At 67.7% G+C, this 82,414-nt stretch carries 73 protein-coding genes, 1 tRNA gene and 3 pseudogenes; 32 read left to right on the top strand and 45 right to left on the bottom strand.

What is annotated here, in order from left to right:
* Positions 1-393: transposase (locus GOALK_RS15495; protein ID WP_232283181.1), on the top strand; the 393-nt coding region annotated here is incomplete at its 5' end.
* A gap of 70 nt (positions 394-463) precedes the next feature.
* Here GOALK_RS15495 and GOALK_RS15490 read toward each other — a convergent pair.
* From GOALK_RS15490 to GOALK_RS15475, 4 genes are all read right to left on the bottom strand, one after another.
* Positions 464-1,699 (bottom strand): acyl-CoA dehydrogenase family protein, encoded by a 1,236-nt coding sequence (locus GOALK_RS15490; protein ID WP_006359777.1) that lies wholly within the window; start codon positions 1,697-1,699, stop codon positions 464-466.
* Positions 1,696-3,357, bottom strand: coding sequence for a class I adenylate-forming enzyme family protein (locus GOALK_RS15485; protein ID WP_006359776.1), 1,662 nt, complete (start codon positions 3,355-3,357; stop codon positions 1,696-1,698). The genes GOALK_RS15490 and GOALK_RS15485 overlap by 4 nt, the downstream gene beginning before the upstream one ends.
* Before the next feature lie 39 nt (positions 3,358-3,396).
* Complete coding sequence (locus GOALK_RS15480; protein ID WP_006359775.1) at positions 3,397-4,377, bottom strand: cyclase family protein; 981 nt, start codon at positions 4,375-4,377, stop codon at positions 3,397-3,399.
* A 281-nt stretch (positions 4,378-4,658) separates the two neighbouring features.
* Positions 4,659-5,498, bottom strand: a complete 840-nt coding sequence (locus GOALK_RS15475) for a TetR family transcriptional regulator (RefSeq protein WP_006359774.1) — start codon at positions 5,496-5,498, stop codon at positions 4,659-4,661.
* 97 nt (positions 5,499-5,595) lie between these two features.
* Between GOALK_RS15475 and GOALK_RS15470 the strand changes: the two genes are divergently transcribed.
* A complete protein-coding gene (locus GOALK_RS15470; RefSeq protein ID WP_006359773.1) occupies positions 5,596-7,227 on the top strand; it encodes a class I adenylate-forming enzyme family protein in 1,632 nt (543 codons plus the stop codon).
* Here the strand turns inward: GOALK_RS15470 and GOALK_RS15465 are convergent, their stop codons facing one another.
* From GOALK_RS15465 to GOALK_RS15420, 9 genes are all read right to left on the bottom strand, one after another.
* The gene (locus GOALK_RS15465; protein ID WP_040004255.1) at positions 7,228-7,869 is read right to left on the bottom strand and encodes a TetR/AcrR family transcriptional regulator; all 642 of its coding nucleotides are present in this window, start codon (positions 7,867-7,869) and stop codon (positions 7,228-7,230) included.
* A 17-nt stretch (positions 7,870-7,886) separates the two neighbouring features.
* Positions 7,887-8,507 carry a nitroreductase family protein gene (locus GOALK_RS15460; RefSeq protein WP_040004254.1) on the bottom strand — a complete coding sequence of 207 codons (621 nt, stop codon included), beginning with the start codon at positions 8,505-8,507 and terminating at the stop codon, positions 7,887-7,889.
* Between the two features lie 80 nt (positions 8,508-8,587).
* The gene (locus GOALK_RS15455; RefSeq protein ID WP_006359770.1) at positions 8,588-8,893 is read right to left on the bottom strand and encodes a hypothetical protein; all 306 of its coding nucleotides are present in this window, start codon (positions 8,891-8,893) and stop codon (positions 8,588-8,590) included.
* Positions 8,893-9,186 (bottom strand): hypothetical protein, encoded by a 294-nt coding sequence (locus tag GOALK_RS15450; protein WP_006359769.1) that lies wholly within the window; start codon positions 9,184-9,186, stop codon positions 8,893-8,895. The genes GOALK_RS15455 and GOALK_RS15450 overlap by 1 nt, the downstream gene beginning before the upstream one ends.
* Positions 9,187-9,197: 11 nt before the next feature.
* Positions 9,198-10,553 (bottom strand): hypothetical protein, encoded by a 1,356-nt coding sequence (locus GOALK_RS15445; protein WP_050918734.1) that lies wholly within the window; start codon positions 10,551-10,553, stop codon positions 9,198-9,200.
* Between the two features lie 400 nt (positions 10,554-10,953).
* The gene (locus tag GOALK_RS15435; RefSeq protein WP_006359766.1) at positions 10,954-11,352 is read right to left on the bottom strand and encodes an NUDIX hydrolase; all 399 of its coding nucleotides are present in this window, start codon (positions 11,350-11,352) and stop codon (positions 10,954-10,956) included.
* On the bottom strand, positions 11,349-12,818 hold the full coding sequence (locus GOALK_RS15430; RefSeq protein WP_006359765.1) for a carboxyl transferase domain-containing protein: 1,470 nt from the start codon (positions 12,816-12,818) through the stop codon (positions 11,349-11,351). Before GOALK_RS15430 ends, GOALK_RS15435 begins: the two co-directional genes overlap by 4 nt.
* Positions 12,819-12,912: 94 nt before the next feature.
* Positions 12,913-13,389 (bottom strand): RDD family protein, encoded by a 477-nt coding sequence (locus tag GOALK_RS15425; protein ID WP_006359764.1) that lies wholly within the window; start codon positions 13,387-13,389, stop codon positions 12,913-12,915.
* Positions 13,386-14,069: a hypothetical protein gene (locus GOALK_RS15420; RefSeq protein ID WP_232283180.1), complete on the bottom strand. Its 684-nt coding sequence runs from the start codon at positions 14,067-14,069 to the stop codon at positions 13,386-13,388. Before GOALK_RS15420 ends, GOALK_RS15425 begins: the two co-directional genes overlap by 4 nt.
* A gap of 160 nt (positions 14,070-14,229) precedes the next feature.
* Between GOALK_RS15420 and GOALK_RS15415 the strand changes: the two genes are divergently transcribed.
* Positions 14,230-15,276 carry a GmrSD restriction endonuclease domain-containing protein gene (locus GOALK_RS15415; RefSeq protein WP_006359762.1) on the top strand — a complete coding sequence of 349 codons (1,047 nt, stop codon included), beginning with the start codon at positions 14,230-14,232 and terminating at the stop codon, positions 15,274-15,276.
* A gap of 75 nt (positions 15,277-15,351) precedes the next feature.
* Here the strand turns inward: GOALK_RS15415 and sucD are convergent, their stop codons facing one another.
* Both sucD and sucC read right to left on the bottom strand, forming a co-directional pair.
* Positions 15,352-16,254, bottom strand: coding sequence for a succinate--CoA ligase subunit alpha (gene sucD / locus GOALK_RS15410; RefSeq protein WP_006359761.1), 903 nt, complete (start codon positions 16,252-16,254; stop codon positions 15,352-15,354).
* A 14-nt stretch (positions 16,255-16,268) separates the two neighbouring features.
* Positions 16,269-17,432: an ADP-forming succinate--CoA ligase subunit beta gene (gene sucC, locus GOALK_RS15405; RefSeq protein ID WP_006359760.1), complete on the bottom strand. Its 1,164-nt coding sequence runs from the start codon at positions 17,430-17,432 to the stop codon at positions 16,269-16,271.
* A gap of 446 nt (positions 17,433-17,878) precedes the next feature.
* On the opposite strand from sucC, the gene GOALK_RS15400 reads away from it, so the two are divergent.
* On the top strand, positions 17,879-19,027 hold the full coding sequence (locus tag GOALK_RS15400) for a M23 family metallopeptidase (RefSeq protein WP_035754802.1): 1,149 nt from the start codon (positions 17,879-17,881) through the stop codon (positions 19,025-19,027).
* Between the two features lie 145 nt (positions 19,028-19,172).
* On the opposite strand, the gene GOALK_RS15395 is transcribed toward GOALK_RS15400, so the two are convergent.
* Positions 19,173-21,683, bottom strand: coding sequence for a UvrD-helicase domain-containing protein (locus GOALK_RS15395; RefSeq protein WP_006359758.1), 2,511 nt, complete (start codon positions 21,681-21,683; stop codon positions 19,173-19,175).
* A gap of 194 nt (positions 21,684-21,877) precedes the next feature.
* On the opposite strand from GOALK_RS15395, the gene GOALK_RS15390 reads away from it, so the two are divergent.
* Positions 21,878-23,434 carry a hypothetical protein gene (locus GOALK_RS15390; protein ID WP_006359757.1) on the top strand — a complete coding sequence of 519 codons (1,557 nt, stop codon included), beginning with the start codon at positions 21,878-21,880 and terminating at the stop codon, positions 23,432-23,434.
* A 1-nt stretch (position 23,435) separates the two neighbouring features.
* Here the strand turns inward: GOALK_RS15390 and GOALK_RS15385 are convergent, their stop codons facing one another.
* Complete coding sequence (locus GOALK_RS15385; RefSeq protein ID WP_006359756.1) at positions 23,436-25,238, bottom strand: hypothetical protein; 1,803 nt, start codon at positions 25,236-25,238, stop codon at positions 23,436-23,438.
* Positions 25,239-25,303: 65 nt separating this feature from the next.
* Here GOALK_RS15385 and GOALK_RS15380 point away from each other — a divergent pair, with 65 nt between their 5' ends.
* The 4 genes from GOALK_RS15380 (at position 25,304) to GOALK_RS15365 (ending at position 28,625) form a co-directional block, all read left to right on the top strand.
* Positions 25,304-25,663 (top strand): chorismate mutase, encoded by a 360-nt coding sequence (locus tag GOALK_RS15380; protein WP_006359755.1) that lies wholly within the window; start codon positions 25,304-25,306, stop codon positions 25,661-25,663.
* Between the two features lie 74 nt (positions 25,664-25,737).
* Positions 25,738-27,435: a glucose-6-phosphate isomerase gene (gene pgi / locus GOALK_RS15375; protein WP_006359754.1), complete on the top strand. Its 1,698-nt coding sequence runs from the start codon at positions 25,738-25,740 to the stop codon at positions 27,433-27,435.
* Positions 27,436-27,546: 111 nt separating this feature from the next.
* Positions 27,547-28,071, top strand: coding sequence for a hypothetical protein (locus tag GOALK_RS15370; protein ID WP_035754878.1), 525 nt, complete (start codon positions 27,547-27,549; stop codon positions 28,069-28,071).
* A gap of 20 nt (positions 28,072-28,091) precedes the next feature.
* Entirely contained in the window at positions 28,092-28,625 is a 534-nt protein-coding gene (locus tag GOALK_RS15365) for a hypothetical protein (RefSeq protein WP_006359752.1), read from the top strand.
* 123 nt (positions 28,626-28,748) lie between these two features.
* Here the strand turns inward: GOALK_RS15365 and GOALK_RS15360 are convergent, their stop codons facing one another.
* Positions 28,749-29,375, bottom strand: coding sequence for a response regulator (locus tag GOALK_RS15360; RefSeq protein WP_006359751.1), 627 nt, complete (start codon positions 29,373-29,375; stop codon positions 28,749-28,751).
* Positions 29,372-30,544, bottom strand: coding sequence for a sensor histidine kinase (locus tag GOALK_RS15355; RefSeq protein WP_006359750.1), 1,173 nt, complete (start codon positions 30,542-30,544; stop codon positions 29,372-29,374). The genes GOALK_RS15360 and GOALK_RS15355 overlap by 4 nt, the downstream gene beginning before the upstream one ends.
* Before the next feature lie 184 nt (positions 30,545-30,728).
* Between GOALK_RS15355 and GOALK_RS15350 the strand changes: the two genes are divergently transcribed.
* The gene (locus GOALK_RS15350; protein ID WP_035754888.1) at positions 30,729-31,796 is read left to right on the top strand and encodes an ABC transporter permease; all 1,068 of its coding nucleotides are present in this window, start codon (positions 30,729-30,731) and stop codon (positions 31,794-31,796) included.
* Between the two features lie 28 nt (positions 31,797-31,824).
* Positions 31,825-32,505 (top strand): ABC transporter ATP-binding protein, encoded by a 681-nt coding sequence (locus GOALK_RS15345; RefSeq protein WP_006359748.1) that lies wholly within the window; start codon positions 31,825-31,827, stop codon positions 32,503-32,505.
* Here GOALK_RS15345 and GOALK_RS15340 read toward each other — a convergent pair.
* The 6 genes and pseudogenes from GOALK_RS15340 to GOALK_RS24290 form a co-directional block, all read right to left on the bottom strand.
* Complete coding sequence (locus tag GOALK_RS15340) at positions 32,486-33,235, bottom strand: SDR family oxidoreductase (RefSeq protein ID WP_006359747.1); 750 nt, start codon at positions 33,233-33,235, stop codon at positions 32,486-32,488. The genes GOALK_RS15345 and GOALK_RS15340 overlap by 20 nt on opposite strands.
* 30 nt (positions 33,236-33,265) lie before the next feature.
* Complete coding sequence (locus GOALK_RS15335) at positions 33,266-34,300, bottom strand: pyridoxal phosphate-dependent aminotransferase (RefSeq protein WP_006359746.1); 1,035 nt, start codon at positions 34,298-34,300, stop codon at positions 33,266-33,268.
* Positions 34,297-35,322: a 3-oxoacyl-ACP synthase III family protein gene (locus GOALK_RS15330; RefSeq protein WP_081474352.1), complete on the bottom strand. Its 1,026-nt coding sequence runs from the start codon at positions 35,320-35,322 to the stop codon at positions 34,297-34,299. Before GOALK_RS15330 ends, GOALK_RS15335 begins: the two co-directional genes overlap by 4 nt.
* Positions 35,319-35,474: pseudogene (locus GOALK_RS24295) on the bottom strand (SRPBCC family protein); the annotation flags it as partial. The gene GOALK_RS15330 and the pseudogene GOALK_RS24295, both read right to left, overlap by 4 nt.
* Positions 35,475-35,503: 29 nt before the next feature.
* Positions 35,504-37,108, bottom strand: a pseudogene (locus GOALK_RS15325) (thiamine pyrophosphate-binding protein); the annotation flags it as partial.
* Between the two features lie 396 nt (positions 37,109-37,504).
* On the bottom strand, positions 37,505-37,675 hold the full coding sequence (locus GOALK_RS24290; protein WP_006359743.1) for a hypothetical protein: 171 nt from the start codon (positions 37,673-37,675) through the stop codon (positions 37,505-37,507).
* A gap of 158 nt (positions 37,676-37,833) precedes the next feature.
* Here GOALK_RS24290 and GOALK_RS24285 point away from each other — a divergent pair, with 158 nt between their 5' ends.
* Positions 37,834-38,712, top strand: coding sequence for a HAMP domain-containing sensor histidine kinase (locus GOALK_RS24285; protein ID WP_306302402.1), 879 nt, complete (start codon positions 37,834-37,836; stop codon positions 38,710-38,712).
* On the opposite strand, the gene GOALK_RS15315 is transcribed toward GOALK_RS24285, so the two are convergent.
* Positions 38,697-39,365 (bottom strand): response regulator transcription factor, encoded by a 669-nt coding sequence (locus GOALK_RS15315; protein ID WP_006359741.1) that lies wholly within the window; start codon positions 39,363-39,365, stop codon positions 38,697-38,699. The genes GOALK_RS24285 and GOALK_RS15315 overlap by 16 nt on opposite strands.
* A 3-nt stretch (positions 39,366-39,368) precedes the next feature.
* Complete coding sequence (locus GOALK_RS15310) at positions 39,369-40,274, bottom strand: Fpg/Nei family DNA glycosylase (RefSeq protein WP_006359740.1); 906 nt, start codon at positions 40,272-40,274, stop codon at positions 39,369-39,371.
* 25 nt (positions 40,275-40,299) lie between these two features.
* On the opposite strand from GOALK_RS15310, the gene GOALK_RS15305 reads away from it, so the two are divergent.
* Both GOALK_RS15305 and GOALK_RS15300 read left to right on the top strand, forming a co-directional pair.
* Complete coding sequence (locus tag GOALK_RS15305; protein ID WP_006359739.1) at positions 40,300-41,040, top strand: 3'(2'),5'-bisphosphate nucleotidase CysQ; 741 nt, start codon at positions 40,300-40,302, stop codon at positions 41,038-41,040.
* Between the two features lie 10 nt (positions 41,041-41,050).
* Positions 41,051-41,800, top strand: coding sequence for an ABC transporter permease (locus GOALK_RS15300; RefSeq protein ID WP_006359738.1), 750 nt, complete (start codon positions 41,051-41,053; stop codon positions 41,798-41,800).
* A gap of 6 nt (positions 41,801-41,806) precedes the next feature.
* Here GOALK_RS15300 and GOALK_RS15295 read toward each other — a convergent pair whose 3' ends face one another.
* The 4 genes from GOALK_RS15295 to GOALK_RS15280 all read right to left on the bottom strand — a co-directional run bounded on the left by GOALK_RS15295 (position 41,807) and on the right by GOALK_RS15280 (position 45,385).
* A complete protein-coding gene (locus GOALK_RS15295) occupies positions 41,807-43,417 on the bottom strand; it encodes a DUF222 domain-containing protein (RefSeq protein WP_006359737.1) in 1,611 nt (536 codons plus the stop codon).
* A 146-nt stretch (positions 43,418-43,563) separates the two neighbouring features.
* Positions 43,564-44,331, bottom strand: coding sequence for a precorrin-6A synthase (deacetylating) (gene cobF, locus GOALK_RS15290; protein ID WP_006359736.1), 768 nt, complete (start codon positions 44,329-44,331; stop codon positions 43,564-43,566).
* Between the two features lie 2 nt (positions 44,332-44,333).
* A complete protein-coding gene (locus GOALK_RS15285) occupies positions 44,334-45,143 on the bottom strand; it encodes an SDR family oxidoreductase (RefSeq protein WP_006359735.1) in 810 nt (269 codons plus the stop codon).
* Between the two features lie 26 nt (positions 45,144-45,169).
* Positions 45,170-45,385: a hypothetical protein gene (locus GOALK_RS15280; protein WP_006359734.1), complete on the bottom strand. Its 216-nt coding sequence runs from the start codon at positions 45,383-45,385 to the stop codon at positions 45,170-45,172.
* Positions 45,386-45,467: 82 nt separating this feature from the next.
* Between GOALK_RS15280 and GOALK_RS15275 the strand changes: the two genes are divergently transcribed.
* The gene (locus GOALK_RS15275; RefSeq protein WP_006359733.1) at positions 45,468-46,430 is read left to right on the top strand and encodes a GlxA family transcriptional regulator; all 963 of its coding nucleotides are present in this window, start codon (positions 45,468-45,470) and stop codon (positions 46,428-46,430) included.
* Between the two features lie 44 nt (positions 46,431-46,474).
* Here GOALK_RS15275 and GOALK_RS15270 read toward each other — a convergent pair.
* Positions 46,475-46,550: transfer RNA gene (locus GOALK_RS15270), tRNA-Arg, on the bottom strand.
* A 253-nt stretch (positions 46,551-46,803) separates the two neighbouring features.
* Between GOALK_RS15270 and GOALK_RS15265 the strand changes: the two genes are divergently transcribed.
* Complete coding sequence (locus GOALK_RS15265; protein ID WP_006359732.1) at positions 46,804-48,096, top strand: acyltransferase; 1,293 nt, start codon at positions 46,804-46,806, stop codon at positions 48,094-48,096.
* A gap of 93 nt (positions 48,097-48,189) precedes the next feature.
* On the opposite strand, the pseudogene GOALK_RS23555 reads toward GOALK_RS15265, so the two are convergent.
* Positions 48,190-49,401 (bottom strand): annotated as a pseudogene (locus tag GOALK_RS23555) (oxygenase MpaB family protein); the annotation flags it as partial.
* 150 nt (positions 49,402-49,551) lie between these two features.
* On the opposite strand from GOALK_RS23555, the gene GOALK_RS15255 reads away from it, so the two are divergent.
* Positions 49,552-50,244, top strand: a complete 693-nt coding sequence (locus tag GOALK_RS15255; RefSeq protein ID WP_006359730.1) for a TetR/AcrR family transcriptional regulator — start codon at positions 49,552-49,554, stop codon at positions 50,242-50,244.
* A gap of 55 nt (positions 50,245-50,299) precedes the next feature.
* Complete coding sequence (locus GOALK_RS15250; protein WP_006359729.1) at positions 50,300-51,946, top strand: MFS transporter; 1,647 nt, start codon at positions 50,300-50,302, stop codon at positions 51,944-51,946.
* Between the two features lie 7 nt (positions 51,947-51,953).
* Here the strand turns inward: GOALK_RS15250 and GOALK_RS15245 are convergent, their stop codons facing one another.
* Positions 51,954-52,394: an SRPBCC family protein gene (locus tag GOALK_RS15245; protein ID WP_035754830.1), complete on the bottom strand. Its 441-nt coding sequence runs from the start codon at positions 52,392-52,394 to the stop codon at positions 51,954-51,956.
* A 139-nt stretch (positions 52,395-52,533) separates the two neighbouring features.
* Here GOALK_RS15245 and GOALK_RS15240 point away from each other — a divergent pair, with 139 nt between their 5' ends.
* The 3 genes from GOALK_RS15240 to GOALK_RS15230 all read left to right on the top strand — a co-directional run bounded on the left by GOALK_RS15240 (position 52,534) and on the right by GOALK_RS15230 (position 58,278).
* Positions 52,534-53,907: an MFS transporter gene (locus GOALK_RS15240; RefSeq protein ID WP_035754832.1), complete on the top strand. Its 1,374-nt coding sequence runs from the start codon at positions 52,534-52,536 to the stop codon at positions 53,905-53,907.
* A gap of 16 nt (positions 53,908-53,923) precedes the next feature.
* Positions 53,924-55,915 (top strand): gamma-glutamyltransferase family protein, encoded by a 1,992-nt coding sequence (locus GOALK_RS15235; protein ID WP_035754834.1) that lies wholly within the window; start codon positions 53,924-53,926, stop codon positions 55,913-55,915.
* 191 nt (positions 55,916-56,106) lie between these two features.
* On the top strand, positions 56,107-58,278 hold the full coding sequence (locus GOALK_RS15230; RefSeq protein WP_006359725.1) for a glutamine synthetase III family protein: 2,172 nt from the start codon (positions 56,107-56,109) through the stop codon (positions 58,276-58,278).
* A 121-nt stretch (positions 58,279-58,399) separates the two neighbouring features.
* Here GOALK_RS15230 and GOALK_RS15225 read toward each other — a convergent pair whose 3' ends face one another.
* Entirely contained in the window at positions 58,400-60,007 is a 1,608-nt protein-coding gene (locus GOALK_RS15225; RefSeq protein ID WP_006359724.1) for a PucR family transcriptional regulator, read from the bottom strand.
* Positions 60,008-60,082: 75 nt separating this feature from the next.
* Here GOALK_RS15225 and pruA point away from each other — a divergent pair, with 75 nt between their 5' ends.
* Positions 60,083-61,735, top strand: coding sequence for an L-glutamate gamma-semialdehyde dehydrogenase (gene pruA, locus GOALK_RS15220; protein ID WP_006359723.1), 1,653 nt, complete (start codon positions 60,083-60,085; stop codon positions 61,733-61,735).
* Positions 61,732-62,682, top strand: coding sequence for a proline dehydrogenase family protein (locus GOALK_RS15215; protein ID WP_006359722.1), 951 nt, complete (start codon positions 61,732-61,734; stop codon positions 62,680-62,682). Before pruA ends, GOALK_RS15215 begins: the two co-directional genes overlap by 4 nt.
* A gap of 54 nt (positions 62,683-62,736) precedes the next feature.
* Here the strand turns inward: GOALK_RS15215 and GOALK_RS15210 are convergent, their stop codons facing one another.
* From GOALK_RS15210 to GOALK_RS15190, 5 genes are all read right to left on the bottom strand, one after another.
* On the bottom strand, positions 62,737-64,332 hold the full coding sequence (locus GOALK_RS15210; protein WP_006359721.1) for an oxidoreductase: 1,596 nt from the start codon (positions 64,330-64,332) through the stop codon (positions 62,737-62,739).
* A complete protein-coding gene (locus GOALK_RS15205; RefSeq protein ID WP_081474354.1) occupies positions 64,329-65,216 on the bottom strand; it encodes an FAD:protein FMN transferase in 888 nt (295 codons plus the stop codon). The genes GOALK_RS15210 and GOALK_RS15205 overlap by 4 nt, the downstream gene beginning before the upstream one ends.
* 26 nt (positions 65,217-65,242) lie before the next feature.
* A complete protein-coding gene (locus tag GOALK_RS15200) occupies positions 65,243-65,749 on the bottom strand; it encodes an FMN-binding protein (protein ID WP_006359719.1) in 507 nt (168 codons plus the stop codon).
* Positions 65,750-65,809: 60 nt separating this feature from the next.
* Positions 65,810-67,522 (bottom strand): substrate-binding domain-containing protein, encoded by a 1,713-nt coding sequence (locus GOALK_RS15195; protein ID WP_006359718.1) that lies wholly within the window; start codon positions 67,520-67,522, stop codon positions 65,810-65,812.
* An 87-nt stretch (positions 67,523-67,609) separates the two neighbouring features.
* A complete protein-coding gene (locus GOALK_RS15190) occupies positions 67,610-68,047 on the bottom strand; it encodes a type II toxin-antitoxin system Rv0910 family toxin (protein WP_006359717.1) in 438 nt (145 codons plus the stop codon).
* On the opposite strand from GOALK_RS15190, the gene GOALK_RS15185 reads away from it, so the two are divergent.
* Positions 68,025-68,666, top strand: a complete 642-nt coding sequence (locus GOALK_RS15185) for a DNA-3-methyladenine glycosylase (RefSeq protein WP_006359716.1) — start codon at positions 68,025-68,027, stop codon at positions 68,664-68,666. The genes GOALK_RS15190 and GOALK_RS15185 overlap by 23 nt on opposite strands.
* Positions 68,667-68,670: 4 nt before the next feature.
* Here GOALK_RS15185 and GOALK_RS15180 read toward each other — a convergent pair whose 3' ends face one another.
* The 3 genes from GOALK_RS15180 to GOALK_RS15170 all read right to left on the bottom strand — a co-directional run bounded on the left by GOALK_RS15180 (position 68,671) and on the right by GOALK_RS15170 (position 72,649).
* Entirely contained in the window at positions 68,671-68,910 is a 240-nt protein-coding gene (locus tag GOALK_RS15180; RefSeq protein WP_006359715.1) for an antitoxin, read from the bottom strand.
* 71 nt (positions 68,911-68,981) lie between these two features.
* Positions 68,982-71,468 (bottom strand): HAD-IC family P-type ATPase, encoded by a 2,487-nt coding sequence (locus GOALK_RS15175; RefSeq protein WP_006359714.1) that lies wholly within the window; start codon positions 71,466-71,468, stop codon positions 68,982-68,984.
* Positions 71,465-72,649, bottom strand: a complete 1,185-nt coding sequence (locus GOALK_RS15170; RefSeq protein WP_035754900.1) for an MBL fold metallo-hydrolase — start codon at positions 72,647-72,649, stop codon at positions 71,465-71,467. Before GOALK_RS15170 ends, GOALK_RS15175 begins: the two co-directional genes overlap by 4 nt.
* 219 nt (positions 72,650-72,868) lie before the next feature.
* Here GOALK_RS15170 and GOALK_RS15165 point away from each other — a divergent pair, with 219 nt between their 5' ends.
* The 3 genes from GOALK_RS15165 to GOALK_RS15155 are packed head-to-tail and all read left to right on the top strand — an operon-like array spanning position 72,869 to position 76,078.
* Positions 72,869-73,483, top strand: a complete 615-nt coding sequence (locus GOALK_RS15165) for a TetR/AcrR family transcriptional regulator (RefSeq protein ID WP_187346487.1) — start codon at positions 72,869-72,871, stop codon at positions 73,481-73,483.
* Positions 73,484-73,532: 49 nt separating this feature from the next.
* Positions 73,533-74,759, top strand: a complete 1,227-nt coding sequence (locus GOALK_RS15160; protein ID WP_006359711.1) for an alanine racemase — start codon at positions 73,533-73,535, stop codon at positions 74,757-74,759.
* Positions 74,747-76,078: a D-arabinono-1,4-lactone oxidase gene (locus GOALK_RS15155; protein ID WP_042376604.1), complete on the top strand. Its 1,332-nt coding sequence runs from the start codon at positions 74,747-74,749 to the stop codon at positions 76,076-76,078. Before GOALK_RS15160 ends, GOALK_RS15155 begins: the two co-directional genes overlap by 13 nt.
* Positions 76,079-76,080: 2 nt before the next feature.
* On the opposite strand, the gene GOALK_RS15150 is transcribed toward GOALK_RS15155, so the two are convergent.
* Both GOALK_RS15150 and GOALK_RS15145 read right to left on the bottom strand, forming a co-directional pair.
* Entirely contained in the window at positions 76,081-77,190 is a 1,110-nt protein-coding gene (locus GOALK_RS15150; protein ID WP_006359709.1) for an XdhC family protein, read from the bottom strand.
* 121 nt (positions 77,191-77,311) lie between these two features.
* Positions 77,312-78,043 carry an enoyl-CoA hydratase gene (locus GOALK_RS15145; protein ID WP_006359708.1) on the bottom strand — a complete coding sequence of 244 codons (732 nt, stop codon included), beginning with the start codon at positions 78,041-78,043 and terminating at the stop codon, positions 77,312-77,314.
* 54 nt (positions 78,044-78,097) lie between these two features.
* Here GOALK_RS15145 and GOALK_RS15140 point away from each other — a divergent pair, with 54 nt between their 5' ends.
* From GOALK_RS15140 to GOALK_RS15120, 5 genes are all read left to right on the top strand, one after another.
* Positions 78,098-79,234 (top strand): NAD(P)-binding domain-containing protein, encoded by a 1,137-nt coding sequence (locus tag GOALK_RS15140; protein ID WP_006359707.1) that lies wholly within the window; start codon positions 78,098-78,100, stop codon positions 79,232-79,234.
* Positions 79,235-79,313: 79 nt separating this feature from the next.
* Positions 79,314-79,628: a helix-turn-helix transcriptional regulator gene (locus GOALK_RS15135; RefSeq protein ID WP_006359706.1), complete on the top strand. Its 315-nt coding sequence runs from the start codon at positions 79,314-79,316 to the stop codon at positions 79,626-79,628.
* Positions 79,625-80,245: a hypothetical protein gene (locus tag GOALK_RS15130; RefSeq protein ID WP_006359705.1), complete on the top strand. Its 621-nt coding sequence runs from the start codon at positions 79,625-79,627 to the stop codon at positions 80,243-80,245. Before GOALK_RS15135 ends, GOALK_RS15130 begins: the two co-directional genes overlap by 4 nt.
* A complete protein-coding gene (locus GOALK_RS15125; protein WP_006359704.1) occupies positions 80,242-81,138 on the top strand; it encodes an ABC transporter ATP-binding protein in 897 nt (298 codons plus the stop codon). Before GOALK_RS15130 ends, GOALK_RS15125 begins: the two co-directional genes overlap by 4 nt.
* Positions 81,135-82,364: an ABC transporter permease gene (locus GOALK_RS15120; protein ID WP_006359703.1), complete on the top strand. Its 1,230-nt coding sequence runs from the start codon at positions 81,135-81,137 to the stop codon at positions 82,362-82,364. Before GOALK_RS15125 ends, GOALK_RS15120 begins: the two co-directional genes overlap by 4 nt.
* The last annotated feature ends 50 nt before the right edge of the window (positions 82,365-82,414 follow it).

Below are 82,414 nucleotides of genomic sequence, written 5' to 3'. Positions count from 1 at the left end.
ACGATGTTTTCCCCGACGGTGATGACCAGGCGGGCGGCGGTGACCGGCCCGATGTGCGGGCGTGCAAGCAGGGTGGGAACCATCGTGGTCAGCTACCGGATGCGCAGCGAAGCGACCTTCGCCAAACTCGTCGGCGTCGCCCCACTACCGGCTTCCTCGGGCAAAACCCATCGTCACCGACTCAACCGAGGTGGTGACCGGCAAGCCAACAGTGCCCTGCACATGATCGTGGTCGGCCGGATGAAAAACCATCCACCCACCCGCGCCTACGTCGAACGCCGTTCCGCCGAACACAAAACGAAGAAAGACATCATCCGCTGCCTCAAACGCTACGTCGCCCGCGAAGTCTTCAAAGACCTCACCACCGACCTCGGAGCACTGGACAAGCTATAGGACCATCTCGTCGCTTGCGCTCCTCGCACCTCAGGCAGCAAGGGTGAAGGAAACCGCTACGCGGCAACCATCACCGACGCAGCTCCGACTTCGCGATCGTGCGGAGATGCACCTCGTCCGGTCCGTCGAAGATGCGCATCGCGCGATGCCAGCCGTACATGGCGGCCAGCGGCACGTCGTCGCTGACGCCGGCGCCGCCGTGGACCTGGATCGCCCGGTCGATGACCTCGAGCGCCACGCGCGGTACCGACACCTTGGCGGCCGAGACATACGGCGCGGCGGCCTTGTTGCCGAGTTCGTCGATCGTCTTGGCGGCCAGCCGGCACAGCAGGCGGGCCTGGTCGATCGCGATACGGGACTCGGCGATCTGCTGCTGGACGACACCTTGCTCGGCCAGCGGCTTGCCGAAGGCGACGCGCCCCTTCGACCGCTGGACCAGGTGGTGCAGGGCGCGTTCGGCAGCGCCGAGCGCGCGCATGCAGTGGTGGATGCGGCCGGGGCCGAGCCGCGCCTGCGCCATGGCGAACCCGCCGCCTTCCTCACCGAGCAGGTTCTCGACGGGCACCCGGACGTTCTCGTAGACGATCTCGACGTGGCCGTGCTGGTCGTGACGACCGAACACCGGCACGTCGCGGACAACGGTGACGCCCGGGGTGTCGATCGGGACGAGCACCATCGACTGCTGCCGATGGGTCGCCGCCCCGGGATCGGTCTTGCCCATGACGATGAGCACCTTGCAGCGCGGGTCGGCTGCGCCGCTCGTCCACCACTTCCGGCCGTTGATGACGTAGGAGTCGCCGTCGCGTTCGATGCTGGTCTCGATGTTCGTCGCATCCGAACTGGCGACGTCCTTCTCGGTCATCGAGAACGCCGACCGGATTCGGCCGTCGAGCAGCGGTTCCAGCCAGGTCTGTTTCTGCTCGTCGGTGCCGAACAGGTGCAGCAGCTCCATGTTCCCGGTGTCAGGTGCCGCACCGTTGAGGGCCTCGGGCGCCAGATGCAGGCTCCACCCGGTGATCTCGGCCAGACCGGCGTAGTCGAGCTGGCTGATCCCGGATTCCGACGGCAGGAAGAGATTCCACAGGCCGCGTGCGCGGGCCCGCTTCTTCAGCTCCTCGACGACGGGCGGCACGTCGTGATCGTCGGGTCCGGCGAAGCCGCGCTCCTCTTCGTAGCGTTGCTCCGCCGGGAAGACGTCGGAGTGCATGAACGCGATGAGCTCCTCGCGCAACTCCGACGCCTTCGCCGACGGCCGGAGATCGAGCGTCTCGTCCGGGATGCGGCCGGTCAGATCTGGCTGGATCACTGTGCCACCGTCCGCAGTTCACGACGCAACAGTTTGCCCGTGGCGGTCTTCGGGATGTCGCCCATCACCACCACCTCACGCGGGTACTTGTAGGCAGCCATCCGCGTCTTGCAGTGGTCGATCAGCTCCTCCGGCGTCGCCTCGGTTCCCGGCCGCAGGCTCACGAACGCCTTCACGGTCTCGCCGCGGTAGGAGTCGGGCACGCCGACGACCGCTGCTTCCCGCACCGAAGGATGCTCGTACAGAACGTCTTCGACCTCGCGTGGCCACACCTTGAAACCGCTGGTGTTGATCTGGTCCTTCTTCCGATCGACGATGTAGAACCATCCGTCGGCGTCCATGTAACCGACGTCGCCGGTGTGCAGCACGCCGTTCGGGATGCCCTTCGCGGTCGCCTCCGGCTTGTTCCAGTAGCCGGCGACCACCTGTGGGCCGGCCGTGACCAGCTCGCCGACCTCGCCCGCGGGCAGGTCGTTGCCCTGCTCGTCGACGATCCGGACGACCGTGTCGTACACCGGGATTCCCACCGAGGTGGCCCCGGTCTCCTCGTCGGCCGGGGCCGTCACGCCGAACGGCACCGCATGCGACGGGGAGGTGGTCTCGGTCAGGCCGTACACGTTGTGGATGTAGTGACCGAACCGCTTCTGGAACTCGGCGATCGTGCTCGGCGGGATCGGCGCGCCGCCGGAGTAGATCTTCGACAGACTCGCCAGCGACGCCGGGTCGATGTCCGGCACGTTCATCAGGGCGATGAACACCGTGATCGATCCGACCGTGAACGTCGCCTTCTCGCGGGCGATCGTCGCGATGGTGTCGGCCGGGTCCATCCGGTACATCAGCACGAGCGGCGCCCCGGTGAGTTCGGCCAGCGCGATGTGCGCGATGAGACCGGTGATGTGGAACAGCGGTGCCACGCCGAGGATCACGTCGTCGCTGTCGACGCCGACCCAGTCGCGGTAGGTCTGCGCGTTGAACACGACGTTGCGATGGGTGGTCATCGCACCCTTGGGCGGCCCGGTGGTTCCCGACGTGTAGGTCAGGAAGGCGACGCTGTCCCCGGTGAGATCGGCCTTCGGCGGACGCTGTCCCCGGTAATTCGCGAGCATCGTCGCCAGGTCGACGGTGCCCGGGCAGTCGATCTTCTCGACGCCCGCCAGGGTTCCGCTGTTCGCGGTCTGGTACTCCAGCTCCGAGGTGGTAATCACGGTCCGCACCGCGGTCTTGTTGTCGCGCAACGCCTCCTGCGCGACGTCCCGGTACAGCGACTGCATCGCGACCAGTACCGTGGCGCCGGAATCGACCAGGATCTCGGCGAGTTCGCGGCTGCGGTACATCGGGTTGGCCGACACGGCGATGCCGCCGGCCTTCCAGATACCCAGCTGGGCGATGACGAACTGCGGGATGTTCTGGGCGTAGACCACCGCGCGATCGCCCGGGGTGAAGCCCAGGTCCAGGATGCCGACCGCGAACGCGTCGGTCAGCTCGTCGAGCTCACCGGCGGTGACCGATCCGTCGAAGTAACGGATCAGGTCGGCATCCGGGGTGCGCGCAGCGGTGGCCGCGAACATGTCCAGCGCGGTGTCGAATTCGATGCTCCGCGGCGCGAGATCCTGCTCGCGGTAGTGGCTGCGCCACACCTTGTCGTCGTAGACACTCATGTCTGACGTTCCTCTTTCGGCGAATGACTCGTGGGCGAGTCAGCGGATGACGACGGGGTTCACCGGCGCACCGGTGCCGCTGACGACCTTGAGCGGGGCCGCGACGTACAGGAAGCTCCAGCGGTTGTCGGCGGCACACGCCTCGGCCAGCTCCTCGAGCCAGACGATCTCGGTGAACACGACACCCAGGTTGCGCATGAGCGCGTTGTGGAGCGGAAGCGCCACACCGGATTCCGGGTCGGTGGTGACCTCGTTGGCGATAGTGTCGGTGACCAGGTTCGGGATCTCCTTGTCCTGGAACCACTGCACGAGTTCACGCGAGTAGGTCAGGCCGGGCTCGCAGAAGCCGTCGTAGAACTGTTCCGGGTTGTTCAGCTCGTACCAGTAAGTCAGCCAGCCGGTGCGGATGATCAGGATGTCGTGCGGTTCGATGGTGACACCCTGTGCGGCGGCCGCGGCTTCGAGATCGTTGTGGTCGAAGGTCTCACCCTTCTCCAGGTACTTCTTGCCGCGGTAACGGGCCATGTCGATCAGCACGCCGCGGCCGACGACACCCTTCTCGGCGATCGGCAGGACCGACGCCTTGTCCAATGCGTCGACGGTGCTGCGGGCGTCGTAGCCGTTGTAGAGCTTGCCGTCATACCAGACGTGGCCGAGGGCGTCGTACTGCGTGGAGCCCTGCAGGAAAATGTTCGCGGTGTCGTCGGCATAGTGCAGGCCACCGGGGAACTGCGGTGCGCCCTCACCGTCCCACGACGACTCGTCGAGGATGTTCTTCCGGTTGATGCCCTCGCGGCCCGGCCACAGCGGATCGCCGGGGCTCTCCGTGCGCCCCATCTCGATCTGGAGGGTGAAGGTCTCCCCCGACTTGATGTGGCCGACACCGCGCAGAACCTCACTCGCGTCCAGGTAGTTCAGGGCACCCACCTCGTCGTCGGGCCCCCACTTGCCCCAGTTCGACGGGGTGTCGGCGCCCAACAGGTCACCCATGGACGGCGCAGCGGTCTCGATCTCGGTCATCTCGTCTCCTTTGATTCGATCCAGAGCGGAACCGACGGTTCCGGGTCGCACACTGAACGGTGCGAACTGAATTTCTCGACTGAACTTTGTGATCGCTCGCTCGGTAAGTTCATTGTGACGAGCATCGCACTCGTTCGCAGCGCCGTCAAGAGGCGAAATCGGTGATGTCTCAGCCTTTGTCAGCAAGAGAAGGGAAAGCCCAGTACACACGGCAGGTTCAGCAAAGCTGAACTTCCCCTGTCCAGGGGTAGGCCGCCTGGACGCGCCGAAGGTCGGGGGGCCTAGCGGTCGGCCCGGAAACCCACCATGCCGAGAGCGAGATTCGCGTACTCGCGAGCGATGCGACGCCCCTGAGCGGCGTCGGAGTCATCGGTCCAGGTCGGGACGGCCAGGCACATCGTGACGATCGCCTTGGTCGCCACGGACAGGTCGCCGGACCGGAAGGCGCCGAGGTCGGCGGCGCGCCGGGCCGTATCGAGCAGGCGACCCTCGATCTGCGCCATCGACGCCTGCAGGTGAGTGCGGTTGGGTTCCTCGAGTCGCCGCAGCTCGGTCGCCAGGACCAGAGCCAGCGCGCGACGCTCGACATGGAAGAGCGTGAGCGCCTCCACCATGTTGGCGAAGGCGGTCACCGCGTCGACGCCGTCGCCGGCTGCGTCGAGACGTCGCGCCAGGTCAGCGTGGGCGATGTTGACCAGCGCGACGAGCAGGTGCTGCTTGCTCGGGTAGTGGTGATAGATGCCTGCGACACTGATGTCGGCGCCGGCGGCGATGAGGCGCATCGTCGCACCGTGATAGCCGAGTTCCTCGAAGACGTCGATCGCCGACTCCAGCACCGGGTCGAGGGTCAGCGGGGCGAACACACGCCAGTCCGTCGGGTCCCCGGCGGCCTCCGCCTTCTCCGGTTGCGGCGACTCGAGGAAACGAGCGACGGGCACGTCCAGGCACTGCGCGATCTGGCGCAACCGGTCGACGGTGAGCCCGACCTTCCCGTTCTCGATGGCGCTCATGGTCCCGACGCTCACCCCGATACCGGCCGCCAGCCCACGCAGCGTCACGCCCGCCTGCTTACGCAACTCACGCACGGCGGCGCCGCTGTCGGTCACCGGTTGTTCGACCACGCTGAACAGCTTATGGGGAGCCGCGCATTTTTCGTAGACTCATCCTCGTGGTCCACAACCTGCCGCCTCGCTCGCGTCACCCCGAACGCTCGTACGCATGAACGCCTACGAGAGCCGTCCCTGGCTGGCCCACTACCCGTCCGGACTCTCCGAGCACCTCGACGTCGAGTTCGGATCCCCACTCGAGATGTTCGACGCCGCGCTCGCCGCATCCCCCGACGCTCCGGCCGTCCACTACTTCGGCGCGACGCTGAGCTGGGCCGACCTCGACGCCGCATCCGACGCCCTCGCCCACGCATTGCAGGAACACGGCTTCGCGGTCGGCGACCTGCTGGGCATCGCCGTCCAGAACGAGCCCGCGATCGTGCTCGGGCTCCTCGCGGCCTGGAAGGTCGGCGGTGTCGCCGCCCTCATCAGCCCCATGTACAAGCGCGGCGAATTCCGCAGGGCCCTGGACGATTTCACTCCGGCCGCCCTCCTCGTGCTCGACGAGGTCCACGCGGAGGTCGCCGACGAGCTCGGGTCGATCGGACTCGTCGTCACGGCCTCGCCGCTCGACTTCGCCGGCAGCGACGATCTGCAGCGCGTGTTCGACGTGTCCCGGGTTTCCACGGCAGGCACCGTCGAACTCCTCGACCTGATCGGCACCGGCTCGCGTGCGGTCACCCGGCACGCACCCGCACCGGATGATGTCGCGGTGCTGGCACCGACGTCGGGAACCACCGGTCCACCCAAGGGCGCCAAGCTGACGCACCGCAATCTGACGTTCAGCGCGCAGGCCTATCGCACCTGGACGGGCCTGCAATCCGGCGAGCCGATCCTGTGCATGTCGCCGATCTTCCACGTCACCGGCCTGGTGGGCTCGGTGATGCTGGCGCTGTCCCTGCGCTCGCCGCTCATCCTCACCCACCGATTCGACGCCGGCCTGGTCCTCGACGCGGTGCGCGCCTGGCGTCCGGCCTTCTCCGTCGCCTCGATCACCGCCTACATCGCGCTCGCCGACCACCCCGAAGCGACGCCCGAGGCGTTCGACTCACTCCGACTCCGCTACTCGGGCGGCGCACCGGTTCTCCCCGACGTCGCCGAACGGATCGAAGAACGCCTCGGCGGGATGATCCACAACGTGTACGGGCAGACCGAGTCCACCTCGCCGACCCACATGGTGCCGCCCGGTGTCCTCGCACCGGTCGATGCCGAAACCGGCGCTCTCTCAGTGGGTCTGCCGATCTTCGACACGATGGCGCGCGTCGTCGACGAGCGCGGCGAACCGGTACCGCCGGGGACGTTCGGCGAGATCGTCACGGCCGGACCGCAGATCGCCGCCGGCTACTGGGGTCAGGACGACGACGGCTCGGCGCTGCGCCACGGTGAGATGCGCACCGGCGACGTCGGTTTCATGGATGCCGACGGCTGGTTCTACGTCATCGACCGCAGCAACGACCTGATCAACGCGTCCGGGTACAAGATCTGGCCGTTCGAGATCGAGCAGGTGTTGCAGTCGCACCCGGCGGTGCTCGAGACGGCCGTGGTCGGCATCCCCGACGACTACCGCGGTGAGTCGACTCGCGCCTACGTCGCCCTGCAACCGGGTGCGGAGGTCACGCCGACCGAACTCATCGAGTACTGCCGCGAACGGATGGCGGCGTACAAGTACCCGCGCGAGGTCGAGATCGTCGGCGCACTCCCGCGCAGCGCGACCGGCAAGCTGTTGCGCCGCGAACTGCGCTGATCAGACCCGGCAGCCGAGCGCGGCCAGGGCCATCGCGGTGAGCAGACGCCGCAGCTGCGCCTCGTCGTAGGCGGGCAGCCGGGGCGAGGAGTTCAGCAGGCCGAACGTCGCGTGTACGCGGACGCGAGCCTCGGCCCGGTCGAGTGTGCGGCCCTCCTGCTCGTAGATGGCGATCACGACGTCGACCCAGCGTTCGACGTAGCGCCGCTGCAACAGCCGGACCCGGTGGTTGGCCTCCGGCGTCATCGACGACAGGTCGCGGTCCTGGACGACGATCAGATCGGGTTTCGTGACGAGCACGTCGATGTGAAAGCCGATGAGCGCCAGCAGGGTCTCCGACGGCGGACCGCCGCGGTCGACCACCTCAGCACCGCCGTCGTACAGCCGCTGGCTGATGTCGACGAGCATCTCGTCGAGCAGTTCGGTCTTCGACGAGAAGTGCCGGTACATGGCCGGCCCGCTCACCCCGACCGCGCGGCCGATGTCCTCGAGACGCACGCCGGCGAAGCCGCGTTCGGCCATCTGCCGCGCGGCCGCGGTCAGCAGCTCGGCGCGCCGGGCGGCCTTCGCCTGGGTGCGACGGGTCGGCGGGCGGGGAACGTCCCCCGTGTCGACCGGTGGGGTGTCACTGGTGGCGGACATGGTGATCCGCACTCTACTCACCAGCCGTCGATGTGGAGCACCGAGTCGAGGGGCTTACGCGGAGCCGGCTTGAAGTCGGTGCCGGTGTAGTAGGCCACCGGCAACAGGACACCCTGGTGGATGCCCGCGGGGATGCCGAGCAGCTCGGCGATCTCCTTCTCGTGTGCCAGGTGCAGCGTGGTCCACGCGGAACCGAGGCCTCGGGCACGCAGCGCGAGCTGCAGACTCCAGGCGCCCGGCAGCAGCGAGCCCCAGACGCCGGCCTGGTTGCCCTCGGGCAGGTCGCCGCCGGTGTAGATCGCGCCGATGACCAGCACCGGGACCTGCCCCATCGTGTCGGCGAGGTACTGGGCGCTCGACGCGACCCGCTTGCCGGTCTCGTCGCGCGGCTGCTGGGCGGCGTAGTACTTCGAGAAGGACTGCGCGTAGTAGTCGGCGACCTTCTGTTTGAGTTCGGGGTCGGTGAGCACGATCCAGTGCCAGGTCTGGCTGTTGCTGCCGGTCGGCGCCTGCAGTGCGACCTCGAGCGCTTCCTTGACCACGTCGAGCGGGACCGGGCGGTCGTAGTCCAGACGTTTGCGCACCGAGCGCGTCGTCGAGAGCAGCTGGTCGGGATCGAGCGGCAGGAGTTCGGTCATGTCCCCCATCTTCCACACGTCGGGCGGTGGGCACCACCAGCCGTGGTCAGATCAGGCTCGGACCGGGCGGCTTCGTCGGTTCAGGCGATGGCCGATCCGAGCGCGGCCCCGGCCAGGAGAACAGGTATCGAGATGATCGCTCCGGCACCACCCGCCACAAGTCCCGTTCCGGCCCGCCGTACCGATCGCACGCCCCGAACGGGTGCCGTGCTCAGTGCGAGCAGGACCAGCCCGGTCAACGGTGGCCCGACGACCAGCCACAGCGCATCCCTGGAGGCCAATCCGGTGAACGGCAACGACATCACGAGCATGCCGATCACGACTGCACCAAACGATTCCGGCCCGAACCAGTCCTCACGTCGATACCTCGTCGACAGGGTCGTCATCACAGTGTCACCAACGCGACGTACGCGACCACCACACTCGCGGCCAAGACACCCAGAGCTGCTCCCGCACACCGCGGTGTTCGGCGCCACCACAGGCCGACAGCGATCGTCAGGAGGACCACGCCTGCAATGCCTATCACCACTCCCAGCGACGACGACCACTCCGGATTCAGTCGGTCCGTGATCCCGGCCAGAATCATGAAGACGAAAATGGCGAATGCCACCGAGACCGGTACGGCCACGGTGGCTGCCTGCCAGAATCGGGAATCCGCGAGTAGCGCACGGTGCTTCATCGGCCGCGACACTATCGCACCATGACAACGGTGGGGGGATTGTCCGGGTCTCCGAGATTCGTCGGTCTGTTCCGTTCCCAGTTCGGGTCGTCGAAGTCGGCCTTGAAGGGATCCATCATCGCTCGGCCCCCGCCGACCTCGTGGTAGTCCGGCAGGTTGAACAACGGCCCCACTGCACTGCCGGAGTCGGCCGCGTCGATCAGCACGGGGCGGCTCTGTCCGGCCGAATTGTCCTGGTAGATCTCGACCGACGGATAATCGGTGATCTCACCACCGGCAATGATCCGAGCGATGCCGGGGTTTCCGCTGGTCGGTTGCAGGACAAGCGAGCCGTTGACGGTGTGGCCGGTGACCGAAGCGCCGGGCGGCGCGAACGGATTGACCGCGTCGTACTGAACCATGACCGATCCATCGGGTCGCTGCTGTGCCTGGACCTCAGGCTCACCGACCCGTACCTGACCAGTGGAGTCGACCGAGGGATTCTGTCTCGTGACGATCAGGCCGTTCTCGTAGTCCACGTACATGACGACACGGGCATGCTCCGGGTCGAAGTTCGCAACCTCTGCCCGATCGTCCCCCAGGTCGTAATGCGGAGCATTGAACACCTCGGCCGCCGGTATATACAGTGCCGCGCGTACAACACCTTGCCCGGGCACCGGTTCGATGCGCGCGACCTTGATTCCGGGTCCGACGCCTTGGTATTTCGGGTCGTAACTGTCCGGATTCAGCGCCTCGGCAGTCTTCCAGTCGAGCGAGCCAGATGGTTCGCGCCCGAATATCTCCTCGAAGGCAGCCGCAGAGGCACGCATGCGCTCCGGATCTGCGCGCGGACTCTGTCGCTTGGAGTCCGCGATCACCGCGAGCGCAGACGTCAGTGCTTCCTCTGACGCCATGGTCTCGAGAGTTTGGGTCGCCTCGGCGACCTCGGCACCCCAGGTGGCGTCGGCGCCGACGAGAGAGGACACCAATCCGCCGAGTCGGGCCAGCTGCAGTCCTGCTTCGGAACTCCAGTCCTCGACGCCGTCGACGACCCATGAATCAGACAGTGTGACAGGGGGAATCACGTAGTTCTGAATGATCGAACGAATCTCGGAAACGGGATGCGACATCGCCCCATGAGCGCCGGCCGCCGCCGCCGAGAGCGCGTCGTAGCCGGACGCCACCGCGCCGATCTGCTCTCGTTCTCGTTCGGCCCGGTCTTCAGCAGCTCGTCGCCCACCGCCTGTCCAGGCCAGATCATAGACCGTGTCTCGCATGGTCTTTGACGTCCCGACCATTGCATCGGCGATCGCCGCGGACCGGGTGGACAACTCTCGCAGAGAGTCAATGTTCCAACTCAGAACGTCACTTGGAGTGGTCACACTCACCCACCGCTAGTCGCGGAGTTGATGTCGGGCACACCCGCGATGCGAGCTGCGGCCTCCGCGTCCGAGTCGCTGTATGTGTCCGCAGACAGCGACAGGAGACTTGCGAACTGGTCATACCTCGCCTTGACCACCTGCTTGGCGCGTGTACTCGCCGTATTCGACTCACCGAGCGCAGACCCCACACTGCTCCCCACCAGTTGTGCCGCGACTTCGGCGGCGCCCAGGAAGGGAGCCGAATCGACATCTCCAGAAAGCTGAGCCAGCGTGCCCGACGCCACTCTCAGGCTGTCCGGATTCACTTCTCCCGACAAGACAATCCCCTCCCCGCGCCCTGATTCGGAAGAATATACCGCTGGACGTATCGGCACTGTCGCAGCAGTCCACACCCGACCGAGGCTCCCTAGCCCAACACTCCGTGCTTGCGAAGGTGCTTCAGCAACCCGCGGGTCACCGGGAGTTCGGTCAGGTCTTCAGCCGTGAACCAACCGGCGTCCACGGCGTCGTCACCGGCGCACAGGGTGCCGGACACGATCCGCGCGGCGAAGTCATGGACCTCGAACACCACGTCGTCAGGGCCGGGGATGTCGACGGTCCACAGCAACTCCCCCACTTCGACGTGAAAGCCGGTTTCCTCCAGCATCTCCCGCGCGACTGCCGCCTCGATGGACTCGCCGGGTTCGACCTTTCCGCCCGGCACGGTCCACTTCCCGGCCTGCGGCGGGTTTCGCCGTTGGATGAGCAAGACGCGTCCCTCGCCGTCGGTCAGCACAGCACCGACCGCGACGATGCGCGTGGTCATCGGACGTCCGCCGCGGGCACCCGGGTGCGCGCCCGCGGATCCGGCGCCGGCGAACTTGCGAGATACCGGCCGATCGCCTCGCGGATCCGGTCCAGCGCGTCCGCATCGGAGTCCGCGTCGACGATCACGTCGACCATGCCCTGAACCGCGAGCCGGCCGGCGAGAATGCCCTGGCGCGTGGCCATCTCGCCGGCATGTTCGAGGTCGCGGTGGACGATGAGACTCGCCCCCTCCGGCGGTAGCGGCGACAACCACGCGTCCGCGCGGGCCACCCGCAGGTCGGCCGGGAACAGCGCCAACGCCGCACCGCCGGCACCCTGGCCGAGCATCACCGAGACGGTCGGTACCGGCACCGTGATCAATTCGACCGTGCAGCGGGCGATCTGGGCGGCGAGTCCGCCCTCCTCGGCGACCACCGACAGCTCCGCCCCCGGCGTGTCGATGACGGTGACCACGGGCAACCCGAGATCGCCTGCCGCGATGATCGCCCGGCGCGCCTCACGCAGATGCCGGGGACCGGGCAGCTCGCCGTTGTCCTGGGACACCCTGTCGTAGCCGACGACCATCGCCACGCGGCCGCCGAAGTCGCTGAGTGCGAAGCGAAGTGGCCCGGCGTCGGACAGCGCTGCCGAATCCCCTTGCGAGAGGAACTCGATCAACCCCGCCCGACCCGGTTCACGGGTCGCGAGGACGCTGGCCCAGGCGTGGTGCGCCGGCGTGCCCGAATCGTCGGGCGCGGTCTGCGGAGCCTGCGTCCGCGGCGCGCCACCGTGCAGGGTGAGCAGTCGCAACACCGCCGCGAGCCGCCCGGCCAGAGCGTCCGGTTCCACCACATCGTCGACGACCGTTGTGCGGAAGAGATTCTCGGCCGTCTGTACCCCGTCGGGAAACGGTTCGCCGTAGAGTCCTTCATAGACACGGGGCCCGAGGAACCCGACGAGCGCGCCGGGTTGCGCCCACGTGACGTGACCGAGCGACCCCCAGGAGGCGAACACCCCGCCGGTCGTGGGGTGCCGCAGATAGACGAGGTACGGCAGCCCGGCCGCCTTGTGCGCGGTGACGGCTCCGGTGATCGCGACCATCTGGAGGAACGCCGCGGTCCCCTCCTGCATGCGGGTGCCGCCCGACGCGGGCAACGCAATCAGCGGAATCCGTTCCCTTGTGGCCCGGCCGATCGCCTCGACGATGCGCGCGCCGGCATCACGGCCGATAGACCCGCCGAGAAAGCCGAACTCGCTGAGGACGATCGCCGCGCGGTGACCGCCGATCAGACCGGCGCCGGTGATCACCGATTCGTCGGAATCGCTACGCACCCGGGCGCGGGCCAGGTCGTCGGCGTAGGCACGGTCGTCGCCGTCAGAGGTGACCGCGGGGCGGACGATCGCGGTGTCCCACGACTCCCACGACCCGTCGTCGACGATCATCCCCCGCAGCTCCACGGCCGACAGCCGTGCCCGTTCACCCATGCATCACACCGTATCCCGCTCGTGCACTGCCTCCCGGGAGATCAGCCTCCAGAGGAGAGAGCCGATGAACTCCGTCTGGCCCTGTTGAAGTCGGTCAGCGAGAGTAGATGACGCGGGTGCGCAGGACGACGTCGGCGACCGAGCGTCGTCGGCGATCGACCACCGCCCACGCCAGTCCGATCGCGAAGAGCGTGCAGATCAGCGCCCGCAGAACCGCGACCGCCGGCCGGATGCGCTCGCCCTTGCTGTTCACCACGCGGAGTCCCATCACCACCGAGCCGAGCGTGCGCCCCGACACCTCCCAGCACGTGGCCAGGTAGAGCACCGAGGTGACCACGAAACCCGTTGTGGTGAAGAACAGATTGACCTCGGGAAACCGGTACTCACTGACCGAGACCACGAATTTCATCAGCGCGAGTCCCGCGTAGCAGGCTCCCAGGATCGTCCAGACGACGAGCAGGTCGAGGAATGCCGCGATTCCGCGACTCACGATCCCGGCGTTCTTGTCCCGGTCCTGCACGGCATGCGCCCGATGGACCGCCGGGTGAGCAGGTTTGGGTTCAGCGGTCATTCGGTCGCCCCGTCCTGCCTGGTGGCCTCGACCGCCTCGGCACCACGGCGACGCAGGAAGCGGTTGACCGCGTTGGCGACCGCGTCGTCGGCACGTTCACTGGTGCTGCGCACGTCTGTCATCACGTCGGCGGTGACCGAGGTGCTGGCCTCGCGGATGATGTCGGGGAGGTCGACGCCGTCGATGATCTCCTCGGCCAGCTCGACGAGGTCGACACGGTCGAGGACCGCGTCGATGTCGAGTTTGGCGGCCACCGCGTCGAGGTCGACCTTCCCGATCACCTCGTCGAGGTCGACCAGGTCGATCGCCTTCATCAGATCCACCTGCGCGACAGCACGATCGAGGTCAACGGTCTCGATCACGGCGTTGAGGTCGATGACCGCGAGGACCTCGGCGATGAGCCGCTCGAGATCGACGTGGTTCAGCACGAGGTCGGTGAGATCCACCTCTTCGGTGAGCACCTCGACGACCTCGCGGATGACCGCACCGAGGATCGTTCGGGTCGTCGTGGCGACCCAGGCGCGGGTGTCGACGACGAACTCCTGCACGCCGGTACGCGCCGAGCCGACCACTCCGCCCACGACCGGTAGACGCTCGGCGACGTCGATGACGACACCCGCGAAATGCAGCGACTCCCTCGCCAATTGGGATAGCGCGCTGCGCCGCGCCTCGGGGTTCACCGACGAATTATCGCACGAGGGGATGAGCCCCGACCGTCGCAATCGTGTCACGTCGAGTGCCATGTAACGGCACCGGTTCAGGACCGATATGGTGCCCGAGGCCCGTCGAGACAAGTGCGCGTCATGATGGTGATCAGTCCTATGAGAGGTTTGCTCGACGATGCCCGAATCCGTACCCCCACGCGCGCACCCGGTGTCCCGATGGCTGCTCGCGGCCCCCGTCGCTGTGTTCGCACTCGTCGCCGCCGGCTGCGGCATCGGCCAGCAGACCGCTGCGACGCCGTCGACACCGGAGACCACCTCGGCCGTCACGGTGACCACCGAGGCGCCGCTGCCCACCCCGGCGCCCGTGATCACCGTGGCCTCGGCACCGGCTGCGGACAACGCCTTGCAGACCCTGAACACCCTGGCGGTGAAGGGACGCGCACCCAAGACCGGATACGACCGCGACCTGTTCGGGCAGGCCTGGTCCGATGACGTCACCGTCGAGGGCGGACACAACGGGTGCGACACTCGTAACGACATCCTGCGCCGCGACCTGACCGACGTCGCCCTCAAACCGGGTTCGAACGGATGCGCCGTCGTGTCGGGCACGCTCGGCGATCCCTACACCGGCACCACGATCCGCTTCGTCCGCGGTCAGGGGACGTCCTCGGCGGTCCAGATCGATCACGTCGTCGCACTCTCGGACGCGTGGCAGAAGGGCGCGCAGCAACTCTCCCCGCAGCAGCGCGTCGACTTCGCCAACGATCCGCGCAACCTGCAGGCCGTCGACGGTCCGACGAACCAGAAGAAGGGTGCCGGCGACGCCGCGACCTGGCTGCCGCCGAACAAGGGCTACCGGTGCACCTACGTCTCCCGTCAGGTCGAGGTGAAGGCCGCCTACCGGCTCTGGGTGACCCAGGCGGAGAAGGACGCGATCATCCGTGTCCTGTCCTCGTGCGGCGCCACGGCAGCGGCACCGACGACCACCGAGCGCACCGAGACGCGCACCTCAACGGCGACCCCGGTCCCCGAGACGACCTACACGCCCCCACAGCTCTACGCCCCGCCGGCCGAGACGACGCCGCCGGTGGACGCGCCGTCCTCGGCGTACTACGCCAACTGCTCGGCGGCCCGTGCGGCCGGAGCGGCCCCGCTGTACGCGGGTCAGCCCGGTTACCGCGCCAAGCTCGACCGTGACGGCGACGGGGTCGCCTGCGAGTAGTCGCGCTCAGAACGACGAACGCACGAAAAAACCCGAGCGGATGATCCCGCTCGGGTTTTTCGGTGTCGAGACGACTTACAGGGCCTCGAAGAGCTCCCGTGCCAGCGAGGCGGTCTCGGACGGCGTCTTGCCGACCTTGACGCCTGCGGCCTCGAGGGCCTCCTTCTTGGCCTGCGCGGTGCCGGAGCTACCGGACACGATCGCACCGGCGTGACCCATGGTCTTGCCCTCCGGCGCGGTGAAGCCCGCGACGTAGCCGACGACCGGCTTGGAGACATTGGCCTTGATGTAGTCGGCGGCACGCTCCTCGGCGTCGCCACCGATCTCACCGATCATCACGATCAGCTTGGTCTCGGGGTCCTTCTCGAACGCCTCGATGGCGTCGATGTGGGTGGTGCCGATGACCGGGTCGCCGCCGATGCCGATGGCGGTCGAGAAGCCGAGGTCGCGCAGCTCGTACATCATCTGGTACGTCAGGGTGCCCGACTTGGAGACCAGACCGATCGGGCCCTTGCCGGTGATGTTGTTCGGCGTGATGCCGACCAGAGCCTCACCCGGGGTGATGATGCCGGGGCAGTTCGGACCGATGATGCGGGTCTTGGCGCCCTTCTCCACGTTGTAGGCCCACGCGTAAGCGCTGTCCTGTACCGGGATGCCCTCGGTGATGACGACCAGCAGCGGGATCTCCGCGTCGATCGCCTCGATGATGGCGTCCTTGGAGAACTTCGGCGGGACGAAGGCGATCGAGGTGTCGGCCCCGGTCTCCTTCATGGCCTCGGCGACGGAGGCGAACACCGGCAGTTCGACGTTGTTGCCGTCGGCGTCGACATGCGAGACCGTGGTGCCGGCCTTGCGGGCGTTGACGCCACCGACGACGTTGGTGCCGGCCTTGAGCATCAGGGCGGTGTGCTTGGTTCCCTCACCACCGGTGATGCCCTGGACGATGACCTTGTTGTCCTTGTTCAGAAAGATCGACATATTCCGTGGCTCCCTTACTTGCTCGCCAGCTCGGCGGCCTTGTCGGCGCCCGAGTCCATGGTTTCGGCGAGCGTGACCAGCGGGTGGTTCGCATCGGCCAGGATCTTGCGACCTTCGTCGACCTTGTTGCCGTCGAGGCGGACGACGAGAGGCTTGTTGGCCTCCGACCCCAGCTTCTCCAGGGCGCCGACGATGCCGTTGGCGACAGCGTCACACGCGGTGATGCCACCGAAGACGTTCACGAAGACGCTCTTGACCTGATCGTCGTTGAGGATGACGTCCAGGCCGGCGGCCATGACCTCGGCCGAGGCACCGCCACCGATGTCGAGGAAGTTGGCCGGCTTCACACCGTTGTGCTTCTCACCGGCGTAGGCGACGACGTCGAGGGTCGACATGACCAGACCCGCACCGTTACCGATGATGCCGACCTGTCCGTCGAGCTTGACGTAGTTGAGGTCGTTCTCCTTGGCCTTGAGCTCGAGCGGGTCGGTCGCCTCGATGTCGGCGAACTCCGCATGGCCGGGCTGACGGAAATCGGCGTTCTCGTCGAGGGTGACCTTGCCGTCGAGGGCCAGGATCTGATCGTCCGGCGTGCGGACGAGCGGGTTGACCTCCACCAGGGTGGCGTCTTCGGCGACGAAGACCTCCCACAGCTTCTGGATGGTCACGGCCGCGGCGTCGAGGACCTCGGCAGGCAGATGGCCCTGCTCGGCGATCGAGCGGGCGGTCTCCAGGTCGACACCCTTCACGGCGTCGACGGCGACCTTGGCGAGACGCTCGGGCTTGGTCGCGGCGACCTCTTCGATCTCCATGCCGCCCTCGACCGAGCACATGGCCAGGTAGGTGCGGTTGGAACGATCGAGGAGGAAGGAGATGTAGTACTCCTCCGCGATGTCGCTGGCCTCGGCGACCAGCAGCTTCTTCACGACATGGCCCTTGATGTCGAGGCCAAGGATGTTGGAGGCGTAGGACTGCGCGTCGTCCGGGGTAGCGGCGTACTTCACGCCACCTGCCTTGCCACGTCCGCCGGTCTTGACCTGCGCCTTGATCATCACAGGCCTGCCGATTTCCTCGGCAATCGCCCGCGCGTCGGCGGCATCATCGGTCACCCGACCGGGTGTGGTGGGAACCCCGTGCTTGGCGAACAGTTCCTTCGCCTGGTATTCGAAGAGATCCATTCAGCTCACCATCTCGTAGATTTGCCCGCCCAAGGGTGTAACGCGGGCCATATCGGACTTTAAACCCGTGCTTTATCGCCCCTTCGCGCGCACCCTGCCCATGTGCGACAGATCACTCGCTCGGTACGAACCTACTCCCGAGTACGTCTCGATACCTCTCACCTGGCAGATTCGCCGGACGCCGGACCCGGCCGGACACGCCCGCGGCCCGGGGTGTTGAATCGATCGCGGCGACAAACCCGGGGAAGCCACGCATCCAGGTCGGCAAACCCAAGATTCGACGGTTTGACGAAGTTGGAAATATCTTGTGACTCAGCTCACAAATTTCCGATTAGCGGCTTTCTACGGTTGGACTTGCCGCAATCATTTCGTTACCGTCGGCTCTCAGAGTTGGTCACAGAAGGATTACGGACATTACGTCGGATCCGCGGTAGCGAAGAGATGAGGTGGACGATTTGGCGGGACCCGGAGTCTCACGCGGATCGAGCCGCGTCCGATCGGGCGGGTTGGTCGACGACCTCACAGCAGAGGAGATGACCACCATCATCCCCTTCGTCGACGACGACACGGACTACGACCTCAGCGATTACGACTTCGGCTACGAAGCCCCCCGCTCGTCTGCTTCCACCACCCGGACACCGTCCGAAGAGACCACCTGGACCCCCTCGTCCTGGAAGGGCTACTACCGCCCGACCCACTCGGAGATCACCCAGGACATCCTGATCCCCGAGCACGAGTTCGATCAGTACGAACACGACGAGCCGTTCGACGTCGAGGGCGCCGAGCTCGACATTCTCGTCGACGACGAGAACGAGTCCGACTCCGACCTCCGTCCGTTCCGCACCAATCCGGCCGGCCAGCGCGTCCGTCGCCGCGGCAAGCACCGCATCGCGGCCCCGCCGAACGCCCTCAAGGGTGGGCGCGCCGCCCTGATCGCCATGGCGGCCGGCGCAGCCGTTGCCGCGGTCTCCCAGGTGGGTGCCACCGACGACCCGTCGACCACCACCGCCACCACCAACGCCGCAGCTGTCAACGACGCCACGGCCCCCGTCGACCTCGGCCCGGGAGTGGCCACCGCGTCGCCGGTCACCGACCAGATGAACGTCTTCACCGACCAGCTCGGCGTCGGCGCCAAGATGGCCGCCGACGAGGCGCAGCGCGAGGCCCTGGCCCGTCGCCCACTCTTCACCTCGCCGATCCCGCTCGGCAAGTACGACTTCACCTCCGCCTTCGCGATGCGCTGGGGCACCATGCACGGCGGCATCGACATGGCCGCCCCGCTCGGTACCCCGATCCACGCGGCGACCGACGGCGTCGTCATCAAGGCCGAACCGGCCTCCGGTTACGGCCACTGGGTTCAGATCCGCGCCGACGACGGCACGGTGACCATGTACGGCCACATGTCCTCGTCGGGCGTCCTCGTCAGCGCGGGACAGAAGGTCACCGCCGGCGACGTCATCGCACTCGTGGGCAACGAGGGCTTCTCGTTCGGCCCGCACCTCCACTTCGAGGTGTGGAAGGACGGCAACACCAAGATCGATCCGGTGCCGTGGCTCGCCGCCAAGGGCGTCAAGCTCTCCGGCTACACCGGCTAGATCCTCTCTCCGCCATCTGAGGCGTGCGACGCGCTCACGCCCGCCCCGTCGCTCCCTGAAATCACTGCCGGCACGATCACATTGCGATCTGTCCCGGATCAGACCATCCCGGCATGCGGGACCAAACGCAACGTGATCGTGCTGCTCAGAGCTTTTCTCCCGGGATGCCACCTGCGGTCAGCAAGGTGACGCGTCCGGCACTGCCGCCGTAGTCGATGGTGACGCGTTCGGTGGCGCCACTGCCCTCCTTGGCCACGACCTTGCCCATGCCGTACTTGGGATGGTTGTGCCGGTCGCCGATGTCGAGGTGGACCTGCTTGTTGCGTCCGCGGGCCGGGTCGGAGGAGTACGACGACCGGCCGCGACCGAACGACGAACCGCCGCCACTGCCCGAGAACGAGTCGTCGCGACCGAACACGCCGCCCGACGATCCGCCGAAGCCACGTACCGAACGACGCGGCTCGGTGCGCCGCCAGTCGATCAGGTGCTGCGGGATCTCCGGCAGGAAGCGGGATTCCGGATTCGACACCGGCTGCCCCCATGATGCACGGGTCACCGATCGGGTCAGGTACAGACGCTGCTTGGCGCGGGTGATGCCCACGTAGGCGAGGCGGCGTTCCTCACTCAGTTCGTTCGGGTCACCGAGTGCACGCATGTGCGGGAAATGCCCGTCCTCCCAGCCTGTCACGAACACGACCGGGAACTCCAGGCCCTTCGCGGTGTGCAGCGTCATCATCGTGACGACGCCGTCACCCTCGTCGGGCACCTGGTCGGCATCGGCGACCAGCGAGACCCGCTCGAGAAATGCTGCAAGAGAACCGGGTTCGGGTTCACCCTCGCGGTCCACCTCGATGGACGGATCATCGTCCGCCTCCAGATCGACCTGGGCGGCATCGGCGCTGAACTCCCGTGCGACGGCGACGAGTTCGTTGATGTTGTCGAGCCGGGCGCCGTCCTGGGGATCGTTCGACGCCTCCAGCTCGGACCGGTAACCGGTGCGTTCGACGATCGCGTCGACGAGTTCACCGATGTCGGCGGACTCCTCGGTGGCGTCGAGGAAGGCGGTGTCGGCGTCGTCGGTGTCGGATTCGCCGAAGTGCGTGAGGAAGTCGGCGCGCAGGCCCTCGATGAGTTCGACGAAGCCGCCGATCTGCTTGACCGCGCGTGTGTTCAGTAGCGCGACCTTGCCCTCGGCGGCGTCGACGAGCGACTCGTAGAAGCTGCGGCCGGTGTTCTCCGAATGCACGGCGACACAGGCCTCGGCGCGATCGCCGATTCCGCGTCGGGGGGTGTTGAGGATGCGCCGCAGGCTCACCGAGTCGTCGGGGTTGGCGACCACCCGCAGGTAGGCGACCACGTCCCGGACCTCTTTGCGCTCATAGAACTTGGTGCCGCCGACCACCTTGTAGGGGATGCCGTGGCGGACGAACACCTCCTCGATCGCACGGGAGCCGGTGTTGGTGCGGTAGAAGACCGCGATGTCGGAGTACTTGTAGCTCGATGACCCGCCGATCGAGTAGTCGGTGAGTTCCTCGATCTCCTTGGCGATGAACGTCGACTCCTCACGATCGGAGTCGGCGACATAGCCGACGATGAGCTCGCCGTCGCCGGAGTCGGTCCAGAGCTTCTTCTCGCGACGGCCGGTGTTGCGCGCGATGACCGCGTTGGCAGCCGACAGGATCGTCTGCGTCGAGCGGTAGTTCTGTTCGAGCAGAACTGTTTCGGCGTTCGTGAAGTCACGCTCGAACTCTTCGATGTTGCGGATGGTGGCGCCGCGGAAGGCGTAGATCGACTGATCGGCGTCACCGACGACGCACAGTTCGGAGGGTTCGAGGCCGCTCGCGGTGGTCTGCTCCCCCACCAGTTCGCGGATGAGGACGTACTGGGCGTGGTTGGTGTCCTGGTACTCGTCGACGAGGACGTGCCGGAAGCGGCGCCGATAGTACTCGGCGACCTGCGGGTGACGGTGCAGCAACGCGACGGTCTCGCCGATCAGGTCGTCGAAGTCGAAGGCGTTGGCCGCCCGCAGCCGGCGCTGGTACTCGGCGAAGATCTTCGCGATCGTCGCCGCGGTGAAGTCGTCCTCGTTTACCGAGGCCGCGGCCGCGTCGGGCGAGATCAGCTCGTTCTTGAAGTTCGAGATGGCCACCGAGACGCCGCGCGGACTGAACTTCTTCGGGTCCAGGTCGAGGTCGCGGATGATCATGCCCAACAACCGCTTCGAGTCGTCGGCGTCGTAGATGGAGAAGTTGGAGTTCATCCCCTCCAGCAGGCCCGACTGCGCCCGCAGGATGCGGACGCACGTCGAGTGGAAGGTCGAGACCCACATGTAGGCGGCCCGCGGCCCGACCAGGTCGATGACGCGCTCGCGCATCTCGGCGGCGGCCTTGTTGGTGAAGGTGATGGCCAGGATCTGCCCGGGCGTCACGTCGCGGGCCGCCAGCAGGTAGGCGATGCGGCGAGTCAGGACCGAGGTCTTGCCCGAACCCGCGCCGGCGACGATCAGCAGCGGCGCGCCCGCGTGGAGGACCGCGGCGCGCTGCTGCGGGTTGAGGCCCTCGAGCAGGCGGGCGACACGGTCGTCGGCGGCAGTCGTCCCCGAAGACGAGGAAGACGTGCGACCGGCGAGGAGAGGGGCAGAAGAAGAGCTGTTCATCGGTAGTCCAGGCTACCCGCCCGCCCCGACACCGCCCCGTCGGCCTTGGGCCGGATGCCCGTCGTCCGATCGCTCGACCACCCCGTGCGTTGGGACCCGAGATGCCTGGTCCCGCGGCTACGATGACCCGGTATCACTGGCTCGGGGCGCCCGTCGATGCGGTTGGCGTGCCTCGGCGACCGAAAGAGGCGAACATGAAGAGACCGTCGATTGCCCCCGCCGCCATCACCCTCGGTGTCGGAGCGCTGGCTCTCGTGCTCGCCCTGATCCTGTCGTTCGTGCCGTTCAGCAGCGCGGGCACGGTCGAACCGACCGCCGCGTTCCGCGCGCAGAAGAGCCTCGACGAGGTGCTCTTCAAGATGGCGACGAGCCCCGCGGCCAAGTACACCGGCAAGGTCGCCTACAAGTACGACGACGCCCGCGGCGAAGGCACGGTCGAGTTCAGCGATCTGATCGTGACGACATCCAACACCGCCGAGGGCACGGTGTCGCTGGGTTCCGAGCAGGGCGAATACCGCCAGATCAGCAACAACCCGTACATCAGCGCGCCCACCTCGCTGTGGAACGAGCTGCTCGTCGCCGACGAGAAGCTGAACCTCGACATGGCACCGCTGGACAACAAGTGGGCGTCGACGCGGTTCACCAGTCTGCCCCGCTTCGGGACCATCCTCGGCCCGGACAACCTGGCCGGCGACATCGGCAACGTCGAGTTCGGTTCCGAACCGCAGCTCGGCGTCGAACTGCCGGCCCCGAACAAGGGCACGCCCGACGCCCGCCGCTGGCCGACGAGCGATCCGCCCATCGAGTTCGTCGGTGACAACAAGGTGAAGGTCGGCAGCTGGGAGGTCACCTTCGACCCCGAGTCCAAGAACGTCACCAACGTCAAGGGGCAGTCCAAGCAGGGATCGGCGACCTACGACATCGACACCTCGGTGAGCCTGCAGCCGGCCGACCAGGCGCAGAAGGTGTTCGCCAATCAGCGCGCACTCGTCGGCGATCTGCTGTCGGCGCCGGCACCGGGCCTGTGGGCCAAGCAGCCGGTCGTCACCCCGCGCCTCGTCGGCGAGTGCACCACCGCGGCCTGCGCCTACGACTTCTCCGTCTCCGGTATCCCGTGGGCCGACGACGTCACCGGCCATTTCAACTACGGCATGACCCTGAACTTCGCGGTCGGCGGTCGTCCCGCGGGCGCGCTGGGCGGCGAGTGCAAGCCGGTCGTGCGCGTCGACTTCGGCCGCACCGCCACCACGAGGTGTACGGCGACCAACCTGCCGGCGAACTCGTCGATCGGACCGCGTTCGGCCTATACGTACCTGGCCTTCCTGGACACCACCGAGGCCGATCTCAACAAGCTGATCGACGACAACGAGAAGCAGACCAACACCGAGGTCGTCTACGTCCGCACCGGCAACAAGAGCCCCGACCAGGCCCGCTACGGCGCCGGGATCACCGGCCTCCCCAGCTACTACGCGGTCAAGCGCGGCGGGTATCTCTTCGACGGCATCGGCACCGACGGCAACCTGCACATCACCTTCGGTCCGGGTTACAAAGAGCACATCAGCGGCGGCAGTTTCGACCCGAGTTGGGAGGGCACCGAGGTGCTCAAGAAGCAGATCGGTGAGCAGGTCGAGGCCGCCGGGGACGTGCAGGTCGTCTACTTCGTCAACGAGCCGGAGGCGGCGTCGGCGCTGCGTGCACTGATCGCATCCGAGGGGCAGACCGACAACGTCAGCGCCTACTTCTACGAGTAGGTCAACCGCCGACGAAGCGCGCCTCGACCGCCTCGCCGACCCGGCCGGCGCCGGTGTGGAGTCGTAGGCCTGCGGTCACCGGGCGTATCGAGATCGCGTCGCCGCCGCCGTCGAGGCGGACGTAGATGGAGCCGAGGCCCAAACGGACCGTTACGCGCATGGCCTGTCCACCGTCGAGCTTCATCTCGACCTCGCCGTCGCGGGTGGCGCAGTAGCTCAGTGCGACGGTCCACGGCCACGGGAACAACGGGCCGTCGAGTGCCAGGCGCGTCGGCCCCGAGACCTCCGGCCGGGCACAGTTGCCGAGTCCCGCACCGACGAGCCGTCGCTGGGTCACCCCGCCGGGCATTGCGTTGCCCGCGGTGTCGAGGACGAGGAGCCGGTCGGTGCTGGTACCGAACTCCGGTCGCGGATCGACGCGACCGAAGATGCGGCTGATCTGATTGTCCGGGTAGACGACCGGTTGCAGGATCTCCAGCGGGACCGACTGATCCAGCAGCGTCGCTTCGGCGTTGTCGTGCAGGGTCGCGACCGCCGTCTTCAGGTAGTCGCCGGTGGGATTGTCGCGCCACGACGCGGAGAACGACACGAGCGAGACCACCGCCGACACCATCGCGAGCGCAGCGACAACCGGCACGAGCAGCACGGCGGGCGACTTCTCCTCGGCAGAGTGGCGGCGTTCCGGGGCGGGCGCGGTCGTCGACCGGGCGCCGGCCAGCAGCGCGATCGCGATGGCGAAGACGAGCGCGGTGTCGGGGAGGTACCGCATGTGCTGCGCGAGGGCGACCGCGGTCTCCGGGCTCGAGCGGTTCCACATCACCGGGATCTGGGCGGCCACCGCGTACAGCGCGGCGAACGCGATGATCGGTACCGCCCCACGCCTGCGGCTGACCGCCCACCACGTGACCGCCGCCAACACCAGCCAGCCGGCGACGATCATCCACGTTGCGGGGAAACCGGTGGGCGGGCCCGGCGTCCACCGGTCCCACTCCCACGGGCCGCCGACCAGCGACGGCACGATCGCGTGGTTCACCGACCGCCACACCAGTCGCGCGCTCTGGCCGACCGAATGGTTGCCCGCAAAGGGATCGGCGGTGACGAAGTACACGACGACCCAGAGCGCGGTCACCACGGCGAGCGACGACCACAGCTCGCGGCCGGCGCGCAGGGTCGCGGTCAGCGCGGTCCGTCCCGCACCGCTCGCGAGCACCGCGGCGACAAAGGCGATCGGGAGGATGAACAACGACTTCTCGAAGAAGGCCAGGGCGACAACGAAGACCACCGTCGAGCGGATCCACACCGCCCGGCGTCGCTCCGGGTCGATGTCTCCCCGCGCGAGTCCCACGGCGTCGGCGACGATCCACGCCAGTGCCGCCTGCATCGGTAACGTGTTGAGGCCCGACGCCCACCAGGCGAAGGCGGGCACCGTCATCGGGCTGAACAGATAGAACGCCAGCGCCACCAGCGCCCCGGCGCGGGCCGCGGGTGCGATGACGCGGATCATCCGCCACACCGCGACCGACGCGATCGCCTGCAGGACGATCAGCGTCAGCGCTGGGAGCGCCCAGTTGACCGGCGCCAGCCAGGTGGCCACCCCGGCCAGCAGGAAGGCCGCCGGCATGAAATGGCCGTCGTGGCTGTGCCCCAGGTACTCCCAGGACAGGATGGGATTCGACGAGGCCCGGGCGATCAGCACCAGATCGTCCCAGTAGAAGTTGCCGGTCGCGACGAGCCACCCCCGGATGATCAGCTGTCCGGCGATCAGGGCCACCGCGATCATCGACATCATGCGCGCGTTGAGCATGCGCTCCAGTGTCCATGTCGTGGGCACCGGCGGGCCGGGGAGGTGCGCCGTGGCAAAATCAGGCCGTGACCGATCGCAGCCCGAGCTCCGGATCCGACGAGCCCCGACAGTCGACTCCGACGTCCTTCGAGAACTCGATCGATCTCGATAAGTACCAGCTGACCTCGGACGTCGACGACCTGCCGGACGACATCGACGAGCTGCGCCTCGAGATCGACCGGCTCGATGCCGTCATCCTCGGTGCGATCAAACGACGCTCGGCGGTCTCGAAGAAGATCGGCGCCGCGCGCATGGCGTCGGGTGGTCCGCGACTCGTGCACAGCCGCGAGGTCAAGGTCATCGACCGGTTCGCCGAACTCGGCAAGGAGGGTCACACCCTCGCGATGCTCCTGCTCCGACTCGGCCGGGGTCCCCTCGGCCGCTGACGCCACGGTGAAGTTTCACCGCCGGGTGTGACGACCGTCGCGGTGGAGACGCCGACGACATAGGGTTGGGTGTCATGAGCACGCAGGCACCCGGCAGCGACTTCACCGGCACCGACCACGGCGACATCACCGCAACACAGTCCTGGCAGGCTCTCGCCGCGCACCAGCCGCATGTGTACGCCATGCATCTGCGCGAGGTGTTCGCGATCGATCCCGAGCGCGGCCGCGAACTGACCGTCGACGTCGGCGATCTGCACATCGACTACTCCAAGCACCGGGTGACGCGGGAGACGCTCGAACTGCTCATGAGCCTGGCGCGCGAGGTCGGGCTGGAGGAGAGCCGCGACGACATGTTCGCCGGGGCGCACATCAACACCTCGGAGGACCGCGCCGCCCTGCACACCGCTCTTCGTCTGCCCGCCGACGCGACACTCTCCGTGGACGGGCAGGACGTGGTCGCCGACGTTCACGAGGTCCTCAACCGGATGGGCGAGTTCACCGACCGTCTCCGCAGCGGAGAGTGGAAGGGCCACACCGGAAAACGCATCACCGATGTGGTGAACATCGGCATCGGCGGATCGGATCTGGGACCGGTCATGGTGTACCAGGCGCTTCGCCACTACGTCGACGACGGTATCCGCTGCCACTTCGTCTCGAACGTCGATCCCGCGGACATGGTCGGCACCCTCGACGGTCTCGACCCCGAGACCACCCTGTTCATCATCGCGTCGAAGACCTTCACCACTCTCGAGACGCTGACCAACGCGGCCGCCGCGCGGAGCTGGTTGCTGCAGGCCCTCGACGCCGGGACCGAGGCGGTGGCAAAGCATTTCGTCGCGGTGAGCACCAACGCCGACGAGGTGGCGAAGTTCGGCATCGACACCACCCACATGTTCGGCTTCTGGGACTGGGTGGGCGGTCGCTACTCCGTCGACTCGGCGATCGGCCTGTCGGTGATGGCCGCGATCGGCAAGGAGCGCTTCGCCGAGTTCCTCGAGGGATTCCATCTTGTCGACGAACACTTCCGCACCCGGCCGCTCGAACAGAACGCACCGGTCATCCTCGGCCTGATCGGCCTCTGGTACAACAACTTCTGGGACATCGGCACCCGGGCTGTCCTCCCCTACAGCAACGACATGGCGCGCTTCGCCGCCTACCTGCAACAGCTGACGATGGAGTCGAACGGCAAGTCGGTGACCGCGAGCGGACACCACATCACCACCGACACCGGCGAGATCTTCTGGGGCGAACCGGGAACCAACGGCCAGCACGCCTTCTACCAGCTCCTGCACCAGGGCACGCGGATCGTGCCGGCCGACTTCATCGGTTTCGCCGAGCCCACCGACGACCTACCCGCAGGCCCCGACGGGTCGGGGTCGATGCACGACCTGCTGATGAGCAACTACTTCGCGCAGACCAAGGTGCTCGCCTTCGGCAAGACCGCCGACGAGATCGCCGACGAGGGGGTGCCCGCACATGTGGTGGCGCACAAGGTGATGCCGGGTAACCGTCCCAGCACCTCGATCCTCGCTCCCCGGCTGACGCCCTCGGTGATCGGACAGCTGGTCGCCCTGTACGAACACCAGGTCTTCGTCGAGGGCGCCGTCTGGGGGATCAACCCGTTCGACCAGTGGGGCGTCGAACTCGGCAAAACCCAGGCAAAGGCGCTGCTGGGCACCATCACCCAGGCCGACGCGCCCGCCGCCGACGCCGATTCGTCGACCAATGAGCTGGTCGCCTGGTACCGCAGGCACCGGGGTCGCGCGGTCTGAAGATCGGCCGCTCCCGCGTGCGGGTTTCCTTCCCGCCCGGCCGGTTCCCTCGCGCTTATCGGATCCAATAAGCGGATGGGAAGCGGTGCCGCGGGAAGCTACCGTGGCGGGATGCTGCCACAACGGATTCGACGACTCGCGGCCGGATTCGCGGTCACCGCACTGGCTCTCGTGGGCGCCGGCTGCACGCCCGGCGATCCCGTCGACCGTGCGCCCAGGACCTCGACCTCCACGTTGCCGTTGGCCAAGGTCGTAACCGCCGGTCCCAGCAGGGACATCGAGGCGGTCGCAATCCGGTTCCCGCTGCTCGCCGACGGGAACGTCGACGGCTGGGTGGCCGGCACGCTCGGGTCCGCACCCGGCGCTTCCGAGCGTGTTCCCGGTCCCACCACCTACTGGTTCGACGCCGTCGTCGACGTCGGCCCCGACCGAGTAACCGCCTGGGCCGATGGGTACCACGCTGTGCCTGTCTCTACGCCCGACTCGGTGGCCGCCGACTTGCGCGACGTCATCCCGGCCGGCGATTTCGTGGGTGGGCCGCACGTCGACGACGCGTTCTCGTCGGGCGAATGGCAGGCGACCGTGTATCTGTCGCCGTCGACAGGCCGCGTGGTCGTGCTCGGCATCGACGACTGACGTGCGTAAGGTGACGGTCTGTGGCGAACAAGCAGGGACAGATCGTGGCGTCGGGCGCATTCCAGCTGTTCGGGAGTCGCCGTCGCGAGCAGGTCAGCGAGTTGCTAGGAGACATCTTCGGGCGGACCGACATCGAGGCACTGGCCTCGGATTGGCGTGGCGTCGTCTACTTCACCCTCGCCGAGGACGAATCGATTGACGCCGAGACGGTGTTCGGGTTCGACGCATCCAGCGGATCATCGGGTGAGCTGGCGACCCTCGTCGACGTCCTCGCCGCCGTCCGGACGGGCGAGGTCGCCGAGGCCGTCGACGTCGCCAGCTTTGACGCCTGGCGGTCCGCCACGGGAACCCGCGCACTCGACATGGGCGCCTGTGTACCACCGGCACTGTACGAGTTCCTCGGCGGTGATCCGGCCGAAAGATCCGTCGAGTCAGAAGATCTCGTGACCTTCGTGGCCACCGCCGCCGCGATCATGGGACGACTCGAGAAACTCGGCGTCGAACCGGGCGACGAGATCCCCGACGAGGTGTTCGACGAAAGCTACTGGCAGTAGTCGCCCTGGAAGTAGTCGCCCCGAAGGCGAGCGGTACCGCGTCGAGGTCGGTCACGTCGAGCTGCGGCCGCGTTCAGCGATCGGTCACGGTCCACCGGTCGAGTACTGCCGCGTACGTTCCGATCAGATGATCTGACCTCGTTCACGCGCGGCCACGACCGCGGCGGTGCGATTGTCGACGTCCAGCTTGGTGAACGCGTGCACCAGATGGGATTTGACTGTGGCTTCACTCACCACCAGCTGCTTCGCAATGGCCCGGTTGGACAATCCCTTGGCCACCAGCGAGAGCACCTCGACCTCGCGGGCGCTGAGATCGGCCGGTGGCCGCTGCATGCGTCGATAGAGGCGCCGAGCGACGTCGGGGTCCAAGACGGTCTCCCCCCGCGCCGCTGCAAATACCGATTCGATCAACACCTCCGGATCGGTGTCCTTGAGCAGATAACCGGCCGCGCCGGCTTCGACGGCTCGCAGAATGTCAGCGTCAGTGTCATAAGTGGTGAGCACCACGACCCGCGGCGGATCAGAGGCCGCCACAATCTGAGCGGTCGCCTGGGCCCCGTCTATTCCGTCGCCAAGTCGCAGATCCATCAACACCACGTCGGGCTTCGTGCTCATCGCCGAAGCCACTGCCTCCTCGCCCGAGGCAGCCTCGGCCACCACCAAAACGTCGTCGTGGGAGGCCAGCAACGCGCGTAACCCCGCCCGGACTACTGGGTGATCGTCGACGAGCAGTACCCGCACCCCGCTCACGCTGACCTCCCGATCGGAAGAGTGGCGGCGACGGCGGTTCCGTCTCCTGGGGCCGATTCGACGACGAGGGTGCCGCCGAGTTCGGCAAGTCGGTCTCGCATCGAGCGCAACCCGAATCCGCCGGCCTCACGCTGGTCGAAGCCGATACCGTCATCGACGATGTCGAGCCGCACCTCGTCCGAGGAGTAGCTCAACGTCGCCCGTACCCGTCGAGCCTGCGAGTGCAGCCGCACGTTCGCCAGGGCACTCTGCGCCACTCTGAGCAGGGCGACGTCATAGTCCATGATGGGTGACATCGTCTCGCCATCGGTGATCAGTTCAGCGGTGATGCCGGTCTGGCGCTGCAATTGATCGAGGAGACGACGCAGCGCGGACTGCAGCGGTGCGGTCTCCAGCGCGGCCGGTGCGAGGGCTTCGACCACCCGGCGTGCCTCGACGAGGTTCTGCTGCGCGGTCTCGGCGATCTGCGTGAAGATCGCTGTGGGATCTCCCGGGCCCCGCTGCCCGGCACGAGACAACAGCAGGATCGACGAAAATCCCTGCGCCAGAGTGTCGTGGATGTCCCGAGCGAGCCGGGAGCGTTCGGCGAGCGCACCGGTTTCGCGCTGCAACGCCACCAGTTCATCCTGCGCGTCGAGTAGTTCGTGGTGTGCCTCGGTGAGCTCGTCCACCAACTGCTGTCGCTGAGTCGACTGCCGCACCAGTTGCTGATAGACCACAGCCATCCCTGCGGCGGCAGCCGCTCCGAACACCGGCCCGACAATCGAGGCCGCCGTGTTGGTTGTGCCGTGCCACAGAGTCGCCGCGATCGCGGCCCCCGTCAACACGGCGGTCACCGTCAGAGCGATCGGAGTCGAGAACAAGGGAAAACACAAGAAGAACAGGGCGAACGCCAGCCAGACGAAGTTGGCATCAGCCAGCATGAGCATCAGCCACCCGACCACCAACACCGCGAACCACAGCTGCCCCAGCCGACGCTCTATCGGCTCGCCGTTCTCGAGACCTCGACGCCGCACGAACCAGATGCCGCACAGGTACCACGCCGCGACCACAGCAGCGAGCGAGACAACCGGAGCGGGATGGTCGCTGTCGGCGACGGCGCGCACGATACCGACGCTCAAGAGCAGGAAGAACAGTAGATGCGCGCCGACCTGCATGACACGCAGCACCGGTCCGCCATCGCCCGGATGGGGCACGGCGGATGCTCGCAGACCACTCCTCGACACCGCGCTCACGCTAACAGCGCATCACTGGCTTTCGTGGCGCCAGACACCGATCTCCAACTTTTGATGGATCGGCGAACCCAACCGAAGCGCGATGTCTGCCCCTCTTCACTTCGCGACCCTGGAATACATGTTCCTCAGCATCCGTGATCTTCGTTCTGCAAAGGGCCGATTCACCCTCATGAGCTCGGCCCTGTTCCTCATTTCGCTGATGGTGGTCATGCTGTCGGGGCTGACCTCCGGACTCGGCGATCAGTCCATCGCCGCGATCAAGAATCTCGGCGCCGACCACTTTGCTTTCAGCGTGCCGGCCGACGGGCAGCCGGTTTCGTTCACGGAATCGACCGTGACCCCGCGGCAGCAGGACGACCTGGCCGCCGCTGACGGCGTCCGGGCCGCGTCGATCATCGGGATCGCCTCGGCACGGATCAGCGTTGACGGCCGGGAAGTCGCTGCCGCGGCCTTCGGTGTCGACGGGCGCTCCTTCGCCGCCCCGGTCCCGCTGGGCCCCGGGACGGTAGCCGTCGACGCTGACCTGGCAAAGGACAACGGCTGGGCGACGGGAACCCGAATCACGATGAGCGACAAACACTTCATCATTGCCGCCCTGGTCGACGACTCGTTCTACAGTCACCAGCCCGTGATCTGGATGGACCGCGCCGCCTGGACAACGCTGCCGTCGGCCGGGGGCGCAGACGGCACGGTGGTGGCGCTACGCACCTCCGGTGACTTCGACGCCGGCGACGTCGAAGCCGCTACCGGAACCGCCATCACCGATCAGAACGGTGCGCTCGAAGCAATCGGCTCGTACACCTCCGAGCGCGGATCGCTGCTGTTGATGCAGGCGATGCTCATGATCGTCAGTGCACTGGTCGTCGGCGCCTTCTTCACCGTATGGACCATCCAGCGCGGCCAGGAACTCGCCGTCCTCAAGGCGGTCGGCGCGTCCACCGGGTACCTGCTGCGCGACGCGCTCGGTCAGAGCTTGATCGTGCTCGTGGTCGGTGCCGGCTCGGGGGCCTTGGCCGCGTTCGGGTTGGGAACGATCGCTGCGCAGGCGGTTCCCTTCGCGCTCACGCCTGCCAACACGCTGGTTCCATTCTTGATCCTCGTCGCGATGGGCATGATCGGCGCGGCCGCCTCTCTGGCCCGCGTCATCAAGATTGATCCCCTGACCGCCCTCGCTGCCGCCCGTTGAGTCACTCCCGAACCCAAAGACCTCGAACATGAGCATCTCCCTGAAACGCATCGTCCTCACCTACCCCGACGGCGACGAGCGATTACGCGCCCTCGACGACGTGGATTTCGACGTGGCGCGCGGCGAATTCGTCGCCGTAACCGGACCCTCTGGGTCCGGCAAGTCGAGTCTGCTCGCCGTCGCCGGGCTGCTGATCACCCCCGATGAGGGTCGCGTCATCATCGACGGCACCGACATGTCGGGACTGGGCCGTGGCGACCGCACCACCATGCGGCGCGAGAAGCTCGGTTTCGTGTTCCAGCAGTCGAATCTCCTGCCGTCTCTGACCGCAGTCGAACAGCTACAGATGATGACCCACCTCGCCGGCGGATCGGTCCGCGACAGCCGCATCCGCGCCACGGACCTGTTGTGTTCCCTCGGTCTCGAACGACAACTGGATCGACGTCCCCACCAGCTGTCAGGTGGCCAGCGGCAGCGGGTATCAATCGCCCGCGGGCTGATGAACAACCCCTCGGTACTACTTGTCGACGAACCGACCTCGGCTCTCGATGAGGACCGCAGCCGAGAGATCGTCGCTCTGCTCGCGGATCTGAGTCGCGACCGGGACATAGCGACCGTGATGGTCACCCACGACCTGAGTCAGCTCAGGCTTGTCGACAACGCCTACGGCATCCACAACGGCGCAGTGCTCAGATCATCCGACGACTGATCGACCCCGGCAGGTATTTGAGGGCCGCCGCGATCGGCGTCCACGGCCAGGCAGGCACCGGCGCCCAGGCCTTCTCGGCCTCGATCGCGGCGACCATGGCGTCGACGCCCTTGTCGGTGTCGACCATCAGCGAGGTCTTCACGCCCCGGTTGATGTCGGTCTCGATGTAACCGGGCGCCACGATCGACACCGAGATGGGCGAGTTCGCGAACTCGGCCTGCAACCCCTGCCCGAGCGCGGTGAGACCGGCCTTCGAAGCCGAGTACGCCGCCTGGGCCTTGGGCATGCCGCGAACACCCGAGATGGAGCTGACGAGCACGAGGTGGCCGCTGTTCTGCTCGCGGAAGATCTCGAGGGCGGCCTCGGCCTGCGCGAGCGCGCCGACGAGGTTGGTCTGCACGGTCTCGATGTTGGCGGCTGCCTTCCCGGTGCCGATCGGTGCGCCCTTGCCGAGGCCGGCATTGACGACGACGCGGTCGAGACCCCCGAGTTCGTCGGCCAGCGCGCGGAAGGTGACGGGTACCGCGTCGAGGTCGGTGACGTCGAGCTGCGCGATCGCGACCCGATCCGCGGACTGGCGCAGTTCGGTGGCCAGCGCCTCGAGGTTGTCGAGGCGCCGCGCGGCGAGCGCCAGCGAACGCCCCTGGGCGGCGAATCGGCGGGCCATGCCCTCGCCGAGTCCGGAACTCGCACCGGTGATGAGGATCTTCTGCCGTGTCGTCGAGGTCATGGACCCGAACCTACCGGCATCGGCCCCGGGCTACGCGGACCGCGACGTCAGCCGTAGTGCGCTGATGACCCGATCGGTGCCGGAACGGTCGCCCACCGTGATCCGCGTTCCGGCCGCGCCGCACTCCTTCACCGCGACCCCGATCCCCCGGAGCATCCGTCCGACGGCCACGCCCTCCGCGCCGGGGAGGAAGACGAAGTTGGCGTGGCTGGGCACGACGCGGACGCCCATCTGCGCCAGCATGTCGGTCAACCGGTCCCGCTCCCCCCTCATGGAGCGGACGCGTTGTGCGAGCTCGAGTTCCGCGTCGAGCGCGACCGGGACCGCCGCCATCGCCGCGCGACCCACCGCGAACGGCACCTCGTGGCCGCGCACTTCGGTGATCTGCTCGGTGGTGCCGATGCCGTATCCGACGCGGAGCGCCGCCAGACCGTACGCCTTGGAGAACGTCCGCAGCACGACGACGCCGGGGTTCCGGATCAGCCGGTGGAGATCGGATGCGGTCTCGCTGAACTCCACGTACGCCTCGTCGACGATCGTCATCACGTGTGGCGGCACCGCTGCGAGGAACCGGTTGAGGTCGCCCCCGTTCACCACGGCACCGGTCGGGTTGTGCGGCGAACAGAGCACCACGACCGCCGTATCGGGCGTGATCGCCCCGAACAGGCGGTTGAGGTCGACCGAGCCGTCGTCGTCGAGATCCACCGCGCCGAAGCGCATCCCGACCACCCGCGCGAGGATCGGATAGCCGTCGAAGGTCGGGGTGGAGGTGAGCAGCGCGGGTGTCCCGACGCCCGCGTCCACGGCCCGTCGCACCGCATACTGCAACACCGCCAGCGCAACTCCGGTCGCACCGGGGCCGACCGTGACGCGTTCCGGTACGACCCCGAGATGGCAGGCGATCTGCCCGCGCGTGCGGTCCGGCAGGAAATCGGGATACCGGTGGGACTCGGGGATCTCGTGCTGGAGCGCTGCTGCGACCGACGGCAGCGGCGGGTAGGGCGACTCGTTCAGATCCAGGCGGAGGCTCGGCCAGGACACCCCGCCGGCCAGGGGCGGGCTCATGGCCGGCCTGCCCATCTCATCGCGGCCGCCCCGGAGAAATCGCCGGCGTGGGCGAAGGCCGCCATCATCACGACGTCGCCCTCGCCGATACGTCCGTCGGAGATGGCCGCGTCGAGCGTGACCGGGATGGCGACGGCGAACAGGTTGCCGCACTCGTCGAAGGTGTCCGGGTGATGGCTGTCCGGAAGCTCGAGCGCCTCGCGCCAGTTCCGCAGGAAGATCCGGCTGGGCTGGTTGGTCACGAACCAGTCGAGGTCCGCCGGCGAGATGCCGATTTCGTCGGCGACCTCGATGGCGACCTCGGGAACCATGCGGTTCCCGCGCGCGAGCACCTTCGCGATCTTGGAGTCGGTGAACCCGATGTGCATCTGGCCCGACCCTGCCTCCCAGTACTTGCGCGGCGGATCGGAGACGCCGGTCATGTCGCCGGAGTACTGCCCGAACGAGTGGCAGCGAAGGCCCAGGATCGGGCTGGCGGCGACGTCGTCGACGGTCAGAACGGCCACGGCCGCACCGTCTCCCGGGATGGCGGCCTGCGCCTTGCCGCGGACCTGCTCCTGGGTGAAGACCTGGCCCGCGCTGTTCCGCGCCAGTCCCAGCAACGCCTTGTGGCCTCCTCCGGCGCGGAGCAGGGCTCCGGCGATCTGGATCATGAAGATGAACGCGGCACACCCTCCGTTGTGCACGTCCAGCACCGTCGACGGCCGGATGCCGAGCCGATGGGCGAGTTCTCCGCCGCAGCCGCGCACCGGCACCTCGGGCAACTGGCTGTGCGTCAGGACCACGTCGACGTCGTCGAGGAAGTCGTCGCCGTGCCGCTCGAACAGTTCGCGCGTCGCCGAGATCATCATGTCCGCCGACGTCTCCCCCTCCGCCGCGTGATGACGGAAGGCCGGGGCGCGGAACATCACGTTGTCCGCAAGGGTGTCGTCTTCGGCGTACTGCGCGTAATACGCTGCGGGAACAATCTTTTCAGGTAGGTAGGTGGCGAGGTCGACGAGGCTGACCGGGTTCGGTGTCATGATCGCATCCATTCTGGGGTGAGCGGGAGGCCGTTGCGGTGGCGGTATTCGGCGATGGCGGTGAGGTTGTCGAGTTCGATCTGGTGGCCGGGGGCGAAGGTGTCCCAGAAGTCGCCCACCCACACCGGGCGTTCGGGCGGGGCGGTCTCCGGGAGGTGCGTACGGACGCGGGATCGGAGGCACGGGCGACGAGGAGGCCGTCGAACATGGCGGCCAAACCACCGGCCAGGTCACTGGGACGAAACCTGTTGACGCTGGGCGTATCCGGGAAGAAGAGGCGTTCCCGGGTGATGCACATCGCGTGCGCGTTGTTGTTGAGCAGCACGAGGGTGACGGGGGCGTCGTGTTCGACGGCCGTGTGGATTTCCATGCCGTGCATGAAGAAGGCGCCGTCACCGGCGATCACGACGGTGCGTGTCGGCTGTCCCTCGGCCAGCGTGGAGTCCACCGCCTCGCGGATGGCATTGCCGACACCCGCCGCGATCGCGTATCCCATACCGCCCATGCCCAGTGCCACCACGAACCGGCCGTGACCGAACGGGAGGTGATGGATGGCGGCGGCTCCTGCGTTGCCGGCGTCGGCGAAAACCGGGGTGTCCGGCGGCAACATTCGCCCGATCTCCCCGATCGCGGTGCGCATGCCCAGGCCCGATCCGCCGGGCGGCACCGGCAGATGGGTCACCGCGACCGCCTCGCGCGGACGGTCGTGGCCGCGAGGGCGTCGAATCTCACCGGTGAGCTGCGAGATCGCGGCCGCGAGGTCGGTGCACCGCACATGGTCGACGTCGCCGGGCACGCGCGGCCGTTCGGACCCCAGGTGGACGAGTCGGACGCGTCTCAACGGTTCGTCGAGGTCGGCGCGATCGGTCATCGTCATCCGGCACCCGAGGACGAGGCAGAGGTCCGCGTCGGCGACGGCACGGTGCGCCGATGGGTGTCCCATCACCCCGGTGACGCCCGCGACGCCGTCGCCGTCCCGGAGGAGGTCGCGGCCGCCCGGGGCCGCGACGACGACCGCTCCGAGTGCGGAGGCGAGAGCCTCGACCTGCGGACCGACGCCCGCACGGGAGGCCTCCACCCAGAGGACCAGCCGCGCATCGGATTCCGCGAGCGCACTCAGTTCGTCGGCCAGGGCGGACAAGGACGGTCCCGTCACCTCGGCACCGTGCTGCGCCCACTCCCCCGTGTGCAGCTGCCGCAGTTCGGGGGCCGGCGCGGACTGGATGTCCTTGGGCAGCAGGACGGCAGCCGGCAGTCCTCGGCGGAGCGTGGCGAACGCCGTCGCCAGCGCGGCGGGCACCTCGTCGGCGTGACCGACGACCGAACACGAACCCGTGATGGCCGAGAGAACACCCGCGATGTCGACGGTGTCGGGCGGCGCGAGCATGTCCTGGAACGCTCCACTACCGACCAGCGACGTCGGCGCGGTCCCGGTGAGTGCCAGAACCGGCACACGAGTGTCGTAGGCCTCGGCAAGGGCGGGGACGACGTTCATGGCCCCGCCACCAGACGTGGTCATCACGATTCCGGGCGTACCGGAAATCCGGGCCGTCCCGTCCGCCATCGCACCGGCGGCGAACTCGTGTTTGGCGACGATCGCTGTCATCCCCGGCGCCCGCGTCGCGGCGTCGTACAGGTCTTCGATGTTGGCTCCGTGGACCCCGAACGCGATGCCCATCGACGATGAGATGAGTTGTTCCACAATGTATTCGGCCACGGTCGGAGCAGCTGTGCGCCCGGTGCCGGCGGGGCCTCCGCGGTGCTTGCGATCTGCGGTCAAGGTCATGCCGACAACTCTGCGACCCCGAACCTGAAGAACCGCTGAAGTAGTACACCGACCGAACACTTCTCCGACGACCCCGTGGCGACCTACGCTGAGTGATCAGCAGGTGCTGTCGCCGGATGGCTGTCGCTGTACGCACCGGCGAGGAGTTGCGATGTCCGGTCTTCCACGCCCCGCTCTTCTTCGACGCAGCCAGGGCGTCCGCATCCGATCCACGATCGTCGGGACGTTCCTCGTCACCATTGCCCTTCTGATCGGCGGCGCGGTGATGTTGTTCATGCTGAATCGCGCCGACAGCAGGACCATGTACGACGAGACCGGCTACCGGGCGTACGAGATCGCGGCCGAGATCCGCGACGGCGGTATCTCGGCGATCTCCCCGGAATCGTTGGGGATGGGCTACGGGGCCGACATCGTGCAGGTGATCGACGGAAACGGTCGGGTGGTGGCGTCCTCCCCCGGGGCGGCCGGCGATCCGGTGACGTCCGAGCGTCCGGCGATCTGGGCGTCGACGCAGGTCCAGGGCCGGTTGGTGCCCGGCAGCGAGGTCGAGTTCTGCGCGACTGTCACCGCCACCTCCCACGACGGGGCCGTCTACACGGTGGTCGTGGCGGTCTCGGCGGACGCGTACCGGCAGAGCCTGATCAACACCGCACTCGTGCTCGCCGTCGAACTCCCCGTCCTGGTGCTGCTGTCCGCGGTGGCCATCTGGTTCTTCGCGGGTCGCGCTGCGGCCGGTCGGGCGGATCACCGAGCAGGTCACCGCGATCACCGCGTCCGATATGTCCCGCCGCGTGCCGGTCCCGTCCACCGACGACGAGGTGACTCGGCTGGCCACCACCATGAACTCGATGCTCGAACGTCTCGAACAGAGCCGGGCCGCGCAGCTGCGATTCGTCGGCGACGCCTCCCACGAGATGCGCAGTCCGCTTACCACGGTGGTCGGCCTGCTCGACCTCGCCGACGACACCGACTCCCCGATCGATGTACGGACCCTCCGCACACTCCTGCTCCCCGAGGCCCGTCGGCTCCAGAACATGGTCGACGACCTGCTGCTGCTCGCCCGCTCCGACGAATACGGTGTGCCGCTGCACATCCGGGACGTCGACCTCGACGACATAGTCGCCTCCGAGGCACGTCGCCTGCGGTCGCTGGGTCTGGCCGCGGTCGCGGCGACGATCATCCCGATCCGGTTGGCCGGCGATCCGGAGAAGCTGTCCCGCGCCATCCGGAATCTCGCCGAGAACGCCGTCCGCTATGCGGCGTCGACGGTCCGGTTCGACATGTCCTTCGACCCGAGGACCGGCGTCGCATCGATCGCGGTGACCGACGACGGACCGGGGATCCCCCGGGATCGTCGCGACGTCATCTTCGACCGCTTCACGCGGCTCGACGGCGACCGCCGCAACCGCAGCGGCTCCGGACTCGGGTTGTCGATCGTCCGCGAGATCGTCCGCGCGCATGGCGGTTCGGTGTCCGTGCAGGACCCGCCCGCCGGGTTCGCACACGGCGTCACCTTCGTCATCTCGTTGCCGACGGCGCGTCGCCTCCCCGACGGCGCGGTCAGCACGGCGCTCGCGATGCCGCCACGTCAGCCGATGCGGTAGCCCACCCCGCGGACGGTCCTGATGCTGCGCACGCCGAACGGCTGGTCGATCCGCTTGCGCAGGTAAGCGATGTACACCTCGATGATGTTGGGGTCGCCCTCGTAGTTCTCGTCCCAGACCGAGTGCAGGATGTCGGCTTTCGAGACGACGGTGCCGGCGTGCCGGATGAGGCACTCGAGCACCGCGTACTCCCGTGGGGTCAGGGGAATCGGGGTGTCCCCGCGCCGGACGAGATGTTCTGCCGGGTCGAGGGAGAGGTCACCGGCGCACAGGGTCACGGGACGCTCCGGCGCACCGCGACGCACCAGCGCACGCAGTCGCGCCTTGAGGACGACAACCGAGAACGGTTTGACCAGGTAATCGTCGGCGCCGCAGTCGAGTGCCTCCGCCTGGTCGTACTCGCCGTCCTTCGCGCTCAGCATCATGACCGGCGTCCAGATCTCGCGTTCCCGAAGGCTCTGCAGCACGCGGTACCCGTTCATCCCGGGCATCATGATGTCGAGCACGATCACGTCGTAGCTGCCCTCGGTGGCCCGCCACAGCCCATCCGGACCGTCGAAGGCCACCGTGACCGCCCACCCGTCACTGACGAGCATCCGGCGGACGGTCTCCGCTGCCCTGATGTCATCGTCGACGACGAGCGCGTGCACCATCGCTCATTTCAGAAGCCGCGACATCCGGCGGTCGGCGAGGACCTTGCCACCGGTCTGGCAGGTTGGGCAGTACTGGAAGGACCGGTCGGCGAAGGACACCTCGCGGACGGTGTCGCCGCAGACCGGACACGGCAGTCCGGTGCGCGCGTGCACGCGGAGTCCGGTGCGTTTCTCCGACTTCAACCGGGCGACGGTCTGCCCTTCGAGACGCCCCGTGGCGTCGGTGAGCACGGCGCGCATCGCGTCGTACAGGGCGCTCACCTGATCGGGTTTCAGGGTCTTCGACGATGCGAACGGCGACAGTCGCGCGGTGTGCAGGATCTCGTCGGAGTAGGCGTTGCCGATCCCGGCGATGGTGTGCTGGTCGGTGAGCACGTTCTTCACACGTCCGGTGGTACCGGCGAGGATCTCGGCGAAATGTTCCTCGGTCAGTTCCAGGGCGTCGGGGCCGAGCCCGGCGACGCGGTCGATCTCGGCGAGGTCGCGGACGAGCCACACCGCCAGCCGCTTCTGGGTTCCGGCCTCGGTGACGTCGAAGCCCTCGCCAGGTAGCCCGCAGTGCACCCGCAGCGCGATCGGCGACTTGCCGCCCGGGCGTAGCGGCTTGGGTGAGAGGTCCTCGCTCCACCGCACCCAGCCGGCCCTCGACAGGTGGATGACCAGCGACAGCTCGGGTTCGGATGCGGTCGCCGGCGGATTGTCCTGGTTCTGGCCGGGGATGGTCCGGATGACCAGGTATTTGCCCACCCGGCCGACCGATTCGACGATCCGGCCGGTGAGCGCGGTGTACGGCGGGTCGGCCGTCTTGAGCACGGACAAGGACGCGACGTCGACTCGCCGGATCGGGAGTCCGGCCGCGCGACCGTCGACATAGTCGGCGATGGCGGCCACCTCAGGGAGCTCGGGCATGCCACCAGTGTGCTCTAGTAAAGGGATGACTTCCCGACTTTCCGACGCCGAGCTGGCCGCCCGGATCGCCCAGGGAGCCGGGGAGATACTCCTCGGGATTCGTCATGGCGATCTGATGACCGGCAGCATGCTCGGCGATGTCGGCGACGCACTCGCCCAGGCCTGGATCTCCACCGTCCTGCGCAAACACCGTCCGCGCGACGCTGTTCTGTCCGAAGAAGCGGCCGATGTCGGCGACCGCGCGACGGCCCGGCGCGTGTGGATCATCGACCCGCTCGACGGCACAAGGGAATTCGCCGCGGGCAGTGCGGACTGGGCTGTGCACGTGGCGTTGACGGAGAACGGGACCGTCACCGAGGCTGCGGTGTCGCTACCCGCGACCGGTGAACTGTTCCGCGCCGACACCGTCGAGAAACCCGGCGGCGAACTGACCCGCCGCATGGTGACCTCGCGGTGGGGCGGCTCGTACGAGACGAGCTATGTGTCCAACCGACTCGGCCTGCAGATGGTTCCGGTCGGGTCGGCGGGCGCCAAGGCGATGGCCGTCGTCCGTGGCGACGCCGACGCCTACGTCCACGCCGGAGGCCAGTACGAGTGGGACAACGCCGCGCCGGTCGGGGTCGCCCTGGCGGCGGGCCTGCACTGCAGTCGCCTGGACGGTTCGGAGATCGTTTACAACAACCGCCACCCCTACATGCCCGATTTCGTGATCTGCCGCAGCGAGATCCGCGACGACATGCTCGCAGCCCTGCAGCAGATCTGGTGAACTTGCCGGTGTGAACGGAATCGGCGACGCCGTCGTCCGGATCGGCCCGGTTCTGGCGGTCGCGATCGTCGTGCTCGCCGTCGTCGCGGTGCTGGTGAACCGTCGAAGCGGTTTGGCGATCGACACTTCGGTGGCGACCCTGCGTGCCGTCGTCCAACTCGCCGCCCTTGCGGGCGTGCTCGCGGTGGTCGTTCCGCATCTGTGGGCGTCGGCCCTGTTCGTCGTCGTCATGGCCGTGGCGGCCGCGTGGACGTCGGCGCGACGGGTGCGGCGGGAGAACGCCGGTCTCGTCGTCATCGCACGATGCCTGGTGCCCGTGGCAGCACCGACCATCGCAATAGTCATCGTCTTGACCCTCGTGGGCGTCCTGCCTGCAAGGGGCATCGCGATCATCCCGACCGCCGGGATCCTGCTCGGCGGAGCCATGGTCACGACGTCACTCGCGGGTCGACGCGCTGTCGACGAGCTGGCAACGCGTCACGGTGAGGTCGAGGCCGCGTTGTCGCTGGGCCTGCTCCCCCGCGATGCCCGCCTCGAGATCTGCGCCGCCGCGTCGGCGAGCGCACTCATCCCCGGACTCGATCAGACCCGGGCGGTCGGACTGGTCACCATCCCCGGTGCCTTCGTGGGCATGGTCCTCGGCGGCGCGTCGGTGTGGGCGGCCGCGGCCATGCAGTTGTTTGTGCTCATCGCACTACTCGCCGTCAGTTCGATCGCCATGCTCGTCACCGTGGAATTGGTGGCGCGCGAAGATCTGTGATGCCCGTCAGAATGGCGGCGGGTCGGCCTGGTCGGCGAGGCGCTGAGCCTTGTTGCGGGCACGTTCGGCCCGCCGGCGCGCGTGTTTCTGTGCGAGCCGATTGGGTGTGGGCGGGGTGTCGTCGCCCGCGATCACCCGTGGTGTGGGTGGGGCCTGGGGTGGTTGCTCGTAGCGAATGCGCCGCAGGTTGGGGAACGAGTCTTCGAGGTTTTCGGCGTCGCCGGGGATGACGAACCCCTCCGGAGTGCGGTATTCGGTGACCAGGCGACCCTCGTCGTCGCGATACTGAACATCGACCCAATCACCGAACGTCTTGTGCAGGTGCCCGAACCGGCACTTCGCGTTCAGATTCTCACTCGACGTCGACCCACCCTGGGTGGGGTTGGTGCGGTCGTATTCGGTGACATGGTCGAGATCGGAGTCGAAAGCCGAACATCCGCAACCGGGTTCGGTGCAGTAGCCGTCACGAACACGCACGAAGTCGGAGCACGCAGCGGTGGGTCGATACGGATCGGCGGATTGTGCACCGGGATAGACGATCACCATGCCTGCCGGCGGGGCATCGGCCGATCTCGGCTCGACGGGGCTATCCGGACCGTCGGAAGTCTTTGTCGTCGGCCGCTCTGCGACAACGCGCGTCGGTGCGGTGCGGACCGGGGTGACGGGTGTGATGGTGGCGTCGGGCCGCTCGGCGAGGTCACGGACGTGCTCGTCGGAGACGATGCCGTGACCGTCGACCCAACCGATCCCTGGCGCCCCGGCCAGAGTGGCGGCGTCGGTGACGACGTGGATGACCGCCTCGGTGCTCACCGACCGGACCACCTTCGCCGGGTCGGGAATCTCGGCAGCACACTCGTCCCGTCGGCATTGGCAGTCGAAGACGGTGCCGGTCAACAGCGCGAACATCGCATCGGAGTTGCGCTGATTACGATTCCGACCATCCTGGGCACACACGGTGTCGGCGAGGGCTTTCACCGCTTTCGCGGCGATACGGATGTTTTCGGCGGCCATCACGCCGGTGATCTCACCGGTACCGTCGGTGAAGTTCTCGGTCCACATACCGCGCTTGTCCAACGCTTCACGACGCCGCTCCCGCACCGCGTCAGGATCGTGACGGAACACCAGGCGATCGACCATGTCACGCAGCTTCGGTGTGGTCCACGCGCCCTTGCGAGTCCGCACGATGCGTTCGATCTCGGTATCGAGGTCCGCGATGGCCGCGGCGTCGGAAATGAGGTCGGTGCGGGAGATGACCGTCTGGATCAACTGGCGCGACAGGATGCCGTCGCGCAGGGTGGTCAGCACTTTCGGTAACCGGTCCCGCAGGGCGAGCGCTTCACCCACCCACTGATCAGCCTGGTAGCGCGTAATGGCGGCTTCACGGCAGACCCGGGTCACCATCTCGGTGTAGCGGTCGATGAAGAACCCGCCCTGAGTGTTGACCACGAGCTGGTCGTAGACGGTGACGATCGACTCATACCGGCACCACGCCAGATACGCCTCACCATGGCGGATCGAACCGAACCGTTCCATATGGGTTGCGGTGTCAGACAATTCGGGGTGGGCAGCATCGACCCCGGCGAGAAACCCGCCCGGAAGATCGGTCCACTTGCTCACGCTGCCCCCACAACGTCTACAGCCCAACCTGGATGGCTGAATCTGTTACCAACCAATGTAGATCAACCCACCGACAAGATCGGATCGTCATCCACAGCCGGACGAATGTAAGAATTTGCGCAGCAGACGGTTACACCGAGCTGCGATCATGCGGGGCGGGAAGCCTTGCGCAACAGGTAGATGTCCATGATCCACCCGATGCGTTCGCGGGCGTCGGCTCGGGCTTCGACGATCTGCCCGGTCACGTCGCCCACCCGTCCGCTGATGAGGATCTCGTCGTCGGTGCCGACGTATGCGCCCCACCAGATGTGGTCGTCGGGGTCGGCGGTGTGGCGGAAGGCGAGATCGGCGTCGAGCATGACGATCTGGTTGGCGTCGGCACCGGCGGGGGTGTCGGCGAGGCGACGACCGGTGGTGATGTGGATCGGTTCCCCGACGCGGTTGGCGACGATGCCGTGCGCGGCGGTGAGCGCGCTGGCGCTTGTCACACCGGGGATCACCTCGACCGTGGGTTCGAGGTCGTCGCGTGCGGAGAGATCGTCGACGATGCGCAGCGTGCTGTCGTAGAGGGCGGGATCACCCCACACGAGGAAGGCCGCGACGCCGCCGTCGCCGACCTCGTCGCGCAGTGCGGTTGCGATCAGGTCCGCGCGTGCGGCGTGCCAGCGTCGGACCTCTGCGTCGTAGTCGGCGGGCGCGCGGTCGCGCGGTGGGTCGGGGATCTCGACGAGCGAATAGCCCTCGCGCGCATGGGCGTCGAGGATCACCCGGCGCGCGTCGAGAAGTCCGCTCTTCGCCGTTCCCTTTTCGAGGGCGAGGAACGCATCGACGTCGGACATCGCGTCGATGGCCTGCAGCGTGACCTGGCGTGGGCCGCCGGGACCGATCCCGATGACCCGCAGCGTGATTCGCACGGTCAGATCTTCACCTTGGGCAGTCCGTGTTTGCGTGCGGTCATGTCCAGGATCAGCTGGCGGGGCGCGAGCCGACGCAGGAAGAACACTACGCCGGCCTGATTACCTCTGGCGTAGAACGGTTTCGGATGTTCGGCGAGCGCGGCGTCGACGATCTGGGTGGCCATGTCCTCCGCACTTATCCCGGCGTCCTCGTTGCGGCGGGTGGCCGCGGCGAGGGTCTCGTACTCGGCGCGATACGGCGAGTTCTCACCGATGTGGATGGACCGGCGGTCGCCGATACCGGTCGCGATGGTGCCCGGTTCGACCGAGATCATCCGAATCCCGTACGGCGCCACCTCACGACGCGCAGCCAGCGCGAAGGCCTTCAGCGCCGACTTGGTCGCCGCGTAGTTGGACCGGAACGCGACCGGGAAGCTCGACAGCATCGACCCGACCATGACGACCGTGCCCCGTCGCCGCTCACGCATCCCGGGGAGGACCGCCTTGGTGAGGGCGACCGGCCCGAACACGTTGACACGGAACAGCTCTTCGATGGCCTGCATCGAGGTGTCCTCGAGTGCGCCCGCCTGCGATTCGCCGGCGTTGTTGACCAGGATGTCGACCGGACCGACGAGGTCGGCGCAGGCGGTGGCGGAGTCGTAATCGGCGTTGTCGAGGCGGACGTAGGTGACGCCGGGCATCGGGTTGCGCACGGCGTCCGGGTTCCGGGTGGTGCCGTAGACCCGAAGGCCGCGGGCGACGAACTGTCGGGCGACTTCGGCGCCGATGCCACTGGTCGCACCGGTGACGAGAACGGTCTGGGAGCTCACGCCCGCTACGGTATCGCAGCCCCTCGTCAGACGAGACGGTCGTAGCGGCGCGTGAGGATGCTCAGTTCGGCCGCGACCCGGTCGGTGTCGGGCCCGTAGGGACGCCTCGGATCGCGGGTCCACCAGTCGATGAAACGCTGGAGCGGCGCACGACTTCCGGCAGGCGTACGGCGGGTGAAGAACACGAGCGCCGCGACGGCCGGAACGACCACGGCGGCGAGAACGATGAGGGTGATTGCCATGGCAGTAATTCTCTGTCCGACTGATTACCGCCAACAGTGGCACAAACGTCAATGTCCGCAAATCTTCTGCCATACTGGCTTCATGCTGAAAACGGTCGGGGTTCTCCTCCACGGCAACGTCGCGATGTTCGAGTTCGGCGTCGTCCACGAGGTGTTCGGCCTCGACCGCACCGACGACGGCGTCCCCGGCTTCGACTTCCGTGTCGCCTCCCCCGACCCGTCGGTGCCGCTGCCCGTCGGGAACGGCGTGTCGATCCAGGTCTCGCACTCTGTCGACGAGTGCCGCGACGTCGACCTCGTCGCCATCCCCGGCGGAATGGTCGACGGCGACTACCCCGCGGAGATCCTCGACACCGTGCGCGCGGTGGTCGACAACGGCGGCCGCGTGCTGACGGTGTGTTCGGGCGCCTTCGTCGCCGGCGCCGCGGGCCTGCTCGACGGCCGACGCTGCACGACGCACTGGCGCTTCGGCAAGGAGCTGGCACGACAGTTCCCGAAGGCGAAGGTCGACACCGACGTCCTCTTCGTCGACGACGGCCCCATCACCACCAGCGCCGGCACCGCAGCCGGGATCGACGCGTCGCTGCACCTGGTCCGCGAGGCGTGGGGTCCTGGCGTCGCGAACCGGATCGCCCGTCGCATGGTCGTCTCACCGCACCGCGACGGCGGACAGCGACAGTTCGTCGATGCACCGATGCCCGCCTGCTCCGACGAAGGTTTCGGCGCACTGCTCAGTTGGCTGCTCGAACACCTCGACCGTGACATCAACGTCGACGACATGGCGGAACGGATGCACATGTCCGGCCGGACGTTCGCGCGGCGGTTCGTCGACGAGGTCGGGGTGTCACCGCGACGATGGCTCACCGAACAGCGCGTACTGGCCGCCAAGAACCTGCTGGAATCGACGGATGCGCCGGTCGAGGAGGTCGCGCGGCTGGTCGGATTCACCTCGGCGACCCTGCTCCGTCACCACTTCGCGGCATCCGTGGGGGTCTCGCCGCTGGTATATCGGCGTCGCTTCACGAAATCCGCCGCGACCTCATAGCTCTAACCCGCGCAGAGCGCAGGTTCGAGCCAGGAAATGGCAAGTGGTGCCCTCGGTAGGATTCGAACCTACGACCTACCCTTTAGGAGAGGGTTGCTCTATCCCCTGAGCTACGAAGGCGCAGTAACCAGGCCGGCGCGCGGCACCGCGTGACGACCACACGGCAGTCTACGTCAGCGCTCGACGCCGACCGCACCATCTCCATCCGGCACCCGCTTCCGATCGTCGCTATAGTCGACAGGAGGCACGAACCGGGCAATTCGGGCTGTGATTGTCGCCACTGGATCCACCCCGGCATTGGGGTTCCTGCCAGATTCGGCCCGTACACTTCGGTCGGGTAACAGTTTGGTCAACCGGGGAGGTCTTTGCGTTGGTGCACGCAGCGGGCTCGGCGCGCACCGCCGACAGCGAGACCGGCACGTCTGCGGAGTCGGACACGACCGGCGTCGCGCCGGCGACGACGACCCCGGCTGCCACCCCGTTCGGGAAATCGCGCTCTCGCGCTCACACCGCCGACTTCGTGCGCGTGTTCTTGTTCACCTTCGTGGTGGTCGCGCACAGTGTGAACGCGATCAACGGCGGACCCGACGAGGTCCGCGGCGCCAATCTGGTCGGCACCCTGTGCCACCTCACCCGTTACGGGTTCGTCGCAGTGACGCTCTACGTCCTCGTGCTGAGCATGCAGGGGCGCGAGATGTCGCCGGTGCAGTTCTGGCGTCGTCGCTTCGGCCTGGTCGTCGGCCCCTATCTCGCCTGGACGCTCATCTACGCGGTCACCGATCACGTGATCATCCGGGACAACCCTTTCCCGCCCGCCGGCGAGTGGCTCTCCGGGCTCGTGCACGACCTGTTCGTCGGCGAGGGCAAGTACCAGCTGTACTTCCTGCTGATCTCGATGCAGATCTATCTGTTCTTCCCGCTCATCTCATGGATCTTCGACCGCGGCCGCAACCGGCCGTGGCTCCTGCTGTCCGGTGGCGCGCTCATCCAGATCACGATGTTCGTCATCTACCAGTACCTGCCGCGGCCGTCGGGCGCCGCCTGGGACGTCGCCTATCACCACCTCTGGAAGACGCTGCCGATGTACGCGCTGTTCGTCGCCATGGGTGTGCTCGCGGCGCAGCACCAGCAGGCCGTGGACAAGTGGCTGCGTGAACACATGGCCACGGTGGTGCTCGTCGCCGCGGGATGTGCGGCCTTCACCGTCGCCGGTTACCTGCTGGCGACCTCGCCGGGCAATGTCCCGTGGAAGGCGAACACCGCCTGGAATCCGGTGTCGCTGCCGTGGCTCGTGGGCGGGTTCGCCCTGCTGTGGCTGATCGGTCTCGTCTGGGACGATCGGCGCGCAGCGGGACGACCGGCCGCGGCGAAGTTCGTCTCGCAGGCGACACTGCGCGCGTTCGGCGTGTTCGCCGTGCACCCGCTCATCCTCGACGTCCTCGGGCGCGTCGGCTTCCTCAGCGGACTGTTCGAGTGGTTCCCGCACTCCGCGATCCTGCGGTCGCTGATCCTCATCGCGGTCGTTCTCAGCAGTTCGCTGATCGTCGTCGACCTGCTGCTGCGTCTCCCGTTCAGCAAATGGCTGACCGCCCGGCCCCGCATCCCCCTGCTGCCGAAACGGCGCGAGAAGAAACAGGACCGAGCGGTCGGAGCCGAAACCTCGTAGCCTCGTCGGCGGCTGAGAGGGGTTGACCGCCGGTGGGGGTCGAGGTCGACCCGTTCGGGGCGTCGGACCACTTCTGCACGGGCTACTTGTACTTGGGTTGTTGAACACCGGGATCTCGATGTTGATCGGCATCCGCAGTTCCGACATGTAGAAGAGTACGAACTGGCGGAGGAATTCGTCGATCATCCAGTACGCCTCGCGCGGCATGCCGACGTTCAACAGGCCTTCACGGACCAGGACATACGGCGTCCAGGCGGTCTCCAGCAGCGGCGTCCACACGGGTTCGCGCGGGATGTTCAGCCCGTCGGCGGCCTTGTCGCCGAGCATGAACCGGGTCAATGCCCCGAGCACTCCGCGCGAGAGCAGGGTCAGGTCCAGATTCATGCCGAGGTCGAGCAACATGTCCGCGAGCTTGCGGCCCTCCGGCGTGGGGTGCTGGATCGGGTCGAGCACCTGCTTCGCCTGGGATTCGGCCGCATTCCACGACGCCGGGATGTATTCGTCCTTGACGCCCAGCATGTGTGCGGTGATCTGCCACGAGTGCAGGAATCCTGCCGATTCGTCGGCGGCGATCGGCACCTGCCATTTGCGGAAGTTGCGCATCACGGTGGTCGGCAGGCTGTGCCAGGTCACCATGATGTCGGCCTGGCTGATCGGCACGTCCTCCGACGCAGAGTGCACCCAGTGCGGCGACTGCGGAAGGAGATGTCGGACGCCGGCATGCGCCATCCGGGTCTTCAGGCAGGTCACGACCATCTCGCCGCCGGGCTGGTAGGCGTTGAGCGAGCCGATGTCGTAGCCGAGTTTGGCGGTCTTGGAGATGCGGTCCTTCAGATCCCATCCGCCCTTGGAGTAGTAGACCGCACGCGCCTCCTTGGGGATGAGGGTGCTCATCATGCCGCTCGCGAAGCCGTAGATGACGCCGAGATACGTGCCGCGCTTCTCGTTGAACTTCACCGCGTCGGCCAGCTTGGACTGGTCGGTCCACGATGGGAGCTGCCGTGCGTGCTCCATGAAGTCGCGCAGCTCCGGCGGCAGCCCGGCCGGCAGCGGCTGCGCGTTCTTGTGCCAGGTCCGCAGCAGCTTGTTGACCTTCGGCGCCTGACCGCTGTCGATGACCTTGGCGATCACCGGGTCGGCCTCGTCGTCCCAGAGTGTGCGCGGGTCGGTGCCCGCGCCGCGGCCCGGCAGCGAGTTCGCGGGCGACCACGTCCACGGTGTCGCCGGAGCCACCGCGGCCACCGCGCCGGCTGCCCCGACCACTCCTCCGGCCTTGAGTAGCCTGCGTCTGTTCAGATCTTCCATGACCCCGTCCCATCTAGTCCGATGTATCAATGTGACAATTCTCGTAACCTTGTATCCTTGATAGCATCGAGTGACTCAGGACACACCGACATTCTCGGATTTGCGATCATTGATCCGGGCAGATCGATCGCCACAGGAAGGGAATCGCCGATGCAGTTGTCCGCAGCAGACATCCCGAATCCGGGCATGATGCCGGCCGGCTCGTCGTCGAGTTCGGTCATCCACCGCGCGTTCCTCGGGTCGGTGAACCCCACCGACACCGAATCCGATCCGACCGCCGAACGCCTCCTCGACGCCGCCTTCGACCTTTTCTGCCGACTCGGCATCCAGCGGACCCCGATGGAGAAGGTCGCCAAGAACGCGGGCGTGACGCGGGTGACCCTCTACCGGAAGTTCGCCACCAAGGACGCCTTGGTGGACGAGGTGGTGCTGCGCGAGTTCCGGCGCTACTTCGACCAGTTCCGCACCGACATCCCGGCCGCGCAGACGGTCGCCGAGCGCGTGGTCGTCGGATTTGTCGGATCATTGCGGGCCGTCGCGAGCAACCCCCTGATCAGCGGAATGGCCGACTCCGAATCGAGCATGCTCATCGAATCGATGATCGGCGACGACGGCCTCCTGCTGTCCGTGGTGCAACAGTTCGTGGCCGCCCAGCTACGGCGAGAACAGTTGGCCGGCAACATCTCCGAGGACCTCGATGTCGAGATCGTGGCCGAGATGATGGTGCGCATCTCGGCGTCGTTCCTCACCGTGCCGAGTCGCGTCGTCGACATCACCGACGACGCCCAGCTGGCCGACATCGCGAGACGATTCCTCGTCCCGATGCTCGATCCGCCACGCTGACGGCTCCCGGCTGGGACAATCGTCGGATCACTTTCCAGCTGAGGGGAGTTCCGCGATGCGTTCGTGGTCGGTCATCGTCATCCTCGCGGTCTCCCAATTCGTGATGGTGCTCGACAGCACCGTCATGAACGTGTCGATCTCGGTCGTGGCAGCCGATCTCGACACTTCGATCACCGGCATGCAGGCCGCGATCACGTTCTACGCTCTGACGATGGCGGCGTTCATGTTGACCGGCGGCAAACTCGGCGACCTCATGGGTCGCGCGCGGGCCTTCAAGATCGGTGCCGTCATCTACGGGATCGGTTCCCTCACGACCGCTTTGAGCCCCAACCTGACCGTCCTGATGCTGGGCTGGTCCCTGGTCGAGGGACTCGGCGCAGTGCTCGTGATCCCCGCGATCGCCTCCCTGGCCGCCATCAACTACACCGGAAAGGCACGGGTCACCGCGTTCTCGGTCCTCGGCGCGGTGACCGGACTCGCCGCCGCCGTCGGCCCGTTGCTCGGCGGCCTGATGACCACCTACGCCTCGTGGCGTTACGTCTTCGTCGCCGAGACGGTGGTCATGGTCGTCGTCCTGTTCGCGGCGGCGTTGATCCACGACGTCGAACGCGACCGCGACGTACGGATCGACCCGCTCAGCGTCCTCGCATCCTCCGGCGGCCTGGCCCTCATCGTCTACGGAGTGCTGCAGTCGAAGACCTGGGGGTGGCTGAAGCCGCAGCACCCGCCGGAGGTCGGCGGCACCGAGATCGCCCCGCTGGGCGTCTCGCCGGTCGCCTACCTGTTGCTGATCGGTGTCGTCGTGCTCTGGTTGTTCGTCGATCGTCAACGCACGCTTGCCCGTACCGGCCGGCAGCCACTGCTCCGCGTCGAACTGCTGCGGATCCCCGCGTTGCGCAGCGGCCTCGGCGGATTCCTCGCCCAGTACTTCGCGATCGCCGCCCTGTTCTTCGTGGTGCCGGTCTACCTGCAGACGATGCTGGGGCGCGATGCGCTGCAGACCGGGGTCAAGATCCTGCCGCTCTCGGTGGGCCTGGTCTTGTTCTCGGTTCTCGGATCGTGGCTCACCGCACGACGCTCCGCCCGCTTCATCGCCCGCGGCGGACAGATCATCATGGCCCTCGGCGTCCTCTTCGTGATCGCCGCGGTCGGGGTCGACCTGCGGAGTGTGGCCTTCGCCATCGGGATGTTCGTCGTCGGAGCGGGTTTCGGCCTTCTCGCCTCCCAGCTCGGCAACGTCAACATGTCCGCGGTCGAGGAGAAGGACACCTCCGAGGTCGGCGGGCTGCAGGGCACCTTCCAGAACCTCGGCTCGTCGTTCGGGACGGCGGTGGCGGGTTCGGTGTTCATCCTCCTGCTGTCGTCGGGTTTCCTCTCCGCCGTCGGCAACACCGAATCACTGTCCGCCACAGAGCAACAGCAGATCACCTCGACCGTCGACGACGCCGGGGTACCGATCATCTCGGCGGATCAGGCACGCACCCTGGTCCTGGACTCCGGCGGCTTGGACTCCGGCGGCTTGGAGTCCGGCGCCCAGGCCGTGTCCGACGCCTATGCCGACGCGCAGGTCGCCGCAATCCAGCAGGCCCTGTTCATCGTGTTCGTCCTGCTCGTGCTGGCTCTGCTCTTCTCGAAGAACCTGCCGAACCGCGTCGTCACGCACGACGACGACGACGCGGCCGACGGGGTCACCGGAACCTGAGGCGTGCTCAGCCCCGGGCAGCCACGTTCTTCACGATGGTGGACTCCGTGTGCTTGATGGCCTGGGCGGCGAACGGCCCGACGATGCCACCGAGCACTCGACCCGCGATACCGCCCGGCAGGGTGTAGCTGAACTCCACCTGCAGCTCGGTGCCCGTGTCGGCGTCGAGGAACCGCCAGGTGGTGTCGGCCTGGAAACCCTCGATCGCCTTGAGCTCGATCAGTTCGTCGACGACGTACCGGGTGCATTCCACAACCGACTTGAGCTTCTTGGGACCGACGTCGATCGACAGCTCGAAGACGGAGCCCAGGCCCTGGGTCTGTTCGGTCCTCGGCTCGAAGCGGGTCACCCCCATCAGGTACTCGGGAACGTTCTGGTACCCGCCGACGTACTGGAAGACCTTGTCCCGAGGTGCATCGACCACGGCCTGATGACGTACCACTCCCACGCTCTACCCCGTTCTCGCGTGCCCGGCCGGTGTGGCCGTGCTGTTCCCGATCGACACTATCCGGTCGGCACCGCCTCCGGGTGCGGGACACGGCCGACCGATTTGACCGCCGTCGTCGGGTCGGATATTCTTTCAGACGGTGTCGACGTCAACGGGCGGATGGTCCGAACTCCTCGCCCGTGAACACCGCGCCGCGGTGTCGGTCTTCGCCGGCGGCATCCTCGTCTTCGCCATCAACACCTTCCTCACCTCGGCCTCGTTGCCCAGCACCGTCGCCGACATCGGCGGCGAACAGTTCTACGCCTGGGTCGTCACGGTCTTCCTGATCGCCTCCGTCGTGGCGTCGATGTTGGTCACACGCGCGCTGGCGCAGTTCGGCGCACGGGGCGCCTACCTGATCGGCTTCTCCGCGTTCGCCGCGGGTTCGCTGGTCTGCGCGCTCACCCCGACCATGCCGATCCTGTTGGCCGGCAGGCTGATCCAGGGACTCGGTGGCGGACTGCTCACGGGCCTGGCGTTCGCGGTCGTGCAGATCGCACTGCCGCAGCGCATCTGGGGCCGGGCCGTGGCTCTGATCTCGGCGATGTGGGGTGTCGGGAACATCGTGGGGCCCGCGATCGGCGGTATGTTCGCCGAGGTCGGACTGTGGCGCGGTTCCTTCTGGTTCCTCACCGTGGTCACGCTTGCCATCGCCGCGGTGGCCGGGCAGGTGCTCCCGCGAGGTCGCGGCTCCGACGAACGGCACCCGTTGCCGTGGGCGTCGCTCGCCGCGGTGACCGTCGCGGCCGGGGCCGTCTCGGTGGCCGCGGTCTCCGGTTCGACGACGGCGGTCGTGGTTCTCGGCGCCGTCGCGCTGCTCGCCCTCGCCGGGTTCGTCGCCGTGGACCGACATGGCGACACCGGCCTGCTCCCCCGCCTCACCTATTCGGTGGGCAATCCGCTCAAGTGGATCTATCTCTCGATCGCGGTGTTGGCGGCCGGGTCGACCGCCGAGGCCTTCCTCCCTCTGTTCGGCCAGCAGGTCGGCGGCCTGTCCCCATTCGCCGCGGGCCTTCTGCCGGCCGCGCTGTCGACCGGGTGGACGGTCGCGCAGATCGCCAGCAGCACGTGGGCCCGCGGCCGTTCGGCGTCGGCGGCCCGCATCGCGGGGCCGGCGTTCCTCGCCGCAGGCATGGCCGGTTACGGCCTCCTCCAGTCCTCGACCGCACCGATCGCGATCGCCGGTTGGTACGCCTGCCTCGTCGTCGCCGGCATGGGCATCGGCATGGCCTTCCCGCACATCGCGACCGCCGCCATGGGCATCACCACCGATCAGGCCGAGGCCGCTCGGGCGTCGGCCGGTATCAACTCCGTGCAGATGGTCGCCAACACCGTCGGGTCGGCAGCCGCCGGTCTGCTCGTCAGCTTCGGCGCCGATGCAGTCGGATCGGCACGACTGCTGACGTTCGGTTTCGCCTGTCTCGCGGTGATCGGGGTGGGCATCGCCGTTCGGTCGGTCCGGTCTGCCCGGTGACCGTACGCTGAGGTCCATGAGACGCCGTCGGGGAAGTCCTCATCCCGGATCCCGGGGCCTCCGGCTGACGGTGGCCGCGGTCGCCGCAGCACTGGTCGTCGCCTCGTGCGGAACCGACACCGACGAGCCTTCCGCCGCGCCGGTCACCTGCGCGGAGATCCCGAACGGCGAACTGATCGACGCGCAGGAGGTCTCGGCCGCCCCCACCGACATCGCGACCCGACCCGAGATCGCTTCGGGCTACCGGAGCGGGATGAAACCGGTCGTCACCGGGACCTACGCCGCGGCGACGGCCAATCCGCTGGCCACCCGCGCGGCGTGCGAGGTGTTGCGCGACGGTGGGACTGCGGCCGATGCCCTGGTGACCGCGCAGATGGTGCTCGGTCTCGTAGAACCGCAGTCGTCGGGTATCGGCGGCGGCGCCTTCGCCCTCTACTACGATGCGGCGTCGAACTCGGTGCGCGCCTTCGACGGCCGCGAGACGGCCCCCGCGGCTGCCACCGAGACCTACCTGACGCAGATCTCCCCCACCGACCCCGCACCACCCGTGCCGAGTGCCCGCGCCTCGGGACGATCGATCGGCGTCCCCGGCGTGCTGCGGATGCTCGACATGGTCCACGGCGAGTACGGCAAGCAGACCTGGCGTGACCTGTTCACCCCGGCGATCACTCTGGCGGACAGCGGTTTCGAGATCAGCCCGCGGCTGGCCGGGGCGATCGCCGCCTCCGCGCCTGACCTGAAGGCCGACCAGGAAGCCCGCACCTACTTCCTGACCGACGAGGGCACGGCGAAGCCCGCGGGCACCGACCTGGTCAACCCCGCCTACGCGAAAACCCTTGGTGTACTCGCCACCGACGGCGCCGACGCGATGTACGACGGCCCGCTCGCGCAGGCGATCGTCGCCGAGGCGGGCAGCACCGCGGGCGGTCTGACGCCCAGCCTCATGACCGTCGACGACCTCCGCAACTACCGGGCGGTCACCCGCGATCCCATCGTGACGGGATACCGCGGCCGCCAGATCGTGGCGATGCCCGGACCATCGTCGGGCGGCATCGCCGTCGCCTCCACGCTGGGCATCCTGGAGAACTTCGACCTGCCGTCGATGCGACCCACCGAGTCAGACGGCGACGCCGAGGCGAGCCGGGACGGTGGCCGGCCGGATCCCGCAGCGGTGCACCTGATCACCGAGGCCGAGCGACTCGCCTATGCCGACCGTGACAAGTACGTCGCCGACCCGGATTTCGTGCCGCTGCCGGGACGCGGCGTCGAGACCATCCTCGATCCCGCATATCTGCAGGCGCGCGCCGGGTTGATCAAACCCGATTCCTCCCTGGGTGAGGCACCGGCCGGGGACCTCGGTCCGGTCCCGCTCGGTTCGCATCCCGGCAACGAACACGGCACCAGCCACATCACCGTCGCCGACCGCTACGGCAACGTCGCATCGATGACGACGACCATCGAATCGGCGTTCGGCAGCTACCACATGGTCGACGGCTTCCTGCTCAACAACCAGCTCACCGACTTCGCGGCCGAACCGCGCGACGACGACGGCGCCCTGCTCGCCAACCGGGTGTCCCCCGGTAAGCGTCCGCGGTCGTCGATGGCGCCGACCCTGGTGATGCAACCGGGCACCGACGGCGCGCCGGCACAGGTGATCGCCGCGCTGGGTTCGCCGGGCGGATCGGTCATCATCCAGTTCGTCGTGAAAACCCTTGTCGGAATGCTGGACTGGGGCCTGAACCCGCAGCAGGCGGTGTCGATGATCGACTTCGGCTCGGCCAACACCCCGACGTCGAACGTCGGTGGCGAACACCCACTGGTCGACACCGCCGACGACGGCGCGCACGATCCGCTGGTGCGGGGCCTCCGCGAACGGGGCGAAGAGGTGTCCGTCGACGAACAGTCCAGCGGTCTCAGCGCGATCATGCGCCACGACTCCGGGTGGATCGGCGGCGCCGACCCGCGTCGTGAAGGTGCCGTGATGGGCGACGACGCCACGCTGCAGTGACCTGCTGAGTAGTCCGAACGGACGAATTGTGCCGAGACACCTGCCGGGACACTAGTTTTCCTCAGCGTCACACGGGGGCAACGGGGCGCATACACCCAGCTCATAGCGTCGAGTCGCTCGCAACCAGCGACAACCTAGCGACGTCGTCGTGCCGACCTGCCGGTGGTCGACGATAAACACCAGGAGTAACCATGAGTGGCAGCATGTCCCGCCGTCAGGCCATCGAGGCCGTGACGACCTACGAGGTGTCGGCACCCGGATTCACCGAGCCGTTGGCAGACACCTTCGGACGCAACGTGTTCAGCTTGTCGGTCATGAAGAAGCGCCTGCCGAAGCATGTCTTCAAGGCGGTTGCGGCAACGATCGACACCGGTTGCCCGATGGACCCGACCCTCGCCGACTACGTCGCGGTCGCGATGAAGGACTGGGCCATCGAGAAGGGCGCCACCCACTACGCGCACGTCTTCTACCCGCTCACCGGATTCACGGCGGAGAAGCACGACTCGTTCCTCGAACCCGATTCGAGCGGTGCGTCGCTCGCCGAGTTCGCCGGCAAGACGCTGCTGCAGGGTGAGCCCGACGCGTCGAGCTTCCCCAACGGCGGTCTGCGCGGCACCTTCGAGGCCCGCGGTTACACCGGCTGGGACGTCACGAGCCCGGCGTACATCCTGGAGAACCCGAACGGCAACACCCTGTGCATCCCCACGATCTTCATCTCGTGGACCGGTGAGGCACTGGACAAGAAGACCCCGCTCCTGCGCAGCCAGCAGGCCATGAGCAAGCAGGCAATGCGTCTGCTGAAGCTCTTCGGCCACGAGAACGTCGACACCGTCGTCTCCTACGCCGGCGCGGAGCAGGAGTACTTCCTGATCGACGAGCACTTCTTCTACGCGCGCCCCGACCTGATGACCTCCAACCGCACCCTGTTCGGCGCCCCGCCGTCGAAGGGTCAGGAGTTCGACGACCACTACTTCGGCGCCATCCCCGAACGCGTGCTGTCGTTCATGATCGAACTCGACCGCGAGCTGTTCAAGCAGGGCATCCCGGCCAAGACCCGCCACAACGAAGTCGCCCCCGGCCAGTTCGAGATCGCACCGGTCTTCGAGCGCTCGGTGCTGGCCCATGATCACCAGCAGCTGATGATGACCACGATGAAGGCGGTCGCGGAGAAGTACGGCATGAAGTGCCTGCTGCACGAGAAGCCGTTCTCCGGCGTCAACGGCTCGGGCAAGCACGTCAACTTCTCACTCGGAAATGCCAACCAGGGCAACCTGCTCAACCCCGGCGACACCCCGCACGAGAACATGCAGTTCCTCACCTTCTGCGGTGCGATCATCCGCGCCGTCCACTCCTACGGCGGCCTGCTGCGCGCCGCCGTCGCGTCGGCGTCGAACGATCATCGTCTGGGTGCGAACGAGGCTCCGCCGGCGATCATCTCGATCTTCCTCGGCGAGCAGCTGATGGACGTCTTCGAGCAGATCGCCAAGGGTGGCGCCACCGGTTCCAAGACGGCCGGCGTCCTCGAGCTCGGCGTCGACACCCTACCGCCGCTGAAGGCCGACCCGGGCGACCGCAACCGCACCAGCCCGTTCGCGTTCACCGGCAACCGATTCGAGTATCGCGCACCGGGTTCCAACCAATCGATCTCCGACCCGATGGTCGCGATCAACACCATCCTGGCCGACTCCATCGACTACATCTCCTCCGAACTGGAGAAATTGCTCGCCGACGGCGCCGACCTCAACGACGCCGTGCAGAAGGTGCTGCAGGAGATCGTCAACGCCCACGGTGCCGTGATCTTCAACGGCAACGGCTACTCCGACGAGTGGCAGGAAGAGGCCGCCGCGCGCGGTCTCAAGAACCTCCGCACCACCGTCGACGCCGTCACCGAGTACACCGCACCCGAGGTCGTCGAGATCTTCGAGAAGTACGGGGTGCTGTCGGCCCGTGAACTCGAGGCCCGCGAGGACGTCATCTTCGAGTACTACGGGCTCACCATCCTCGTCGAGGCCAAGGAGACCGCGGAGATCGCGAAGACGATGATCATGCCGGCCGCGATCCGCTACCAGGGCGAGCTCGCCGGCACCGCCGCGTCACTGAAGATGGCCGGGATCGAATCTCCCACACCGCTTCTCACCGAGATCACCGAACTGATCGGCACACTGCACGCCGCCGTGGTCACCCTCGACGAGGGCATCGCGGGTATGCACGGCGAGAGCACCTACGAGGAGTCGAAGTACGCACTCGAGACGCTGATCCCGGCGATGGCCGCGGTGCGCGAGGTCGCGGACACGCTCGAGAGCATCGTCGCCGACGACCTCTGGCCGCTGCCCACCTACAACGAGATGCTCACGATCCTCTGACATCTCGGGTACTCACCCGAGCTGGAAACCGCCCCTGAGGTCGACCCTCCACGGCGGCGCCGAAGACATAGTGTCGTCGGTGCCGCTGCACAGGGTGGTTTTCGGGGGCGGTTTTCAGCTCCTACCGCACCCGCAACGACAATGCCACGACGAGCCGGGTCGCCGGGTCCTCGAGGTCCATCCCGGTGAGGGTCTCGATGCGTCGGATGCGGTAGCGCAACGTGTTCGGGTGGACGTGCAGATCGTTGGCGGCCGACCGGACGTCGCCGAAACGGTCGAGGTAGGCGCGCAGGGAGACGGTGAAGTCGCTACCGGTGCGGGCGTCGAGGTCGGCGAGGTCAGAGACCCGCGGGTCGACGAGGTCGGGGTTCTCGGCGAGGAGCGCGACGATCTCGCCGAGCAGGACCCCGGTGCGTGAGCCCGCGACGGTGGTGACGTCGTCGATCAGTTCGCCTTCGAGGGAAGCCGCGTCGAGCACGCGGTCGATCTGGCTGCGCAGTTCGGGTACCGCGGCGAGGGTGTGGGGTCCGGCGACCACCGCGCGGATGCGCAAACCGAACTGCCGCTGCGTCACCTCGACGGACACCTGCGCCCATTCGACCGCGGCATCGTCCGTCACACCGGGGAGCACCACGTAGGCACGGTCGCCGATGGTCGAGGTCACCGACAGCGGACTGAACGCGCTGGCGTGCAGGGTGAGCGCGGAGATGCGAGTGGCGTTCTCCGACAACGGCACCGAGGCGTCTTCGGCCGAACCGGTCGTCGCGAATCCGACGAGGACCACTGCGACGGACGGGTCGACGCCGAGCTGAGCGGCGAGTGCGTCGACGTCGATGATGTCGCCGCGCGCGCCGAGGAGCCGACGGACCAGTTCGTCGTGTTCGGTGCCCGCGGATCGACGACGGGCGATCACCCGGGCGGCGACCGCGGCCGCTCCGGTGAGCACCTCGTCAGTGTCGTCGGCGAACGGTCCGGCACCGCGCTGCAACCAGACGACCCCCAGAAACTCGGCCGTGCCCGGGGCCCGGATCGCGACCGCGCGGCGTTCCCGCAGGCCGAGGTCGGTTCGCGCGTCGACCGCGACCACCCGCGCCGACGTGCGCAGCGCGTCCATCACACCCCACTGCCGAAGCCAGGCGAGCATCTCCGGCGGGCCCTCGCGGCCGAGGATCGACAACCGTCGCAGATCGTCGGCCTCGTCGCCGGCCGTGCTGTAGGCCAGCACGTGCGATCGCTCGTCCTCGATGCTGACCAGTCCGCCGGTGCGCCGTGCGACCTCGGCCGCGAGTTCGAAGAGATCACCGGTGGCGCCCGACTCCATCGACTCGCCGTCGTCCGGCGAACGCCGCGCGGTGTCGAGGACGCGCGACACGAGGTTGTAGATGCGCTCCCACCGGGCGTGCGGGTCGATGGCGACGACCGCGATACCGAGTCGATCGGCGAGGTCGGTGAGGGTCGCCGACGACGTCTTGCTCATGACGGCGACGGGGCGATGGATGCCGAGGCCGGCCAGCAGTTCGGTGCTCACCTCGTCGGGCAGGCCGACCAGCAGGAACACATCGGCCGACCGTGCCGCGCGACCGAGGCCGAAGTGGACGTCGTCGATGTCGATCATCGCGAGGCTCCGCACCGGCACGTCGAGTCCCTGCGGTGCGGTGACCAGGGTCGCCACCGTCCGGTCCAGGGCCAGGATGAGACGCCCGAGCGCGACGCCCGGAGATTTGTCCATACGGACAAGGCTACGGCTGTCCGGTTTGCCGATCGGCCATATCGCGGGAACGCCCTCCGCAGGTGAACTGACGTCATGGACGCCATCACCACTCCCCCTCGCCCGGTCAACGAGCCGGTGCACACCTACGCCCCCGGGTCGCCCGAGCGCACCCGGATCGTCAACGAACTCACCCGCCAGTCCAGCGCCGGCCGGCGCGAGCTGCCGCACATCATCGGCGGTCGCCTGCATCTCGGGCACGGCGATCAGATCGACGTCGTGCAGCCGCATGCGCACCACGAGGTGCTCGGATTCCTCACCAACGCCACGCACGACGACGCCCGTGCGGCCGTCGACGCCGCGATGGACGCAAAGGACGACTGGGCGCACACCAGCTTCGACGACCGGGCCGCGGTGATCCTGCGCGCGGCCGAACTGCTGTCGGGGCCGTGGCGTGAACGGATCGCCGCCGCGACGATGCTCGGCCAGTCGAAGTCGGTGCAGCAGGCCGAGATCGACGCGCCCTGCGAGCTCGCCGACTTCTGGCGGTTCAACGTCGCTTTCGCACGCGAGATACTCGCCGAACAACCGGTGTCGTCACCGGGTGTCTGGAATCGGCTCGATCAGCGTCCGCTCGACGGATTCGTCTACGCGGTCACCCCGTTCAACTTCACCGCCATCGCCGCGAATCTGCCGACGGCGCCGATGCTGATGGGCAACACCGTGATCTGGAAGCCCTCTCCCACACAGGCGTATTCGGCGCAGTACACGATGGCACTCCTCGAAGCCGCCGGACTGCCTCCCGGAGTCATCAACCTCGTCCACGGCGACGGACGTGCCGTGTCGGATGTGGTTCTCGCCGACGAGAACCTGGCCGGAATCCACTTCACCGGATCGACCACGACCTTCCAGTACCTGTGGCGAGCGGTCGGCAACAACATCGACAAGTACCGCAATTACCCGCGCCTGGTCGGCGAGACGGGCGGCAAGGACTTCATCGTCGCCCATTCCTCCGCCGAACCGCACGCTCTCCGAACGGCATTGATCCGCGGCGCGTTCGAGTACCAGGGCCAGAAGTGCTCGGCCGCCTCACGCGCCTACATCGCCCGGTCGGTGTGGGACAAGATGGGTAACGACTTCCTCGGCGAGACAGCCGAAATCACCTACGGTGACGTCCGCGACCTGTCGAACTTCGGTGGCGCCCTGATCGATCAGCGTGCCTTCGACAAGAACATCGCGGCGCTGCGGCGCGCCAAGTCCTCGCCGCAGGTCACCGTCGCCGTCGGCGGGCAGGTCGACGACACGGTCGGGTACTTCGTGCGCCCCACCGTGTTGCTGTCCGACGACCCGCGGGACGAGTCGTTCTCCACGGAGTACTTCGGCCCGATCCTGGCGGTGTACGTCTACGACGACGCCGACTACGAGACCGTGCTCGACCTGGTCGACACGACGGCGAAGTACGCGCTGACCGGCGCGGTCATGGCGACCGACGTCGCGGCGGTCGCTCTCGCGTCGGACCGGCTCCGCAATGCGGCCGGAAACTTCTACATCAACGACAAGCCGACCGGTGCCGTCGTCGGCCAACAGCCGTTCGGTGGCGGTCGGGCGTCGGGCACGAACGACAAGGCGGGGTCGAAGCAGAACCTGTTGCGCTGGACGTCGAGCCGCACGATCAAGGAGACGTTCACACCGCCGACCACGACCCGGTACCCGCACATGAGCACCGACTTCACGGGGGTCTCCAGTTGAGCACGCTCTTCGACACCCTCCTGCGCCCGACGATCACCGCCGCGGCGCGCAGCGAACGGATCAAACAGACCTCGCAGCGATGGTCGGTGACCGAGAAGGTCGTGCGCCGGTTCGTGCCCGGCGAAACGCTCGACGACGTCCTCGCCGCCATCCGAGGAGAACTCGACGACGGGCTGGCGGTGACCATCGACTTCCTCGGCGAGGACACCGTCGACGAATCACAGGCCGACGCCACGGTCGCCGCCTATGTGTCTCTGCTGGAAGCGATGCCGGGCCTGGGTCCGGTACGTCCGGGTGCGCTGGAGGTGTCGGTGAAACTCACTGCGCTGGGTCAACGGCTGCCCGAACACGGCGCCAAGATCGCCGAGGAGAACGCCCGGACCATCGCCGCGGCAGCGCACCACGCCGGGGCACTGATCACCATCGACGCCGAGGATCACGCGACCGTCGACGAGCGTCTGGCCATCGTGCGGTCACTGCGACAGGATTTCCCCGAGGTCGGGACCGTGCTGCAGGCGTATCTGCGTCGTACCGAGGCCGACTGCGCCGAGTTCGCGGCAACGGGCGCACGAATCCGGTTGTGCAAGGGCGCCTATGCCGAACCGCCGGCGGTCGCCTACCCCGACCGTCACCAGGTCGACGAGGCCTACCTCCGCTGCCTGCGAATCCTGATGAAGGGCAACGGCTATCCGATGGTCGCCAGCCACGACCCGACGATGATCGAGGAGGCCTCGATCCTGGCGGCGGAGTTCGACCGCGCCCCCGGCACGTGGGAGCACCAGATGCTGTACGGCATCCGGGTTGACGAGCAGCGACGGCTCGTCGAGTCGGGCGCCCGAGTGCGCGTGTACATCCCATACGGCACCGAGTGGTACGGCTACTTCGTCCGTCGCCTCGCGGAGAGACCGGCGAATCTCGGCTTCTTCTTGCGGGCGCTGGCCGGGTAGAGCGCCGAACTCCCGCGTCAGGGGTGACGATCTCGCAGGGATATTCGAAGCCCATCAGTAACCGGTGAACGAGTCGGTGTGGATACGCCACGGACGCAACCTGGTCGACGGATCGAGATGCCGGATCGTCGACGAGGTGCGTTCGACGAATCCCGGTGTGCCCGACACGTAGTAGTGCGCACCCGCGATGTCCGGACCGACGAGCTCCGCCAGACGGTCGGGATCGTCGACGCCGTCGGCGAGTTCCGGCGCGATGACCGTGACCACCCGTGCCGAGGCCCCTCTGGCAGAGTCCAACTCGTCGTCGTAGACGGTCCGTTCCGACGAGCGCAAGACATGGACCACGGTCAGTCCCGACAGGTCGGCGCCGTCAAGCGACCGCACCATCGACACGAACGGCGTGATCCCGATACCCGACGCGAGGAGCACGACCCTGCCCTTGGCCGGAAACACCCGCGGGAGGACGAAGTCGCCACCGATCTCGTCGACCCACGCGCGCCGGGCACGGCCGTCGATGAGGGCGGCCTTGAACGACGACGGCACCCCCGCGACCGTGAAACCGAACTCGACCGGCGCCTCCCTCGGCGCGGACACGAACGAGAACACCCGGCGCGAACCGGTCCACACCGGCGCCGACCACCGCGGCACACTCACACTCGACCACTGCCCCGCCCGGAACGACGGTGCGCCACCGGCGGGTTCACCGCGCAACACGTAGGTGCGGTCGGCCAGTGACGCGGTCTCGACGTCGAGGCGCACCCGGCGCGCGGTGCGCGTCGCCAGGCGTACTGCGAAGGCGTACAGGCTGCCGACGAGCAGAGCGATCTCCGGCACGAAAGCCAGTGTGTACGAGTCGGTCACCTCGACCGTGTACTGGCAGTGCATCAGCACCCCGACCAGGGCCGCGTAGATCAGCCGATGCGGCTGTCGCGCCGGAGATGTCAGCGGTTCGGGCAGCATGACGGCCGCGACGAAGAGCATCGGCGACGACACGACCCACGTCGACAGATCCTGGCCGCCGCGAACCAGTTCGACCACGCCGATCGTCACCAGCGACGCGACGAGGAACACGGCCACGAGGAGCCACTCGCGGACCAGGGTGACCACGGCCGCGCCGATGACGATCATCGGGATCAGCAGCGGCTCGGCCGCCACCCACCAGAACGGGTAGCTCAGTCCGTCGACACCGGCGTAGGCCAGCGCATAACAGCCGACGGCGCCGGCGACCGCCGGGTTCAGGATCAGCCGTCGACGCCATGCCAGAACGTATTTCGACGCCGCGGCGATCACCGCCGCCGTTGCGACGGTCGCGACCGCGGTGTCTACCGAACCGCCGGGCACCACGAAGAACAGGATCAGTCCGGTGATGAGCCACGAATCGGAATTCGGCGGCACCCGGAACACGGCCGCTAACAGATAGGTGGCCAGGCCGCTCACCCCGACCGCCACCAGCAGCCACACCGCGAGTTCGTCTGGTCCGTAACCGAAGTCGGCGTCGACCGCAGACACCACGAAGGCCGCGACCGCGAGAAGGACCAGCCCGCACAACACCGCCCGGTACGGGGTCAGGTGTCGCCGCGTGGCATCGAACGGCGCGAGGATCCGCGGGAAGAACGCGGTGGGTCTGGTCGTCGAAACGCCGGTCGTCACAGGAACAACTCCAATCCGGGGATCGCGGTGTGTTCGACACTGCCGTTGCGCCGGACGGTCACGTGATGAAAACCCTCCGCGTGATGGTCGAAGTCGCCGCGCAGGAACGCGGCCGGGGTGAAGAACAGCGCGGTCGCCAGCCCGTCGGCCTCCATCGCCGACGGTGCGATCACCCACGTGGCCAGCACCTCCCTTGCAGGTGAGGCGGTGCGGGGGTCGACGATGTGATGCCAGTCCGCCCACACCCGACGATTGCTCGCCGACGCGCAGATCGCCCCGGCGTCGAGCGTGACCACGCCGATCGCCTTGGTCGGGTCCATCGGGTGCTCCAGCGCCACCCTCAGCCCGCGGGTGCGGGGTGAGACGACCATGTCGCCACCGGCGTCGACGACGAAGTCATCGGTGGCCCGCCCAACGATCTCCGCCACCCGGTCGGCCGCGAAACCCTTTCCCGCCGCACCGACATCGAGCAGCGCGGGTTGGCGCAGTTCCAGCGCGCCGTCATGCCCGGCGATCACCTCGTCCCAACCCGGGATCCCGGCCACCCGGGCGGCGGGCCGCAGGGTGTAGTCCGCGTCGTAACCGGCGTCGGCAAGGGTCTGTCCGACCAGCGGTGTGACCGCACCGCGGGTCAGCCGATAGAGCCTGCGGTACCAGTCGACGAGCGGCTGATCCGACTCCGCGATCGGGTGGCGTCCGGCCGTCCGCGCCATCTCGGCGACCGCCGAGTCGTCGCGGAATCTCGACCACGCCAGGTCGATTCGGTCGATCTCGGCGCGCACCGCGTCGACGACGTCGTCGGGCAGTGGCGCCGGTGTCGTGACCGTCCACCGGGTACCGATGGCGTCGAACACCCAGTCATGGATGGCTGCAGGAGAATTCATGCCGGGGGTGGTCACGCCGGTCGAACTCAGTTGATGGCTTCCTGTTTGATCTTCTCGATCGCCTCGTTGAAGCCACCCGAGGTCAGCGACGAGCCGGAGACCTTGTCGACATCGATGTCGTTGATGTTCTTGCCCACGACGACATCCGAGATCCCGCCGGCGAACTTGCCCTGGTACTCCACCGACGGGCCCTTGGTCTGGCTCGTGTCGACCGACACCGCGGTGATGACGTCGTTCGACAGGGTGACGGTGACGCCGACCTTCTGCGGTCCGCCGGGTGAGATGTACCCGCCTTCCGCGGTGTACTCGCCGTCTTTGTACTCCTCGCCCGTGGCGCCGTCGGTGACTGTCGCGGTGGAGGTGTCCGCAGCGGTGGTGCTGCCGGAGCCGGAGTCGTCGGAGGAACAGGCCCCGGCGGCGAGACCGACGGCCGCCATCGCCGCGAGGACGCCGCCGGTACGCAGCAGAACCGACGAACGGCTCGAACCGGACAGCTCAGATTCGGACGGGGCAGGGTTCGAAGTGGAGGTCATCGGCCCATTGTCCCTGATCGCCCGGCGCGCCGCCCCGCTGGCTCGCCGAATCGCCGCCGGTCAGCGACCGGCCGCAGCGACACGCGCCTGGATGGCGTCGACGAACACGGTCCGGATGTCGGCGGCGTTCTCGGCGACATAGGTGGTGCCGCCGGTGGCCTCGGCGATCTGCTTGAGCGCGTCGGAGTCGGCGTCGTCGGAGATGCCGATGGTCAGTACCAGCACCGGCCGTGCCGGGTCTTCGAGTCGCTTCAGCTCGGCCAGCAGTTCGTCCAGGCTGATGCTGTTCGGATCCTCGTTCTGGCCGTCGGTCATGATGATGACGCTGTTGGAGTAGTTCGGGTCGTAGGTGTCCTGGACCTTCTTGAACGCCGCGAGCGTGGTGTCGTAGAGGCCCGTACCGCCACCCAGGTCGGACAGGCCTTCCTCCACCGCCCGGCTGAGCGCATCACGGTGCGTCCCACTGCCCGAACGCGCGTCGAGCCGCCGGATGGGCGCCATCTCCAGCCAGTCCTGACCGTCGCCGCCCTTGTCGACGCCGAATGCCCAGCCACCGATCATCGTGTTGTTGGGGAACAGCTTCAGGCCCGTCTGGGAGGCGTCGATGAGCAGACCCGCGCGGGTGGTGCCACCGGCAGGTGTCTCCATGGACCCCGAGGTGTCCTGGACGACGAGGCTGCGGATCGGCACGCCGAGGACCTGCCACTGACGCAGCGCCTTGTCGACCGACGACGGGTCGCGCAGCTGCAGCTCCTTGACCGGCTCGCCGACCCCGTTGCCGTCGGCGTCGCGGTAGCCCGCGTCGGTCAGCGCCTTGCGACCGGAATCGGTGCCCAGCGCCGCGACGAGCGCGGCCCCCGCCTCGTCGGCCACCTGCTGGCGAGCCGCAGATGCGGTGTTCACCAGGGGGTAGTCGAGCATGACGGTGCCCGAGGCGGGGATGGTCGACGTCAGCTTCGACCCCTGATGGGTGCGCATGAAGAGCTCGTACTGCTGCTCGGTCGTCACGACCGGCACACCCGAGGTGTTCGCCAGGTTGAGTCGGGTGCCCTCGTTGTCGTTGGTCAGACGCGCGTTGTTCTGCTGGATCGCCAAGATCGTCATGGCCTCGGTGAACTTCTCTTCCGGAAGCTCGCCGGCGTCGACGGCCGCGAGCGCACCGATGATCGGGGCATCGCCGGTGCTGGTGTCGACGGGGCTACCGGTCCTGAGGTCGGGGAGCTTCATGACCTCGACCCACGTGCCCAGTTCGGGGACGTTCTCCCCGGCGACGACGGTCGGGGTCGAGGCGATGGAGGGTGCCACCAGATCGAGGTCGCGGCGGACCTGCGTCGTCACGCGGCGTGCCTGCACCTGAGAGTCGGCGACCCAGAGGTCGGGCGCCGCGGCGCCCTGCGTCAACAGGCCGGGCACGTCGGCGCCGGCGGCGGTCTGGACGTCGTAGTCGTAGCAGGAGTCCGCGGATGCCTGTCGTGCCACCTCGCGGAGGGGGCCGGTCATCGCGGCGTCGGAGGCGACGGCGACCCGGGTGCGATCACCGCAACCCCCGGAGCCGGCCTGCCAGATGATCACCCCGGTGACGAGGGCGACGACCGCGACCAGGGCGACGATCGCCCACAGCCAGCCGCCGCGGCGACCGCTGCCGGCCTCGCGGTGCTCGAAGCCGAAGTCGTCATCGGACCGGCTCGCGCCGCTCGCGGGTCCCCCGCTGCTCGCGGCAGCCCGGGTCCATTCGTTCCCGCCGCGATCGGCATCTGAGCTGTGACGCCCCATAGTTACTCTCGTTCCCCTCGTATGGCGGTGTCCTCACACCGCCTGACGCATCGCCGTCATCCGCCCCCGCGTGACGTCACGCACGGGTCAGCCGAAGATCTCTCGGAATTGCTGCAGCGACTTCCGCAGATCTCCCGACACCGCCAGGGCCGCGGTCTTACCCACGGGCCCGATCAGCGGCAACCCACCCAGATCAACAGTGAAGGTTACTTCCGATCCGATCGAAGTGGGAAGGATGCCCAGATCGAGCTTGGCCTTCACGCCGCCTTTGCCGCTCCCCTTGAGGCGTACGTGCGACACCGGGTCGAACTTCTCGACGACCCAGTCGAAGCGGACCCGGGTGCCCTTCACGACGACGATCGAGGCGATCTGCGTGCCCTTGGCCAGGTCCTCGTAGGCCGGGAGCGGGCTGCGCCAGGAGTCGTGGATCAGCAACCATTCGTCGTACCGGGACAGGTCCGAGGCGGCCGCCCAGGTATCTTCCGGAGACAGTTCAACCTCGATGGAGTCACTCGTCTTCGCCATGGTCCCAGAGCCTAGTGTCCGCACCTCCGACTTTCCCGCGCCGGTGGCCGATCAGGCCCGGGCGCTGCTCGGCGCGCACCTGACGGGTCACGGCGTGACGATCCTGGTCACCGAGGTGGAGGCCTACGCCGGACCCGACGATCCGGCGTCGCACGCGTACACGCGAACGGCCCGATCGGAGATCATGTACGGCCCGCCGGGCCGCCTGTACGTCTACCGCATCCACGGCCATCACTGCGCGAACATCGTGGTGCGGGGGCCGGGACCTGCGGCGGCGGTCCTGCTGAGGGCCGGCGAGGTGGTCGACGGGGTCGAGCTGGCACGTGACCGACGCGGTGCCGCGCGCTCCAGGCCGGTGTCCGACGACCGGCTCGCCAGCGGCCCCGGGAACCTCTGCCGCGCGCTCGGGATCACGATGGCCGATCTCGGCACCGTTCTCGCCGATCCGCACACCCCTGTGACTCTCGACACATCTCCGGGCGGGCCGCTCCCCGACCTGCCGGTGGCCGCCGGACCGCGCGTCGGCGTACGACGCGCGGCCGACGTTTCGTGGCGATTCTTCTTCGACGGTCACCCGACCGTGTCGGGGTACCGCCGTCACCCGCGCGCCGGCGGCTGACCGGCTACTGCTGAGGAGCGTCCGGCTTGTTCTCGGGCGCCTTGTTGTTCTCGGGCGTCTTGTTGTTCTGGGCGGCCGTGTTCTGGGCTCCGACGGCCTTGCGGACCGCGTCCTGCGCCTTGTCGACCTGCCCGGCGTACTTGTTGCCGGTGGCCTTGTCGATGGCGTCGCCGCCCTTCTCGATCAGATTCGGGTTCTTGCGCAGCGTGTCGCGCGCCTTGTTGACGAGTCCCTTGAGATCCATGACGTCTCCTGTGTCCGAGCCGGATGTCTTCCGGCCGCCCGTGGCAGAGTTTAGTCGCCTACACGGCGTCTTTACGCGGCTGCCACCTCGACGTCCGCGGAGTGCCCTTCAGAACTGCTGTGGTTCGCGATCCACCGCGGCACGATCCGCGAAACCGCTTCCACGAGCACGATTCCGACGGCCGCCGAGGTGAGCGCGACCGAGTTCATCGTCCAGTTCGACGAGTCGAGGTGGAAGAGGTCCTGGGTGAACGGCCACCCAAAGATCAGCATGTAGGCACCCGCTGAGACGACGAGCAGGAGAACCTTCCACCAGTTGTAGGGCCGGGCGACCACCGCGAGCACGTAGACCGCGATCGCGATGAGCGTCATCAGCGACGCGGTGGCCGCCTGGGTCTGCGCCGGCGACAGGTCGACGGCGTCGCCCCCGACCTCGACACCCGGCCCGCCCGGGTTGACGATCACATAGGTGACGAAGGTGCACAGGCCGACGATGATGCCGTTGGGGACCGCGGTGAGCAGGACGCGACGCACGAAGCCTCGGCGGGCTCGCTCGTTGTTGGGTGCCAGCGACAGCACGAAGGCGGGGATGCCGATCGTGAACCACGCCGAGATCGTCACGTGGATCGGCTGGAACGGGTAGCTCAGCGGGTCCGAGCCGAACAGCTTGCCCAGCACGCCGCCGACGCCGACGAACAGCGCCAGCAGCACCGCGTAGACCGTCTTGGTGAGAAACAGGTTGGAGACGCGTTCGATGTTGCCGATCACGCGACGACCCTCGCCCACCACATACGGGAGGGTCGCGAACTTGTTGTCCAGCAACACGATCTGCGCCACCGACCGGGCGGCCGAACTGCCCGATCCCATCGCGACACCGATGTCGGCGTCCTTGAGGGCGAGCACGTCGTTGACGCCGTCGCCGGTCATCGCGACGGTGTTGTCCCGCGACTGCAACGCCTTGACCATGGCGCGTTTCTGATCGGGACGGACACGACCGAAGGTCACGCCGTGTTCGACCACGTCGGCCAGTTCGTCGGTCTCCTCTGGCAGTCTGCGCGCGTCGACGGAGGTGTCGGCCGAGCCGAGGCCGAGCGACTCGGCGACCGCACCGACCGAGCGAGCGTTGTCGCCGGAGATCACCTTGACGGCGACGTTCTGCTGTTCGAAGTAGTCGATGGTGCCGCGGGCGTCGGGCCGGATCCGCTGTTCGAGCACGACGAGCCCGACCGGGGTCACGGTGCCCGGGGCGACCGCGCCGGCGGCCGGTTCGGTGTCGACGGGGACGTCGGTGCGCGCGAGCAGCAGCACGCGCAGTCCGGCCGCGCCGATGTCGGAGGCCAGTTGAGCGGTCTCCCCGGCCGGGTCGAGCAGCACGTCGGGTGCGCCGATCAACCAGTTGCCTACGTCGGTGCCGGACGCGTCGTCGAACGACATCCCGCTCCACTTGGTGGCCGAGGTGAACGGCTTGATCGCGGACACGGTCCACGACGGCGGGGTCGGATACGCCTCGGCGACGGCGATCATGCTGGCGTTGGGACGCGGATCGTGGGCGGCGAGTGCCGCGAGCACCTCTCCGGCCAGGTCTGGCGGATCGTCGCCGACGACGCGCAGTTCGGACAGGCGCATCCCGTTCTCGGTGAGGGTGCCGGTCTTGTCGGCGCACACGACGTTGACGCGGGCCAGGCCCTCGATCGCGGGGAGTTCGTTCACGAGGCACTGCCGCTGCCCGAGGCGAACGACGCCGACCGCGAAGGCGATCGAGGTCATCAGCACCAGACCTTCGGGCACCATGGGCACGAGCGCGGCGACCATGCCCAGCAGCGCCTGCTTGAGACTGTTGTCGCTGATGAACAGCTGGTTGACGATCGTCAGGATGCCGGCGGGGATCAACAGCCAGGTGATGACCCGCAGGATCTGGTCGATTCCCGAGCGGAGTTCGGAGGAGACCAGGGTGAACTTCGACGCCTCGGCCGCGAGCTGCGCGGCGTACGCGTCGGCCCCGACCTTGGTCGCCCGGTAGGCGCCGCCGCCGGCGACCACGAAGCTGCCGGACATGACCTGCGCGCCCGGGTCCTTGTCGATCGGATCGGCCTCACCGGTCAGCAGCGACTCGTCGACGTCCAGTGCGGTGGCCTCGATGACCTCGCCGTCGACGACGATCTGGTCGCCGGCACCGATCTCGATGATGTCGTCGAGCACGACCTCGTCGGGCGCGACCTCCACGACCTCACCGTCGCGTCGGACCCGCGGCCGGGTCTGACCGACGATGGCGAGCTTGTCGAGGGTGCGCTTGGCGCGGACCTCCTGGACGATGCCGATCGTCGAGTTGGCGATGATCAGCAGACCGAACAGGCCGTTGATGAGCGAACCGGTGAACGCGACGATGGCGAACAGAACACCGAGGATCGCGTTGATGCGCGTGAAGACGTTGGCGCGCACGATGTCCGCGACGCTGCGGCCCGAGCGGTCGGGCATGGAGTTGACCTTGCCCTCGGCGACCCGCTGGGCCACCTCTGCCGCGGTAAGACCGGGCTCGATCGTCTCCGTCGTGGTGCTCACGCCGAAACCTCCCACCAACTCGAATGCGCCACACCGGTTCCGGTGCGGTGTTCGAGGTCGATCGAACCACCGGGCTGCGGGACGAGCACAGTCGGGTCGCCGTGGTGTGCGGCGGCTTGCAGCCGCGCGATCGGCTCACCCCATGGGTGACGGGCGAGATTGAAGGTGCCCCAGTGGATCGGGACCAGAACCGAATCGGCCCCGGAAGCCGGCGAGACCATCCGATGCACCGACAGCGCCTCCTCCGGGTTGACGTGGATGTCGGGCCACATCACGTCGTAGGCGCCGACGGCGATGAGCGTCAGGTCGAAGGGGCCGAGCCGGGCGCCGACGTCGGAGAATCGCTCGGTGTGGCCGGTGTCGCCGGAGAAGAAGACGCGGTGGGTGTGGCCGGCGATCGCCCAGCTCCCCCACTGGGTGAGGTTGCGTGCCAGCCACCGTCCGGAGAAGTGGCGTGCCGGTCCGCAGGTGAACCGCAGCTCTCCGCCGCGTGTGGCGACGACGACCTCGTCCCACCAATCCGCCTGCCGGATGCGGTCTTCGGCGATCCCCCAGGACATCAGATGTGCGGCGACGCCGAGGGTCGTGACGAACACGGCGTCCGGCTGTGTCGCCGCGATGGTGGTGACCGTGTCCATGTCGAGATGGTCGTAGTGGTCGTGGCTGATGACCACGACGTCGATCGGGGGCAGCTCGCGCGCGGCCAGCGGGGCGGCGTGCATGCGTCCCGGACCGACGAGTTGGCTCGGCGAACACCGGCGGCTCAGGACGGGGTCGGTGATGATGCGCGCGCCGTCGATGTCGACGATCGCGGTGGCATGTCCCAGCCAGGTGACCGCGAGGGGCGACGGGGCGTCGAAGGTCGGGACGGTGACCATCACCGGACGTCGGGGCCGGCCCGGGCGGCGCGCCATGTCGGCGAGCACCTGGCGGTCCGGGGCGACGGAACCCTCCGGCGGCTCGGGGTTGTCGAAGACCCCGTCTCGCAGGTGGGGGGACGTGCGCACGTGCGGCACGATCTCCTCGCGGGTGGCGCCGAGTGCGCGAGCCGGGCCGAGACCACCGGCGGCGAGCCGTTCGGCCACCGCGTCGGCCATCATCGCCCCAGCCGATGTCACCCGCCCCAGCACCCGCGAGGTCGCGTCGGGGCCGCTTCTTTCGGGATCCGTGGTCACATCCACACAGTAATCCGATCGGGTGAGGTTCGACGCGAAGCGCAACGGCGTCGGACCAGAAGGCTCTCACGGCGACCATCGAGATGTGAGCATCAACAAACATCGGCACGTTTCGGGCGGTCAACCGTGCAAACGCGGACAACGGCACTGATAGGCTGCGGCGAACATTGTCCATTGCACATGCGCAAGCGCATGTTGGCCAAGGGGTTGACCGTCTTGCCACGGATGTCCGTCGAACAGCGTCGAAGCGCGCTCATCGAGTCGGCGTACCGAGTGATCGCCGATCACGGAGTCGAGGGTGCCACCACCCGCCGGATCTGCGCTCACGCCGGAATGCCCCTCGCGAGTTTCCATTACGCATTCGAGAGCCGCACGGCGCTGTTGTGCGCGGTGATGGATCATGCGGTGCCCGTCGACATCGAGCGCATGCTGCATTCGGTCATGCCTGCCGCCGACTTCGGCCCGGAGCCAGACATCGACGCGCTCAAACAGAACATGGTGCGGCAGTTCCATGCCTTCGTCGACCTGCTCAAGGCCGATCCCGGCCGGATGCAGGCGACCATCGCGCTCGGCATCTACGCGCACAACCATCCGGAACTGCAGCAAGTCGGCAAGGTCATGTACGAGCAGCTCTATCGGGTTGCGGCGTCCGGCATGCGGGAGATAGCCGAACTCGCGGGTCTGACCTGGACCCGGCCGACGGAGGAACTCGGCCCGCTCATCATCGCCGCGACCAACTCGATCACCCTGATCTACCTGAGCACCGGCGACGACAAGGTGGTCGACTCCCTCATCGCGGCAGTCGCAGAGCAGCTCGCCACCTATGTCACGTTCGAGTGACCCTCGTTCCCACGCCTCGTCCGGAACATCCCCCGTCGACGGTCTGTGGGTGACCGACCCCGACCGGTACTGGGCGTCGATCGACGACGCGGTCACCGACGCAGGGCTCGATGCCCCGGTCCTCGCACTCGACCGCGCGGCGCTCGAACACAATGCCGCAGATCTGTTGCGCCGCTCCGCCGGTGTCCCCATCCGGGTCGCCAGCAAATCCCTCCGGGTGCGTTCGGTGATCACCGATCTCGCCACCCGTCGCGGCTTCCACGGCGTACTCGCCTACGACCTCGCCGAGGCGCACTGGCTGGCGACGACGACGGAGATCACCGACATCCTGATCGGTTATCCGAGCGTCCGACGGGAAGCACTGGCAGGCTTCGTGTCCGACGAGGTGGCGGCGAGCCGGGTGAGCCTGCTCGTCGACTCGGTCGAGCAGCTCGACATCATCGACGCCGTCGCCCCACCCGCATCACGACGACCGATTCGGGTCGCCATCGACCTCGACGCGTCGTACCGGCTCCTCGGCGGCCGCGTACACGTCGGGGTCCGGCGTTCCCCGGTGCATTCCCGGCGCGACGTCCTCGATCTCGCCCGGACCATCGTCGCGCGGAACGGTTTCGACCTGGTCGGCGTGATGTCGTACGAGGCGCAGGTCGCCGGTGTCGCCGACGCGGTTCCGGGGAAGGCAGTCGTCAACCGGGCGATCGGGATGATGCAGCGCCGGTCGATGGCCGAACTGCGCCGCCGGCGCGGGAAGATCATCGGCGAGCTGCGGCAGATCGCCGACCTGGAGTTCGTCAACGGCGGCGGCACCGGCTCGCTCGAGGAGACCGCCCGCGACCGGTCGATCACCGACATCGCCGCGGGCAGCGGACTTTTCGGTGGCCATCTCTTCGACGGTTATGCACGGTTCCGACCGGCCCCTGCGCTGTCGTTCGGACTCGACGTCGTCCGGCGTCCGGCCCGCGACATCGTCACCTGCGCCGGCGGCGGCTGGATCGCCTCCGGACCGCCAGCACCCGATCGCCTCCCGAAACCGGTGTGGCCGAGCGGACTCGAGTTCGTCGGCACCGAGGCCGCCGGCGAGGTGCAGACCCCGCTCCGCGGGAAGGCTGCGCCGGGCATCGCGATCGGCGATCGAGTATGGTTCCGGCACACCAAGTCCGGCGAGGTCTGCGAACGCGCCCGGCACGTCGCGATCATCGACCGCGACGACGCTGGTCACGCGGTGGTCAGTGAGGTCGTGCCGACCTACCGAGGCGAGGGGAAATGCTTTCTGTGAGCGGTACGTCGACTGCCGCCGGGCACGGCTGGCGCAACTGGGGTGGTACCGCGTCGTGCACACCGAGACGAGTGGTGCATCCGACGAGTGTGGGCGCGATCGCCGACATCGTGCGGGAGACCGCCGAGCGGGGCGGCACGGTCAAGACCGTCGGTGCCGGACACAGCTTCTCCCCCATCGCCGTCGCCGACGACGTCCAGCTCGAACTGTCCGGCCTGCGCGGTCTGGCCGGCGCCGACGGCCACCGGGTGACGCTGCACGCGGGCACCCACCTGCACGAGATCCCCGCGCTACTGGCACCGAGGGGTCTGGCGATGGCCAACCTCGGTGACGTCGACCGGCAGACCATCGCGGGCGCGACCTCCACCGGAACCCACGGCACCGGACTGGCATTCGGCGGCATCAGTACGCAGATCGCCGGCGTCACCCTCGTGAACGGCAAGGGCGAGATCGTCACCATCGGTCCCGCCGACCCCGAACTACCCGCTGCCGCACTGGGTCTCGGCGCACTCGGGGTGCTCGTCGAGATCACGCTCGACTGCGTCGACAACTTCCGGTTGCATGCCGTCGAAGGGCCGGCCTCCGCCGACGATGCGATCGCCGGCTTCCTCGACCACGTCGCCGAGTCCGACCATCACGAGTTCTACATGTTCCCGCACACCAATTGCGCACTCGTGAAGACCAATACGCGGCTCGGGACGGATGCACCGATCACCGGACCGTCGCGATTCCGCCGCTACGTCGACGACGAACTGTTGAGCAACAAGGTGTTCCGGCTGCTGTGCGAGGTCGGTGTCCGCGCACCCCGGCTCGTTCCCGCCATCAACGCGGTGGCCGGCCGCAGCCTGTCGTCCCGCGAGCTGACCGACACGTCGACCAAGATCTTCGTCTCCGACCGCGACGTACGCTTCCGCGAGATGGAGTACGCGATCCCCCTCGAGGACGTCCCGGCGGCGTTGCGCGAGCTCCGCGCCCTGCTGGACCGCCGCGAGTACCGCGTCAGCTTCCCCATCGAGGTGCGCGCCGCCGCGGCCGACGACCTGATGCTCTCCACCGCCACCGGACGCCGCAGCGGCTACATCGCCGTCCACCGCTACCACCGCGACGACCCGGCCGACTCCGCCGCGTACTTCGCCGACGTCGAATCGATCCTCACCGGCTTCGGCGGACGCCCCCACTGGGGCAAGATGCACACCCGCGACGCCGACTACCTGCGCAGCGTCTACCCGCGCTTCGACGAGTTCCGTGCGGTGCGCGATCGGTTCGATCCGTCTCGAGTGTTCGCGAACGACTACCTGCGGCGGGTGCTGGGGGACTGAGCTCAGCGCCGATGGATCGGCCCGCTTCCTTCGTGCAGTGGGCTCGCCTGTGCGCCATGACGTTCGGCGATGATCTGTGCTGCGATCGCCACCGCCACCTCCGCCGATGTGTGCCCGCCGAGGTCGAGCCCGAGGGGCGACCGCAAGCGCGCGAGCTGTGCCTCGTCGACGCCCTCCTCGCGAAGACGGCGGTTGCGGTCGTCAGCGGTCCGGCGAGATCCGAGGGCACCGATGAAACCGAGGGTCGGCGCCTGCAGGGCGGTGCGGAGAGTCGGCACGTCGAACTTGGTGTCGTGGGTCATCACGCACAGTGCCGTGGTCGAGCGGACCTCCCGGTCCCGGATCTGGTCGGCGAGATAGCGATCGGGCCAGCCGACGATCACCTCGTCGGCGTCGGGGAATCGTTCCGGGGTCGCGAACACCGGTCGGGCGTCGACAACGGTGACACGCATTCCGAGCGTCGACCCCAGTGAACTGAGCGCGCGCACGAAGTCGTTGGCGCCCACCAGGATCAGACGTGCCGGCGGGGCGAAGGTCTGCACGAAGGTGCGTGGCCGGTCCTCGGTCGGCGCAGCGGGATCGGTGGCCTCGCAGTCGTCGAGGCCGATGACGCCGGTGCGGCCGGTGTCGAGCATGTCGGCGACGTCGTGGTCGAGGCGTCGCCACGGCGGCCGGGAGGCCTCGGTCGCGACATACCAGTCCGGGTGGGCGTTCAGCGTCGTGGCGACCGCGATCGGTTCATCGGCCGCGAGTGCGTCGGCGAGGCGTCGGAGCTGACCCAGCCGTTCGGGCGTCGGCTCGATGCGTTCGACGGCGACGTCGATCTGACCACCGCACGTCAGGCCGGGCGCGGGATCACGAGGGTCCTCGATGCCGAACTGCTCGACGACTGCGAGCCCGTCTTCGAGCACCTGCTGCGCGGTGTGGACCAGGGCCGACTCGACGCACCCACCGGAGACCGAGCCGATGACGGTGTCGTCGTGTGTGACGACCATCGACGCCCCGACCTCGCGTGGCGCCGACCCGGACGTCGCGATGACCCGACACAGCGCGACGGGGCGTGCATCCGGCCGGCCGAGGACGGCCAGCAGGTCGGGCAGGATATCGCGCATGCTCTCCAGTTGACCAGATGTTCCGGTGACCGGCCACCTCGCCACCACCGGCCGATCTCACCTCGACAAGCAGACGTCGATCGAAGTCGGCACGTCGAAGCGAGGTTCGCCGGTCGGGATCTCAGTGCCCGACGAACTTCGGCTGCCGCTTCTCGTTGCGTGCGGCACGCCCCTCGGCCATGTCGTCGCTCTGCCAGGCGCGGACCATCGCGGCGACCCGGTCCTCGGGTGCGGTGTCGCGGGCGCCGTCGCCGTTGAGCACCAGCTTGTAGTGCTGCAGGGTGAGCGGGGCGAGATCGGCGATGGTGGCCGCCCAGTGCTGGGCGTCGGCGAGATCGCCGATGCGGTTGGCGAATCCGAGAGTGTGGGCACGGTCGGCGTTCAACGGGTCGCAGCCGATGAGCATGCCGCGCGCCTGGCCGGCACCGACGAGCGACACGAGCCGGCGGATGGTCCACTCATCCACGGCGACACCGATTTTGGCGGCCGGGATGGCAGCGATCGCGTCGGGTGCCATCACGCGGAGGTCGGCGGCCATGGCCAGCTGGAGTCCACCGCCGATCGCGGAACCGTTGAGAGCCGCGATGACCGGCACCGGCGTCTGCTCGATGCGATGCAGCGTCGAGACCAGCTTGTCGAGGAAGCCGGGGTCGTAGACCGGCCCGGACAGATCGGCACCCGCACTGAACACCGGACCACGTCCGGTCACCACGATGGCCCGCGCACCGGCATCGACCGCGGCGCCGAAGGCGTCGGCCAGCCCGCTGAGCATCTCCTCGTTGAGGGCGTTGCGCTTGTCGACACGGTCGAGCTCGATGGTGACGACGGCGCCGTCGGTGGTGGAGTGAATCATGGGGGCCAAGCCTACCGGTGACACTGTCGAGCCGACTCGTGACAGGGTGGTGACGTGCCGAACACCACGCCGAGCAGCGCCACGCCGATCGACGTCGAGGGCCACTCGGACGTCCTGATAATCGGCGGCGGGCAGGCAGCACTGTCGTCGGCCTACTTCCTGCACCGCTTCGGCCTCGGGGAGCGCTATCAGATGCTCGACCATGCGCCCGGCCCCGGCGGAGCCTGGCAGTTCCGCTGGCCGACGCTGACCCTCGCCACCGCCAATCGGGTCCACGACCTGCCTGGGTGGGGGCTCGTCGAGGCACTCGGACTCGACTGCGACCGGCTCCCCGCCGCCACCGCGGTCCCGGACTACTTCGGCCGATACGAGCAGAGGTTCGGCCTCAACGTCCATCGGCCGGTACACGTGCGGGCGGTTCGACGGGACGGTGAGGGTTTCCGTGTCGAGTTGGCCGACGGCCGTACCCTCACCACCAACGTCATCATCAACGCCACCGGCACATGGGACCGGCCGTTCATCCCGCACATCCCCGGCGCCGCGGATTTCCGTGGCCGCCAACTGCACACGCACGACTACAAGACCCCGGCGGAGTTCGCCGGCAAACGCGCCCTGGTGGTGGGTGCCGGCATCTCGGCGATCCAGTTGCTCATCGAGATCGCCCGCGAGGCACCGGGCGTCGAGACGTTCTGGTGCTCTCGACGCGAGCCGGTCTTCAGTACCGAACCGTTTACGCCCGAACAGGGACGCGAAGCCGTGGCGCGGGTCGAACGCCGCGTCCGCGCGGGGCTGCCCCCGACCTCGGTGGTCTCGGTGACCGGACTCGCCCTGACACCCGCGATCGCGGCCGCCCAGCGCGACGGCATCCTGTCGTGGCGCCCGATGTTCACCCGCATCACCGAGACCGGCGTCTGCTGGGACTGCGGCCCGGAAGGCGGTGAACACCTCGATCTCGACGTCATCTTCTGGAACACCGGCTTCCGCAGCTCGCTCGATCATCTGACGCCGCTGCGGCTGCGCGCACCGGGTGGCGGCATCACCATGACCGGCCGTCTCGCGACGGTCGTCGAGGCCGATCCGCGGATTCAACTGATCGGATACGGGCCGTCGGCATCGACGATCGGGGCCAACCGGGCGGGCCGCGAGGCCGCGAGAGTGGCCGCTGACCTGCTCGGAGTCGCCGCTCACTGACCCGCCACCGCCGCGACGACGCTCACGTCGCCGTTATTGGGGATTGACAGATTGTTGTGTTTTCCTAACACTTGGTGAGGTGAGTCCAATACGCCGTGGGGAAAAACTCCCCATCTTCAACCGCATCGGCGTCCTGCGTGCGGAACGGCAGATGTCGCGGGCCGAGCTCGCGAATCTAGTCGGCATCAACGTCCAGTCCGTCGGCGCACTCGAGCGGGGCGACAACTACCCCAGCCTCGACCTCGCCTTCCGCATCTGCGACGTCTTCGACCTCCCCGTCGAAGCCGTGTTCAGCCGAACCCCGTTCGGCGCCATGTCCGCCGAGCTCTACCGGCGCGATACGCGTCCGGCCGCGAACGGCTCACCCACCAACGACACCGGAGGTGATCGATGAACGACCCGAACTCGGCGTTCCCGGAGGAGGCCAAACCCGCGATCTGGCGCCGTTACGAGAACTGGCGTGGGCGCCGGCACGAGGAGTTCAACGCCAAGCACGCCCACCGCCTGACCACGTGGCGTAACCAGCGCGCATACCGGCGGCTGGTCATCACGCTGCTCTGCGCACTGGCGTTGATCATCGCCAGCTCCTACCTGGCCTTCCACTCGTCGGGATGGTTCCTGCTGCCGTTCGGCATCGGGTTGGTCTCGGTCATCACCATCCAGACCGCACTGCGCATCGTCACCGGCTCCATCGCCGACGCACCGGTGTCGGCGCTCGACGAGATCCAGCTGGCCCAACGTAATTCGGCGCGGTCATTCGGCTTCTTCGTGCTCTACGCGGTGATGTTCATCCCGTACTTCGTCCTCGTCGCGATCAGCATGCGCGACGAGGTACCCGGCCAGTGGGTCTACGGGAGCGCCATCCTGCTGATCTCCCTGGTCCTCACCGCGATCTGCGTGCCCACCATGCTGATCGCCTGGTGGATGGCCGATCCCGACCCGGAAGACCTGGTCGAGCCCCGACAGACACCCTCCGACACCGCCACGCGCGGAAAGGGACGTGACTCATGAACGCACCACTCATCGTGGACGGCCTGCACAAGCGCTACGGGGATCTGGTCGCATTGCGCGACATGACCTTTCACGTCGACCCGGGAGAGATCTTCGGCTTCGTCGGCAGCAACGGCGCCGGCAAGTCGACCACCATGCGCATCATTCTCGGAGTCCTCTCCGCCGACGCCGGCGAGGTCCGGCTCGGCAACCGACCCATCGATCTCGACCTGCGTCGTCGTATCGGCTACATGCCCGAGGAACGCGGCCTCTACCCGAAGATGAAGGTCGGCGAACAACTCACCTTCCTCGCGAAACTCCACGGCATGGACACCGCGGAGGCCGAGGAATCGGTGCGGCGTTGGACCGATCGCCTCGGCGTCGGCAGTCGGTACGACGACAACGTCGCCGACCTCAGCCTCGGCAACCAGCAGCGCGTCCAGCTCGCGGCCGCGCTGGTCCATGATCCCGAGGTGCTGGTGCTCGACGAGCCGTTCTCCGGGCTCGACCCGGTGGCCGTCGACGTGATGAGTGACGTACTCAAGGAGAAGGCCGCCGAGGGTATCCCGGTGATCTTCTCCTCGCATCAGCTCGATCTCGTGCAACGACTGTGCGACCGCGTCGGCATCGTCACCCGCGGCGAAATGCGTGCCCTGGGCACGGTCGACGCACTGCGTTCCCGCGACGGCATCACCCTCGAGGTCACCGGACCGCGTGCCGACGTCGCGTGGGCCGACGCCCTGCCCGGCGTCCGCGAGGCCGCCTACGGCGAGACCACACGACTCCTCGTCGACCCGGATGTGGTCGACGACCAGCAGATCCTGGCTGCGGCACTCGATCACGGTCCGGTCCACCGCTTCACGACGTCCACCCCGTCCCTCACCGACATGTTCCGAGAGGTCGTTTCGGCATGACCACACTGCACGACATCCCCACCACCACACCGAGCCCGTCCCCCAAGGCCTCGGCTGCGCAGGCCATCCGGCTCGTCGCCGAACGCGAGATCACCACTCGAGCCAAGACCCGGTCCTTCGTCGTCAGCACCGTGCTCCTGATGGTCGTGATCATCGTCGGCGCCATCGTCATCAACCTGCTCGCCGGTGGCGAGGACGTCGAGAAGGTCGCCGTCGTCGGACAACCGGCGGCGATCAGCGAGTCGATCGTCGAACTCGGCGACTCCGCCGGCACGTCCATCGCGACCGAAACCGTGGACACCGTCGAGCAGGCACGCGCCAAGGTCGCCGACGGCGATGTCGCGGCGGCACTCGTGCCGGGTGAGAACCCCGGGTCCTACGTGATCCTGACCAAGGACGGCGCCGACCCGGCTGTCGAGGCCCCCATCCGGACCGCCGTCTCCCAGGCCGGCCTCACCGACGCACTCGCTGCCCGCGGAGTCGACGCTGCGTCCCTCCCCGCGATGGCCATCTCGGTGACGCAGCTCGAACCTGCCCGCCCGGATGAGGGAGAGCGGCTTGTCATCGCCCTCGTCGGAGTCATCCTGTTGATCACCGCGATCATGATGGGCGGCACGATGGTGGCCGTCGGCGTCGTCGAGGAGAAGACCTCGCGGGTCGTCGAACTGCTGCTGGCGACGATCAAGCCGCTGCACCTGCTGTGGGGCAAGATCATCGGTATCGGTGCGGTCGCCCTCACACAGGTCGTGCTGCTCGGTGCGACGGCGCTGATCGCCGGTACCGCCACCGGAATCCTCACGTTGCCCGGAGCAGCGGTCGGGATGTTCGCGGCCGTCATCGCCTGGTTCGTGCTCGGCTTCCTCTTCTTCGCCTCTCTCTACGCCGCGACCGGCGCGATCGTGTCGCGCCAGGAGGAACTGAGCTCGGCGTCGTTCCCGTTGACTGTTCTGGCCATGGCGGTCATGTACGCCGGCATCTTCGGAGTGCAGGCACTCGATTCGACCCTGATCAAGACCCTCAGCTGGATTCCGCCGTTCAGCGCGGCACTGATGCCGATGCGGATCGCCAGCGGCGACACCAACACCCTCCAGATCGTGCTCACGTTCCTGATCATGGCTGCAGTCTGCGCGCTCGCCACCTGGGTCGCGGCACGTATCTATCAGCGCTCGATCCTCCGTACCGGTTCCCGCCTGGGCTGGGGCGAGGTGCTCAAGCTGGCTCGCTAGCACCGGATTTCGTAGAGGCAGCGGACGGAGAGACGACAGATGTCTGTGGG

The organism is Gordonia alkanivorans NBRC 16433, from assembly GCF_000225505.1.
Classification (GTDB): domain Bacteria; phylum Actinomycetota; class Actinomycetes; order Mycobacteriales; family Mycobacteriaceae; genus Gordonia; species Gordonia alkanivorans.
The sequence above is the reverse complement of the archived record's forward strand: the minus strand, read 5'-3'. Positions and strand labels throughout refer to the sequence as shown.

Excerpts from the sequence above, each read along its gene's own strand:
- GOALK_RS15485 (WP_006359776.1), bottom strand. The coding sequence starts at position 3,357 with ATGAGTGTCTACGACGACAAGGTGTGGCGCAGCCACTACCGCGAGCAG.
- GOALK_RS15480 (WP_006359775.1), bottom strand. The coding sequence starts at position 4,377 with ATGACCGAGATCGAGACCGCTGCGCCGTCCATGGGTGACCTGTTGGGC.
- GOALK_RS15470 (WP_006359773.1), top strand. The coding sequence starts at position 5,596 with ATGAACGCCTACGAGAGCCGTCCCTGGCTGGCCCACTACCCGTCCGGA.
- GOALK_RS15465 (WP_040004255.1), bottom strand. The coding sequence starts at position 7,869 with ATGTCCGCCACCAGTGACACCCCACCGGTCGACACGGGGGACGTTCCC.
- GOALK_RS15460 (WP_040004254.1), bottom strand. The coding sequence starts at position 8,507 with ATGACCGAACTCCTGCCGCTCGATCCCGACCAGCTGCTCTCGACGACG.
- GOALK_RS15455 (WP_006359770.1), bottom strand. The coding sequence starts at position 8,893 with ATGACGACCCTGTCGACGAGGTATCGACGTGAGGACTGGTTCGGGCCG.
- GOALK_RS15450 (WP_006359769.1), bottom strand. The coding sequence starts at position 9,186 with ATGAAGCACCGTGCGCTACTCGCGGATTCCCGATTCTGGCAGGCAGCC.
- GOALK_RS15435 (WP_006359766.1), bottom strand. The coding sequence starts at position 11,352 with ATGACCACGCGCATCGTCGCGGTCGGTGCTGTGCTGACCGACGGCGAG.
- GOALK_RS15430 (WP_006359765.1), bottom strand. The coding sequence starts at position 12,818 with ATGGGTGAACGGGCACGGCTGTCGGCCGTGGAGCTGCGGGGGATGATC.
- GOALK_RS15425 (WP_006359764.1), bottom strand. The coding sequence starts at position 13,389 with ATGACCGCTGAACCCAAACCTGCTCACCCGGCGGTCCATCGGGCGCAT.
- GOALK_RS15415 (WP_006359762.1), top strand. The coding sequence starts at position 14,230 with ATGCCCGAATCCGTACCCCCACGCGCGCACCCGGTGTCCCGATGGCTG.
- sucD (WP_006359761.1), bottom strand. The coding sequence starts at position 16,254 with ATGTCGATCTTTCTGAACAAGGACAACAAGGTCATCGTCCAGGGCATC.
- sucC (WP_006359760.1), bottom strand. The coding sequence starts at position 17,432 with ATGGATCTCTTCGAATACCAGGCGAAGGAACTGTTCGCCAAGCACGGG.
- GOALK_RS15395 (WP_006359758.1), bottom strand. The coding sequence starts at position 21,683 with ATGAACAGCTCTTCTTCTGCCCCTCTCCTCGCCGGTCGCACGTCTTCC.
- GOALK_RS15390 (WP_006359757.1), top strand. The coding sequence starts at position 21,878 with ATGAAGAGACCGTCGATTGCCCCCGCCGCCATCACCCTCGGTGTCGGA.
- GOALK_RS15385 (WP_006359756.1), bottom strand. The coding sequence starts at position 25,238 with ATGCTCAACGCGCGCATGATGTCGATGATCGCGGTGGCCCTGATCGCC.
- pgi (WP_006359754.1), top strand. The coding sequence starts at position 25,738 with ATGAGCACGCAGGCACCCGGCAGCGACTTCACCGGCACCGACCACGGC.
- GOALK_RS15370 (WP_035754878.1), top strand. The coding sequence starts at position 27,547 with ATGCTGCCACAACGGATTCGACGACTCGCGGCCGGATTCGCGGTCACC.
- GOALK_RS15350 (WP_035754888.1), top strand. The coding sequence starts at position 30,729 with ATGTTCCTCAGCATCCGTGATCTTCGTTCTGCAAAGGGCCGATTCACC.
- GOALK_RS15345 (WP_006359748.1), top strand. The coding sequence starts at position 31,825 with ATGAGCATCTCCCTGAAACGCATCGTCCTCACCTACCCCGACGGCGAC.
- GOALK_RS15340 (WP_006359747.1), bottom strand. The coding sequence starts at position 33,235 with ATGACCTCGACGACACGGCAGAAGATCCTCATCACCGGTGCGAGTTCC.
- GOALK_RS15335 (WP_006359746.1), bottom strand. The coding sequence starts at position 34,300 with ATGAGCCCGCCCCTGGCCGGCGGGGTGTCCTGGCCGAGCCTCCGCCTG.
- GOALK_RS15330 (WP_081474352.1), bottom strand. The coding sequence starts at position 35,322 with ATGACACCGAACCCGGTCAGCCTCGTCGACCTCGCCACCTACCTACCT.
- GOALK_RS15315 (WP_006359741.1), bottom strand. The coding sequence starts at position 39,365 with ATGGTGCACGCGCTCGTCGTCGACGATGACATCAGGGCAGCGGAGACC.
- GOALK_RS15310 (WP_006359740.1), bottom strand. The coding sequence starts at position 40,274 with ATGCCCGAGCTCCCTGAGGTGGCCGCCATCGCCGACTATGTCGACGGT.
- GOALK_RS15305 (WP_006359739.1), top strand. The coding sequence starts at position 40,300 with ATGACTTCCCGACTTTCCGACGCCGAGCTGGCCGCCCGGATCGCCCAG.
- GOALK_RS15280 (WP_006359734.1), bottom strand. The coding sequence starts at position 45,385 with ATGGCAATCACCCTCATCGTTCTCGCCGCCGTGGTCGTTCCGGCCGTC.
- GOALK_RS15275 (WP_006359733.1), top strand. The coding sequence starts at position 45,468 with ATGCTGAAAACGGTCGGGGTTCTCCTCCACGGCAACGTCGCGATGTTC.
- GOALK_RS15255 (WP_006359730.1), top strand. The coding sequence starts at position 49,552 with ATGCAGTTGTCCGCAGCAGACATCCCGAATCCGGGCATGATGCCGGCC.
- GOALK_RS15250 (WP_006359729.1), top strand. The coding sequence starts at position 50,300 with ATGCGTTCGTGGTCGGTCATCGTCATCCTCGCGGTCTCCCAATTCGTG.
- GOALK_RS15235 (WP_035754834.1), top strand. The coding sequence starts at position 53,924 with ATGAGACGCCGTCGGGGAAGTCCTCATCCCGGATCCCGGGGCCTCCGG.
- GOALK_RS15230 (WP_006359725.1), top strand. The coding sequence starts at position 56,107 with ATGAGTGGCAGCATGTCCCGCCGTCAGGCCATCGAGGCCGTGACGACC.
- GOALK_RS15225 (WP_006359724.1), bottom strand. The coding sequence starts at position 60,007 with ATGGACAAATCTCCGGGCGTCGCGCTCGGGCGTCTCATCCTGGCCCTG.
- pruA (WP_006359723.1), top strand. The coding sequence starts at position 60,083 with ATGGACGCCATCACCACTCCCCCTCGCCCGGTCAACGAGCCGGTGCAC.
- GOALK_RS15205 (WP_081474354.1), bottom strand. The coding sequence starts at position 65,216 with ATGAATTCTCCTGCAGCCATCCATGACTGGGTGTTCGACGCCATCGGT.
- GOALK_RS15200 (WP_006359719.1), bottom strand. The coding sequence starts at position 65,749 with ATGACCTCCACTTCGAACCCTGCCCCGTCCGAATCTGAGCTGTCCGGT.
- GOALK_RS15195 (WP_006359718.1), bottom strand. The coding sequence starts at position 67,522 with ATGGGGCGTCACAGCTCAGATGCCGATCGCGGCGGGAACGAATGGACC.
- GOALK_RS15185 (WP_006359716.1), top strand. The coding sequence starts at position 68,025 with ATGGAGTCACTCGTCTTCGCCATGGTCCCAGAGCCTAGTGTCCGCACC.
- GOALK_RS15190 (WP_006359717.1), bottom strand. The coding sequence starts at position 68,047 with ATGGCGAAGACGAGTGACTCCATCGAGGTTGAACTGTCTCCGGAAGAT.
- GOALK_RS15180 (WP_006359715.1), bottom strand. The coding sequence starts at position 68,910 with ATGGATCTCAAGGGACTCGTCAACAAGGCGCGCGACACGCTGCGCAAG.
- GOALK_RS15165 (WP_187346487.1), top strand. The coding sequence starts at position 72,869 with ATGTCCGTCGAACAGCGTCGAAGCGCGCTCATCGAGTCGGCGTACCGA.
- GOALK_RS15155 (WP_042376604.1), top strand. The coding sequence starts at position 74,747 with ATGCTTTCTGTGAGCGGTACGTCGACTGCCGCCGGGCACGGCTGGCGC.
- GOALK_RS15150 (WP_006359709.1), bottom strand. The coding sequence starts at position 77,190 with ATGCGCGATATCCTGCCCGACCTGCTGGCCGTCCTCGGCCGGCCGGAT.
- GOALK_RS15145 (WP_006359708.1), bottom strand. The coding sequence starts at position 78,043 with ATGATTCACTCCACCACCGACGGCGCCGTCGTCACCATCGAGCTCGAC.
- GOALK_RS15130 (WP_006359705.1), top strand. The coding sequence starts at position 79,625 with ATGAACGACCCGAACTCGGCGTTCCCGGAGGAGGCCAAACCCGCGATC.
- GOALK_RS15125 (WP_006359704.1), top strand. The coding sequence starts at position 80,242 with ATGAACGCACCACTCATCGTGGACGGCCTGCACAAGCGCTACGGGGAT.
- GOALK_RS15120 (WP_006359703.1), top strand. The coding sequence starts at position 81,135 with ATGACCACACTGCACGACATCCCCACCACCACACCGAGCCCGTCCCCC.